The following is a 115343-nucleotide window of genomic DNA, read 5'->3' on the forward strand; positions in this document are numbered from 1 at the left end:
AGGAATAGAGGCCGAATGTACCGGCAGTGAGTTCGCGGTCACCGATCGGATAGGCAAACAGCGCTTCGTCATTGAGGAAGGCTGTGATCTTGTCGCCGATAACCTCGACGCGCAGCTTCATCTCCTGCCCCTGTTCATATTTGCCCGGCACCTGCGCCAGAATTTCTTCGATCCCGTTTTTCATGCGCACGAGATTAAAAATACTGCCAGCACCGTTGCCGGGGTTGCGATCGAGAATACCGTCAGCGTCGAGTTCGAGCTTGTAGTAGTTCTTGCTGTCCTTGTAACGGAACAGGAAGCCGAGACCATCCTTGTCCGGCGTCTGGAAATTCGCCTCGATGGCATAATCCGTCCACGCCAGCGCCGCCGGATCGTTGAACAGGGCATAGGTTCCGAGACGCAGCACGTTGACGCCGTCGCCCATCGGGCTCCATCCGCGCTTGTACTTGTCGGAATTGGTTGCACCGCTCCACGTCAGTTCGCGGCTCATAAGTCCCGTCGTCTGGAGAAGCTTGCCATCGGAAATCAGCCACTCCGACGACTTGCCGTCCGCACCGATGCCACCGAATTCGCCTTCATCGACGATCTTGAACCGCGCCATCGCTTCGGCTGTCGAGAAGTCCTCGGCAACGAGGATCTTCGTCTTGTCGACCACTGTCACGTCAATCCGGTCCGTCGAAACCGAGCCTTTAGCATCGGTAACCTTCAGAAGCAGCCTGTTGATGCCGACATTCAGATCGACATCAACTTTCTTGCCCGTCGCAACGACGTTGCCCTCAAGGTCTGTCCAGACGAAATCGTTCAATTGCCCTGCCGCAAACGAACTTGAGGCATCGAGCCTGACGGACGCCTTGCCATCACCGTCAAAGTCATAGACCCGCTGATCGATACCCGCTTTCGCGGTGGTGCCAACCTTCGTTACGACAATATCATCGAAAACCGATGCGCGTTGGCCGCTTGAATATAGACCGATCGTACCGCCTGAAAGCGGCGACGTCGCATCCACCACCGGTCCGCCGAAAACGTTCTTGTCTCCCACGAAAATATTGATCGCGCCACCAACGATGGCAACGGTCAACGGAATATCCATATTGTAAGGCGAACCTTCATTCACCGAGGCAAGAAGCGTCTCGACACCATTCGAAACCTTGACCAGTTGACGACGGTTAGTCTCGCCATCCATCGTAAAGCGGTAATAATTCTGCGCATCGCTATAATAGAAATAGACACCGATCGCGTCGTTATCGAGTTGCGTCAGCGTCGCCTCGAAGACGTAATCGCTCCAGCCGGAGGATTGAGCGCCGACATAAACCAGCTTGTTATTGTTTGCATCGCTCTGGTCGAAAAGGGCAGCTTCAGGCGCAGCAAGGCCGTCGCCCGTTGTAGAGCGCGAAAACACCGTGCCCTTCAGCAGGAAATTTCCGGTGTTGCCGTCGGTCGCGCCAAAGTCGGTCGCCCAACCATCCGCCTTGCCGTCGTTGAAATTTTCAACCAGCAGCGTGCGGTCGCCACGAACCAGTACATCGAGTTTATCGCTGGTCTTGACACCGTCTACGTCCGTCGTGGTCAGGGTCAGCTTATGTTTGCCAAGCGAAAGATCGGCGATCGCTTCCTTGCCTTCAGCGACGACATCACCGTTGCTGTCTGTCCAGACGAAACTCCGGATGTCCTGCGAACGCAGCGATTTTGCGGCTGAAAGAGCGACATTGGCGAATGACGCGCCGCTTTCGGCGCTGGCGACGATATCGTCACCGGCATCGGCCATAGCGCGGGCCTTCCCCTGCCCGACATAGATGTTCTCGAACACTTCCTGATGGCCGCGATAATAACCGGTGAGACCATCGCGATCGAGTTCCGGCTTGGTCCGGTAGCCGTCGAGGTAGTCGTCAAAGGCCGTGAAGTAGGTTTCAGTGGTGATGCGATTGTTGTCCGGATCGATGGTGATCAAGCGGATTGCACCGTTGCCGCCATTATTGCCACGCGACTCGACGCCGTTTCCGGTGATTTCACGCGACACGCCGTTCTGGTAGTTGACCAGAAACTGGAAGACCGGTTCGCCGTACTGGTTATAGGTGATGTCCGTTTCCGCACCGTCGCCGAAAATATGGCCGGAGAAGGTCATAACGATGTTGGGATAACGTGCAAGAAGGGCACGGGCAACATATTCGCCGTCATTTGCGCCGCGCTGGTCTGTGCGCATGCCGTAATCGTAGCCCGCACCCTCGTCATAAAGCGGCAGGGCCAGATTGTCCTGACGTGTTGCGTAGCTTATCAGCGAATGAGTGGCGAGCATGACACGATGATCGGGGAACTTCTCGATGACGTCACCCGCCCAGCGGATCACGTCGTCGCGCGGGCCGAATTCCAGCGAGATTGACAACCATTTCGTGCCATCGGGTGCCGTAAAAGTACTATAGGTGTTGCGCGCAGCCGTCTTTTCCTGGTCGTAAGCACCTCCGAAGACGCCGGCATTGGTCGCCGCCTGCTTTTCCGCCGAAAAACGAGCGTCCAGCTGGTCGGAGGAATGATTTGCGGCGTTGCCGTATGCCGCCTGGTCGTGATTGCCGGGAAGCAATGCGTAGGGAAGTTTGCCATCGAGCTTGCGGAGCGCAGCTTCGGCAATATCCCATTCGGAAGGCTGGTTGTTCTGGGTGATATCGCCCACATGGCTCATGAAGACGATGTTATGGCTCTGACGATTGTCGACCAGCCACTGCGTCATTTCGCCGAACAGATGCTTGATCCCGTCGTTCGAGGTGTAGTCCTGTGTGTCGGGGAAAACGGCGATCGTATAGGCATTCGGACCGGCCACGCGCACGCGGAAGTCATCGGCGATGCTTTTGCCGGCGGCGTCCGTTGCAGTGACACGGACATCGGAGTGCCCGAGCTCGGCGAAGTCGAGCGTCAGCTTGTTATCGACGAGCACCGCATTGACGACCTTGTTTTCGCTGTTCTGCACGGTGAAGGTAAGCTTTTCACCGGAGAAGTGCTTCGACAGATCAATCGTCACATTGTCCGCTTCGGGCGTCACCATCATGTCCTTGATGGCGGACGTCTTGACGACGGCGACCGGATCGACGACGGGTTTTTCACCAATGGCGAGAATGCCGGCCTGGGCCGGAGTCAGGAATTCGAGTGCCGTACCGTTGCCGGTGACTTTGCCGGAACCCATGACCGGCGCGGCCGAACCCTGGGCAAAGCCGACTTCGAGGACGCCGACCTTTTCGGCCGCGGACTTCATCTCGACCGGCAAGATGCCGGAGGCCTTGGCCTCGCCAAGATAGGACATTTCCTCACTTGTCAGAGCCTGTTTGAGGAACAGGAAATTGCTGAGATAGCCGGGTGAGGTTTCACCGTTCTCATCGGAAAAGATGAGGAAGCCCTTGGCCATGTCGATGGCGAAGCGGCTCGCGCCGCCATTGATCTTCTGGTTGGCGACGAATTCGCCGTTGATGTATTTATTCATCGAAACCGCGCCATTGGCGTCCGTTTCGATCGTCAGGCCGATGCGGTTCCAGGCGTCCAGCTTCGCCGCACCGCGATAATTGCCGCTGATGCCGACGCCATAGCTGTCGCCGCTCGCCTTGCCGAAAATATCGCCGTCGCTGAGGTTGGTCAGGTCGGTCTGCAAAAAGGGCATCCAGCCGGTGGAGCCGTTTTTCGGGAAATAAACGTCGTAGACGAGGCTGTAGGAGGTCGCCATGCCGGTACCGTTCGGCGCAACGAGAATGCCCTGATTTTGCGAAAGGCGCGGAATGGTCAGCAGCCAGTCGGAAGAGGTTTCGATGGGATTGGCGATCGCGTTTTGGGTGGTCGTCATCTCTTTGGCCTTTACAAAAAATTTTTACAAGAAATGGAGTGGCCGATGGGCCATGACGGCACGACTAGAGACCGGAACTAACGCCCCGATGACGAATTCCTAACAAATCGTAAACACGCCATAGCGATTTCCGATATCGCCCATCGGTTTTGTCGCAGGGTTAATGAAGTTGTCCCGCTAACGTCATGGAATTGTCAGCTTTTTCGCCGATAATCCAATCGCACCGGCGCCTTTCGTGTCGGCCGGCGGCAGAACAGGATCCCATGTCGACCACGCAGCTGAAGGCCTTCCACATCGTCGCGCAATCGGGCGGCTTTTCTCAGGCCGCGCGCGACATGGCGATCAGCCAATCGACCCTTTCGGCCCATGTGCGGGAGCTGGAAGCTGTCAGCGGCGTCAACCTTCTGGAACGAAAACCGCGCGGGGTGAGCCTCAGCCCGCAGGGTGAGCGCCTGTTCGAAATTACCGCACGCCTGTTTCAGGCCGAGAACGAGGCCAAGGCCTTCCTGCGCGGCGATACGGGTTTTGCCGGCGGGCATTTGCGGGTCGCGGCGGACGGTCCCGTCTTGCCGCTGCCGATCCTTTCGCGGCTGAAGGCCGAGCGGCCGCAACTCACCTTCTCCCTTTCTGTCGATAATTCGGCACGCGTGGTGGAACAGATCATCGACTACCGCGCTGACGTCGCCATCACCGCCCGCACTCCGGACGATCCGCGTCTTTACGGCGTCAAATTTCTCAGCATGCGGCTTGGCCTGTGCGTGCCCGCCGCCCACCCGCTGGCGGAACGTGAGGGCGTCTTCATGACCGAACTGGAGGGCTTATCCTTCGTCATGCGCGAGCGGGGATCGCGCACCCGCGAAATCTTCGAAAAGAACCTCGCCGATCACGGCATTTCTATCCAGCCGGCAATCGAGATTTCCTCCCGCGAGGGCGTGCGCGAAGCTATCGCCAACGGCGTCGGATGCGGCGTGGTGGCCGATCTGGAGTTCGGCCACGATGCGCGCCTTTCCTTCGTGCCGCTGCGCGACGCCAACGAACTCATCGACGAATATGCGATCTGCCTTGCCGAAAGACGGCATCTGCCGCTGGTGCGCCGGTTCATCGAAGAAGCGGGCCGGGTCTGATTGCAGCATTGCAGGCTGTCACCGGCCTTCGGCCAACGCAAAGACATGATGATTTCCGGCGCGAAGTCAAAAAAATGTATACATATCAAATACTTAACAGAGAATGAGGTCGTCGGTGTCCGATGTAAGGATCAAACGGATTTCTGAACCCGCCAGCGACGATGAAGGCGCGCGCATTGTGGTAGGCGCGGCATTCGCAAGCAAGCCGCACAGCTTTCCATCCGGCTGAAGGAAATCGCGCCGAGCAACGAATTGCGCACGAGTTTTTCCCATATGCCGTCGCGCTTTACGAAGTGCGCCCGCCATTATGACGCGGAGTTCTCAGCCCGTCGCGCCACCCTGCTGTCTTATGGGGCGGGATCGCTCTCACCGGCCACCAGAAGCATGGGCCAAACGCAATGGCGGGCCTGATCGGGATAAAACGGCGCGTAGGCCGGCATGGTCGATAACAGCGTCTGGGCCACAGTCACGCCGAGATCATGCAGGGACATGCGGAAACTGGTCAGCCGTGGTTCCAGAAATTGGCCGCGCGGGCCATCGCGGAAGCCGATGACGGCGAGATCGCGCCCCGGTTTCAGGCCCACTTCCGCAAGCCGGCGATAAAGACCGACCGCCATCAGTTCGTAGATCAGCACGATCGCCGTTGGCCGGGGCCGCATCTGCAGCCATTCGCTGGCGGCGTGATAACCGCCCTGCTCGCTGGATTTCGCGCGGATGACCAGTGAGGAATCGTAAGCCATGCCATTGTCTTCCAGCGCGCGCCTGTATCCTTCCAGAAAAACATAACCGAGATTGATGTCGCTGTCGGGCACCGCCACCGCAATCGAACGATGCCCGGCAGCGGCAAGGCGGTCGACCGCGTTTTTCGCGACGCCCTCGAAATCGAGGTCGATCCAGGCGTGGGTGTCGCTGGAAGCGGTCCGGCCGAGCGCCACGAAAGGCAGGCGGGTCTGCTTCAGGAAATCCACACGTTTGTCTATCCGCCGCGTCGCGGAAATGATCATCGCATCCACCATGCGGCGCGCCACCATGCGCTTTAAATATTCATCCGGATCCTCTTCCCCCGGGCAGGGCAGAACGATGAGATCGAGATTATGCCCGGAAAACACGCTTTGCAGACCGTCCGTCACGCCCAGGAAGAAGTTGTCGGAGTTCTCCACGGTCTGCGCGTCGCTGCCGGTCATGAGGCCGATGACATTGGTGGTTCCCTGCCTGAGGCTGCGGCCGGACTGGTTGGCGACATAACCCAGCTTTTCCGCCGCTTCGAGAACACGCCGCCGCGTTTCTTCGTTCACATCCGGCTTGCCGTTCAGGGCACGGGAAACAGTGCCTATCGATATCTCCAGATAATCGGCAAGCTGACGAATTCCTTTCATGCATTCCCCTCCCAGGCCCGGCGCGCAATCGACGCGCCCCTTAACGGTCTTGACACATCTAACATCATCGGCATAGTCTCGTAAACGTTTACGACGCTCTGCGCAAAGAGGAGTTTGCAAAAGAGCCCCGGGGAGATGAGATGACATTTAATGCCGTTTTATGCGGATGCGGAGCAATGGCCAAGGGCTGGTTACGCGCCATTCAATCCACGCCGGAAATCGCCGGCGCGATCAGGATCGCCGGTCTGGTCGACCTGAACGAGAACACAGCCCGCGCGCTTGCCGAAGAATTCGCCCTCACGGATGCGGTAATCGGCACCGATCTTCGCCACGTTCTGGCTGAAACGAAAGCCGACATCCTTTTTGATATCGTCATCCCGCAGGCACGCTTTGCCGTGGTTGAAGCCGGTCTCGAGGCGGGGTGCCATGTGCTGAGCGAAAAGCCGCTTGCCGCCTCGATGGAGGAAGCCGCCACGCTGGTGGAACTGGCAAAAAAAGCCGGCAAAATTCATGCCGTGGTGCAAAACCGGCGGTTTATTGCGGGTATCCGGCGGCTGCGCCGCGCGCTTGAAGACGGTATCATCGGTGACCTGACGGCCATCCATTGCGATTTTTTCCTTGGGCCCCATTTCGGCGGCTTCCGTGAAGAAATGAAGAACGTCCTGCTTCTCGACATGGCGATCCACACCTTCGACGCCGCCCGTTTCGTCGCCAATGAAAAGCCCCTCTCCGTCTTTTGCGTGGAGAAGAACCCGTCCGGCTCCTGGTATGCCCATGGGGCGAGCGCCAATGCCATTTTCGAGTTTTCGAATGATGTCGTCTTTACCTATCGTGGTTCCTGGTGCGCCGAAGGCGAGCGGACCAGCTGGGAAGCGCGCTGGCGGCTGATCGGCTCGAAGGGAATGATCCTCTGGGACGGCGAAGACAATTTCTCCGCCTCCGTGGCCGGTGACGAGCAGGGACTTTTGCGTGGATTTAAAACCGTAAACGTTTCCGATGCCGTTTCCGAGAAGGATACGCGTGGCCATGCCAGCGTCATTCTCTCGTTCCTTCATTCCATCCGCACGGGTGAGATGCCGGAAACTGCCTCCTTCGACAACATCAACAGCCTTGCCATGGTGATCGGCGCGATTGAAAGCGCCCGCCTCGGCCAGCGTGTTTCCATTGCAGCATAAGGACTGAAAGACGTGAGCAATCCGGCAACATCTATCCGCATCGGCACCATGGTCAGCGCCACCAAGGGACAGGCGGCCGAACGCATCGGCCAGATCGCCGATCTCGGCTTCGAAAGCTTCGAGCCGTTCTTCTGGCAGACCACCAACGGTCAGGACCTTGCCGAACTCGGCAAGCGCTGCCTTGACGCGATTGGCGACCGCGACATCACCGTCAGTACGCTCGGCATGTTCGGCAATCCGCTGGAGGAGACGGACATTGACCTTGAGACACTGCAAGGCTGGAAAGACTGCATCGACAATGCCCATCATTTCGGCGCGACCTGCGTTGCAGGTTTCACCGGCAGGCTTCGTGGCAGGCCGCTGCCGGAAAGCCTGCCGCGGTACAAAGAAATCTGGAGCGAGCTTGCCAAGCGCGCCGCCGACAAGGGCGTGAAGATCGCCTTTGAAAACTGCGCCATGGACGGCAACTGGCAGACCGGCGACTGGAACATCGCGCACAATCCCGATGCCTGGGAGATGATGTTCAACGAAACGCCGGATGACAATATCGGCATCGAATGGGAACCCTGCCACCAGATGGTCTATCTCATCGATCCGCTGCCGCAGATCCGCAAATGGGCGGACAAGATTTTCCACGTTCACGGCAAGGACGCGACCATCCGCTGGGATGTCATTCGCGAGCACGGCATTTTCGGCAAGGAAAAATTCGTCTTCATGCGCACGCCGGGTTTCGGCGACAGCAACTGGACGGACATTATTTCCGAACTACGCCTCGCCGGCTGGTCCGGCTCCATCGACATCGAAGGCTGGCATGACCCTGTCTACCGCGATGCGCTGGAAATGACGGGACAGGTGCATGGCCTGAATTATCTGAAAAAATGCCGCGGCGGCGATTTCGTCGTCGACCCCGCATAACGGAAGCCTTTTGGGAGAAGGTTTTTGAAAATTGCAGAGACGATAACCAAGAGGAGGAGATTATGGGTATCGCGAAATGCATGATGGCCGGCGCATTTCTGCTGGCGGGCGTGTCCGCCGGCGCTATTGCGGCGCAGGCAGAAGATGTGACGTTGACGCTGTGGTCGCTGGATCGCGATATCCAGCCGGCACCGAACCTCATCAAGGAGTTCAACGCGCTCAATAACGGCATCAAGATCGAATACCGGCAATTGCAGTTCGATGATGTGGTGAGCGAATCCATGCGCGCCTATTCCACCGGCAACGCGCCCGACATCATCGCCATCGACAACCCCAACCACGCCATGTTCGCCGCACGCGGGGCCTTTCTCGACGTGACGGACATGATTGCGAAGTCGGATGTCATCAAGACGGAGAATTATTTTCCGGGACCGCTGAAATCGGTGATGTGGGACGGCAAATATTTCGGCGTGCCGAAGGCCACGAACACGATCGCGCTTTATTACAACAAGGACCTGTTCAAGGCCGCTGGGCTGGACGCGGCAAAACCGCCGCAGACCTGGGATGAGCTGGTGGATGCTGCCCGCAAGCTGACCGACCCCTCGAAGAACATCTATGGTATCAGCTTCAGCGCCAAGGCGAATGAGGAAGGCACCTTCCAGTTCCTGCCCTGGGCGCAGATGGCGGGCGCGACCTACAAGAACATCAATACCGAGGGCGCCGTCAAAGCGCTCGAAACGTGGAAGCTGATGCTGGATGAAAAGCTGGCATCGCCCGATACGCTGACGCGCAGCCAGTGGGACTCCACCGCCACCTTCAACGCCGGCAACGCCGCCATGGTCATTTCCGGCCCTTGGGAAATCGACCGCATGCTGAAGGACGCCAAGTTCGACTGGGGTGTCGCTTTGCTGCCGGTGCCCACGCCCGACGCTCCGCGGTCTTCGGCCATGGGCGACTATAACTGGGCGATCTTCTCCAAGACGAAACATCCGGAAGAAGCCTTCAAGGCAATCGAGTTCTTCGCCTCAAAGGACAAGGACATGTTCAAGAACTTCGGCCAGTTGCCGGCGCGCTCGGATATTCCCGTTCCGCCGACCGGCAATGCGTTGAAAGATGAGGCGCTGAAGACCTTCGTGGAACAGCTGAAATATGCGCAGCCGCGCGGCCCCTCGCCCGAATGGCCGAAGATTTCCAAGGCTATTCAGGATGCCATTCAGGGCGCGCTTTCGGGTCAGATGACGCCGAAAGCCGCGCTCGACCAGGCCGCTGAAAAGATAAAGCTGGTCGAAGGCTGATCCGGGCGGGCGGCCGGCTTTCTCCGGCCTCCACCCAAGGGGTTCCTCCCGGTGGGGCTGCCTGCCGCGACAAGCGGCGGCGGCCCCGACTGGAGCTTGCGAGGATGTTTCATGAAAAAACTGTTTTCCAGCCTCAGTGACGGTCGCGGTTTCGATATCGTCCTTGTCGCCTTTCCTTTGGGCTTCCTGTTCGTCATGGCGGGGCTGCCGCTCATCTACAACATCGTCATGAGCTTTCAGGAAGTCGACATGTTCAGCCTGGGCACCTTCGTGCGCCCCTTCGTCGGCTTCAAGAATTATATCGACCTGTTCCGGCAACCGGAAACATTGCCGATCCTTTTCAACACGGTCACCTTTGTCGTGGCCTCGATTGCCGGGCAATTCGCCATCGGCTTCGGTCTGGCGCTGTTCTTCTGGGTCAATTTTCCCGGCGCAACCTGGATGCGCGGCCTTTTTCTCGTGTCCTGGGTCATGCCCGGCCTCGTGGTGGGCGCGATCTGGAACTGGATCCTCTCGGGCGATTTCGGCGTGTTGAATTTCTTCCTGCGGGAAAGCGGCCTGATATCGGGCAATATCTTCTGGCGCTCCGATGCGAATTTTTCGCTCTGGGCCGTCGTCATCGCCAATATCTGGCTCGGCACTTCCTTCAACATGATCCTGCTTTCCGTCGGCCTCGCCTCCATTCCCGGCGACCTGTACGAGGCCGCGGAACTGGACGGGGCGAACGCCTGGCAGCGCTTCTACACCATCACCCTGCCGATGATGCGCTCCACCATCGGCGCCATCGTCTCGCTCGGGCTGATTTTCACGCTGCAGCAATTCGATCTTTTCGCCGCCATTACCGATGGCGGGCCGAATAACAGCTCCAACGTGGCGCAATATTGGGCCTGGGACCTGTCCTTCCGGCAATATGATTTCGGCAAGGGCGCCACGATCTCCGTCATCATGATCGTGTTCGTCATGCTGGCTTCCATCGTCTATGTGCGTTCCACTCGGCATGAGGTGCGCGGATGAGCATCACGACCCGCAACCGCCTGATGCTGGCCATCGCCATCGTACTCGCCATCATCTACCTCTTTCCGCTGTACTGGATGTATCTGACCTCGCTCAAAAGCGGTTCGGAAATGTTCGCCAATCCGCCCTCCTTCTGGCCCAGCGATCCGCAATGGCAGACCTATGCCTATGTCTGGAACAGCCGCAATATGGGGCGCTACCTGTGGAATTCGGTGCTGATCGCCTCCAGCGCGGTGCTGCTGATCACCATTCTCGGCGTCGGCTGTGCCTATGTGCTGGCACGGTATCGCAATGTCTGGGTGGATATCGGCCTGTTCCTCATCCTTATGCTGCAGGTTCTGCCGGCATCTTTGATGATCACGCCGATCTTCGTCGGTTTCTCGCAATTTGGGCTTCTCGATTATCCGCGCTTGTCGGTCATCCTCGCCATTGCGGCGAAAAGCATGCCCTTCTTCGTGGTGCTTGTGCGCGCCACCTTCATGGCAGTGCCGCAGGAGCTGGAAGAGGCGGCACTTGTGGATGGCAATTCCCGCGTGGGCGCCTTTTTCAACATCGTGCTGCCGCTTGCCAGAAACGGCATTCTCGTCAGCGCCATCCTCATCTTCATGCAGGCCTTCGGCGAGTTCGTCTATTCGAAATCGATGATACAGGCGGCCGATTTGCAGCCGGCGAGCGTCGGCCTCAATTCCTTCATGGGCCCCAACACCAGCGAATGGAACAACATTATGGCCTATGCGACCATGTATGTGACGCCCATTCTTGCCCTTTTCATTCTCTTGCAGCGCCGCATCGTATCCGGCCTGACCTCAGGAGCGCTCAAATGACTCTTCAGATCGAACTTTCCGGCGTCAACAAATATTACGGCGCCTTTCATGCGCTGAAGAACATCAACCTTTCCATCGAGAAGGGCACTTTCGTCGCGCTTGTCGGCCCGTCGGGCTGCGGCAAATCCACACTTCTGCGCTCGCTCGCCGGGCTGGAAACCATATCGGCCGGCGACATGCGCATTGCAGGCACACTCATGAACGGTGTGCCGCCGCGCAAGCGCGACGTGGCCATGGTGTTCCAGTCCTATGCGCTCTACCCGCATATGACCGTGGAGGAGAACCTCACCTATTCGCTGCGGATGCGCGGCGTCGCCAAGGCCGAGGCCCGCAAGGCGGCGGAAGAAGTTGCCGCCACGACAGGACTTTCAAAGCTGATGAAGCGCTATCCGCGCGAACTCTCCGGCGGCCAGCGCCAGCGCGTGGCCATGAGCCGGGCGATCATCCGCAACCCGCAGGCGTTTCTGTTCGATGAGCCGCTTTCCAATCTCGATGCGGCGCTGCGCGTCCACATGCGCAAGGAAATCCGCGCGCTACACGATCGCCTGCATGCAACCTCAGTCTATGTCACCCATGACCAGATCGAAGCGATGACCATGGCCGACCATGTCGTCGTCATGCGCGATGGCGTGATTGAGCAGCAGGGCACGCCGCTGGAACTATACGACCGCCCGGTCAATCGTTTCGTTGCGGGCTTCATCGGCTCGCCGGCCATGAATTTCATTCCGGCGACCGTCAGCCCGGATGGCGCGTCCCTTCAGCTCAGCTTCGGCGAAGGCGAGCCGCAGCAATCGATTGGGAACCCGGCCTCCCTGCCGCCCGGCAAAGATGTGATTGTCGGCATCAGGCCGGAACATATCCGGCCGGTCGCAGCAGCCGGAGCGACATTGGCGCTGCCGGTTTCCGCGGTGGAAACAACCGGTTCGGCGACCTTCCTCACGACAGGAACCGCCACCGAACTGGTCATCGCGGTGCAGGGACGCAGCGCAGTCAAGGCCGGTGAAACGATCGGCCTCGACATCGACCCGTCCGATATGCATTTGTTCGATGCGGAAACAGGCGTCGGCCTCCTGACCCGCTGAGCGGCGGTTTTGCCGGCTGTTTCCTCCGCCGGCAAACACGAAGCGTGGAGTCGAATGACCATGAACGGGAAAACAGCGTTCCTTATCGGCGCGGCCATCCTCGCCGGTCTTGTCATCGTCCAACTCAAGGATGTCCGCATCGCCATCGGGGAACGCGCCATGGGAGGCTATGACGGTTCGAGCAACCCGGAAGCGGCCTCCCGCGCCGAGCGGGAAGCAAAAGAGGCCGCCGCGCGTGCCGAGGCCGCGGCAGGCGCGCTGGAACCGCAAAACTGACCGCGACCACAGCACCTGAAATATTTCGATTGGAATAGTCGCTGCAATCTGACCTGTGCTATCAGACAGGTGGATTCGCAACGGGGGATTGAATGGCGAAAGGGTTCGTAACGGCCGAAGAAGTAGCAAAAAAGGCGGGTGTCTCACGCTCCGCCGTTTCACGCACCTTCACTCCCGGCGGCAGCGTATCCAAGGCCGTCCGGCGCAAGGTACTGAAAGCGGCACAGGAACTCGGCTACCGCGTCAACCGGCTGGCGCAGGGCCTCAACAATGACCGTTCCAACCTCATCGGGGTCGTCGGCGCCAACCTCGGTTCTCCCTTCATTTCAAAGCAACTCGATCTCCTCAGCATCGGCCTTCTGCGTCGCGGCCTGCAATGCCTGCTTCTGAATGCCGCAGATGCGCGCAAGGACATTGCACCACTCATCGAGCGTCTCTTCGAATTCCGCGCGCAGGCTATCATCGTTCTTTCCGGTGAACCTCCGGCCTCTATTATCGACGAATGCATCGCCAACGGCGTGCGTCTCATCCTCATCAACCAGCATCTGGACCGCACCGATACGAATATGGTGCTGAGCGACGATTCCCACGGCGCCAACCTGGCCGCCATGCGGCTTGTGGCAGCCAGGTGCAGAAAGGTTGCGGTTGTCTCCAGCGGCAGCCGGACGCCCGCACAGTTGCGCCGCGTCAACGCTTTCACCGAGCGCATGACCATGGAGGGTATCCAGGTGGTTCCATGGTGCGGCGGTCCCACCAGCTATGACAGTGGCTATCAGGCCGGTCGAGAATTGCTCGCGGACAGGACCATTGATGGCGCCTTCTGTGTCACTGATCTGCTGGCACTTGGTTTCATGGACGCCGCCCGGCTGGAAATGGGCCGCCGGGTGCCGGAAGATATCTCGATTGTCGGTTTCGACGATATTCCGCAGGCCGGCTGGAAAAGCTACCAGCTGACGACCGTTGCCCAGTCTTTCGACGCATTGACAGAGAAGGTTTTGACCGCGCTCGATAGCGATGAGCCGGAAACCCGGCTTCAGATCGTACCCGTGTCCATGGTCGAGCGCATCACCGCGCGCTAGACCAAATGTCTTTCCGGGCAAAAATCTTCACATCAAACCGCAACGCGTTCACGCTGCGGTACAAGCCCAAGCTCCAGATCGCGCGGACTGCCTTCGGCACGCTCGAGAAACAGGCCGAGGGCTCCGAAGAAGATTTCGAGAAAGCTTTCGACCGAACCATCGTGACGATCCGGCTCCCGGCCGAAGCGCTCCGCCAGCGTTCGGTAAAGGGAAAGCCGTTGCGGCGCGATGTGCGGCAGCGCCAGGCCTGCGCCCTGGCGCAGGCAATACCAGTCGGCAATCAGCTCGAACATCGGCAGGTCCAAGGACAGGACAGTAGCATCAGACGAGGAAAGGCCTTTCCCTCCAAGCAGATCGAGAACCTCCCGAACGCTTTTATCGGCGATTGCCGTGACGACCTCGGCCGGCCATTCCCTGGGGAAATAACGGTGCCTGATCAGCGCCCGCTTGTGGCCCAGCAGAAATTCACCGTAATTGCCGGCGGCAAAAGCCGGGTCGTTCGCCTCGCCCGCCAGTGCTGTCTCCTGTGCATAACCATCGGAAATACGACCATTGACCGGCAGGGCAGCCATCTCCACCGTCTCGACAAGGATTTCCTGCCGCGACGGGTGGACGACCTTGAAGGCAGGCGGAAAGGCGACGAGCGACGGCACGGCGATATTGGTGAGCGAGTTTTCGCCTTCCCCGCGCCGGGTCACGCCTTCCACGTGCAGGTGCCCGCTGAAATGGACGGCAAGCCCGGCCTGTAACAGCGCATCCTCCACCGCCTTGCGCGGCGTGCGGCGCACGACATTGGTTTCACCGAACAGGGCGCCTTCTGCACCGCTTGCGCCATCGAAGGGATCGAGCGCCGGATAATGGGAAAAGCCGAGCAATGTCTTGCCATGCAGCTCCGCCCTGCGGCGCACATCGGCGATCCAGTCGATGAGGAAGGGCTTGCAGCGCAAAAGCGCATTCCATCCACCGGAGGTGCTGTCGATGAAAGCCGCCTCCTCGCCCGCTTCGAACGCACCATCGAGCGGCTCGAAAATATTGGCGTCGATCATCAGCAGCCACAGGCCCGGTTCCGGTTCGACCAGATAGGAGGCATCCATCAGGCGGTAGACATTGCGCCCATCGGGTGAGCGCACCGCGTACAACCGGTCCTCCGGCGCATCGGAAACACCGAAAGGGGTTTCCCAATGCAGATAATCCGGCTGGCGGAAATAACCGAAAGCCGCCATCGGGCCAAGGCCTGCAGGATAGCCTTCGCAATACATCCCGTCGCTTACGACGACGCGCTCACCGGCCCGCCGCGCATCGCTTGAAACGGAAAGGCATTTGCCGTTCTCCGTCAGAAACTCCTTGGTATGATGCCGGCCGCGCGGGCCGAAAATATCGTGGTTTCCGGGCAATGTGTAGAAGGCTGTGCCGTGGGCGTCGCTGTGGCGTTGCAGGATGTTCTTCAGCGTTTCAGTCGTCACCCGCTGGCCATCGTCGGTATAGTCGCCAAGCAGCACCACATAGCGAATGCCGCGCTGCCGCACCTCCTCCAGCGCCGCATGCAATGCATCGGCGCTCTCGTTGAAAACCCGGGTGGATTCACGGGTATCCGACCAGCTGCGCATGGTGATGCGCTGACCATCGATTTCGATGCCGGGAAATCCGAAATCGGCTGCCGTGTCATGGAAATGCGCGTCGGCGATGACGGCAACGGAGGGGAGCGTGCGTGTCAGCATGGTTGAGCGGTCTTTCTGCCCTCGACCATCTGCCCTCGACCCTGTCGATCCAGTCGGAAGCACGGCAGGGGCCGGGCATAAACGGGTCCATCCATTTCATTCCTCCACATGCATGAAGCACGAGGCCCCCTCTGCAAAAGGGCTTCTGCCTTAAATCACGCCGATACCGCCCGCGGACGATCCGACAGCTGCCGGGCGGCCAGCGCTATATTCGATGCCTGGCTGACGCCTTTGGCAACACCGGCTGCTGCGGCCAGCACCGGCCCGCCATCCCTGAGACTGCCGATCTCCAGAAAAGGGCACACATCACCGCCAGCTTCGCTGACGAGTAGCAGCCCCGCAAGACAATCCCATGAATTCATGTGCAATTCGAGATATCCATCGGAACGGCCATCAGCCACATAGGCAAGCGCCAGCGCACCGGAGCCGGCGCGGCGGACATTGGCGCCCATGTCGAGCAGGTTCCTGACGACATCGAGATAGGTCGCATTCGCGATACGGGTGGACCACCCCATCTCGATGGAAGCGGCATCGAAGCGCTCCGTTTCCGCAGTCCGGATCGTCTGACCGTTGCGCATCGCTCCCTCGCCGCGGCGGGCGAAATAAAGCTCGCCAAGGGCAGGATTATAGATCGCCCCGATTTCGGTCTGCCCGTTTTCGACATAGGCGATGGAGATGCAGAAATGCGGAATGCCACGGGCAAAATTGGCGGTGCCGTCGATGGGATCCACGACCCAGACGCAGTCACCGATCTCGCCGCCGCCCTCTTCCCCGAAAAAACTGTCTTCCGGGAAAGCGGCCGCGATCGCGCCGCGAATATGCGCTTCGGAGGCAGCATCCGTCACTGTCAGAAAATCCTGCGGCCCCTTCATCGAAAAGCTGCGCGTCGCCTCGCCCTGAAAACCTTTCAGCACCAGCTCCCCGGCGGAAAGAATGACGCTGCGGCACAATTCGGCACGCGCTGCCAATGTATCGGGATAGTGGATCGAATCCATGCGCAAGAGCCATTTCTCAAAGTTTGAACACGCGTTCATATTGCACGCGCGTTCAAACTTTTCAAGGGGCGTTGAAAAGGTGCTGATGAACATTGGGAGTGGGCGGGCCGCCCATGCCAAGTGAACAGCTTGGCAGAAACAGGCAGTTTGAAGCAAAGGACTTATTTCCAATCAAAAATCCCCCACCCGGAAACATAAAATATTGAAAACAGTGGAATGTTGCGAAGCGAAGCGCCTGCATCTTGCGGTTGATGCAATTGTCTGTCGGTTAACCCTGTGTATTTCCAATGACGTAACAGGAATTATGTTACAAATGTCGTTCTGTACTTGAAGAGCCATGAATGAAAATACTGACCACCACGCAAAAACTGCATGATTTCATGTCCGTCCGGTCCGACAATCCTGATCTGCTGAAAGCACAGTATCGCGCTTTCAGCCGACAGATGCCGATGATGTATTTCATCCTGCTTTCAAGCACATGGGCGCTTGCAGTAACGCATATGCAATTGGCGCCGCTTTGGCTCACCGTTGGAGTTCCCACCCTGTTCACGCTCGGCTGCACGCTCAGGATCGCCTTCTGGTGGAGGACGCGCGGCATGGATCCCGAACCGCGGGTGGCGCATGCAGCCCTTCGGCGCACGAACCGCCTCGCTGCCGGCATCGCCATGGCATTTACGCTCTGGTCTTTCCTTCTGGTGCCCTATGGGGATGCCTATATGCAATCCCACGTCGCCTTCTATATGGCGATTACTGTCATTTCCTGCATTTTCTGTCTGATGTATGTGCGCTCGGCCGCCTTCACGGTGACGCTCATCGTCAATGGCGCCTTCATCGCCTTCTTTCTGGCCTCGCAGCAACCGACCTTTGTTGCCATTGCCATCAATGTGCTGCTGGTCTGCACCGGCATGATGTCCATTCTGCTGACCAACTACCGCAATTTCGAGCGCATGGTCATTTCACAACAGCGCACGGAAGCGCTCAGCAACGAAAACCTGCTTCTTGCCAATATCGACAGCCTGACGGAACTGCCCAACCGCCGCGCCTTTTTCGCCCACCTTGAAGCCGAACTCGAAAAAGCCAGAGCCAACGGAACCCGGCTGGCGCTGGGTGTCATCGATCTGGACGGGTTCAAGCCGGTCAACGATCTTTACGGACACTCCGTAGGAGACAGGCTGCTGGTCAATGTCAGCAAACGCCTCACCGCCAATCTGAAAGCCAGCAGGGCCTTTCGGCTCGGCGGGGACGAATTCGCCATCGTCGCCCCGATCATACCCGATGACGCGCAACTCGTCGCGAATGCCAATGCAATCTCCGAGCAGTTGAGGGCGCCTTACCATATGCCGGAGGGCACCGTGCATGTTTCCGCATCCATGGGAATTGCCGTGTTTCCGCACCTCGCCTCAACGCTTGAACAGCTATTCGACAGGGCGGATTATGCCCTTTACCACGCCAAGAAAACCCGGCGAGGCGATGCCGTTCTGTTCGATGCGGAGCACGAAAAGCAGATCAATATCGAAGCCCGCGTCGAGCACCTGCTCAGACAGAGGGATATGGAAAACGAGCTTTCGGTCGTGTTTCAGCCGATCGTCGATATACGCGACGGAAGAACGGCAGGGTTTGAAGCGCTGGCGCGCTGGCACAGCCCGGTTCTCGGGCATGTGCCGCCTTGCCAGTTTTTCCCCATCGCGGAACGGGCCGGCATCGTCGGTTCGCTGACACGACCGCTTCTCAAGATGGCGCTAGCCTCCGCCGCCACATGGGAACCCTCCCTGCGCCTGTCGTTCAACCTTTCGGCCCAGGACCTCAATTCCCATGAGGGCGTACTTTCCCTTCTCGGCATTATCGAAAACAGCAACTTCGATGCATGCCGGCTGGACCTTGAAATTACCGAGACGGCTTTTGCCCATGATTTCGAACAGGTGAGGCAATCGGTCGAAATGCTGCGCCGCCTCGGCTGCGGCATATCGCTGGACGATTTCGGCACCGGCTATTCCAGCCTGACGCGACTGCATGCATTGCCGCTGACCAAGATCAAGATCGACCGCAGCTTCGTCACGGACCTGCACGAAAAACCGGCCAGCTACAAAATCGTGAAATCCCTTCTCACCCTCAGCCGCGACATGGAACTGGAATGCGTGGTGGAAGGGGTGGAAACACCAGCCGAGCTAACCGCACTCGAAGGCCTCGGCGCCACGCTGGTGCAGGGCTACATCTATGCGCCGCCGCTTCGGAAAGAGGATGTCGGTGCGTTTCTTTCGGGCCAGGCGACTAGAAGCGGAACTTCCGCTGGCAAACGCAGAAACAGGCTCCGCTAAATCAAACCATTGCATGAGGCAGATTGTCGTCACGGCACCCTTATTTGAGATTACTCGAACGTAATCCAGGAGGTTCCCTGCACCAATCTTCCACCATGCGCGCATGCATCACCCAGCCGCACTATCTTCTTTCCATCAATAGCGGCAAAGGACGAGCCGGCAGTAATTGTATCGGTCGTCGGAACTCCCGTGCACAAACACGTATCACCGACAGTTGCGACCGGCGTTCCTTCAACCGTAACAAAACTCTGTTGGGTGGAGATGACGGGACCACCAACATGCGGTCTTGGGCCGGGATCGACCTTGGGGCAGACATGCATGTGGCCTTTAAGGGAGACTGGGCTGGCGGTCATTGGCTCCTCCTTCTCAACTAAATCAAGCCGCATGTGCAAAAGGTAACGGTGCTATGGCGAGCACTCGATTATTCCCGCCCCGGAAGCGTAGCCCCCTGTCAAAATCCCCCCCGTTCCTCCATTGAAAAAGGCACGGGTCGGACCGCACGATGAGCGGGTTAATATCCAGAAGCACAGCTTCAAATCCGGCGATATCGCCGGGTTTTAAGTAAATATCGACGATAGCATCATCAATATGAGCGACCCCCCTGAAACGGTCCGCAAAATTGACCAGAGCTCCAGCGATGGATTTGGCATTGGCTTCTATCTCAGGAAAAAAAGCCTTATGAAAATACTGCGAAGCGCCAATGAATTCCCGGTTTTTCATGAAGAGCCTGAACTCCGACCATTTCGGAATGTCTTTCCAGGGCCGTATGAACATGCAGACGTCAAATTTATCTTGAAGTGAACTGGCAAGAAGTCCCGCCACACGGGGATTATCCCGCAATATATGAGACATGAGTTGGGCGCTGTTGAAGATCGGCCCCTTTTGGTATTGTCCGGGCTGCTTGAAACTGCATCCACCGAAGCGAAAATGGGCGCCCTCTTTGAAAACCGCGGTTTTGGCATCTATGCCTATGCGAAATTCATCCGATAGCTGGGTGAGTTCATCTATGTCGAACAGTTCCCGGAAAGCCGCAGTTCTACTTCCTATCGCCGCGCGATCCTGCTCCGAAATAAGCAACTGCTCGAAGGGCAATCCCAACTCGCACACTTCGTCCGGCCAGGATTCGATGAAGGTTGCTCGCCATTTTTCGTGCAGACCAAGCATTTAAATCTCGTCGGCCTTTTTCAGATTGTAGAAAAATTCATAAAGAGACGGGGCTGCGAGACCCAGGCCGCGCGTGTTATTTCCCGTGCCGAAGGGATCCGACGCTTGTTCCCACAGCCATACTCGGTTATCGGTCTTATCCCGACCATTCATCAACAAATACGAGTTCCCACCGTCAGCGGTGCCGAAGAATATCATTGGTAAGGTGAACTGGTCGGGCCACGTGGAGTTGCTTATGAACATGTCGTGTCGATCATAAAACCGCTTCTTGCCAGAAACCAGGACTTGGACTTCGTGCGCAGAACGCGCGCCATCCTCATACGTCACAATAAAATTTGCGTAGATATCGGGTTGTTCGAAGCCATTCCAGCCATAGCGCATGAGAACTGCAACAAGCTGCTCCGGCAATGACAATGAGGTGTAGTCCTCAAATTCGAGAATGTCTTGGGCAGACCAGAGAGAGTCTTCCTCAAAAGACCAATCGCCCGTTTCCTGCATTCTGGCGATTGCTTCATCCAAAGTAACGCTCATAATATTTTCCTCAATAGGCAGGGTCTTTTACTGCTGAAGCACCACCGGTATGTGCACCCCCGCCCGACTTTACGGCATGGATTCGTTCATCAACAAGCTGCATCGTTGATGTATCTTCATTGTGGTGCCAGGTGTAACCATCCTCCATTTTGGAGGCGTTCCAGCTGCCATACCTTTCTTTCATCGCTGTTCTCGCTTGCCCGAAATCGCCATCTCGCGCGGCGTGGTTACCCTGCATATCAGGGATCCGTGCTTCGATGGGCTTGCCGTCCGGGCCTTTTTGGCTGAAGGGCGAGAAATCGGGCTTACCATTTCGGTATTGAACGCCATCCTGTCCATATTCTTTCAGCGCCTTATCGGCCGGTGTCCCCGGTTCAGGAGACCACTTGCTGTTTCCCTGTTCTCCGGCCCACGTCCCCTTCTCCCGGGGAATGTTCTTGTATTTGCCACCATCCTTATACTCGTCGATCTTTTTCTGGCGGCATGCCTTCGTATTGCATTTTCTCAAATCTTCCTGAAGCTTCCGGTAGGCTTCGCCGCGCTTGGAAGCCCAATATTTCGATGCCGCTGCCGACTTTCGTACATGGTCTTCCAGCGCCTTGACCTTGCGCTGGGCGGCAGCAACCTGGCTCATCAGTTTTTCGGCATACCGCGCAATCTTGGTGCCTTTGGCAGCGGCCTTGGCCCCATCACCCCAGACGGGAACGAGACCGACCAGATCCAGACCGGCATCTGCCCAGTTGCCGGTCCAGGCGTTTCCAATGGCGCTCGCGACATCCACGACACCGCCCACCACGGGGATGGACGAAGCAGCCAGCCAACCCGCTTCTTTCGCGATTTCTGTATAGCGCTGGTTCAGCATGTCCAGATCACGACGGGCCAGCTCAAGCTCGCGTGTATCCGGGACATTGACGAGGTCATCGAGGTGCTGGCTCATTGAACGTCTCTCGCCCTGGCAGCACGTTCACGCTCGAACTCCTCCTCGATGTCGTCATAAGGGACGCCGAGAATGTTGTTCTTCATATATTGCGGGAACCAGAAGGCATTGTCGCTCCGCGCAATCGCGTTCCCTTCCTGGCTCATGGTCGGTTCAAGGTTACAACGCTCGATGCGCTGTTCCTCAGTCTGGTTTTGATCGGCAAGGATGGATTTATAAGGTTCGAACATAAAGAAATCCGGCCCGATCCGCCACATCAGAACAACGAAGTGAATCTGATAAATCGGGTCGGAAAAGCCGAAATGCTCCGCATAGCGTCTGCCCCAGCGTGTCATTTCGGTAGCCTGGGGCGACCCCGCCATATCAGCGAAACTGGGTAGATGCTTTGGCATCACTTCTTTGGTGAAATAATTCGTAAAATCGTCGTCATCGTGCAGCATCGCATTCATCTGACGCGGATCGAATTCAATGATCATGATAATGCCCTCTCAACTGCCGTTGCCTGACCTGTGCCTTCGGAAGGCAAAACGATCTCACGATGTACAATGCCGTTTCCAAAGCGGAACCTGAGGAATTCTCCCGCCTTCAGGTCGTTTTCACAATAAAAACACTCAATTCCGTTGAAAAAAATAGTAGCCTGCTCTGATGTTAGAACTGGCAGATATTGGCGCAACGTTCGTGGGTCGTAATAACGAAAGAAGTGAATAGTCCCCTCACTATCTTTGACCATCGTAAATTTCCTCAAATGTCGGACGATATCTTCCAATGCATGCGACGTTCGCAGAAAAATTGACCAGCGTTTGCCAAAGCCATTGTCGATGAGCCATTGCAACACGCTTTCGTCAGATGTCATCTCTGCAACCCAAGCCGTATCGTCTCCGAACTCCTCAAGCGCGTTGCCTCTGTAAAGACATGCAACTTTGTCCGTCATGGCTTGAAGTGCTGGTGGAATAATCATGGGCGCCCGGGACGCATCGACAACGGCATAAAGGCGAGTAGTTTCCCCACTCCCCTGCTCCTCCCGAAGTTTGGAAAGAACTTCCTGCCTCTTCTCGCTATTGAGTTCCACGCCAACCCCTACTTCTTCGAGCAGTCTTCAGCAAAAGGTTTGTTCGTGCTTTTGCCGGCGCTGCCCCGCTTGAAGTTCACAGCATTTGCTTTGACCTCGAACTTGGACGCCTTGATAAACACCCCGTTTTTGTTGATCTCGATGACACCGCCGGGCGCCGCAAGCACTATCTTGTCGCTGACGACCACCGTGTGATTTTCAGTTTGCGTAAAAATGGCTTTGCCAACGCTTATTTCGTAACGCTCTCCAACGGTTGTCTTCTTTGTCTTTCCGACGCTCTCCAGCGACGTCTGGCCTACATTCGTAACCTTGCTGACCCCGATCTGTTCAGCCCGCGCCACACCGACGCTATCGGATTTGAACGTGCTGACGATCGTGTTCATGATGCCCGGCAGCGGAAACAATCCCGAAGCATCGGAACCGACGCCCGAGCCGGAACCGGCGAGCGCCGTACCCGCATCCGCCCGCGGGCTTGGGCCGGAGACAACGCCCTCCCGCGATGAAAGACCGCCAGCACCAAGGAAGCCGAGTGCGGATGAGGCGAGTGTAGTGGCAAAGGCCGCGACACCCGGGCCACCGCCGCCGGCGATCTGGGCGGCCTGCGAAAGCAGCCCCGCCGTCTGCCCGGAGAGCGCCTGCACGCCGGCCATGGCCATCATCGCCATCGGCCCCGTGCCGCCGACGACGGTGTTTACCGAGCCGCCGATCTCGTGTTTCTGGTTGCCGGAAACTTCAACCGCACGGTTGCCACCGACCGATGCGACCTCGTGCCGGTCGATGCGCTTGGTCCGGTCATTCAATACCCGCGTCGTCTGGTCCTTCTGTGCGTGGAAGAACTGGTTCTCCTTGCCGGCCTCATCCTCGAAGGTGATTTCGTTGAAACCGTCGCCCTTGTGGCTGTTGGAGCGCAGCACCATACGTGTCTTGTTGGCGGGCAGGTCGTAAGGCACGGAATTGGCCGGATTGTTGACCACGCCGATAACGAGCGGTTTGTCCGGGTCGCCATCGACAAAGGCGACCATCACCTCCATGCCGATGCGCGGAATGACCTGCGCACCCCATGTGCCGCCGCCCCATGCCTGGCTGACACGCACCCAGCACGTATCCGTGCCATCCTTCTTCGCCTTGCGGTCCCACGGGAACCACAGCTTGATGCGGCCATATTGGTCAGGATGGATTTCCTCGCCTTCAGGTCCGGCGACAATCGCCACCTGCGTGCCTTCGATGCGCGGGCGTTTTGTTGACCGGTGCGGCGTCAAGGGAACGCGGGCCGGAATTGCCTCGAAGTGATTGCGATATTCCGGCTCGTTGCTGTTTGTCTCATAGGAGAGATCGACGATGCTGTGGCTTGCCCTGATGATCACATGTTCTTCGTAAGCATGCTCTGGATGGGCAACCTCGTAAGGCGTAAAACGGCGACCGGCTTCCAGAATGCGCGAGGTCGATGAACCGAACACCCGGTCATGATCGGCCTCAATGGCCTGGGTACGCAGTTTTTGCGCGCGCTCGGCCTCTTCCACCGTCCTGATGCGGGCCGGATATTCGTAGAGCTCGCGCTTCGTCGCATCCGGCATTTGCACCAGCGATGGCGTCATCGTGCCCGGCACCATGCCCGGCGTCTCGAAATTCCAGTCCGCACCCGCACGCTGGCCCGAGACATAGGAAAAACGCCGCGCCCAATCGTTGATGTGGTTGCGATCCGACGACCCCTGCGCCAGCCGCACCGTCCCCTCCCCCTGCGCGGCCGGTGATGGCCCGAGCCAGCCGCTGGCGCTATCGGCCACATGCAGCTTGTGGGAACCATCCTCATGGCTGAACCAGTAAAACAGGCCGTCCTCTTCGAAACGGCGTGTGAGATAATCGAGATCGGTCTCATTCCATTGAACACTGTAGTGCTGTACAGGCGGCGGCGAGATGATGCCTGACGTATCGGGGGCGGGAATGCCATGTTCGGAAAACAGTGTCTCAACGATCTCGACCGCCGTCTTGTCCATCCAGATACGGCAATCGGAACGACGCGACAGAAGCCACATCTGCGGGCGGATGGTCATGGCATAGGAGCGAAAGCCCCGAGTGATAGGCGGACCCTCATGCAACTCGGTAACCAGGCCGTTGAAGGGGCGGCGCACGCCGCTGCCCTCTTCGCCAGAGCCCTGTTGCACCTCGACTGAAACATCGACCAGCCGTCCGATCAGTTCCTCAGGCTTGACCGCTTCTTTCTTGGCCCGCACTGTCAGGCGAATGTCGAAGAGCTGCGACACGCCTTCCTCGACCGTCAGACGCTCCGGAAGAAGCTGGTCCTCGCCCAAAGGCGACTTGACCTTCAGAACGCGGCTCGCCTGAATGAAATCAGACGGCGAGGGCTGGTCGCTCATTGTCTATCTCCGCAATGTACAGAATGAGAAGCGGCATGCATGGGCTATCGCCTTCAACTATTGCTGATCGTGAAGCGAGGGCGCTCGGCGCCGTCACTCATCACCTGAATTCGTTCGTGCCAGAAAGAGAGCCAAGGGTCTCCATGCTCGAACTTCCGTCAGCGTCGCTCCCCAACCAGATAAGCGTATTGGAGTTTCGTTGCATAGTTGGTCGTCACATCCATCTTTGGGCCAAACATCACATCCGGGGTAAGAACGGTCCCGATCTCTTTCGCCGTGGGTGCGGTTCCGAGAAGATATATGTCTCTCGATAAGAACATCTGATTGCCGAACGAATTAGCGACGGCATAATTCACCTGCAAGGCGAACGCACTGTGCCGGTGCTGCAGCAAAGCCTGGCCAATCTTGGTTTCATTTGCTCGCAGCCACTTCCGCAACCAGACGGAAATTGCGCCCTCGTTGAGAGCGGCGGCAGCCTGGCTGAACACGGCTGCCGCCGCTCCACCGACAGCTGCGCGCTGATTGAATTGCCTCGGGCCGTCGGGAAGGCTCATATACGAAAGATCGGGTCCTCGACCCATCTTCTGAGGTGCCAGGACTTCGTCCTGCCGAACGGGACGGACGGTGAAACTGTCTGTAGAAACGGAAAAATTAGGCATTCAACACGCCTCCCTCTGGACGACATAACGAAAAATGCGGCACCGTCAGCGTTACGAGCTGTTGGTCCGCAAGCCCGGATATATGGTCCGGTGCCCGCTAAGGCACCGGACCTTTGTCATCAGGCGGCCTTCGTCGTCGCCAGATCGTAAGAGGCGATCATCGGAGACTGCGGCGAGTTGTTGTCGTCGAACGGCGTGTACTTCACTTCCATCTTGGTGAAGTTGAGCTTGATCGTTTCCACCGGACGGTCACCGCTGGAATCCACCGAGTAGCTGGCGATAAGCGTGTTCGTCAGCAGATACTCGATATAGGTGTTGCCGGGATTGCCCGTGGTCACCAGATGGATGGTTGCGAGCTTGCCAGTGCGGCCGGCGCAGGCTTCCTGAAAAAGCTTGGTGGAAGAAGAATCGCTAACCTTGGTCAGAATGACTTCCGAGATCGTCGGCTCGGATGCTTCGCGGTTTGCAGCAGAACCAGCAGAGGTGTTCATGTTGCGGGCCACGTTCCAGTGAATGGCTTCAATATCCATCCACTTGCGGTGCTCCTCATGCGTGGCGTCGCCCTGGATACCGTCAATCTGCAGATAAATTGGCATGCTGTAAGCTCCTGTAGCTGAAATGACCTCTTGCTCCGAGGCCGAGTTACCCTTCGTTTAATGCCGCATGCGTCGGGTAGCCCCATCCGACGCGGCAACTTTATCCACCCCAACCTCTTCGGTTACGGCGAATTCATCTGCTTCCCCAGCCTCTTCGGCACGAATGCCGAACCCGTTTTCACCAAAATCGACAATGATCGTCCCGACACGCTCTCCCGCGATGACCTTCTCGAGGAAAAAGCTGGAAAGAGGCGGCAGGAGATCCCTGCCGATCATGATTTCGATGGCGCGTGCGCCGATTTCACTTGCACCGGCACGCGCCACCAACGCGTCGCGCGCGGCATCGGAAAGGGTCAGGTCGGCGCCGTATATTGCGAGCACGCGTTCCCTGATCTTGCCGATCTGCATATCCACAATCCTTGCGAGTTCTTCCGCACCGAGCGGCATGAAAGGCAGGATGATCGTGCGCCCGAGGAATGCGGGCTTGAACTGTCTGGTCAGCTCCGGCATCAGCAGCGCTTCCAGCGCCTCGCCTTCCGGCATCGTATCCGGATCGGCGGAAAGCGCGGCCAGCAGTTCCGAACCGGTATTGGCCGTCATGAAGATCGTGGTGTTCTTGAAATCGACGTCGCGACCTTCGCCGTCGCGCAGCACGCCCTTGTCGAACACCTGATAGAAAATATCCTGGACGCCGGGATGAGCCTTATCGATCTCATCGAGAAGGAGAACGCCGAACGGCCGGCGGCGAACCGCTTCCGTCAACACGCCGCCTTCGCCGAAACCGACATAACCGGGCGGCGAACCGAGAAGCAGCGAAACCTTGTGCTCCTCCTTGAACTCCGACATGTTGATCGTCGTCAGATGGCTGTTGCCGCCATAGAGCAGATCGGCGAGCGACAGCGCCGTCTCGGTCTTGCCCGTTCCGGACATGCCGACGAGGAAGAACACCGCAGGCGGGCGGCGTGGATCGGACAATCCGGCACGGGCGGTGCGCATGGCATCGGCGATGCGGCCGATTGCAGCATCCTGCCCCACGACTCGCTGGCGCATGCGCGCATCCAATGTGCGCGCGCTTTCGATCTGGTCGGCCAGAAGCTTACCGAGCGGAATTCCGGTCCAGCGCGATACGACGGATGCAATCGCTTCACGATCGACCATCGTCGGCACTAGTCTTTCGGCATTTGCCGGTTTGGTCTCAGCCGCAGGCCGCAGGCGCGACACATTCGACGCGCCGGTTTCAACGGGCTGCTCTTCGCTGAGTTCAGCCATTTCCGCATCGTAACGGCCACGCAGATCGTCGATCCCGCTCTCAAGCTTCTCGACTTCGTCGCGTATCGACTGGATACGGCCCTGCATCTCGTCATCCTGCGGTTCACGCAGGAGCCAGTTGAACTCATCGGTCAGAAGACGCCGCTCGCTTTCCATGGCGCGCAGCCGTTCCGGCAGGGTCTGCCGCGCCAACGAAACGGCCGCCGCTGCCGTATCGAGAAGGCTGACGGCCTTGTCCGGCAATTGCCGCGCCGGCATGTAACGCGCCGACAATTGCACTGCCGCCACAATCGCCTCGTCACGAACGATAACGTTATGATGGCTGATGAAGCTATCGGCGACACCGCGCAACATGCGGATCGCGGTCGTTTCATCCGGCTCGCGCACATGCACGGGCTGGAAACGACGCGTCAGCGCCGCATCCTTTTCGAAATATTTCTTGTATTCGCTCCAGGTCGTAGCCGCGACGGTGCGGACTTCGCCGCGCGCGAGAGCAGGCTTGAGAATATTGGCTGCATCGCCCTGTCCGGCCGCACCACCGGCGCCGACAAGCCCGTGCGCCTCGTCGATGAACAGGATGACCGGCTCGGCCGAGCGTTTTACCGCATCGATCACGCCATGAAGACGGCGCTCGAACTCACCCTTCACGCCGGCACCGGCCTGCAGCAGCGAAATATCGAGGTTCAGCAGGCGAACGTTGCGCAATTTTTCCGGCACATTTCCGGACGCGATTTCGAGCGCCAGCGCTTCGGCGACCGCCGTTTTGCCAACCCCGGCTTCACCCACCAGAATGGGATTGTTCTGACGACGACGCGTAAGAATATCAACGAGTTGGCGCAATTCATCATCGCGCCCGATCACCGGATCGACCTTGCCGTTCCGGGCGTCGGCGGTCATGTCCTGGGTGTAAAGACGCAGAAAATCGTTCTGGCCGGCGGCCGGCGCGGCGCCCGCCGTCGCGGAAGGAACCTCTCTTCCGCTGCTGTCTTCAACCGAACTGCGAAGGCGTTCGAGAGCCGCGCGATCCATCGCCTTCAGCGACGGAAATGCCGAGCGGACAAAAGAGCGGAGCGAGGTTTCCTCGTCCATCGCCAGAAGCAGATCGCAAAGCGTCACGCGGTCGCGCCCGGCCTCCAGCGACGCGAGAACCCATGCCTCACGGCCCACCGTCAGAATGTTCTGGGAGAGCGACAATGCCTCTCCATCGCCGATAACAGCCTCTTCCAGGCTGCGGTCGATTTCCGTCTGTAATACCGGAAGTGGAATTTTTAATTCTTCGAATGTTTTCGCATAGATGCCGGCATCTACAACCGCTAGAAGCCAATGCGGGATATCCACGTACCTGTGCCCCATACGCACCGCAACAGAAGCCGCAGCTTCAAGCGAGACACGCAGGTCAGGCTCAAGCGCTTCAACGAGGCGATTGAGATCGATATGCGACATGCAATGAGCCTCCTGCCCGGGTTCATTCCACAACGTGACGTGGAATAACTATGATGATGAAACCGGGTTGTCCACCCCGAAGTTTATTTTTTATCGAGTTAGATTAGGTGGTAGGCGCCACAATTTAGACACATTTTGAATAAGTCTGTCTTAGGAATAGCCTTACGTAAGGGAAGTAACTACAAAAAATCAATTACTATTTTCTGGGGATAAACTGCTCTTGAACGCGCCGCATGTTAAAAGAGATACAGAATTTTTTGGCGATTGCGGAGAAAATATCCGGATCGATTCAAGAACGCGTGAAATATACTACAGAATTAAGGATGAAAGAAATCAGGCACGCACAGAAGAGCGTGCCACGTCCCCACAGGATAACTTAAAGATCTCCAGTAGCTGGGACAGTGTCAGCAATCTTGGATTGCAGATTATATATTCCGAAAGCAAGGACATAGAAATATTGGCGTGGCTTGCCGAAGCAAGCCTGCGGCTGCGCGGCTTTCCTGGACTGCGAGAAATCTATGAGCTTTGTGGCGATCTTTTCTACAACCATTGGGACTCATTGCGCTCCATCAGCGATGATAATGATGAGGAAAAATTTGCACCTTTTGCGGGATTGAACGGCATCGGCGCCGAGGGGACGCTTGTGCAGCCGCTTCGGCTTGCGCCGCTGATCCCCGGTAGGAAATTTGGAGAGCACAGCCTCTGGGATTTCCAGCTGGCGCAGCGACCGAACGAGAGCAAACGGCGCGAAGAACTGTATCGGCTCGCATCAGAAGCAGGCGTTGCCGCCATGTCTTCCCATCTGGCCGAGGTAAATGCCTGCCTCTCCTCTTTTGATGCCATCACGGCCGTCCTTTCCGAACGTTGCGGCCAGGCCGCCCCGCCGAGCTCCAATATACGCAACACGCTTATCGAAGCGGCTGCGGCGCTTCGCACGCTGGGTGGGCGCGACGAGGAAACGGCACCGCTCGAACGGGCTACGGCTGCGGCTACCAGTACGGATGAAAGCGGCCAGCCCGCCATGCGGACATCCGCAACTTCTCCGGAAGGCATATCTTCACGCGATGAAGCGTTTGAAACTCTTCTTTCGGTTGCGCGTTACTTTCGCCGGACCGAACCGCATTCGCCGATTTCTCTTTCCATCGAAACGCTGGTTCGCAGGGGGCGCATGGATTTTTCCGAACTGCTGGCGGAGCTTCTGCCCGAGGCACAGGCCCGCAATGCCGTTCTGACGGCCGCCGGGATCAAGCCCGGCGGAGACAACAACGGAAAATAACGATGCAAGGGACGGAGACGCCGTCCCGTAACAGTCAGCCATGCCAAGGGGCATCAAGGAGGTTGAAATGGCAAGTGTACACGAAAAGCTGGAACGGGTTCGCAAGCCCCGCGTCCACATCAAATACGAAGTCGAAACCGAAGGCGCGATGGTGGTCAAAGAACTACCCTTCGTTGTCGGCGTTCTCGGCGATTTCTCGGGCAATCCGACCCAGCCGCTGAAGCCGTTCGGCGAGCGCAAATTTGTTCAGATCGACCGCGACAATTTCGACGAGGTGATGCGCCGCATGACGCCTGGCCTCAACATTGCCGTTGCCAACACGCTGCAAAAAGACGGCACGGACATGCAGGTCAACCTGAAGTTCGAAAGCATGGACGATTTCGAACCCGGCGCCGTCGTGCAGCAAGTTCCCGCCCTCAAGGCGCTTCTGGACGCCCGCAACGAACTGCGCGACCTGTTGTCCAAGGCCGACCGCTCGGAAGATCTGGAACGGCTGCTGGAAGATATTCTGCAGAACAAGACCGACCTCGCAACGCTGGTTTCCGAACTCAAGGAAAAGAACGGCGCGAGCGAATAATCGCCTGTGCGGAGGAAAACCTCCCCGAACGGCCCCGCTCCGGGGCTTCAACTGTTCAAGCGGCATTTAAAAGCCGCATGTGGAAGGACTGAAACATGAGCGCTGAAAGCCTGCTGAAAAGCGAAGCCCAGGCAACGACCGCCGAAGATCAGGGACTGCTGTCCAAGGTGGTTGCCGCAACCCGCCAGACCGAACCGGACCGCGCGCAGAACCTCCTGCGCACGCTGACAGACCAGGCGCTGAAGGGAACGGTCAAATATGACCGCAACCTCACCGTCACCCTCAACCATGCGATTGCCGAGCTGGACCGGACCATTTCCGAACAGCTCGCCGCGATCATGCAGGCGCCGGAATTCGCGAAGCTCGAAGGCACCTGGCGCGGGCTCAACTATCTCGTCAAGAATTCCGAGACGAGCGTCAACCTGAAGATCCGCGTCATGAACGCCGGCAAGCGGGAACTGGCGCGCGATTTGGAAAAGGCCGTTGAATTCGACCAGTCCCGCCTCTTCAAGGCGATCTATGAAGACGAATTCGGCACCCCTGGCGGCGAGCCGCTCGGCGCGATCATCGGCGATTACGAATTCGACAATTCCTTCGACGACGTGCAGTTGCTGCAGGGTGTCTCGTCGATTGCGGCGGCCGCTTTTGCGCCGTTCATCGCGGCGGCCAGCCCGCACATGTTCGGCTTCGAGGATTATCGCGATCTTGCACGCCCGCGCGATCTGGAGAAGATTTTCGATACGGTGGAATACGCCAAGTGGCGCAGCTTCCGCGAAAGCGACGATTCCCGCTTCGTGACGCTCGCTCTTCCGCGTGTGCTGGCGCGCATGCCCTATGGCCCGAAGACCAACCCGATCGACGATTTCGCCTATGACGAGACCAAGGGTGCGGTGAATGGCGACCTTCAGCATGACGAATATTGCTGGATGAACGCCGCCTACGTCATGGGCACCAAGCTGACCGACGCTTTTGCAAAGAGCGGATGGTGCACGGCGATCCGCGGTGCGGAAAATGGTGGCCGGGTGGAAAATCTGCCCATGCACGTCTTCTCCAGCGATGACGGCGATCTTGATCTGAAATGCCCGACGGAAGTGGGCATTACCGACCGTCGCGATGCTGAACTGGGCAAGCTCGGCTTCCTGCCGCTCTGCCACTACAAGAACACAGACTATGCAGTGTTCTTCGGTGCCCAGACCGCGCACAAGCCCAAGCTTTACGACAAGCCGGAAGCCACGGCCAACGCCGCCGTTTCGGCCCGCCTGCCCTACATCATGGCCACGTCGCGCTTCGCGCATTATCTCAAAGTGATGGGCCGCGACAAGATCGGCTCCTTCATGGAAGCGTCCGATTGCGAAGTCTGGCTCAACCGCTGGATCGCCAACTACGTCAACGCCAATGACGAAGCGGGTGAAGAAAGCCGGGCGAAATATCCGCTGCGCGACGCCAAGGTGACCGTGCAGGAAGTGCCGGGCAAACCCGGCGCCTACAATGCGGTCGCATGGATGCGGCCCTGGTTGCAGATGGAAGAACTGACGACCTCGCTGCGCATGGTCGCGCGTATTCCGTCCAAGAACTGAACCTGGACCGGGGTGGTCCGCCACCCCGGCCCCGTTCGTCACCCGGAGCCCGCTCATGGCGCATCAGTCCTTTCCGGACGCCCGCATTTTTGCCGATCAGCTCATCGCCCTCATCGACGATGCGCTGACCGGTCAGGTTAACGCCATTCTCCATCACCCTGATTTTCAGGCGATGGAAGCGAGATGGCGCGGGCTTGCCATGGTCGTTCGTGAGGCTGGCCGCGGCGCCGACGTTAAGGTGAAGCTGCTGAACGCCAGCTGGCGCGATCTTGCCCGCAACACGGAACGGGCCACCGACTTCGACCAGAGCCATCTTTTCGAAGTCGTCTATAATCGCGAATTCGGCATGCCGGGCGGCGAGCCGGTCGGCCTGTTGATCGGCGACTACGCCTTTTCCCCCGATGATCTTCAGGGCGCCGATTCCATCACCACGCTGTCACAGATCGGCATGGTGGCTGCGGCCGCCTTCTGCCCCTTCGTCGCAGCGGCAGCACCTTCCGCCGTCGGCCTGCAGAATTTTTCCGAACTCAGCCGAGTTCACGACTTTTCCTCGCTGAAGCAGGACAAATCGCGGCTTCGCTGGCATGCGCTTCGCGCACGCGACGATTCCCGCTTTGTCGGCCTTGTTGCGCCGCGCGTTTTGATGCGCTCGCCATACAGGCCCTACGCGCGGGGGCGCGATGACGGATTTCCATTCCGCGAGCATGTGGCGGAAAGCGGCGAGACCCTGCTTTGGGGCAACGCCGCTTTCGCCTTTGCAACGGTGGTCGTGCGCAATTTCGTCGATTCCGGCTGGTTTGCGGATCTGCGCGGTGTGACGCAGGATGCCGTGGATGGCGGCATGCTCTCTTCCCGGCAATTGCCACCGCTCGATCTCGGCATCGAAAGCAACGGCCTATCCGCGCAGCCGCCCGTCGAAGTGCAGCTGACGACCGGGCAGGAGCAGCAATTTTCCGATCTCGGCATCGTGCCCGTCTCCACCACCTATCTCTCCGGCATGGCGATCTTCAACGCCAACCAGTCCCTGCATGCCCCCGGGCATTATTCCAGCGAAGCCGCAAGACAGAACGCCCGCCTCGCGGCCATGCTGCAATATGTGCTGTGCGCCTCCCGGTTCTCGCATTACCTCAAGGTCATCATGCGCGACGATATCGGCCAGCTGAGCGATGCCTCGACGATAGAGCGCAAGCTGGAAGGCTGGCTTTCCTCCTACACGCTTGGCAATGACGATGCGGAAGCGGCGCTGCGCACGCGCTACCCGCTGCGCTCCGCCGGGATCAAAGTTTTCGAGGTTCCCGGCAAGCCGGGAACATTCTCCTGCACCGTGCGCCTTCAGCCGCATTTCCAGCTCGATGACGTCTCCACGAGCTTCCACCTCATTGCCGAAACCGTGATGCCGCCCGCCGCCGCATCCCGGTCTTCAGCCGAGCCGCAAAGGATATCCGCATGACACTGCGCGACGATATTTCCCACCTCCTGGACGACAACCGGCTGCAAGACGCAATTGGGCTCGCGCGGGACCATGTGAAATCAAAGCCGACCGACAAGGATGGCCGTCATTTCTACATCGACCTGCTGGTCCTTGCCGGCGACTATGAAAAGGCCGATGCACAGTGCAATCTCGCCGCAACATTTTCGCCGCAGGACAGCGTCGGTTTTTCCCTCTTTCGCCACCAGCTGCGCGCCATGGCCGCGCGCAATGCGTGGTTCGAAACCGGCGCCGTGCCGGATTTTCCCGGCGGTCCGTCCGAACTCGACCAACTGGCCATCCGGGCGAATATCGCTGCACGCAGCGGCGATGCGGATGCCGCCAGAACCGCACTGGCTGAACTCGATGAAAAACGCGGCAACGTACCAATCAGCCGCAACGGCAAGACCGCCGGCGATATTCGCGATCTGGACGACCGGATTCCGCATGCGCTGGAAGTGCTGACCAATGGCGGTCGCTACCTGTGGATCGATTACGATCGGATAGAAAGCCTCATCATCGACCCGATGAGCCGCCCGCGCGACCTCGCTTTCCGCGGGGCTGAGCTGACATTGCGCGACGGCGCGGTCGCATCCGTGCTGCTCCCGGCGATCTATTACGGTGCGAAGGACGATGTCGGCCTCCTCCTCGGCCGGGAAACCCGATGGAGCGAAGATGACCGGCCTCTGGCAACCGGGCAAGGCCAGCGCTGCCTGCTCATTGGCGACGATGTGGTGCCGTTCCACGAGATCGGTTCCCTTTCCGCCGCCTCCGACGATGAAAGGCAGATCGCCCGTGGTTGATCCACTCGAGCAATATCGCGCGCGGCAGAGAACGCTGTCACGCTCCGTTCTGGACCGGCTTCTCGATGACGCGCCGGATGCGGAAACGGATATGCTCGTCAGCCTGAAGGATCAGGCACGCGAGATGCGCGAGGTGATCCGCCGCGATCTCGAGGCATTGCTCAATACCCGCCGCAACCCCGCCGGCCCGCCGGCAGCGCTGAAAGAGCTTACCGATGCGCTGGTGAGCTATGGCGTGGACGGCATTCTTTCGGCCAATCTGGTGACGGATGCCTCCAAGGCGCGGCTCGCACGCAGCATCGAGCGACGGATTTCCCTGTTCGAAACCCGTCTTGCCGATGTGCATGTGACGATCCTGAAAAACCGCACGGATGGCGACCGGGCGCTTCGCATGCGCATACAGGCAAGTTTCCGCCTTCAGGAAGGCATGCCGCCGATCAGCTTCGAATCCCGGATCGATCCGTCAACGCAGCTTTTTCTGGTGGAGGCGACGAATGGCTGACGGCTTTCTCGAAAAATACAATGACGAACTCTTCGCGCTGCGAAAACGCGCATCGCGTTTCGCGGCGGCGTTTCCGAAGATTGCCGGCAGGCTGCGCATGACGGGCGATGTCGCCGACGATCCCCATGTCGAACGGCTGATCCAGAGCTTCGCCTATTCCGCCGCCCGTGTGCGCCAGAAGCTGGACGACGAGTTTCCGGAACTGTCGGACAGCCTCTTGGAAACGCTCTACCCGCATTATCTTGCGCCGATCCCGTCCATGAGCGTGGTTCAATTCACCTCAAGCACGGCGCTCGCAACCGTGCAGACACTTCCCCGACACAGCGAAATCCTTGCCGAGCCGGTAGGTGGTGAAAGCTGCCGTTTTCGCACCACGCAGGCAGTGGAAATCGCGCCGCTGCAAATCGCAGCCGCAACGCTGTCCGGCCAGCCGATCGACGCGCCTTTTTCGGCCTCGTTTACCGGCGCCGCCAGCTGCCTGCGGCTTTCGCTGCGCAGCACGGCGCCGCGCGGCGGCACTTTCCCGGAAATGGGCCTGACGAAGCTTCAGGTTTTTCTGTCCGCCGCATGGCAGCAGGCCACGGCGCTTTACGAGCTTTTGACCAATCATTGCGTGGGCATGGCGCTTGCGCGGCACGCCGAGGACAAGGAAGCCATTTTCCTGCCCGCCGGCAATCTCACGCCATCGGGCTATACCCGCGATCAGGCCATGTTGCCCTATCCGGCCAACAGTTTTGACGGATACCGGCTTCTCACCGAGTTCTTCGCGCTGCCACAGAAATTTCTCTTTCTCGACATCGACGGGCTGGACAAATGGAGCGGCGGCGACTGCGAACTTTACATTTATCTGGATGCAGCGGACACACAGCTTGAACGCATGGTATCGGTCCGGGATTTCGTGCTGAACGCCTCGCCGGTCATCAACCTGTTCAAACAAAGCTGCGAACCGCTCAGCCTCGATGGCACGCGCACGGAATACCGGCTGCTGCCAGATGCACGGCGGCAGCGGACCCGCGAAATCTATGCCGTCGAAAACGTTCAACTGACAAGCCGTTCCGGACAGACGGAAAAGACCTCCCCGTTTTTCGGCCGCACCCAGCGCAACAACGGTGCAAACGTTTTCTGGCAGATACAGCGCCGTTTCGACGACGATGGTTCTTCCGATACGGACATCGCCTTCGTCGATCAGAAGCGCGGACCGCTTGGACCGCTCGACATGGTGGCGAGCATCGATACGCTGTGCATCAATCGCGAGCTGCCAAGCCAGCTTCCCTTTGGCGGAGGCCACCCCTTCCTGCAGCTTTCTACCGGTAACGAGGCTATAAAATCCATCCATGCGCTAATGCCGCCGACCGCGGCGATCCGCGTCAACGAGCGCTCGGCGCGTGAATGGCGGCTGATCTCGCATCTCCTCCTCAACCATCTCTCCCTCACCGACAGCGGCGGCGCGGCACTGAAGGACATTCTGTCGCTCTATTCCTTCAGGGACAGCCCGGAGACCCGGCAGCTCGTGGAGGCGATCAGCAATGTCGAGGCGCAGAATTCCCATGCCCGGATCGGCTCGGCCATGGTGCCGGGAACGGATATCACCGTGGAGTTCGACCCCGCGCTGATCGCGCGGCCTGCCGCATTTGTGTTCGCCAATGTCCTCAATCATTTCTTCGGGCTCTACACCTCGATCAACAGTTTCACGCGGCTGACCGCGACGATGCGCGGCCACTCCAAACCGATTGCCCGCTGGCCGGCCCGCGCGGCCGACCGGCCGCTGCTCTAGGAGACCGGGATGGAACAGCAGACGCCAACCATGAAAGACCGGCAGGCCGCGCTTCTCAGCGACGATCCCGGCCGTTTTGAGCCCGCCACCGCGTTTCGCGTCGCCCAGCTGGTTTCGGCGGATGATGGGATTGTCGTCGGCGCTCATGGCGGAACACAGCCGACCCCGCTGGCGATCAGCGGTTTCAACCGCAAACGCGGCCAGGCCGAACTGAAATCCGCCTTCGCGCCCATTGTCGGGCCGCTCGGTTCGCTGCCGCCGGTCTATGGCGAATTGCTGCAGCGGGAAGAGCGCAATCGCTCCGGCGCGCTGGCAAGCTTCTTCAATCTGTTCTCGGCAAGGTTCAGCGAACTGTTTGTATCCGCGACGGAAAAATACCGCCTCGCAAGGGGATTGCGCTGGTCGGCCGAGCAGCGGGAGAACGGTTTTCGCAAAACCCTGCTTGCACTCACCGGGTTCCGCACAGCCGGTCTGGTGGAAAAGGCAGGCGTGAGCGAAGATGCGCTCCTGCGTTTCAGCGGCCTTCTGGCCGGCCGTAACCGCAATGTTTCGGCCCTGACCTCCATGCTTTGCGAATTCACGGGACTTCCGGTGAATGTCGAGCAGTTTCGTCGGCGATGGGTGGCTTTGCCGCTTCACGAACAAAGCCAGCTCGGGCAGGCATCCGGGCTGAGGCTCGGACAAAACACGACGGCAGGAAGCGCTGTCGAAGATATGAGCGGCGGCTTCCGGATCGTGATCGGTCCCGTCGCCTATGCGGATTATCTGGCCCTGACGCCCGGATCGAAGCGGCTTACGGAGATATTTTCGCTGACACGCCTGTTCGTCGGAAGCGCCTTGCATTTCGATGTGCAGGTGATCCTGAAAAAGGAGGACATTCCCTTTTGCCGCCTCGGCCAGTCCGATGCCCCCGCCCGCCTCGGCTGGAACAGCTGGGCTCGTGTGGCGCCCGCAGAAAAAGACAGCGCCGATGCTGTGGTGACCGAGCGGGAAGGCTCGGCGATTTCCGCGTGAGGGCATGAACATGAAGCTTGCACTCAAGGACACACGAAATATCGGAGCCGCAAGAGCCAGTCAGTGGAGCTTCGAGCGCGGCCGCCGCGTCATCGGCCGGTCTCGCGATTGCGACTGGCAGATCGACGACAATGAGCGGCGCGTTTCCAAGCTGCACTGCACGCTCAGCCGCGATGGCGAAGGTTTCACGATACTGGACCAGAGCGCGAACGGCACGCTGGTCGATGGCCGCCTGCTTCTGGAAGGCGAAAGCGCGCGTCTCCGCGACGGTTCGCAAATCAACATTGGCGGGCAGGTTTTTCACGTTGCCATCAGCGGCGATGCCGAGCTGGATTTTTCCGATCCCGATGCTTCCCTGCGCATGAGTGACGAGCCGCTGACCATTTCGGCGATACTTGCCGACATCGCCCCGAATGGCCGCTCGGCCGGCGGCGTGTTGGGCAACACCGCCTCCGCCGACGACTGGTCCGAAACATGGCGCGAGGGCACGAAGCGGAAGGCGAAATCCATTTCGCGAAATGTCGAGATCGGCTGGAGCGAGCCGCCCGCGGCGCGTAGAACAGGCACCGTTCTGCCGGATAACTGGGACGAGGAGCCGGTTGCAAGCAGCGAGCACGAACATACCGACGCCCTGAACACGCCGGTGATGATCTCTCGTCCGGTTTCGGCCTCAGGTAACGAGGATTTCGACAGCGTTTTCCCGGAAACGGGTGAAGACCTGACACCAGAGGATGCATCGGCTGCGGGCGCTTCGACTGCGCAGGAGATCGGCGATCTTCTGACCGTGCTGGAGCAGGAAAGCGCCGATTGTCTGGCCATTCTCGACATTGAAGGCGAGAGCGCCGGCCACGGTTCGTCAGCCTCCCTGAGCGAACGGATGGAAACGCTCATCCGCCAGCAGCGGCGGCTCGCCGCCTCGCTTGAAACGCTGATCCATGGCTGCACGCAAAAACTCGAGCCGAGGCTTCTCGAAGCCTCTGTCGATGCCGGCAACGATCTTCGTGCCAAAATCGAGCGCCGCGACTGGCAGGGGCTGATCATGAAGACCGACTACTGGTCCACTTACAAAAAGCAATTTGAGGAAAACGGCCGTCCATTGCCGGTCAGGCAGTTCCTGCAGCGGGCAGCGCGCGGTGAGGCCGCGCCCACGCAGGAACCTGACGCGATAAAGGCCCATGCAAAGGGGGTAAACAACCACGATGAGACATGAGAACCGTGTTGCCTGGAGCGAGGGCATGTTTCTTCGCGTTCAGCATTTTCAGCAATCCGACCGCTGGACCGAACGCTTGGTGCGCAACGCCACACGCAACCTCTCGCCTTATCCGTGGGGCATCGCCGAAATCGGCGTTGACCGCAGCGCGTTGTCGATAGGTCAATTCGCCCTGTCGAACCTGCGCGGCGTTCTTCCCGATGGAACGCCCTTCGAAGCGCCTGAAGATGCCGACCTGCCGCCGCCGCTCGATCTCGACGAAAGCGTCAAGAACGCCGTTATCTATCTCGCCCTGCCGGCCCGGCAGCCGGGCAAGGCGGATATGTCCGCCAGCGGCCGCAACGATGCGAACAATGTGCGCTTCACCGCCTCCAGCTATGAGGTCTCCGACACCAATATCGAGACGGATTTCGTGGCGCCCATCGATGTTGGCCGTCTTAGCCTGAAATTCCTCAAAACCGGCGACGATCTCTCCGGTTACGATCTCATCGGTCTTGCAAGGGTCATCGAGGTCCGTTCTGATCGCGCGGTCATTCTGGACCCGGATTTCATTCCTCCGAGCCTGAGCTGCGCGGCGGCACCCCGCCTCAACGAATTGCTGACGGAGCTTCTGGGGATCGTGCGCCACCGTGCCCAGGCAATTGCCGAACGCATCGGCGATCCGACGATAAGGGGAACGGCGGAAGTGGGCGATTATTTCCTGCTGCAAATCCTCAATCGGGCCGATCCGCTGCTGGCGCATCGCTGCGCCAACGCCACGCGCTTTCACCCCATCCGTTTTTACGAAGACTGCATCCAGCTTGCCGGCGAGCTTGCAACCTTCACCACGGACAAAAAGCGGGCGACGGATTTCCCGCCCTATCGGCACGAGGACTTGAAAGCCACCTTCGGGGCGGTTTTCGACGATCTGCGCACATCGCTGTCAGCGGTCCTGGAACAGGCAGCCGTGGCGATCGAACTGGTGGAGCGCCGCCACGGCGTCCGCGTCGGCACCATCCACGATCGCACGCTGCTGCGCGATGCCGGCTTCGTGCTTGCGGTGCGCGCGGATATGGCCGCCGAAGACATTCGCCGCCGTCTGCCGGCACAGATCAAGGTCGGGCCGGTGGAGCGGATTTCTGAACTGGTCAATGTGGCTCTGCCCGGCATTCCAGTGCGCTCCCTGCCGGTCCTGCCGCGGCAATTGCCCTATCGGTCCGGCACCGTCTATTTCGAGATCGACACGCAATCGCCCCTCTGGAAGCAGCTTGAGACCTCCGGCGCGATTGCCCTGCATCTGGCAGGCGAGTTCCCCGGACTTGAGATGGAAATGTGGGCGTTACGCGAATGAGCAAGGAAAACCCCTCCTCCTGGCAGGATTTGCCAACGGTGGTCGAAATCACCGAGGAAAGCCGCCGACGCAACCAGAACGCCCGCAACATGGCGGCGATCCTCGAAGACATTGTCGAAACCGACGCGCCGGCCGGGCAACCGAAGGCACACGCGGCCGCCATGCCGGTCGATCAGCTGCTCTCCGGTTTCCATTTCGGCGGCGGCGATGTGCCGACGCTCGTGCAATCGGCCGCTCCCCTCCTCAACCTCGCGCATCTGCTGCGCTTCAGCGATGCGGAGCCGGATCCCGATCAGCTTCGCCGCGCCTGCATTGAGGCGATCACCCGCTACGAGCGCGATCTCGCTTCCGCCCGCATCAGCCCCGAGCGGGCAAGAGCGGCGCACTATGTCGTCTGCGCCACGGTGGATGATGTCGTTCTGAGCAAACCCTGGGGCGTGCGGGCAGGCTGGGCGCGCTCCGGCCTTGTCTCCACCTTCCACAACGATGTCACCGGCGGCGACCGGGTTTTCGACATTCTCGACCATTTCCACCAGTCGCCCGGCGCCAGTAAGGATCTGCTGCTGCTGATCTATCTCTGCCTGTCGCTGGCTTTCGAAGGGCGCACCCGCGTTTCGCCAAAGGGCGCGCTGGAGCTTTCGCGCATCCGCGACAGCCTCTACAAGACGCTGATTGGCCAATACGGCACCTTCGAACGGGAGCTTTCGCCGCACTGGAAAGGCGTGGAAGCCCGTCATACGCCATTGCGCACGATGGCCGCGCTGTGGACCCTGCTGTCCCTGATGGCGCTTGCCTTTGCGCTTGGTTATCTCTTCTTCACGCTGTCGCTCAACAACGCATCAGATGTCACATTCGAGAGGCTCGCCCATCTCCCACCGAACGAGACGCCGAGCGTGCTGATCGCAAGCCCGCCCCAGCCGCCGGCGCTCGTCGAAACGCCCAAGGTCGTGGAACCGCCGAAGCCGTTGGAACCACGGCAACCCTCCCGGCTTGAAAAGCTGATGGCCTTCCTTCAGCCGGAAGTCGAAAAGAAGCTTGTCACGCTGGCGGATGTAAACGGGCGGCTGCGCATTCGCATCAACAATTCGGGCCTGTTTTCCACCGGCAGCGCCGATGTCAGCCCGCAGTTCCGCGATCTCATCCAGCGTATCGGCGGCGCGCTTGCGGCTGAGAAATTCCGCGCCGTTGTCATCGGCTATACCGATACGGTGCCGATCAAGACGGTGGAATTTCCGTCCAACTGGCACCTTTCCGAAGCCCGCGCCAAGGCCGTCGGGGACATTCTTTCACAATTCACCGGCCCGGAGGCGATCCTGACGGAAGGCCGTGCCGACAGCGACCCGATCGCCGACAACAAAACGGAGGAAGGCCGCCAGATCAACCGCAGAACGGAAATCATGGTCCTGACCAATCCCGATGAAAAACTGAGCGACGCCGGCATTCTCTCGCCGACCATCCAGAACAGTTCGGGACAGCAGTCGCAAGAGGCACAGCCATGAATCCATTGAGCTATTTTTATACGATCCGATCTTATGTCGAGAGCTATGCCGCTCTCATCGGCCGCCGTTTCCTGTCGCTGTTATGGGTGGTCGCGCTCTGCATCGTCATCTGGTTTTACGGCTATCTGGTCGCGCTGGGTGATTTCAAGCCCTTGGGAACGACGCAGGCCCGGCTCATCGCCATCGGCATTGTTCTCGCCATCTGGCTGCTTTATATCTCCATCACCATTTATCGCGGGCGCAAGCAGGACAAGGACCTTGTCGACAGTATCGAGCGCGAAGCCCTGGCCAACCGCCAGGCCGAGGTCGGCGAGATCCAGATGCGTCTCAAGGAAGCGCTGGCGCTGCTGCGGCGGGTCACGAAAAAGCGTTTCGGTTATATTTACGACCTTCCCTGGTACGTGATCTTTGGCGCACCCGGCTCCGGCAAGACGACGGCGCTCACCAATTCCGGCCTGCAATTTCCGCTTGGCGATGCGCTCGGCGAAAACGCAGTGAAGGGCATTGGCGGCACGCGTAACTGCAACTGGTGGTTCGCCGACGAGGCGATATTGATCGATACCGCCGGCCGTTACACCACACAGGATGACCTCGATGGCTCGTCGAAAGCCGGCTGGGAAGGATTCCTCGGCCTTCTGAGACGCTATCGCCGCTCGCAGCCGATCAACGGCGCGCTGGTGACATTGTCCATCCCCGATCTTCTCACCCGCGATCCCGAAGAACAGCGGCAGGAACTGCGCTCCATCCGCCAGCGGCTTTCGGAACTGGATGAATATCTGCACGCCCGCGTTCCGGTCTATATCGTGCTGACCAAGGCCGATCTGCTGCATGGTTTCGTCGAATTCTTCGACGGTTTCAACAAGACCGACCGCCAGCAGGTATGGGGCACGACCTTCAAGCTGGATGAGAGCTATACCGCCGAGGATCTGCCGCAACGCCTGACGGAAGAGTTCGAACTGCTGCAACAGCGGGTCGATGCGATGCTGATCGAGCGCCTGCAGCAGGAGCAGAATGCCGAGACGCGCGGCCGCATCTTCCGCTTCCCCGCCGAACTCGCGCGGCTGAAAGACCGGCTCCATGAGGCTCTGACCGAACTTTGCGCACGGTCCCCGCTGATCGAAGCGCCGCTTTTGCGTGGCGTTTATCTCGCTTCGGGAACGCAGCCGGAAACGGAAAGGTCTCCCGCAGCGCCCCGAACCCGCCGAAGCTACTTCCTGTCGCGGCTTTTCAAGGATGTCATCTTCCCCGAAGCCGCGCTGGTGATGCGCGACAAGCGCCTTTCCGGACGGCAATTGCTGGTGCGACGCATCGCCTATGGTGTTTCGGCCGCAGCAGTCGCCATCGTCTTCACCGGCTGGATTTTCACCTATTTCGCCAATACACAGGCGCTTGCCGAAGCGGATCGCAAACTTGGCGCTTATGAACAGCTTGTTCAGGGCATTCCCGTGCGCGATGTTTCAGACGCCGATTTTCTCCGCATCCTTCCCGCGCTCGACAATCTGCGCGATGTCAATTCCGGCTTTGCCCGCGAGAGAGTGTGGAACGTCAGTTTCGGGCTCGATCAGGAAGGCAAGATCGTGGGACGGCAGCGCGACGCCTATCAGCGCGCGCTCAATGCCCTGCTCCTGCCGCGCATGATCGTGCAGCTGCAGAAACAGCTCAAGGATGAAAAGGATGTCACGCGCACCTTCAATTCGCTGAAGCTCTACGGAATGCTGGGCGGCATGGGTGCGCTGGACCCCGATTTCCTGACCGTGCAGACGCACCAGATGTTTGCCTCCCTCTATCCCGGCGATGGAAGGGCGGCGGCGAGAGAAGCGCTCGACCAGCATGCAAAAGCGCTGGCGGACGGCGTACTCGCCCCGATTGAGCTCGACGCACGGCTCATCGCAACTGCCCGTGAAACCATTCGCAACCAGGCTGTCGGCACGCGCGCCTATGATATTCTCGCCGGTCTTCCGCAGGCGCGGGAATTGATGGAATGGACACCCGCCACGGCCTTCGGCCCGCTGGGAGAGCGCGCCTTCGAGCGGCGCAGCAAAGCGCCGATGGCGGAAGGCATCGAAGGTCTTTTCACGGCGGAGGGATATCGCAGCGTCGTCATTCCGCAGATCGCCCATGCGGCGCGCATCGCACTTTCCGAAGGATGGGTGCGCGGTTCCGATGATGCACTCCGTGGCGCAACCGTCGAGCAGGTGGCGCAGGCCGCGCTGCAAATCTATTTCGACCGTTTCGAGAAAAAATGGGCCGATACGCTGGCCGACCTTCGGGTCAAGCCGTCCCAGACCCTTGGCGACGCGGTGGAAACAACCCGCGCGCTTGCCAATGAACGCAATATCGTGATGGAGGCTGCCAGATCGATCGCGGAGGCGACCGATCTGCGCCCCGGAGCAGACCCCGCCGCCCTCGCCTCCGCCGCTGAAGACGACGCAACATCGGCCGTTCTGGCCGCCACGGTGAACGCAGCCGATCCCTATGCGAGACTGCGGGACATGCTGGCGGCGAAGGGCGCTGCCACAACGGGCGAGCAGGCCAATGGCGGCAAGGCCGGAGGTTCGCCATCGGAACAGTTGCTCGCGCATTTCAAGATGTTGAACGAGCAGCTTGCCCGTTCGGCAACCACCTCCGATGAAGTCGCCAAGGTGTTCGACGTGGATAGTCAACTCACCAAGGCCAATCAGGATCTGTTGCAGCAGGCCCGTGAATTGCCGGCGCCCCTCGATGTGTGGGTGGCGGGTGTGGCGGCTGATGTCGGCTCGCTTGCGGTCAAATCCGCCCGCAGCCGCATTGCCGAACTCTGGGCGGCCGATGCGGCATCCCTTTGCTCTTCCATCGTGACCGGGCGTTATCCTTTCGACAGGTCATCTTCCCGCGATGTCGCCATCGCGGATTTCACCCGTCTCTTTGGGCCGACCGGTGTTTTCCAGTCCTTCTTCAAACAGCGAATGGAAGCCTTTGTCGACAAGACGACCAACCCCTGGAGCTGGAAAGGCACCTTCGGCGCCGCAGGCATTCCAAGCAGCGCCGTTGCCCAGTTCGAAAATGCCGACAAGATTTCGCGCGCCTTTTTCCCGAACGGCAGCGAGACGCCGGCGGTGTCTATCAATGTCAAACCCGTTTCGCTCACCAATGCCTCCAGCGCGGTGATGCTGGAAATCGAAGGCGAGCGTGTGGTTTATTATCACGGCCCCATTCAGGCGAAATCGATCACCTGGCCCTCGCGCGAAAACACGGCGAGCCTGTCGCGCATCGCTTTCCAGCCGGGCGGCTGGCAGCAGGCGAAAACCGAAAACGGCGACTGGTCGCCATTCCGGCTGTTCGACGGCGCCGACATCGAAAACCAGTCGGGCGATCTGCTGCGGGTGCGATTTGCAAATGGCGGGCAGGCTGCCGAATTCGATATTCAGTTCGGCTCAGTTCTCAACCCGTTCAGGCTGGACGCCATCGCCGGCTTTGCCTGCCCCGCGCAATTTTAGCAGCGGGGCAGCGCACCGTTTTTTTAAGGAGGGGATCTATGATGAAAACAACGATGAAGAGCAACGTGGTCAATAACGACTGATGGCCAATCAGGCATCGAGGCCCGCCGAAACCGCGGCGGAAAGCGACCGTATCGGCTTCTTCGGCAAGGTCCCCAGCCATGGCGACTTCATCTCCGATGGGCTTGAACGGGAGCTGATCGGGACATTTGACGACTGGATGCGATCCGGCCTGCACGCCTGCGCGGACACCTTCTCGAGCCGATGGCCCGAAATATTTACGTCATCGCCGCCCATACGCTTTATCATCGAAAACGGCATATGGGGAAACTGCGCCTATGCCGGCGTGCTGGTGCCCAGTGCAGACCGGGTGGGGCGCAAATATCCGCTTGCCATCATCGCGCAGCTCAATAGCTTCCGGAAACATCCGAAAACGCTCTATCTAGACGATACCTGGTTCATGGCCGCCGAGGCGCTGGCCGAAACATCCATGACGGGCGATTTCGACATGTCCCGGTTTAATACCTCCGTCAAGAAATTGCGCCTGCCTAAACCACGGGAAGACGATGATGATGCGGCGGACATGGTGCGTGGCCGCGTACCGACGAGCCTCTGGTGGCGCATCGATCCCGTCAGCCGCCGCGCCCGCGGTCTCAAATTCGACGGCAAACCGAAAGCTTCCGATTTCCTGCGTCTCTTCAGCGACATGGCAGGCAAGAGCGAGGAGGACGGCTCGACATCCGTACAGGCGCAGGAAAGCGCGAAACACAAAACTCCGCCCGTGATGACGCCCGCGCCCGCACCGCCAACCGAACAGCCGTCATCGGTGATCTACAGCTATGCCACGCACCCGGGAACACGGCTTTCCCTGAATGCGGATTCGCTCTTCGTTTCCCAGACCCCTGCCCTCTTCGCCATAGCAGATGGACAGGGCGATACGCACAGCGCCGTGGAAGCAGCACGTCTGGCCACAAATACTCTTGCCGAGACACCCGATGCCGAAAGCCCCGGGGTGATGGCGCAGCAGATCAGGGGAAAGCTCGGCACCGTCAACAGCCTGCTTCTTTCCCGACAAGCCCTGGGCGCCGACGGCAGGCCGATGGCGAGCGTCATCATTGCCTCCATTATCGGCCGCAGACTGAGCGTCCTGTGGTCCGGCGATGCGCGCGCCTATCTCCTGAAAAACGGAACCATGCATCAGCTTTCGCGCGATCACGTCGTTGTCGGCATGAAAAGGCAGCTCGCGCAATGTGTCGGCCTTTCCCAGCAGTTCCGCCCGGATATCGTCGGGGAAGACTGGGGGGCGCAGGACAGGCTGCTCCTGTGCAGCTATCCGCTGGTACAAATCCTGAGGGAGCGAGCCATTGCCGAGATTGTCGGCGACACTGCGATCAAGGATTGCGCCAGCGCCCTGATCCAGGAAGCGTTGATCGAGGACGCACGCGAGAATGTCAGCGCCATCGTGATTGGAAACCGGCTTGAGTAAGGGTAAACAAACGGGCGACGGGCCTGCCTATCCGCAGGTTTCCGAGCGCTTTTCCGATCTATGGCAAAGCATTCGCCATGACGGCATGCGGGAAAGGCCTGCCGAAGAACAGAAAGACCTGATCGATCAGGTCAGAAATGCGCTGGACCGGAAAATCTCGTATTTTTCCGATGCGAAACCCAGCTGGATCGCCGACAGTTTTGCCCTTGAACGGATTGCCTACGAAAGCGAAAACACGCTGCTGCTGCAGGTGCGGCACCGTGATCTCGGCTCCCTTCATGCCCTGAAAACCACGCCGCCGGCGTTGAGAAACGACGCGGCGCTGCTGCAAAGATTACGCGAGGAGGCGCAGCTCGGCCTGACATTGCGCCATCCGTTTCTGGTGGAAACATCGGCGCTGCTGAGACTGGCCGATGGCCGGCCGGGCCTGTTGCAGCCATGGTTTCCGCAATCATTGGCATCGCTTGCATCGCAGCCGCCGGTTACCGCGCCGCAGGCGATCGCAATCCTTCGCCGGCTCCTGGAAGGGCTGAGCGCCATGCATGCACGGGGGTACGTCCACTGCGATGTCACGCCAGCCAATATTCTGCTGGAGGATGGCGATTTCGAAAGGGGCAGGCTTGGCGATTTCGGCATTGCTTTGGAAATCGGCCAAAAACACGCGGACCGGGGCATGCGCTTTGCCGCCTCGCACGAATTTGCAGCACCGGAACGGATGCGGGACGCAACCGCAAAGCCGGATCAGGATATATTCTCCGTGGGGCGGCTTGCCCGGCGGCTTATCGCGACGGGCGAGGTGCGAACAACGCAAAGGCTGACGGATTTTGCGGACGCCTGTTGTCAAGGCGAACCCGCGTCGCGTCCGCAATCGGCGATGGAAGCGCTACAGCTTTTGTAGCGCTTAATTGGTCAGTTGCCGCCGCCGGGAAGCGGTGCTGCGGCCGTCGGCACGCTCTTCTGGAACACGGTCAGGAGCTTGGCCGAATCCACCAGCGGCGCGTTGCTGGCATAGAGCACATCGCCCTTCTGCATCTGGAAGAGCTGCATGAGGGCAATGCTGGAAGCATCGCGCATATTGACGTGATAAATCACCGGCCGCACGGTCGTGGCCGTCGCAACCGGGCCTTTCGCGCCCGATGCAGCTGCCGACGGCACCTGAATGATCTCGTTGCGGAAGACATAGACATTGCGCGCGTCCGCACGGTCATCAAGCAACCCGCCGGCGCGGCCGACAGCCTGCGCCAGCGTGAGTTTTCCGGCTTCGAACTGGAATTCGCCGGCGCTCTTGAAAGCGCCGAGCGCGGTGTAGCTCGCCGCATCGCCATCGATCATGATCTGATCGTCCGGCGACAGGCGGATATTCTGGCGGTCTTCCCGCATGACGCGGTCAAGCGGCGCGCTCGCCCTGTGCGAGCCGCGAACGACGGTAACCGTGGCAGCGCCCGGAGCGACGGTCGGGCCGCCAGCCTGATTGAGCGCATCGAGCACCCGCTCCTGACGGGCGGTAAGCATTATTTTGCCGGGGTTTTTCACCGCACCGCTCAGCATGACGGCGCTCGTCGGCTTGTCGACGACAGTGACGACGGCCTGCGGGTTCACGGCTGATCCCTTGAGCCCGGCGACGACCTGCGATTGCAGCCCCTCGGGTGTCGAATCCACCACCCTCTGTTTGCCTACGAAGGGGATATTCACCGATCCGCTCTGGTCCACCGTAAAGCGTCCGAGATTGAGCGTCTTGCTTTGCGTCGGGGAGAAAAGCCCGTCTTCGCCGGTATCCAGCACGGTGATGTCGATCACGTCGCCGCGACGCAATCTCTGGGCGTTGTAGCCGGTGTTGCGAAGCGCTGTGAGGCCGGGGCCGGAAGCATTCTGCAGGCTTCCGGCGGAAACCGTAGCCGCCGGCGCATTCGCGAGCTCGATGACTGGGATTTTTTCGTTGGTTCGAGGAAAAGTCGCAGATCGGATATTGCCTGCGGTCGGTCCGTCAGATGGCTTTGCACATGCGCTCAAAAGAGCCACCAGCAAAACCGCCCCCAACTTTTTCATCCCTCATCCCCTTGATGATTCAACCTGACGCAGAGATAACATCCAGCCACGTCATCGCAACAACTTTAGCGGTTGCAATTTAGCGAAAACTTGTCTTCCAGAGAAAAGGTGTGACCATTCCGCAACCTTTTCGAAACCGCCTGCCGCAAACCCCAACAATGTACCGATGAGAAATCACCAGACCTCACCGACTGACGCCGGCCAGCGCCATTCGATGGAACGGTTTTGCGTTGGAGGAGTTTGTTTTCTGCAAACCACGACAGGAGCAAGAACAATGGATCACACCAATCACGTCCGCCTGGTTGAAACCGAATTGACGCCGTCCGTTCTTGAAGGTGCCACCGTTTATGGTGCAGACGATCACAAGGTCGGCAAGGTCGATCATGTTCACGGCGTCGGGGCAGGCAGCACCGCCATCATCGATGTCGGCGGCTTTCTTGGTATCGGCGCAAAGCCCGTCGCAGTACCGCTTAGCGATCTTGATTTCATGCGGGATGAGGACGGCGATGTCCACGCGGTCACGTCATGGACCAAGGACCAGCTGAAGGACATGCCAGAACATCGTCATTAATAGCATTGTCATTCATTAAGAGGAGCGCCCGGCGGTTTGTCGGGCGTTCTTTTATTGTCGGGCAGGCGTTTGCGCGTCAGACTTCCCGCGCACATCAAACAGCGAGGAAACCGCCGTCAACAGGCAATACGGCGCCGGAAATCATCTTGCTGTCATCGGAAAGCAACAGCGCGATGCTCTGCGCCACCTCTTCTGCTTCCGCAAAGCGGTTGAGCGGATGACGAACCATCATCGGCTGGCTCTTTGCGGGGTCGTTCCAGGCTTCCGCTGCGAGTTCAGTCAGCGTAATTGTTGGGGCGACGGCGTTGACGCGAATACCGTGGGGGCCGAGCTCCTTGGCGAGAACGCGCGTTGCGCCCTCTAGACCTGCCTTGGAGGCCGCATAACACAGGTGATCCTGAAAACCGCGATGACCGGCGATTGAGGTGATGTTGACGATGGCGCCGCCGCCGCCATTTGCGATGCGGGTGCGGGCAAATTCCTGGCAGGTGACGAGGGCCGCACGCAAGTTAATGCCCAGCACGGCTTCATAACCCGCGTCGCTCATGTTGAGCACGCTTTCCAGCACGTTGATGCCGGCGCTGTTGATGAGGAAATCGCAGGGGCCAGCCTCCGCCATCGCAGCGCGGGTGGCGGCGACATCGGCAAGATCAACGCGGATCGCACGTCCGCCGATTTCGCTTTTCAGGCTGTCGAGATCGGACTGCGTGCGGCTGATCGCCACCACGTCCGCACCGCGGGCGGCCATCAGTTGCGCGCAGGCACGGCCGATGCCTTTTCCTGCGCCGGTGATGATGACGGATTTTCCGGAAAACTGCATGGAATCCTCTTTATTTCTTTCGGCCATGACGGCCGGATGATGTGAGTTCTTGGAGCCGCTCAGGAATGACTGGAGGCGCGAATGGCGCGGGCAGCGCTCTGGAGCGCCAGGAACGCGTCGTAACGCACCTGATGAACCATTTGAAACTCAGGATCTGGCGTTGCGCAGCTTATAATCCGCGACATCGCCGGCATGGCGGCAATGAGGTCGGGATAGGTTCCAGCGGCAACGGCGCCCAGCATGGCCGAGCCGAGAAGCACCGGCTCTTCGCATTCGGTCAGTTCAACGGGAAGCCCCGTCGCATCGGCCAGCAACTGCCGGGCAAGCGGATGAGCGCCTGCCCCACCGCTGACGCTGATGGTTTCCACCGGCGCACCGTTACGGGCCTGCGTTTCGATGATCTGGCGAAGCCCGTAACCGAGGCCGAGAAGACCCGCCACATAAAGCGCCACAAGGGAATCCACGCCGGTCTCGGTGCCGTAACCGGCGATGACGGCGCGTGCATGGGGATCGGCAAACGGCGCGCGGTTACCGAGAAATTCCGGCACCACGTGAAAATCCTCGGTGATCTTTGCAGCAGCGGAAGCGGATGCGGCAAGATTGAGCGCCCGGTCAGCCAGCCATACCGGCAAGGCTTTGCCTTCCTTGTCGGCAAGCGCCTTCGCCTCTGCATAGGCCGGGTGCAGTTGCACGAGATAATCGATGGCAGCGCCGGCAGCGGACTGGCCGCCTTCATTCAGCCAGGCGCCAGGAACCATGGCCGAATAATAGGGTCCCCAGACGCCGGGCACGAAGGCGGGTTCGGTGGTGGTCGTCATCGTGCAGGACGACGTGCCAAAAACATAACCGAGGCATCGCGACGCATCGCCGCCCGCAGCCACCGTGCCGATGCCGCCGGCATGGGCGTCGATCAGACCTGCCGCAACCGCAGTGCCCGCAACCAGACCCATGGCTTTTGCCGCGTCTTCCGTCAAACCGTTACCCAGCGCCGTGCCGGGATGGACGACGCTTTCACCGATACGACGAAAACCCTGCTCAGCAAGATCGCCAAGCCCGATACGGGTGAAATACTCCGCATCCCAGCGCTTTTCGTGGGCGAGATAGGTCCACTTGCAAGTTACCGTGCAGGCGGAGCGATCAAGCGCGCCCGACGCCTTCCATGTCAGAAAGTCCGTGAGGTCGAAAAAATGCTCGGCCCGGGCATAGATGTCGGGCCTGTTTTCGCTGAGCCACAGCAGTTTCGGCGTCTGCATTTCCGGGGAAATACGGCCGCCGACATATTTCAGCACAGCATGTTCGCCGGCGTTGATACGCTCCGCCTGTTCGACGGCGCGGTGATCCATCCAGACGATGATATCGCGCTCGGGATGATCGGGTGCGCCCACCGGCAGGGTCTCATCTTCCGGTCCACGCACCACCAGCGAGCAGGTGGCATCGAAACCGATGCCGGCGACCTCGGCCGGATCGATACCGGCGCGGGAAACGGCTTCGCGGACGCTGTCGCAGACCGCCTGCCACACCTCTGCGCTCGATTGCTCGGCAATGCCGCCATCCTCGCGATGCATGCCGATCGGGCGTTTGGCGGTGGCGAGAAGCTTGCCCGCGACATCAAAGACACCGGCCCGCGCCGAGCCGGTCCCGACATCGACGCCAACAAGATAGGAAGCCATTTGTGATACTCCTCGGAGCGGATCATCCGGTGCTGGAACAGGTTGAAGCGGCGGGACCGTTCCGGTTCTTCCGCCGCTTCAGAGATTATTAAACGCGGTCGAAGTTGGTCGGCAAGACCAGCATGTCGCGGATGGTGACGGTGCGTTTGCGCGTCAGCATGTAAACGACGGCATCGGCCACTTCGCTCGCATCGATCAGGCTACCGGATTCCTTGGCCTTGCGAAGATTTTCCTCCGGCCAGTCCGCGAGAAGTGCGGAGACGACCGGGCCGGGAGAGACCTGCGCGACGCGCACGCCGTGCGGGATCATCTGGCGACGCATGCCCTGCACGAAGCTGGTGATCGCCCATTTCGAGCCAGAATAGACCGGCTCCCAGTAGGTCGGGAAATGACCGGCAATCGAGCAGGTGACGACGATATCGCCGGTCTTGCGCTCCGACATATGCGGCACGACGGCATGAACATTCTTCATGACCGCGTTGACATTGAGATTCAGCATCTTGTCGATGGCTTCGGGCGTCGTTTCGGTGAGATCGCCGCCGATATAGGTGCCGGCGTTGCAATAGAGAATATCGATATGATCGACCTTCTTGAGGATCTCAGGGATCATCGCGTTGCAGCTGTCGGCGTCCAGCAGGTTCGTCACCTGCGGGATGGCGCGCTCGCCGAGCTTGGCGGCCAGATCATTCAAGGCTTTCTCGTTCCAGTCGACCATGACCACGGTTGCGCCCTGTTCCAACAGCGCTTCGGTGGTGGCAAGCCCGATGCCGGATGCGGCGCCGGTGATGACCGCGATCTTGCCTTGCAGCGATTCAGACATTTAATTCTCCTGCGTTTATGAAGATGTTTCCGGGCCGGCTCAGCGCCATTCGCGCCCGATATAGATTGCCAGCAGAATGATGCCGCCCTTGATGACATCCTGCAGATAGGGGTTGATGCCCATCAGGTTGAGGCCGTTATTGAGAATGCCGAGCAGCACCGCGCCGATGAGCGTGCCGAGGATGAGGCCCCTGCCGCCGGCAATCGCCGTGCCGCCGAGAACGACCGCCGCGATGGCGTCCAGTTCGAAGCCGACACCGGCATTGGGCTGACCGCTCATCAGGCGGCCGGTGAGGATGAGGGCGGCAAAAGCGGCCGTCACACCGGAGATGCCATAGACGGCAAGCTTGACGCGCTGGGTCTTCACACCTGAAAGACGGGCGGCCAGTTCGTTACCACCAAGTGCATAGACGTGGCGACCAAAGGCCGTACGCTGCAACAGCAACCACGCCACCGCATAAATCACCACCATGATGATGACGGGCACCGGAACGATGCCGACACGGCCGACGCCGAACCAGGAAATCCAGCTCGGAATGCCGCTGACCGGGTAACCGCCGGAATAGATGAGGCCGAGGCCGCGCGCCATGCCCATGGTGGCGAGCGTGACGATGATGGCCGGCATCTTGCCCCAGGCGACCAGCGCCCCGTTGAAGATGCCGATACCAAGCCCGATAAAGAGGCCAGCCGGCAGGGCAACCGCGGGAGACAGGCCGGTATTCACCATCAGGCCAGCGGACAGTGTTCCGACAAGCGCCATGACCGCGCCGACCGAAAGGTCGATGCCGCCGGTGAGGATGACGAAGGTCATGCCGACGGCGAGAATGCCGACGACGGAAACCTGCCGCAGCACGTTCATGATGTTGTTAACGCTGAAGAAATTGTCGCTCGCGAGCCCCATGAGGATGGAGACGACAATCAGGCCCGCCAGCGGCAGGGCAAGCGGCGAACGCAGCATGGCGCCAAGACTGAAGCCGCCCGTTTTCGCGGCGGTGCCGGTGTTTGCATCAAGCGACATGTTCAACTCTCCCGGTGGTGGCGTTTGTCATTATTGTTTCTGAATTGATGTCTGCGCCTTCGACGGTGGCGACGATGCCGCCGGAACGGAAGACGCAGACCCGGTCGGACATGCCGATCACTTCCGGCAGCTCCGAGGAGATCATGATGATCGAATGGCCCCTGGCGGCAAATTCGCGCATCAGCGAATAGATTTCTGCCTTTGCGCCGACATCGATGCCGCGTGTCGGCTCGTCGAAGATCAAGACGCGCATGTCATGGTTCAGCCAGCGGGCAATCACGATCTTCTGCTGGTTGCCGCCGGACAGCGTGTCGACGCGGGCGTACGGCCCCTGCGCCTTGACCTGCACCTGCGCCATGGCCTTCGTCGTGTGCTCCAGTTCCTTTTTGAGATCGAGGAACCAGTGGGCCTTGCGGTATTTGCGATAGTTGTTCAGCGAAATATTCTGCAGGATCGAGAAGCTGGTAATCAGCCCCTCCTCCTTGCGGCTTTCCGGCAGCAGGCCGATGCCGCGCATCAGCGCCTCATCAGGGCCGGAAAAGCGCGTGTCCACACCGTCGACCTTGATCTTGCGGCGCGAGGCGGAATGTGCCCCGAGCATGGCGAGAACGGTTTCCGTGCGGCCCGAGCCAACGAGCCCGGCAAAGCCGAGGATCTCACCCTTGCGCAGAGCAAAGCGCGAGACAGGACCGCCCTTCTTCAATTGCAGCTCTTCGACTTCGATCACCTTTGCGGCGGCGGGATCAAGTTGCGGCTTGGGCGGAAAGCTGGCTTCGATGCGCCGACCGACCATCATCTCCACCAGGCGGTCATTGTCGACTTCCGAGGTCAGGCAGGAACCGATCAATTCGCCGTCGCGCAGAACGGTAATGCGGTCGCAGATCTCGAATATTTCTTCGAGGTGGTGCGAAATGAAGATGATTGCCACGCCCTGACGCCGCAGCTCGCGCATGACCGTGAATAGATGCTCCGTCTCGGAAGGCGTCAGTGTGGCGGTCGGCTCGTCGAGCACGAGAATGCGGGCATCGAGCGACAGTGCCTTGGCGATCTCGACAAATTGTTGCTGGGCAACGGAGAGGCGATGCACCGGCACGTCAAGCGGTACATCAACCGCCAGCCGGCTCATGATCTCCGCGGCGCGCTTGCGCATCGCGCCCTTGTTCAAAAGGCGCAGCGGCCCGCGGATTTCGCGGGCAAGAAACATGTTTTCCACGGCGTTGAGATAGGGGATCAGGCTGAATTCCTGAAAAACGATGCCGACGCCGGCGGCAATCGCCTCATCATAATTGGCGAAGCGGCGATCCTTGCCATCAATGCGGATCGTCCCTTCCGAGGGCTGCAGAATGCCGCACAGGATTTTCATCAGCGTCGACTTGCCTGCGCCGTTTTCGCCTAAAAGCGCATGCACCTCGCCGGCGCGCGCCTCAAGGTCGACGCCACGCAGGACTTCGATCTTGCCAAAGCTTTTTCTTATTCCATTCAGTTCCAGCATTTCACCCTCCTCAATGGTCGGGATTTAACCCCGCCCCCGTACAAGACGGGGACGGGGCTTGGGAGGAGTTCTTACCAGCTGAACTCGCCGGCGTTCTTGCTGTCGACGACCATGACGTCGATCGGGACTTCCTTCGGCACAACGCGTGCGCCCCACTTCTGGGCGAGCGCCATGGCAAGGCCGACGCGAACCTGGTCACGCGGGAACTGCGCGGTGGTTTCGATGAAAGGACCACCCTCGGCAATCGCCTTCACAGCTTCCGGAGCACCGTCGACCGAGGTCAGCTTGATGTCTTTGCCGGAACCCTGGATCGCAGCCAGAGCGCCCATTGCGCCACCATCATTCACCGAGAAGATACCGGCCAGGTTCGGACGTGACTGAATCATGTTTTCAACGACGCCAAGAGCAACGGAGCGGTCCTGGCGGCCGTTCTGCGTATCGACGAGCTTGATCTCGGGGAATTCTGCAAGAGCCGCCTTGCAACCTTCAACACGCTGCAGGATCGGCACGACCGGGATACCATCGAGGATGGCAACCTCACCCTTGCCGTTAAGCGATGTGCCGAGATATTTGCAGGACTGGTAACCCGCGTCGCGGTTCTTCGAGCCGACAAAGGTATCGACCGGGCCATTGGCGTTGGCATCAACGGCAACGACAATCACGCCGGCAGCCTTGGCAGCGTGTACGGCAGCTTCGATGCCGGCGCTGTCGGTGGGGTTCAGGAGCAGGATATCGATCTTCTGCTGAAGCATGTCTTCAACGTCGGAAATCTGCTTTGCCACATCGTGGCCGGCGTCGGTAACCACGACGTCAGCGCCGATACTGGCGGCAGCTTCCTTCAAGGCTTCCTGCATCGATACGAAATAGGGATTGTTCAGTTCCTGGAAGGTCATGCCGATCTTCAGCTTTTCCTGCGCCAGCGCCGGAGCGGCCATCATTGCAATTGCGGCTGTCGCCATCAAAAACTTGGATTTCATTTTCATCTCACTCTTCCTCCCGTTTGGAAAGTTGGGGCAACAGGTGCCCGTTTCCGGACAGACCTCTGCCCGAATTCTTAGAAATCGGCGATGTGTCGCTGGTTTACTCCGCCATCACAGCTGCCTTCTGGGCCGCAAAAATGGTTCGGAACCTCGACGGCGACATTCCCTTCAATTTCAGGAAATGCCGGTTGAAATTGGAAAGGTTGGAAAAGCCCACATCGTAGCAGACCTCCGCCACTTTCACGTCCTGATCCGCCAGCAGCATCTGGCAGGCAAGATCAATGCGCAACTGATTGCGATAGCGCACCAGCGTCGTTCCCGTATGGCGCTTGAAGGCGCGGGAAAAGGCGCTCGGGCTCTGGCCCACCATGTCGGCGAGATCGATTTCCTCAACCTGTTCCGTCAGATGTTCGCGCAGATGCGAGAGTGCACGGTTGATGCCGCTATCGCCTATACCGGTCAGATCGAGCTCGTAACTCAGGCTCGCCAGCACTTCTGAAGACGGCGCGTTGACCAGGAGATCGAGAATTTCCCAGAAGAGCGCCAGACGGGTCAGGCCCTGCGCCTCGATAAGCCTAAGGATGAGCGGGCGAACGCGGTCGCTCGTCTCGTCGTCAAACAGGATACCGCGACGGCTACGATCAAGGAGGCCGCGCACGACCTCCATTTCCGACATGGAGGCGCAGGCATCTTCGATAAAGCTCTCCGGAAACTGGATCACGAGAGAGCGTGTCGGCACGATTTCGTCCGGCTCGATCTCGCTGATCCAGTTCTGGGGGAGATTGGGGCCGGTCATGATGAGCTGACCGGGGCCGAAGCGGCCGACGAAGTCACCAATATAAAAGGTGCCTGACGTCGCCACGACCAGATGAATTTCGTATTCGGGATGATAGTGCCAGCGCACGGTACGGAACGGATAGCCATGCCGCCAGGCAGCGAAAGATTCGCCCTTGCGGATGTGCACCAGTTCCAGATCGGGCTGCATCATAGTTCCTCCCATCCTTACGTCCGCCGTATTCACGGAGCGGGCCATTCCTCTTTATGGCTCGTCCAAGGCGTTGATGAGAGCATATGGCGTGCGGCATCTCTGCATCCACATCACGCCGAAGAAATTGCCGATACTTTTTTGACTCTTTTTTGTCGAGAATTGAAGAGTCGTCTGAAAGGGCTGATTATAAACGCGGCGGGCGTGGCGATTTTTCCGCTCAATTTGGCGTGATGCGCCCAGACAATGCGCAGCCGAAGACGATTTCAGGTGAAATTTTGACGTGTGGCCTGCCGGATGCCGGCAGGCCACACTCATACTTTTCCGCAACGTCCCTGCCGCTCAATCATCAGCGGCAGGCTTCAGTCGTTATTGCGGCATGACGATCTGCAATTTCACATCCGTTTCCCGTGCTTCGACCGCGCGGTCGAAACCGGCGATACTGTCTTCGAAGGGAATGGTCGCGGAAATCAACGGCTTCAGGTCAACCTTGCCGGAGGCGATGAGCGCAACGGCCCGGTCATAAACATTGGCGTAACGGAAGACCGTTTCGACCCGCAGTTCCTTGGCCTGCAGGCCGACAATATCGACCGGAACCGGATCGACGGGCATGCCAACAAGCACGATGGCACCGCCCGGCCGCGCCAGCTTCGCCATGCCAAGCACGGCGGGTGCAGCACCCGAGCATTCGAAGACGATATCGCAACCCCAGCCATCCGTGGCGGCCGAAACCGCTTCGCCAAGGTTGCGCTCGCGGATGTTGACGGTCTCGATGCCGTCATAGGCGGCGATGATATCGAGCTTCGGCTGAGCGAGATCGGCAACGATGACCTTGGAACAACCGCCGGCCAATGCTGCCAGGGCAACCATCATGCCGATCGGGCCGGCGCCCGTGACAACGGCGATATCACCGGGCTGAATGCGCGCCCGCAGTGCCGCCTGCATGCCGATTGCGAAAGGTTCGACCATCGCGCCTTCGGCGAAGGACACATTGTCCGGCAGCTTGTAGGTGAAGGCTGCGGGGTGAACGACTTCCGGCGTCAGGCAACCATGGATCGGCGGCGTCGCCCAGAAGCGGACAGCCGGATCGACATTGTAGATGCCGAGCTTGGAGGCGCGTGATGTGGGATCGGGAATGCCGGGCTCCATGCAGACGCGATCACCCGCCTTCAGATGGGTGACATCAGAACCGGTTTCGATCACCGTCCCGGAAGCCTCGTGGCCGAGGACCATGGGCGCGTTGACGACGAAATGACCGATCTTGCCATGGGTATAATAATGGACGTCCGAGCCGCAGATGCCAACCGTATGGGTGCGGATGCGCACATCCTTCGGTCCGAGCTCACCTGAACCCGCTCCACCGGGAATTTCAAAATCCCTGAGCGAGAGCTTGCCCTTTTCTTCCAGCACCAGTGCCTTCATCTCATCCTCCGTGGTTTTGCGATACGCCTGGCAGCGAATTCAGCAAGCGTGATGGCGTGCAATTTCGGCAAAAGTAAACAGAAATCGGCTGGATCGGACGGTTTTTCTTTGCCTCGGAAAAACTGTATCGAGATGTCTCGAGTTTCTCATCATCCGCCGCCGGAACAGGCCGTCGGACGCGTTCAACAAGCCTCCGATTCGCTGGAGCAATCGACACCCGCGAGACCAAACGATAGCCCGGATCGATCAACCTTTCCTGATCCGTAGTCCTTCCAGAAAGGCCCGGAAACTCTCAACCGCCCGCTTCGAGGTGGCTTCGGGATCGTCGGAATTGGCGATCCATTGGGCGGCGCTGCTGCTTGCTGCATTGATGAAGCGGGCGCATGCCTCCGGATCGATGTCACCGATGGTGCCTTCCTCCCGGAGCGCCTCCAGACTTCGGGCGACAGCGGAAATACAGCCATTGGCATTTGGCCAGCGCGATGGATCACCCAGCACCGCCGGTCCGTCGCGAAACATGATCCGCTGGATTTCCGGTTCGAGAGCCATGCGCACATAACCGAGATTCTCCTCGACAAAACCCTCCCACCGGGAATCGGCCCTCGAAGAAATATCACAAAGCCTTGCGGTCATTTCCGCGTCGATTTCGGCCACAACGGCCGAAAGCAGGCCTTTTTTATCGCCGAAATGATGGTAGAGCGCGCCACGGGTGAGACCGGCTTCGGCGGTGAAGTCGTCCATAGACGCTTCAGCATAACCGATGCTGCCAAAGGCCTTGCGGCCCGTAGCCAGAAGCTTCGCCCGCGTCTCGGCAATCATTTCACTGCGAGGTTTGCGCATTTCTTCTCCATTTTTCTCATACGTCACGTATATTAGTTGACATACGCACCGTATGCAATTATCTCATTGACATACGCCACGTATGTATGTGGTGGACACCCTTCGAACAAGGTGCATCCCGATGTCTAATCCATACAGAGAAATTTTCCGGGCTCCAGGCGCAAAAGGCTTTTCCGCCGCCGGCTTCTTCGCCCGCCTCCCCATTGCCATGGCCCCGATCGGCATCGTCGCCATGCTTTCCCAGACCCATGGCGAATATTGGCTGGCCGGCGCCGTCTCGGCAACCTTTGCATTGACCAATGCCGCCCTCTCCCCGCAAATCTCCCGGCTGGTGGACCGCAAAGGGCAGAGCAAGGTCCTCATCCCCGCCACCATCGTCTCGGTCATCGCCTTTGCGGTACTGATTATCGCGACAAATCAGAAATGGCCTGCCTGGACGCTGTTCCTTTCCGCCTTCCTCGCCGCCGCCATGCCAAGCATTCCCGCCATGATGCGCGCCCGCTGGACGGAAATCTTCCGCGACCGACCTGAACTGAACACCGCCTTCGCCTTTGAATCCGCCGCAGATGAACTCGTCTACATCTCCGGCGCCTCGCTTTCCGTTGGACTTGCGGTTTCGCTCTTTCCGGAAGCGGCCATGATGATCAGCACCACCTTCCTGGCGCTTGGCACCTTTGCTTTCCTTCTGCAACGCTCGACCGAGCCCAAGGTGCGGCCGATTGAAAGCGGCCGCCGGCAGCGTTCGGCTATCTTCCTGCGGCCGGTCCAGATCATCACGCTTGCCCTGATCTTCGTCGGCTCGACTTTCGCCACGGCCGAGGTGAGCGCCGTCGCAATCACCAAGGCGCTTGGTCAACCGGAAGCCGCCAGCCTCGTCATCGGCGTTTACGCAATCGGCTCCTTCGTGGTCGGCCTCATCCTTGGCGCGCTCAATCCCAAAATGCCCCTGCAACGACAATTGCTGATTGCCGTCAGCGTGCTTGCGCTCACCGCCCTGCCGCTGCTTGTCGCCAACACCTCCGTTGCGCTTCTCGCTTTTGCCGTTTTCCTCAGCGGCGTTGCAATCTCGCCGATCTTCATCACCTCATTCGGCCTGATCGAGCGCCGCGTACCGGAATCGATGCTGACGGAAGGTGTAACCTGGGTGATGACCGGCATCGGTATCGGCATGGCGCTCGGCGCCTTCGTCTCCGGCTGGGTGATCGATAATTTCGGCCCGGATAACGGTTTCTGGGTGTCCGTCGCCGCCAGCCTTTCGACCGTCGTCATCATTGTGCTCGGCCAGCGCGCCCTTTCCGGAAATCGCGAACGATCCGGCCCTGCGGCCGCAATGCAGCAACCTGCGGAGTAAGAACAAAGGCTCGAGGTCATCCCGGGCGAGAAGCCGCTCGGGATAAACCTGAATTGCATGGGCTGGGGCTCTGCGCTCAGCCCATGCGCTCGGACACATGTTCTCCGGGGGACGCGGGAAAGACGACAGTTCGGTTTCCGTTCAGAAAGACCCGGTGATGAATATGGGCGTGGATGGCCCGCGCAAGAACCTGGCTTTCCACATCCCGGCCAAGACTGACATAATCCATCGCGCTCTGGGCATGGGTCACGCGGATCGTATCCTGCTCGATGATCGGCCCTTCATCGAGATCGGCAGTGACGTAGTGGGCGGTCGCGCCGATCAGCCTCACGCCGCGCTCATAGGCCTGCTTGTAAGGGTTGGCACCCTTGAACGACGGCAGGAAGGAATGGTGGATATTGATGATACGACCTGACATTTCCTGACACAACCGGTCCGACAGGACCTGCATGTAACGCGCCAGCACCACAAGCTCCGCTCCGGTATCCCGCACCACCTGCAAGATCGCGGCTTCCGCCTCGGGCTTCGTTTCCGGCGTGACACGAATGTGGTGAAAGGGAATATCCTCGTTCACCACCTGCTTCTGGTAATCCAGATGATTGGAAATCACCGCGACGATCTCGACCGGCAGCGCACCGATGCGGGAGCGATAGAGCAGATCGTTGAGGCAATGGCCGAAACGCGAGACCATGATCACGACTTTCGTCTTTCGCGAGAGGTCGTGAATGTCATAATCCATATCGAAATCGGCCGCGATGGGACCGAAGCCGTCGAGCAGCCCATCGCGTCCCGATCCCTGTTCGGAAACGAAACTCAACCGCATGAAGAAGCGGTCCGTCTCCTGGTCAGTGAATTGCGAACTGTCATTGATGTTGCAGCCGGACCGGGCGAGGTAACCGGATACGGCGGCGACGATGCCACGGCGCGCCGGGCACGAGACTGTCATGATATAGGTTGTCAAATTCTGCTCCCTGGGTCTTTGCCGCACGGACGGATCGCCTGCGCTTTCCCGCCGATTGCCGATGAACCGCCGGCCATGGTCAGGACGGCGATTGAGACTTGCCGAAGCCCGGCGAGGCGGCTTACGAACCGTAGATCGGAAAGGCCTCGCAAAGTGCAGCAACCTCTGCCCGCACCTCGGCCTCGATTGCGGCGTCACCCTCGGCATTTTTGGACAGGGCATCGATGACACGCAGGATCAGCGCACCGATCTGTTCGAATTCGGCGACACCAAAGCCGCGTGTGGTGCCGGCGGAGCTGCCGAGCCGGATACCGGAGGTGACGAAGGGCTTCTCCGGATCGTTGGGAATGGCGTTCTTGTTGCAGGTGAGACCCGCCCGCTCCAGCGCGATTTCGGCAGCCTTTCCGGTGACGCCCTTCGGGCGCAGATCGACCAGCACCATATGGCTGTCGGTTCCGCCAGAGACGATCCCCAGCCCACCATCGGTCAGTACCTTCGCCAGCGCCTGTGCGTTGGCGATGACCTGGCCGGCGTAATCGGAAAATTCCGGGCGCAGTGCCTCGCCGAAAGCCACAGCCTTGGCGGCGATGACATGCATCAGCGGGCCACCCTGATTGCCGGGGAAGACCGCCGAATTCAGCTTCTTGGCGAGATCGGCATCGTTGGTGAGGATCACGCCGCCGCGTGGGCCGCGCAACGTCTTGTGGGTGGTGGAGGTGACGACATGGGCGTGCGGCACGGGGTTCGGATATGCGCCGCCGGCGATCAGGCCGGCATAATGGGCCATATCGACCATAAGGTAGGCGCCGACTTCGTCGGCTATTTTGCGGAAGCCGGCAAAATCGATCTGGCGTGGATAGGCAGATGCGCCCGCCACGATCAGCTTCGGTCTCGTTTCCAACGCTCGCGCGCGCACCTTCTCCATGTCGATCAGATGCGTCTCGGCATCGACCTCATAAGAAACGACATCGAACCACTTGCCAGACATCGTCACCGGCGAACCGTGGGTCAGATGACCGCCATGGGCGAGCGACATGCCCATGATCCGGTCGCCCGGCTGCAGCAACGCCAGGAACACCGCCTGATTGGCCTGCGCGCCGGAATGCGGCTGCACATTGGCGAATTCCGCGCCGAAGAGTTGCTTCAACCGGTCGATGGCGACCTGTTCGACCTTGTCGACGAATTCGCAGCCGCCGTAATAACGCTTGCCGGGGTAACCCTCGGCATATTTGTTGGTCAACACCGAGCCCTGCGCCGCCAGAACATCGGCGGAGACGATGTTTTCCGAAGCGATCAGCTCGATCTGCGTCTTCTGGCGATCGAGTTCCTCGGCGATGGCGTCGGCGATCACCGTGTCCGAAACGGTATTATGTGACAGTCGGTTGAGCATTTTTTCTCCTCCAGATCAGGCGATGTCCGCCGCAAGTTCCTTGCAGCCGGTTTCAAGCAGATGGCCAAGATGCGATACGAAACTGTTCCAGATATCCATACGGAAACGGTTTTCCGCATCTCGCCAGAGCACCACGCTGACGCCGTCGAAAATCGTCCGGCGCCCCTCGCCCACCGCAATGGTGTCGATGTCGCGGGCGCAGCCCAGCGTCAGCAACTCGGCGGCCTGCGCACCTTCGATCAGCAGCGTCACTTCCCGTCCGGAAATATCGACGAGACTATGCGGATGGCTGGCGTAAACGCCTGCGCAGGCGGCAATCAGCCCGTCAACCGCGCTGACAGGTGCAAGCACGGTCCATTCGTCGGGGCCAAGGCGCAGGACCTCAATGTCGCCCGAAGCGGCGCGGAGGCCGATCCGGTCGGGCAAGGTCAGGCCAAGGGCGGCGTTGAGCGGGGCGAGATCGCCGCGCGCGCGCAGCGACAGCCGCGCCTGCGCGGCCAGAACGCTGACCCGGGCAGATTTGCTCTCGGCCAGCGTGCCGGGAACAGGGGAGGAAACGCGCATATTCATTGTCATCTCCAGGTCAAATCTTCAGGCGGGTATTTTCGGGATCGACGAAGACCATCCCGGTGATTTTTGCGGCAATGGTGCGGTCCAGCATCGGAATGTAGACGGTCTCACCCATCCGATCATGGCCGCCCTCAACCAGCGCCAGCGCAATCGGCTGGCCAACCGCATCCGAGTGATAGGAGGAGGTGACGTGACCCACCATTTTCATCGGCATCGGCTGTTTCGCATCGAAAACGATCTGCGCGCCCTCTTCCAGCTTGGAGCGATCTTCCGTCAGAAGGCCGACGAGATGGCGGCGGCCCTTGGCGACGAGATCGGGACGGGCAAGGCCGCGCTTGCCGACGAAATCGGGCTTGTTCTTGCCCACGGCCCATCCCATCGCGGCGTCATAGGGCGTCACCGTACCGTCGGTGTCCTGGCCGACGATGATGTAACCCTTTTCAGCACGCAGCACATGCATGGTCTCGGTGCCATAAGGCGTGATGCCATATTGCCGACCGGCCTCCCACAGGATTTCCCACAGCTTGCGGCCAAGCGGCGCCGGCACGTTGACCTCAAAGCCGATCTCGCCGGTGAAGCTGACGCGGAACAGCCGCGCCGGCATGCCGGCCACGGTGCATTCCACGCAGGACATATGCGGGAAGGCCCCCTCCGTCAGCTCGACGCCTTCCACCAGCGGGGCCAGCAGCTTGGCCGCATTCGGACCGTTGAGCGCAATGGTGGACCATTGTTCGGTGGTCGAGGTCAGCCAGACATTGAGATCGGGCCATTCGGTCTGGAGGTAGTCCTCCATCATGTTCAGCACCCGGGCGGCACCGCCCGTGGTGGTCGTGACGTGGAAACGGTCCTCGGTCATGCGGCCGATGACGCCGTCATCACGAATGAAGCCGTCATCGCCGAGCAGCAGGCCATAACGGCAGCGGCCGGCGGCAAGCTTCGTCCAGGGATTGGTATACATACGGTTCATGAACTCGACCGCATCGGGACCGACCACTTCGATCTTGCCGAGCGTCGAGGCGTCGAAAATGCCGACACTCTGGCGCACTGCCCGACATTCCCGGCTGACCGCCGCATCCATGTCTTCGCCCGGCTTCGGGAAATACCAGGCGCGACGCCATTGTCCGACCGGCTCATAGACCGCGCCATGCTCCTCAGCCCACCCGTCGATCTGCGTCTTGCGCGTCACTTCGAAATGCGCGCCGCGGTGATAACCCGCAAAGGCCCCGAAGGTCGTCGGCGTATAGGGTGGACGGAAGGTGGTCAGCCCCACCTGCGGCTGCGGTTTGCCAAGTGCTTCCGCCGCGATGTTCAGGCCGTTGATATTGGACATCTTGCCCTGATCGGTGGCCATGCCATTGGTTGTGTAGCGTTTGACATGCTCGATGGAGCGCATGCCCTCGCGCACGGCAAGCCGCAAATCCTTGGCGGTCACGTCATTCTGGTAATCGACGAAGGCCTTGGCTTTGCCGGCGTCGCGGTCGCTCGGCAGTTCGGTGTGGGAAACGCCGCTGCCGATACGGTCATGATCGACCGCATGGCTGGAAACATTGGCTGTCTTGCCAAGTGCTGCGACGACTTCACGACCCCGCTCCGCGCCATCCCTCAGCGCGGCCTCGATGCCCCAGAGCCCGCGACCGGCACCGGCAATCACACAATCCTCGTTGGTGAAGGCGGGCAGGAAGGTTGTGCGCTCATCGTCCCAGGCGATCTTACCCTGCGTGTGGGAGAAGAGATGCAGCGACGGCGTCCAGCCGCCCGACATCAGCACCGCGTCGCAGGCAATCTCCTGCCCCGCACTGACCGACGCGCCACTAACCGCATTGACGCGGACCGACTTGACGCGCAGCCGCCCCGATGTCGCCGTGACCGTATGCGACAGCTTGACGGGAATGCCGAGCGCACGCGCCTCGTTCACCAGCTCCTCGCGCACCTTGGCGCGGGTATCGACAATCGCCTGGACGCGCGCGCCGGCGCCGTGAAGATCGAAAGCCGCATACCAGGCGCTGTCATGGCTCGTCACGACCACCGGCCGGTCGCCGACCTTGACGCCATAGCGGTTGAGATAGGTCTGGGCAGCACCCGCCAGCATCACGCCCGGCCGGTCGTTGCCGTGGAAAACCAGCGGCTTTTCCAGCGCGCCCTGCGCCAGCACCACCTGACGCGCCCGAACGCGCCACAGGCGCTCGCGCGGCGTATCCTTCGGCACGGTTTCGAGATGGTCGGTCAGCTTTTCGCAAAGCCCGATCATGTTCTGGTGGTAATAGGCAATCGCCGTCGTGCGCGTCATGACCTTGACGCCCCGATCCTTCAGGGCCGTCAACTCATCCGCAAGCCAGGTCCACGCTGGCTTGCCGTCGATCTTCGCCTGGGGTTCGGACAAAAGCGTGCCGCCGGCTTCGGCATTTTCATCGACCAGCACGACCTTGAGACCATCGACCGCCGCCGCGCGCGCCGCTGCAAGACCGGCAGGACCGGCACCGACGATCAGCACGTCGCAATGCAGGTTGCGCGAGGCGTAGGTATCAGGATCTTCTTCCGTCGGCGAAACGCCGAGACCGGCCGCTGCACGGATGAAGGGCTCATAGACCTTGTTCCAGAAGCTCTTCGGCCACATGAAGGTCTTGTAGTAGAAGCCCGCCGAAAACAGCATATAGGCCATGTCATTGACCGCGCCGATATCGAATTTCAGGCTCGGATATTTGTTCTGCGAGGTGGTTTCCAGCCCGTTCCAGATTTCCTGCACGGTGGCGCGGGTATTCGGCTCGAAACGTCCGGCGCTGCGGCGAGTGCCGATCAGCGCATTGGGCTCCTCGGAACCCGCCGCCACCGGGCCGCGCGGGCGGTGGTATTTGAACGAGCGGCCCATCAGGTGCACGCCATTGGCCAGAAGTGCCGAGGCGACCGTATCGCCCTTCACGCCGCGATAGGTCTTGCCGTCGAAAGTAAAGCTGACCGAGCGGGCGGCATCCACACGGCCACGGCCGGAAACGCGATAGGAGTTCATTTCGACACCTCGGAACTTGTGGTCAAGCGGGTCAGGGAAGAAAGTTCAGGACGCGGCTCACCCGCTCGATAGGTCGTCAGGAAACGGTCGCTCACCGTGTCACGCACGGCGTTGAAGAAGCGGCCGCAGCCGTGCATGTGCCGCCAGCGCTCGAAATGCGGACCCTTCACGTTTTCGCGGATGAACAGGAATTCCTCCCATTGTTCATCGCTCTGCGACGAAGGATCGGCGGCGCGGACGACATGGGCCTGGCCGGCATAGGTGAATTCGGCTTCGGGCAGCGTTTCGTTGCAATAGGGGCAGCGGATCAAAAGCATGGTTCAAATCCTCGGAGCATTTCCGGAAAATGCGTGGAAATTAGTGCGCCACGGCGGCAGCGGCGGCCTCGTCGATCAGGCGGCCGGAGCGGAAGCGTTCCAGCGTGAAAGGCGCGTTGATCGGGTGCGGTTCGTTTTTGGCGATGGTCCAGGCGAAGGTGTGGGCGGCGCCCGGTGTTGCTTTGAAGCCACCGGTGCCCCAGCCGCAATTGACGTAGAGCCCGTCGACCGGCGTCTTGCCGAGAATGGCCGAGCGATCCGGCGTCACATCGACAATGCCGCCCCATTTGCGCAGCATCCGCATGCGGTTGAAGATCGGGAAGATTTCGACGATGGCCGCGATCGTATGTTCGATCAGCGGCAGGCCGCCGCGCTGCGAATAGGAGGTATACTGGTCCGTGCCCGAGCCGATGACCAGCTCGCCCTTGTCGGACTGGCTGATATAGGCGTGGACGGCGTTCGACATGACCACGCAGGGGAAAATCGGCTTGATCGGCTCCGACACCAGCGCCTGCAATGGATAGCTTTCAAGCGGCAGACGCACGCCGGCCGTGTCCATGACGACCGAGGTGTGACCGGCGGCCGAGACCGCAACTTTCTTCGCCTTGATGAAGCCCCTCGCCGTCTCGACGCCCGCAACGGAGCCATCGGCGTTACGGCGAATGGCGGTGACCGGACAGTTCTGGATGATATCGACACCACGGGCTGCGGCGCCGCGCGCATAACCCCAGGCGACCGCATCGTGTCGCGCCGTGCCGGCCCGTTCCTGAAGCGCGCCGCCCATGACGGGGTAACGCGCATTCGGCGCAATGCTGAGCGGCGGGCAATAATCCTTGCACTCTTCCGGGCTGAGCCAGCGATTGTCGACGCCGTTCAAACGGTTGGAATGGATGTGGCGCTTGAAGCTCTGCACATCGTGCACATTATGCGCCAGCATCAACACGCCGCGCCTTGAATACATGACGTTGTAGTTCAATTCCTGGCTCAGGTTCTCCCACAGATCGACGGCGTGATCGTAAAGACGGGCGCTCTCGTCATAGAGATAGTTCGAGCGGATGATCGTGGTGTTGCGGCCGGTATTGCCGCCGCCGAGCCAGCCCTTGTCGATGACGGCGACATTGGTGATGCCGTGCTGGCTGGCCAGATAATAGGCAGCGCCCAGACCATGGCCGCCGGCACCGACGATGACCACGTCATATTCGGCTTTCGGCTGACTGTCGGGCCATTGCTCGTCCCAGTTCTTGTGGCCGGTCAGAGCATTCCGCAAAAGATTGAAGGCATTAAAACGCGTCATGAGCGGGACCCGATGGTTGGAAAATCTCGTGTCGCAAAAGCTAGGAGCATTTGCCGCGCCCCGGCTGGACAATCGCGTCTGTTTGCATGAATATTTGCGTCATGACCTCACACCGCGCCAGAAAACGCCTCAGCGTCGCCTTCCTGCTTGCCGACCGCTTCACGCTGTCGGCCTTCGCGAATTTCGTCGATGTGCTGCGCCTTGCGGCCGATGAGGCGGACCGTTCACGGCCTATCCTGTGCGAATGGTCGGTGCTCTCGGCAAGTTTGAGCAGCGTGCAGTCGAGCTGCGGCGTGAAGGTGCAGCCGGACACGCGGCTGATGGACGCTGCGCATTACGACTATATCGTCGTTGTCGGCGGTTTGATCAGCGATCACAGCGCCCTGCCGCATGAAGCGCTGCGCTTCCTGAAAGAGCGGGCAGCGGCCGGCGTTCCCATCGTCGGGCTCTGCACCGGCGTTTTCATCCTGCATGAGGCCGGCCTGCTCGATGGCTATCGCTGCTGCGTGAGCTGGTTCCACCGCCAGGACTTTCTCGACCGTTTCGATACCGTCCAGATGATTTCCGACCAGATCTTCGTCATCGACCGCGACCGGCTGACCTGTTCCGGCGGCCATGGAGCAGCGCATCTGGCGGCGTTCCTTGTCGAGCGCCATGTCGGCCAGTCCGCCGCCATCAAGAGCCTCAACATCATGATGATCGACAGTGCGCTGAGCGGCGAAAAACCTCAACCCGGCCAGCAGAGCGCGCGCAAGGCCAACGATCCCCTCATCAAAAAAGCGATCCTGCGGATGCAGCAGAATATCGAGGTTCCGAGAACCGTGCAGGAACTGGCGAGTGATCTCGGCCTTGGCCGCCGCAGCCTCGAACGGCGTTTCCTCACCGACCTGGGCGCAACGCCTTCAAAGGTCTATCTCGAACTGCGGCTTGATCGCGCTTTGTCGCTCCTACGCACGACGCGTGACAGCATCACCCAGATTGCGCTCGCCACCGGTTTTTGCGATGCGCCGCACCTTTCCCGCACGCTCAGAGCCGAGCGCGGTTTCACCCCCAGCGAATACCGCAAGACTCAGGTCGGCCACGTCGCGACCGACGAGGAATTCGCCGTCGGCGTGCTGCTTCCACAATCCTGAAAATCTTGCGTCGGTTCTAGGAACCCGCCCCCATGAAGGTCAGCCGGGTAAGAGCCGTATAGCTGGATTCCGAGGCCATCAAGGCTGCAAAGACGAGCACGAGAACCGGCGGTAACAGGATTGCGTAGATCAGGACCAGCCGTTCCCAGGCCATGTGCATGAAAATCGCCATGATCAACCCCGCCTTCAGGATCATGAACAGGATGATGAGAGACCATCTCGGATAGCTCTGGATACCGAGATAATCGATCATATAGGATAAGGCGCTGAGAACGAAAAGCAGTCCCCAGACCACCATGTAAAGTCTTATCGGATGCTGCTGTCCCTGTTGTGACTGTTGCTGCGCCATGATGCCATCCTCACTCACCACAGATAAAAGAATGCGAAGATAAAGACCCACACCAGATCCACGAAGTGCCAATAAAGCCCCGTTATCTCGACGATCTCGTATTGCCCCTTACGGCTGGTGAAGAACCCCCGCCTTTCCTGATCGAAATCTCCCCGCCACACCTTGCGCGCGACGATGAGAAGAAACAGGACGCCGATGGAAACATGGGTGCCGTGAAAGCCCGTGATCATGAAGAAAACCGAACCGAACTGCGCTGCACCCCACGGGTTGCCCCAGGGACGAACGCCCTCTGCGATCAGCTTGCTCCATTCGAATGCCTGCATTCCCACGAATGTCGCGCCAAGCGCTGCCGTCGCCACCATCAGCGCGGCGGTTTTGCGACGGTCGCGGCGATATGCGAAGTTGACGGCCATGGCCATCGTGCCGCTGCTGCTGATAAGAACAAAGGTCATGATGGCAATCAGGATCAGCGGAATGTGCCTGCCGGCAATCGTGAGCGCGAAAACCTCGCTGGGATTGGGCCAGGCCGCGGTGGCCGACATGCGCGCCGCCATATAGGCCAGCAGGAAACAGCCGAAAATGAAGATATCGCTCAGAATGAATATCCACATCATTGCCTTGCCCCAGGAGACGTTCTTGAACGCCCGCTGGTCCGATGACAGATCGGCGGCGACGCCGCGCAGTCCAGCCGGCCGCAGATGCGGATCACTTATCGGTCTTTCCTCCATGGATGCGGCCATGATCGACACTCCTCAGGTGACCAATTGACGGCAGAGATCGGCAAAACTATTCGCCCAGCCGGCGAAAAGCGCAAAAAGGATGAGCCAGACGACCAGCATGAAATGCCAGTAGATCGCGCACAGCTCCACACTCAGGCGCATTCTTGCCGACAAGGGCTCTCTCCGGGCACGGATTGCGGTGCGCCCAAGTACGAGGAGCCCGCCCAATATATGCAGGCCATGCAGGCCGGTAATCATGTAGAAGAAGCTGTTCGATGGGTTATCCGCCAGAATATAGCCTGCGGAGATAAGTTGCCTCCACGCCAGGAATTGACCGGCCACAAAGAAAACAGCCGTCGCAAAGGCTGTCACAAGAGCCGCATTCAGCCTGTCACGATGATCCGGACGGGTTTCGGTTTTCGCCCATTGCAGCGCCAGACTGCTGGCGGCGAGCGCCGCGGTGTTCACCCATAACAGTCCGGGGAGCGGAATGCCCCACCAGTCGGCGCCGCCCATGCGGCCGAGATAGGCGCTGATGAGCAAGGTGAACAATGCACCGACCACCGCCAGAAATATCCCAAGTCCGAGTTTCGCAATTGTCACCGACGATCCCTGCATCTCCGGCGCATCGCCTGCCAGACCAACTTCCAGCCAGGGCTTCGAGGCCAGCCGCTGCCGCGCCATCCACCAGCCGATGATGCCGGCGATACCGGCCATGAAGACAAGGATGGCGCTCATGACAAGGCCCTCTCGGACGACCCCGCCGAAGCCGGCTGGTTTTGCGGCAGGAAGTCCTCAGCCGCGCCGGGCACGCTGTAATCATACGGCCAGCGATAAACGACCGGCAGTTCCTTGCCCCAGTTGCCATGAACCGGCGGCGTCTGCGGCGTCTGCCATTCCAGTGTCGTGGCCCGCCACGGATTGCCGACGGCCTTTTTGCCCCACCGCAGGCTCCACTCGAGATTGAACAGGAACAGCAATTGCGCCGCACCGACGATGAGCGCGGCCACGGTGATGAATATGTTCAACGTGTGCGCCGAATCTGGAATGAAGGCGGTTTCGCCCAGCTCGTAATAGCGGCGCGGCACGCCCATCAGCCCGAGATAATGCATCGGGAAGAAGATGGCATAAGCACCAAGGAAGGTGATCCAGAAATGGACGTGCCCCATCGCCTCGTTCAGCATCCGGCCCGTGACTTTCGGATACCAGTGGTGAATCGCACCGAAGATCACCATGATCGGCGCGACCCCCATCACCATATGGAAATGGGCGACCACGAACATCGTATCCGAAAGCGGCACATCGACGACAACATTGCCAAGGAATAGGCCGGTCAATCCGCCATTGATGAAGGTGACGATGAAGGCGAGCGCAAATAGCATCGGCAGGGTGAGATGAATATCGCCGCGCCAGAGCGTCAGCACCCAATTATAGACCTTGATCGCCGTCGGCACCGCGATGATCAGCGTCGTGGTTGCAAAAAAGAACCCGAAATTCGGGTTCATGCCGCTGACATACATATGATGCGCCCAGACGACGAAGCTCAGCGCCGCGATGATGACGATCGCCCAGACCATCATGCGGTAGCCGAAGATATTCTTGCGCGCATGGGTGCTGATCAGATCCGAGACGATGCCGAAGGCGGGAAGTGCGACGATATAGACTTCCGGATGGCCGAAGAACCAGAACAGGTGCTGGAACAGGATGGGACTGCCGCCCTCCTGCTTCAATTGTTCGCCCATCTCCACGATGGCCGGCATGAAGAAGCTCGTGCCGAGCAGCCGGTCGAACAGCATCATGACGGCGGCGACGAAGAGCGCCGGGAAAGCGAGCAGCGCCATGGCGGTCGCCGTGAATATGCCCCATATCGTCAATGGCATGCGCATCAGCGTCATGCCCCGCGTGCGTCCCTGCAACACGGTGACGACGTAATTCAGCCCGCCCAAAGTAAAGCCGATGATGAACAGGATCAACGATGACAGCATCAGGATGATGCCCCAGTCGCGCCCGCCCGGCGTTCCAGAAAGAAGCGCCTGCGGCGGATACAGCGTCCAGCCGGCGCCCGTCGGCCCGCCGGGTGCGAAGAAACCGGCCACCAGCACAAGGACGGCGGAGAGGTAGAGCCAGTAGCTCAGCATATTGGCATAGGGAAACACCATGTCGCGCGCGCCGAGCATCAGCGGGATCAGATAGTTGCCGAAACCGCCAAGAAACAGCGCGGTGAGCAGGTAAATCACCATGATCATGCCATGCATGGTGATGAACTGATAATAATGTTCCGCGTCGATGAAGGAGAAATAGCCGGGAAAACCGAGCTGCAGGCGCATCAGCCAGGAAAGCACCAGCGCCAGCATGCCGATTGCGATGGCTGTCAGGAAATATTGAATGGCGATGATCTTGGCGTCCTGGCTGAAAACATATTTCGTCCACCAGCTTTTCGGGTGATAAAGCTCGACGTCCTCGACTTCAGCGGGCTGAATGACCTGCCCGGCGCCGGATCCAATCTCGACCATGTTCCATCCTCCCTGTTCCCCCGATGCGGTCTTCCCCTCTCAATATGCACGACGCTCATCTGGCCGCCGACGTTTCCGCCGAGGCCAGCAATTTCGAGAAAGTCGGCTGCTGCTCCAGCCAGGCTTGATAATCGGTGTCGGTATCAACGACGACGGTGCCGCGCATCTGCGGATGGCCCACACCGCACAGTTCCGCGCAGAGAACCTCGAATGTCCCCGTCCGGGTCGGCGTGAACCAGTAATAGGTGACCGAACCGGGGATCATGTCCATCTTTGCCCGGAACTCCGGCACGTAAAAATCATGCACGACATCGACCGCGCGCAGCAGCATTTTCACCGGCCTGCCGGCGGGCAGATGCAACTCGCCGCCTTCAACGATGACATCGTCCATTCCGGCGGGATCGTTCCTGTTCAGGCCGAGCGGATTGTTGGATCCAATAGCGCGCGTATCCGCCCGCCCGAGCCGTCCGTCCGCTCCCGGCAGCCGGAAACTCCATTGCCATTGCTGACCGACGACCTCCACCTCGCTCGCACCGTCAGGGACGGTTACGAACTGGTTCCATACGAAGAGGCCCGGCAAAAGCATCGCCGCCACCCCAACCCCGGTCCCGCCCGCCAGCCACCATTCCAGGCGCTTGTTTTCAGGCTCATATGCCGCCCGATTTCCGGCGCGGTGCCTGAAGCGGAACACGCAATAGGCGACGAACAGCACGATGGCGGAGAAAACGAAGCCGGTGATCCAGAAAGTGATGATGATCGTATTGTCGATATAGCTCCAGTTCGACGCTATCGGCGTCCACCACCACGGGCTCAGCAGGTGGAACACGATCGATCCCACTACCAGCAGAACGAGAACCACAACGACAGCCATCGTCTCCTCCCGTGACCCGGCCACGACTGCTTCCAAAACCCATCGCAAAATATATTAGCATTATCTCATAAATGAGTCGGGCGAGCAATTATGGTAGCGGCTCCTTCCTGTGCGCCTGCATCAATCGGGAAGGCAATCGCGAAAAGCAGACGGATCGGAAGAAAACGATACCACATGGCGTCCCCGCACTCTGCGTGGCCATTCCAACCGCCGCGGCTCCCCTCAGCGGGGCCGCAACGGCAGGAAGGATGATCTACGGATAGATTTCCTCTATCAATTCAAGGCGTACGGCTCGGATAATCGGACACGATCAGTTTCCGATAGAGGTGCCAGGTCGAGTGGCCGAGGATGGGCATGACGACCGCGAGGCCGATAAAAACCGGGATCGTGCCGACAACGAGCAAGGCCGCGACGATCAATCCCCAAAGCGCCACGGGAACCGGGTTGGCAAGCGTGGCGCGGATGCTCGCATCCACCGCCGCGACTGCGCCGACATCCCGGTCGAGCAGCAGCGGAAACGCCACCACCGTTGTCGCCAGCACGACGACCGCGAAAACGAAACCCGCGAGATTGCCCCAGATGATGAGGGAGAGACCTTGCGAGGTCGTCAATACGTCCGACAGAAAGGTAGAGAGCGAAACCGGACCGGTCGCATCGAAAGTCGCAGTGTAGATGCTCTGCGCAACAATCAGCCAGACGACGAAAAGCACCAACAGCATGACGGCGACCGCGATGATAGACGGCAGGGCCGGAGAGTGACGAACCTCCAGTGCATGCCGCCAAGAGCTATCCAGCCCCTTTTCGCGCCGCCGACTGATTTCATAAAGCCCGATGGCCGCGATCGGACCAATCAGTGCAAAACCCGACATCAGCGGATAAATAACCGGCAGCAAATTGGCGCCGGAACTCCACATCACCAGAAAAACACCGGCGATCGGATACATAAGACAGAGAAAAACATAGTGGGACGGCTTTTCTTTAAAGTCCTCAAGTCCCAGCTTCAACGCATCCACGATATCCGGGATGCCAATCTTGCGGACTTCCGGGCGGGCAAATTCACCACTTGCACCGGACATGACATGGAATGCCGTCATAGCACTTCTCCTCCTGCGCCATGATCCGGCTGGCGGTACAGGAACGCTCGGTGACTTCTATCGAGGCGTAAAACCGCAACCGGCTGCTTTGTAATTTATCAAATTCTGGCGCCTTTGTCGCCTGTTGTTTAAATTGGAGACATCAGATGCCCGCCGTCGGCACAACTGGACTACCCTTGAGCCAGGTTGAGGCAAATGACGGTCCTGTCATCACTGAACTCCGCCGTTGTCGAACCTTTGACGGACGGATACTCGCCCAGCTTGTGAAAATCCGCCGCCTCGACACGCGCGAATTCCGCTTCCCAGGCCGCAACATCCGTCCCAGCCGGCAAGGACAAATAGCCGTCGGAGAATATTTCAACGCTCGAGAGCCCGTCTTTGGCAATGCGGAGGTCAACCGTCCCCTCCTGCATGACCGTTCCGCCATTCACCGAGGCGTAACCCAGCACATGCCCATGCTGGTTTGCGAATTGCGGCTGGACACGGATGCCGCCCATCAGGAATTCCTCGACCGTTTCAACGTCGTTCTCAAGACCGCTCATCCCGGCTGCGGCAGTGACGGCATTTTCCGCATCCCGCGCCGTCATGATACCGTTTGCGACCGCCGAACGCAGGCCGGAGAAGATCGTCGCACGCGTTCTTGCTTCGGCCGCATCACCGTCACCGATGACGGCGAGAAGCTGTTTGAATACGAATATACGCGCCGAAGTACTTACCGTATCGATCAGCTTCGTGTGCTGAAACAGACGGGTGCCGTTGATCCTGACGCCGGAATCGCCGGCAAGCAGCAGGCGGAAGCTGTCGCCCATATCCGCCACGATCGCCAGGGTGGTCGATGGCGGATGGCCGGCATTGATGCGCTGCGCCTCCTTTTTCAGGATATCGCTGATATTCTGAAAAAGCGCGGGCGCGGCAAGCGTTTCCAGCCTGCCGTCAAGGCTCATCTCAGCCACGGCATTGGCGGCGGCGAGAGCCGCAATGCGGCCGGAAGTCAGCCCGCCGTAATTTGCTCCGGTCGGGTCGGTCGCGCCGTCGAAAACGGCCAGAACCCGTCCGGGAATGAGAAGCGCCACATCGTCCCCCGGCTTTGCGGCGTTCTTGTATTTCGATTGCGAAAAGCTCGCGATATTCATCTTTCCGGTGTCCTTGCAGAGGGAGGCTGGCGGCGACACATGGTCGCCGCTGCTGCAGTTTTGAATGATGTTTGATGGCTTCAGACGAAAGAGGCTTCCTTGTCCTCCGAAAGCCGGAAGACGACGAAGACGCAAAGTCCGGTGCTGACGAGAAGCAAGGTGGAAAGAGCCGCGGCCGTGCCGAACTCGCCGTCAATCACCTGAATATAGATCAGCACGGGCATCGTAATCGTCCGCGCCGTGTAGAGGATCAGCGTCGAGGACAATTCGTTGATGGCAGTGATGAAGCTCATCAAGGAACCGATGATGAGACCTGGCAACATCAGCGGCACCGTCACCGATATGAACGTCTTTGCCGGAGAAGCGCCGAGATTGACCGCAGCCTCCTCGATGGAGGGTTTGATCTGCCGCAGGATCGAGGTCGTGGAGCGGACGCCGTAAGGCAGGCGGCGGATAAACACCAACAGGATGATGATGAGCGCCGTGCCAGTGATGTCGAAAGGCGGATAACGGAACGTCGTGACGTAGCCGATTGCCATGACGACGCCAGGTATCAGATAGGGTACCATCAGCAGAAGATCGAGCGAACCCGATACTGCATTGTCCCGCCTGACCACGATGAATGAGAGCAGGCCGGAAACGATGGCGATCAACACCACGGCTGCAATCGCAAAGGTGAAGCTGTTGGCAATCGCCTGCGGTGAATCGCGAAGAATGCGGGCATAGCTGTCCAACCCGAAACCGCCTGTGAAGACAGGGCCGTTCGTCGCAAGGAACGATGTGTAGATGACCGTAAGGGACGGTAGCATGGCGACAAAGACGACCAGATAGCAGAAGCCATGCACGATGAACGATTTCAACGGGCGCATGGGCTGTTTAACCGGCCGGTTCGTCAGAGAACTGGCGTAACGGCGTTTGGCGAGAATGTGCCGCTGCAACAGAAGTGCGGCCATGGAAATAGCGATCATCACCATGGAAATCGTGACTGCCATGGTCGGCGTGCCCGCCATTTCGGAGGTATATTGCGCATAGGCTATGGTCGAGAGCGTCCTGATGCCCTTGCCGAGGATTGCCGGCGTTCCGAAATCTGCGATGGACAAGACGAAGCAGATGATCGCGCCGGTGCTGACTGCCGGAAAGACCAGCGGCAAGGTGATCTTGCGGAACCGTTGGAACGCCGTGCAACCGAGGTTTTCCGCCGCATCCTCATAAGATTTGTTGATGGTGTTCAGCGCATTTTCCGTCATCAGGAAAATATAGGGAAAGAACTTCAGGCTGAAGACCATCACGATGCCGGGTATCCCGTAAATGGTCGGCAAGGAAATACCGGCGAAAGACAGGAGATTGGTGACTGCGCCGTTGGCGCCGAACAGCATGATCCAGGCATAGGCGCCGATGAAGGGCGGCGCACATAGAACCAGCACCGCGAAGGTGGCAATGAATGTACGGCCCTTAATGCGGTAACGCGAGGTGCAGAAGGCAAGCGGAATACCGAGCAGGCAGGCCCCCAACATGCCGAGCACGCCGATGACCAACGTATTCCACAATGCCACGGTATAAAAACGTCGCGTCAGCACCTGCACATAGTTGCCGAAACCGAAAGCACCCGTCTTGGCGTCGAAGAAACTGATGAAGAATACGCTAAAGATCGGCAGGACCAGGAAGACAGCCAAAAGGATAACGGCAAGCACCGTCACGCTTGTCCAGAAACCCGGCAGCCGCAAACGAAAACCTCCGGGCATTGAAGTCGCGGTCATATCCGTCATGACAGGCGCTCCCCGGTAACGCCTTCACCGAAGAGCTTGGTATCACCGGCAGACCAGGAGAAAACCGTTTTCTGGCCGGGCTGAAGGGCGATGATGTCAGGCGACGGCTTGGTGATCGCCTCGATTTCCTCTCCCGACGACAGCACCGCGGCGACATTCATCTCGCGGCCGGTGAAGCTGACCTGCCTTATGGTGACAGGCAGTTCGATGCGGCCTTCACCATCTGTCGCAGGCGAACCGACGGTAATGGCTTCGGGACGGATGGCGGCAACGACCGTTCGTTGCGGCGCAATGGCGTCGGCCTGCGGTAACCCTACGCCGTGCCCGGAAATGGAGGTCCGCCCACCCGCACGATCCAGCGTCAGGAAATTGTTTGCCCCCACAAAGGAGGCGACGAAACGATTGGCGGGGTTGTTGTAAACCTCCCAGGGCGCTGCGGCCTGCTGGATGACGCCGCCATACATCACACAGACGAGATCGGACATGGCAAGCGCCTCCTCCTGATCATGGGTCACATAAACCGTGGTAATGTTCATGGCTTGCTGGATTTCGCGCAGCTCGCGCCGCAGATCCACACGCAGCTTCGCATCGAGGTTGGATAGCGGCTCGTCCATCAGCAGCACTTTGGGATTGATGACGAGCGCACGCGCAAGGCCGACACGCTGCTGCTGACCGCCGGATAATTCATGCGGCATGCGCTTGGCGTAGGGAGCGAGCTGCACGATGTCGAGAATCTTGCCGACCCGTTCGCGAATCTCGGAGGAAGACGCCTTGCGCTGCTTCAAACCGAAGGCGATGTTGTCGAAGACGGAAATATGCGGGAAGACCGCATAATCCTGAAAAACCATGCCGACATCGCGCTTGTGTGCGGGCACATGTTCGATCGCCTGTCTTTCGATGCTGATACTGCCGCTATCCTGCTGGTGAAACCCCGCAATCGTGCGCAGGAGGGTCGTCTTGCCGCATCCGCTCGGACCGAGAAGCGTAAAGAACGATCCCGAGGGGATGGAGATATTGATGTCGGAGAGAGCGACGACATCCCGGTAACTTTTCTTGATGCTGGTAATTTCCACGGCGGCCATGTGCTGCTCCATGACAGATCCTGCACGGCCCGTGACCACGCTGGACAAACGAAAAGCGAATTGTGAATGAAATAAAGGGGGACGGTCGCCGCTGCGCCGTCCCCGGCAATTATCTTACTGAACGTCGAGCAATGTCTCGTTCCACTTTTCCATCAGACGCGCGCGATTGTCTGCAGCCCATTTGAAATCGTATTTCGCATCGGGAACATCGGCCAGCGGAACAAGCGCCGGATTGGCGGGAACATCGGTTCGAACCGAGCGACGACCCGCCTTCACCACGATTTCCTGCGCTTCCTTGGAGACGATGAAATCGATGAAAGCCTTGCCATTGTCAGCATTCGGCGCTCCCTTGACGAGCGCCATGCCGTCAGGCGCGATTGCCGTACCCTCTTTCGGATAAACGATCTCGACCGGCGCGTTGCCGAGCTTGTAGCGCAGCGCGGCATCTTCCAGCGTAATGCCAACGGCCTGTTCGCCATCGTTGACGAAACGCGGCACCGCGCCTGAAGAGGTGGAAAGAACAGAGTTGGTGAGGATGCCGGTATAAATTTCCCAGCCTTTTTCCTCACTGTCGAAATCCTGCAATACCGTTGCCATCTGAATATAAGCCGAGCCGGACTGATCGGCGCGGGCCGAAGAAATCAGGCCCTTATATTCCGGCTTTGCCAGATCGGCCCAGGACGTCGGAACGGGAGCGCCTTTCAGGGCCTCCTTATTGACGATAAAGGCCGTGACGACAGCCGTGAAAGGCACCCAATTCGTGCTCGGTGAGAAGGCCGGGTTGATCGATGCAGCCTCAACCGGCTTGTATGGCTCGAAAAGGTCGGCGGAGAAATCGATAACCGTCCCGTCGACGCTCCAGATCACGTCGCCCGCCGGCTTGCCGCTCTCTGCCTTGATGCGGTTCATCAGCTCGCCCGATCCGGCTTTGACAAGCTCGACCTTGGTGCCGGTTTTCTTTTCGAACATGGGCAGCAATTCGTCCATGAGCTGCTGCGGGGCAGCGGAATAGACCACGACGCTGCCTTCGGCATGAGCGAAAGCCGCGCTGGCAAGGAAAGTGGCGCCGGCAAAAAGGCGCGCGAAAATAGTGCATGATTGACGCATGAGGGGGCTCCGTTTTTTTGTTCCCTGACAGACCGGCCCTGCGACATGATTTTTTTTGGTTTTGCCTGTCGCTACCCGTTGTCTGCTATTTATTTTCTTTACGTAAATTAATTAGTCAAGCCGAAATTTATTTCGATTATGACAATAAAATATCCTATTGAAAAACCACATTATTTCCTGTTTTTGACTTACAGCCGCCCAATTTCAATGCCAGTTTTTGCGGTGAAACGCGGTATACAATCGCGTAATTTTCGCTAATCATCAGGCATAATTTCTCGCGGGAGACTTGTTTGATCGATCTCGGCTACAATGAGCGGCGTCTGCTCGAGATTCTGCGCGGCAAGGGAGGCATGTCGCGCATCGAACTGGCGCGCGAAATGGATGTTTCCGCACCGACCCTTACCCGCCTGACGGCCAATCTGCTGGAATCCGGCCTCATCATCGAAGCGGAGGAAGCCCGCAATGACGGCAAACGGGGGAAACCGTCCACAGCCATCGAAATCAACCCGAACGGGCTTTTCACGCTGGGGGTCTACTTCAATCCTGACGATCTGCGTGTCTGCGTGGCCGATCTCAATGGCACGATAAGACAGGAAATCAGATCGGAACTGGAGGGGCACAGTTTCGAGCACATTATGGAGATGGCCGAGGCGGCCGCCCGGCAAGTGCTTGAAAAAGCGAAGATAAGAAAAAAAGATGTGCTAGGCTGCGGCATCAGCTTTCCCGGCCATTTCAAGCGGGATCGCGGCCATGTCTTCCGCATCAAGCAGTTCGAAAGCTGGCGCGATATCGACGTCGACAAGGACTTTCAGCCCTATTTCGATTTCCCGGTCTTTCACGAAAATGACGGCAATACCGTCATTCTTTCCGAACTCTATTATGGTGCAGGCCGCAATATCCGAAACTTCGCGATGATCTGGCTGACATATGGCATCGGTGGTGCGCTGGTGGTGCAGCGCCATCTCTATCGCGGCACCAATGGCAATGCCGGCGAATTCGGCGGACTGTTTCCAAAATCCCATCCCCGCCCCTCGGGACAGGACTTGTGCGACACTCTGGCTGCTCAGGGCGTCGCCATTCGACGTCTGAAGGATATTGACGAGAGTTATGCCGACCATCCCGCCGTGGCGTCCTGGCTTGAACGGGCAACGGATCAGCTCCGCCTGCTTTCTTTGACAGTCGCCCGCACGATGGATCCGGCAGCCATCATTTTCGGTGGATCGCTGCCGGACTGGATTGTCGAACATATCGTGCGGCGTATCGGCTCTCTGGATATACTCGGCGAGGATTTTTTCGTCGAGCCGCCGGAGATACGCAAATCGATCATGAGCGACTTGCCTCACCTGGGCGCCGCCAGCATACCGATCTACCGCGCCATCACGCCCAGCTATTATTCCGGGCGGGCGCTGAAGGGCTGGGCATGACGCCTCATGGCCGTTACGGGCCCTTCAGTGTATTGTCCAGAAGAGCCTCCACCGTCCAGAAACACCGCCGAATATAGAAGTCACCGCGCGATTCCGCTCCCTTTGTGTTAAATGAAATCGCCGCGTTGGCGTCGAAGATGGCGAGCAGCGCACACGACCCGGCAAATTCTTTGGCGCTTTCGCAAACCACCCTTCCCACACATCACCACATCCAGCATGTCATTGCTTTTAGCCTCCATGGCGAATAGCGGGTTGAGATGACCTCCGGCAAAGGGTATCAGGTGCCACTCTCAGGCGGACCTTCCGCAAACAACAAGGCGCATCCTGACATGATACCGGACTTCCTCGTCACCCATTCCGGTGGCTTCCATGCCGACGAACTGCTGTCGAGCGTTGTGCTGACGCAGCTTTTCCCGCAGGCACGCCTGATCCGCAGCAGGGCGCCCGAATGGATCGCACCCGGCGCAGATCGCATCGTCTACGACGTCGGCGGCGCTTATGACGCAGCAAAGGGAGCCTTTGATCACCACCAGCGCGGCGCGCCGTTGCGCAAGGACGGTCAGCCCTATAGTTCGTTCGGACTGATCTGGAAGCATTTCGGCCGCGATTATCTTGCCGCCTTTGGCGTTCCGGAAGACCATATCGAAACCATTCACGCCTCTTTCGACGCCAGCTTCGTGCTGCCGGTCGATCTGGTCGACAACGGTGCGCTCAGCCCCTCCACAGCCGGGCCGCTCGCGGGACTGACCCTGCCCGTCCTGCTCGAAACTCTGAAGCCTGTTTTCGACGAGACAGATCCCGAAGCGGACAATCGCAGTTTCCACGCGGCGTTGGCCATCGCCCGCAGCTTCGTGGAGGCAAAGATTGCCAACAGCGCCGCGAAATTGCGGGCCGAGACGCTGGTAAACCGGGCTATCGCGGATGCCGGCGAGGGACATATTCTGGAACTGCCGGTGGGCATGCCGTTCCGGCCCGCCATCGTGAAGGCGGGGGCGGACCATTTGCTTTTCGTCGTTCATCCGCGTCACAACGACTGGTGCCTTACCGGCATTCGTCGCGCGGATGAAGGTTTTGAGCTGCGGGCGGATTTGCCGGCCGCCTGGGCAGGCCTGACGGATAAGGATCTGGAAGCGGTTTGCGGCGTCGAAGGCGCAAGCTTCTGCCACAACGGCCGGTTTATCGCAGCGGCGAGAACCCGCGATGCTGCACTGGCCATGGCGGCGTTGGCGGTAAAAGAGGCGACCGCAACCAAATAGTGGCATGGTCGCCAATCAAGCGGCAAATCTGCATTGCCAAAGCCGAGCTTGTCGTCGAATGTCGGTGGCGCCGCCTGGGCGGTTTTGAGATCGCCGATCGCGATACTGACCGTACGCGTCGCAAAAACGCCTCCTGGAACAAGCAGCGGGAGGCGAAACATATGCCTGGATGTGGGTTTTGATCTTGCCCATACCCAGTTCTTGGTACGTCCTGAGAAGTTCGCCGGCGCGCGCCCTTGAGCATCGGGCCGCCGTGGTTATCCTGCCCGAATTATGGCGGTCACACACGTATTGAGGAATACGCGACCGCTTTCGGGGAGGATGTCATGAAATTTCTGTTGGCCGCTTCGCGTGCCATTGATGCCGCCAATGCAGCCATTGGCAAAGGTGTTTCCTGGCTGCTTCTCGCGGCCATTTTTATCAGCGCCGTCAATGCAGCCATGCGCAAGGCGTTTTCGATGAGCTCCAACGCCTGGCTTGAATCGCAGTGGTATTTGTTTTCCGCAGTGTTTCTGATCGCCGCCGCCTATACGCTTCTCAACAACGAGCATGTGAAGGTGGATCTGGTCTATGGAAGTCTTCCGCGCAAGGGGCAGCTGTGGGTCGATATTCTCGGGACCATCTTCTTTCTCATGCCTTTCTGCCTCATCACGGTCTATCTTTCCTGGCCGGTGTTTCTGCAGAAACTTGCGTCCGGTGAGGTTTCGAACAACACGGGCGGCCTCATTCAATGGCCCGTCTGGGCGCTGATACCGGTTGGCTTCAGCCTGCTGGCCATTCAGGGCGTTTCGGAACTCATCAAGCGTGTCGCGATCCTGCGCGGCGATATCCCCGATCCGGTTGCAGCGGCTGACGCCGCCGCCGCACTGCTCTGATCGAAGGAAACAACAACAATGGCATTCATTGCGGAAAATCTCGCGCCCATCATGTTTGCGGCGCTCATCATCGTGCTTTTGCTCGGCTACCCCGTCGCCTTCGCCCTGGCCTTCGTCGGCTTTTTCTTCGGCTTTGTCGGAATAGAGCTCGGCCTGCTGCCAGTGACGCTGTTCCAGGCCATCCCCGATCGCATATTCGGCCAGATGTCGAATGAAACGCTGCTGGCCATCCCGTTCTTCACCTTCATGGGGCTCATTCTTGAAAAGAGCGGCATGGCGGAGGACTTGCTGGACACGATCGGCCAGCTGTTTGGACCGGTCCGCGGCGGCATCGCCTTCGCCGTCATCTTCGTCGGGGCAATTCTGGCCGCCACCACCGGCGTCGTCGCCGCCTCGGTTATTTCGATGGGCCTCATCTCGCTTCCCATCATGTTGCGCTATGGATATGACCGCAAGGTCGCCGCCGGCACGATTGCGGCTTCCGGCACACTGGCGCAGGTCATCCCGCCCAGCCTCGTACTGATCGTGCTGGCTGACCAGCTCGGCCGTTCAGTGGGCGACATGTACAAGGGCGCGCTCGTTCCGGGTCTCATGCTCGTGGCCGCCTATACGGTCTATATCATCGTGACCTCGATCATCAGTCCGACGAAAGTCCCGGCCCTGCCGCCGGAGGCGCGGACCCTGCGCGGCACCAAGCTCTTGCTCAAGGTCATAACCTCGCTGGTACCGCCGCTCGTATTGATATTCCTCGTGCTTGGCACGATCTTCCTCGGCATCGCCACACCCACGGAAGGCGGCGCCATGGGTGCTGTCGGCGCGCTCGCCCTTGCGCTTGCCAACCGCAAGCTCAATTTCGGGCTGATCCAGCAGTCTCTGTACGCCACGGCAAAGCTGTCGTCCTTCGTCCTGCTCATCCTGCTCGGCGCGCGTGTCTTTTCCCTGACCTTCTATGGCGTGAACGGCCATGTCTGGGTCGAGCATCTGATGACGTCGGTTCCGGGCGGCGAGATCGGCTTTCTGATCGTCGCCAACCTGCTGGTCTTTTTCCTGGCCTTCTTCCTCGACTATTTCGAATTGGCCTTCATCATCATCCCGCTGCTGGCGCCGGTCGCCGATGCGCTTGGCATCGATCTGATCTGGTTCGGCGTGATGCTGGCCGTCAACATGCAGACGTCGTTCATGCACCCGCCCTTCGGTTTTTCGCTGTTCTTCCTGCGGTCCGTTGCACCCACGCGCGCCTACAAGGACCGGATCACCGGACAGACCATCCAGCCGGTCACCTCGTCCCAGATCTATCTGGGCGCCATTCCCTATCTGTTCATCCAGCTGACCATGGTCATCATCATCATCGCCTTCCCCGGCATCGTGATGCACTACAAGTCAGGCGTGAAACAGGCCGATCCTTCCGCCGTCCATATCAATGTACCGATGCCGGGCGCAGGTACGGACGCCGATCCTTTCGCCAATCCTTTCCTGGCGCCGGGCAACAGCGCACCGAGCTTTGGAAAGCCGGGCGCGCCCTGACAATCGGCCGGGCGCGAAAGCGCCCCCCGTAACAAACATCGCTGACATTCAATAGGAGGAGGTAATCTATGAAGGTCAACCCAGGTCGCAGACAACTCTTGTCGGGCGGCGTACTTGCAGGAGCGGCTGCGGCTGCTTCGGCACTTGCGACACCCGCCATAGCCCAGTCATTGCCAACTATTCGCTGGCGTCTCACGTCCGGCTTCCCGAACAATCTGGACACGATCTATGGCGGCGCCGTGGTCATGGCCAATGCATTGAAGGCCATTACGGGCGGCAAGTTCGAAATCCAGGTCTTTCAGGCTGGTGAAATCGTTCCAGGAGCCCAGGCCATCGACGCCGTAAAAGCCAATACCGTCGAGATTTCCCATACCTGCGGCTACTATTTCACGGGGAAAGATCCGACATTCGCCATCGGTTCGACCATCCCCTTCGGCCTGAACGCCCGCCAGCAGAACGCATGGCTCTACCATGGCGGCGGCAACGAGGCTTACAACGAATTTCTTTCCGACTACGGCGTCATCGGCATTCCCGGTGGAGCGACGGGTGCCCAGATGGGCGGCTGGTATCGCAAGGAGATCAAGAGCCTCGAGGATATCAAGGGCCTGAAGATGCGTATTGCCGGCGTCGCCGGACAGGTGCTCGCCAAGCTTGGCGCGGTGCCGCAGCAGCTTCCGGGCGGCGACATCTATCCGGCGCTGGAACGGGGCACCATTGATGCTGCGGAGTGGGTCGGTCCCTATGACGACGAAAAGCTCGGCTTCTACCAGATCGCGCCATACTACTATTATCCCGCGTTCTGGGAGGGTGGACTGACGATCCACTTCTTCATCAACAAGGACCAGTATGCAGCACTGCCTGATGAATACAAGGCAGCGCTCGACACCGCCTGCAAGGCCGCCAACATCAACATGCAGGCGCTGTACGACGTCAAGAACAAGGATGCGATCCGCTCGCTGGTTTCCAAGGGCACGCAGCTTCGCCCGCTGCCCCGCGATGTGCTCGACGCCGCCTATAAGGCGACCTTCGAGCTTTATGACGAGTACACCCAGAAGCATCCCGCATGGGCCAAGATCTATCCGGGCTGGAAGAAATTCCGCGACGAGAGCTTCGAATGGTTCCGCGTCGCCGAATATACCTATGACAGCTACGGCTATGCCATGCAGACGGCCGGCAAATAAGCAGGCATAGACTTTACGAGGCCCCTGGATGGCGACATTCCGGGGCCTCTGGCCTTTGGCGGCTATTCTTTGATAAGCCCGTTATCGATCGCATAACGGATGAGACCGGCAGTCGTCGCTATATCCAGTTTCCTCTTGATGTTCTTGCGATGGGTTTCCATCGTGCGCTCGGCAATGTCGAGCGCCAGCGCAGCGTCACGATTGCTCTTTCCGCGCGCGATCAGCAGCAGAACTTCCTGTTCGCGTGTCGTCAGCGCCTTCAGCCTGCCGGACGCCCCCTCCATTAGCACATCGCGAACGCCAGAGGAAAAATAGGTGCCGCCGGCAGCCACGGTTTCGATTGCAGCGACTATTTCTTCGGTCGCCACGTCCTTCAGAATGTAACCGGCTGCACCATACATCACCGATGTCGATATATATTCCCGGCTGTCATGCATCGACAGCATCAGCACCCGGGCGGAAAGCTGCTTTTCCTTGAACAGTTCCAGTGCATCGATGCCATTGATCTGCGGCATATTGATATCCATCAGCACCACATCGGGCCGCGTGGCGACAGCCGCATCGATACCGGCCATGGCGGATACCGCGGTTCCAACGACTTCGAGATGCTCGTAAGTCTCAAGGACGGCCCTCAACCCGTCCAGAACCAGAGGATGGTTGTCGATCAACAACACACGGATCGGATGAACGGTCACTCGGCGGCCTCCTGTAAGCCGTCATTGCGATCCTTCATGGCAGTGATGGGCAGCACCGCGCGCAGAACGGTTCCCCTGGCGGAGCTTTCGACATCCAGCCTGCCGCCGAAATGCGTCATGCGTTCCTGCATGTTTCTCAAACCGAGCCCCTTGCTTGCCGGCATCCCGTTCTCCTTCCGAACGGCCGGAAATCCACGACCATTGTCGCTGACATCCATCTGGACCCGTTCATCGCGGCTGGAAAACCGGATGGCGACCTGCGTCGCGCCGGCATGGCGCTCGATATTGGTCAACGCTTCCTGTGCGACACGGTAAAGCGCAACCCGCGCCTCCGGGACAAGCATATGCTTGAAGGCCACGGATTCAAGCGTCGCCGCAATTCCCGTGCGTTCGGAAAAACTCGAGATCAGGGATTCCAGAGCTGCCGTCAGCCCCAGATCGTCGAGGACACGCGGGCGAAGATCGTGCGAGATACGGCGGACTTCCTTGATCGCTTCGTTCAACGCAATGGCGCCTTTGCCGATCGCCTCTACAGCTCCGACATTATCCGGTGTGACCTTGCGCCGCGCGAGATCGATCGCGAAACGCACGCCGACGAGATTTTGGGAAATGCCGTCATGCAGTTCCCGGGCAATGCGAAGGCGCTCCTCCTCCTGCGTATCGATGATCCTTTGCATCAAGTCCTTGAGCCGGCCATCCGCCAGCCGCTGCTGGCGCAGATTGAGCAGCATGCAGGTGGCGAACACCAGCAATACGGCGGGAACCGCAAACAGGGCGACGATCAGGAAGTTCCAGGTGATTGAATGCCGCAACTCCTCCTTCGCCGCCGCCGTTGTCGCAAAAACGTCGTCGAGGTAAACGCCGGTACCGATCATCCAGCGCCATTTGTCGAGGCCGGCCGCAAAGGAAAGCTTGTCGGCCATTTTTTTGGTGGAGGGTTTTTCCCACTTGTACTGGACCAGCCCTCCCCCCTTTTTCGCCTCGACGATCAGATCGTAGATCACCCGGTTGCCATCGGGATCGTGGAGATCCAGCCAGTTGTTCCCCGGACGGAAATTCTGTCGTGGATGGACCACGTTCAGCCCGTCATAGTCATAGACGAAGAAATAGCCGTCAGTGCCATAGTCGAGACCGGTCAGGATGCGCTTGACCTCTTCCTTCGCGGCCTCGTCATCCGGTCCTGCCCTGTCATAGACCGAGCGGATCGCCGAAAGGGCGAGATTGGTGAGGTTGAGGAGTTCAGCCTCCTTTGCAGCGAGCATGTTTCGTTCGAACGCATCGATGCTCGTGCGCGCCAGCGTCATAGACTGCCACGTGATCAATGCGGTAATGACGATAATCGCAAGAACAAGTGGCCCGATGGCCAATGCGAGAATCTGGCTCCTGAGTTTCATGCCCCCTCCCGACACATCCATCTTGTGCTCTTTACTTCACAAAACTTAATGCCGCAAATGAGAGACATTGGAAAGCGACCCGCGCGACGCGACCATGAGTGACCTATTCAGGCCTGTTCCTGAAGAGCGGCTTTCAATCAAGTCCGGGGAGCGCCCGGCAGTCGGCGCTCCCGTTTTCGTCAGGCCTGATCCAGGGCAAGGGTCAGGTCGGCGACAAGATCGTCGGGATGTTCGATGCCGATTGACAGCCGGATCGTGGAATCCAGCACACCGATGCGCTGGCGGATATCGGCAGGAACTCCCGAATGCGTCATCGTTGCGGGGTGAGATGCGAGAGACTCCGTGCCGCCGAGGCTGACCGCGAGTTTGAATATGTTGAGCGCATTGAGGAATTTGAAAGAGGCGGCCTGCCCGCCGGCGATGTCGAACGAGAAGGTCGATCCCGCGCCGGAGCATTGAGCGGCAAACACCTTGCCAGCGGCAGATGCCGGATCGCTGAACGGAAGGTAATGGATTTTCTCGACCTTGGGATGCGCATTCAGGAATTCCGCCACGACCCTGGCGTTGCTGTCCGCCCGCTCCATCCGGATTTGCAGCGTCTCAAGGGAACGTCCGAGCATCCAGCACGAGTGCGGATCGAGTTGCGTGCCGATTGCTCCACGCAACGCCTTCACCTGCTTCATGACATTCTTCCGACCGAGCGCCGCCCCGGCAATGAGATCGGAATGCCCGCCAACATACTTCGTCAACGAATAGAGCGAGATGTCCGCGCCATGCTCGATGGGCCGCTGGAACACCGGGCCGAGGAGCGTATTGTCGCAAGCGATGATCGGCCTGTGCCCCTGCCTCTCGCTGATCGCGTCGGCGACCCGGCTCATCATCGCGACATCGACAACGCTGTTTGTCGGATTGGCCGGCGTCTCGATGAGGATGACGGAGACCCTGCCTTTCGCCATCGCCTCTTCTGCGGCAGCCATCACCGAAGTCTCGCTGACGCCATCGGCAAACCCCACTGCCGAGACGCCGAAATTATGGAAGGTCTTGGCCAGCAGCGTCTCCGTACCGCCATAAAGCGGCTGGGAGTGGAGCACAGTATCACCGGGCCGGACGAAGGCGAAAAGCGTCGTCGAAATGGCGGACATGCCGGACGAAAAGAGCGCGCAGCTCTCCGTTCGCTCATAAACGGCAAGACGATCCTCGACAATCTCGCTGTTTGGATGGTTGAAGCGCGAATAGACGAGGCCCGCGCCCCTGCCTTCGGGCGGCTCCTTGCGGCCGGAGACGTAGTCGAAGAAGTCACGCCCGTCTTCCGCCGACTTGAAAACGAAGGTCGATGTCAGGAACACGGGAGGCTTTACGGCGCCCTCCGACAATTCCGGATCATAACCGTAATTGAGCATCTGGGTTTCAGGATGGAGGGCGTGGTTGCCGATGTTGGTTTTGGACGGATGCGGCGCGGTCATTTCCGATGATCCCTCAGCTGGTGTTGAACTACCTGCAGGTTACACGCAGTGAAACCAAAATACCTTGCATTCTGAAGCGTCGAGTTGTCTCATAAAGCAATATATTGCGGAGAACGGTCATTTATGTCGCAAAAAATTGCAGACCCGATCGACAGGCGGATACTCAGGGAATTGTCTGCCGATGCGCGGATCACGAACAACGAACTTGCCGAGCGGGTTGGACTGTCAGCATCGGCGTGCCTGCGGCGGCTTCGACGCCTGGAAGAGATAGGCGCCATCAAAGGGTACTCCGCGATCATTGATCCGGCAATCGAGGGATGGACCATGACCGCCCTTGCGTCCGTCCGCCTCAGCCGCCAGCACGATGACGAAATCCGGATGTTCGAGGCGGCCGTTCTTGACTGGGACGAGGTTCTCGAATGTCATCTGGTCACGGGTCCGAGGGACTACATGCTCAAGGTCATGTGCGGTGGGCTGGAGGACTACGAGCGTTTCATCAAGGACAAGATTGCAAAGCTGAAATGCGTCGAGACCATCGAGACCAGCTTCGTCATGAACACGATCAAGGCGCGGCGCATCTGAACGTCATGGCCACGGCGGCAATCCGCTTTCTCATCAAGCCTTCCGCCCATCGGCGCTAATCGTTCCCGATTGCTTCAAGCCAGATGCTGACGGCGACCGCTCCCGCATCGGGATGTCCCATAGCCCGCTCGCCAAGATAGCTCGCGCGCCCGAGCCGCGGCTTCATCGACGTCGTCGCCTCGGCGCCTGCGATACCTGCCGCCAAGGCGGATCGCCAGGCGTCGTCGGCCGACGCTCCGGCTGCGAGCTTATCCCGGAACGTTGCTGCCGCCGGGTGAAGCGCATCTATCATCGTACGGTCTCCCGGCTTCGCACCGCCGAGTTCTGAGACCGCGAGAACGGCCGCCACGAACGCTTCCGCCATCTGTTGGGCCGTCGGCTTTTCGATCCCGGCAAGATGGCGCGAAGCGCGCATCAGGCCCGTGGCGTAAAAGGGGCCCGAGCTTCCGCCGATTGCCTTCCGCATCGCATTTGCCATCTCCATCAAGCCGCCGGATATATCTGCGAAGCTCTGCCGTGGCAGCGCCAGTATTGCTTCGGCGCCGCGCACCATGCTTGTTCCAAGGTCACCGTCGCCCGTAACACTGTCCAGTTGCGTCAGTTTGGGCTCCGCAGCGATCAGTGCACCGGCGACCCGCTCCACGGCGGAACGCAGTCGTTCACCGGCGACCGTGACGCTGCTTTGCGCGGTCACGCTCGTCTTGACGCCTACCGAAGGCAAGACGCGGTTGCGGTTCACCACACCGCCGCGCGGCCATGCACCGGCGTCGGTTGGCGCATCCATGAGATTGAGCATTGCGTCGTCCACATGCATGACCGACAGGGAAAAGCCGGGCATATCGAGGGCGGAGAGGAAGGTGCCGGCCCATGCCCTTTCGACCACGACGCGCTTTGCCTCCAGACGTGTGACGGCGGATCGCGCCACGACCGCAAGTTCCAATGGCGGCGTCGATCCCAGTCCGTTGACCAGAAGCGCAACCCGGTCGCCGCTCTTCAGCCTGCCATCGGCTTCAATCGTTTCGAGCACCAGCTTCACGAGCTCGTCCGCCGGTGCGATGGGCATCCGCCGAACGCCCTGTTCTCCATGGATGCCGAGCCCGACTTCGATTTCAGCGTCGCCAAGGACGAAGCCCGGCCTGCCAACGGCAGGGAGCGTGCAGGAGCCCAGTGATATTCCCATGGAAGATAAGTTTCCAGCGGCTTCCCGGGCGACGCGGGCCACCTCTTGAAGGGAAAGTCCCTGCTCCGCGGCCGCGCCAGCGAGCTTGTGAACAAGCACTGTACCTGCAATACCCCGGCGGCGATCGTCGGGAACTGTATCCTTCAACGCAACGTCATCGGCAACGACCACGATCTCGACCGGAATTCCTTCAGCCCGCGCCAGCTCGGCCGCCAATCCGAAGTTCAGTCGATCACCCGTATAGTTCTTGACGATAACCAGAGCGCCGGCGGGTCCGGCCGCAGCCCTGATGCCGGCAAGAACCGCATCGGTGCTCGGCGAAGTGAAGACATCGCCTGCCACCGCAACGGTCAGCATACCCGCGCCGACATAACCCGCATGAGCTGGTTCATGGCCACTGCCGCCGCCCGACAGAACCGCCACCCTGCGCTTTTCCGGGTCCGGAAGGCCAGAGCGGATGACGACATTCTCATCCGCTAGCAGGACCGTCGCGGGGCTGAGGGCCACCACGCCCTCAAGCATGTCCCGCACAACGGTGGCTGGATCGTTGATGAGCTTCTTCATGCCTTTACTCCTCGATGCAGTTCGTCGACTGGCGGGGACGCGGACGTGCCCTCCCGAAGGTGAACAAGCACGATCTCCCGGTCAATTTCAAGTTCCGGGCATTGGAACTCGTAACATCGATTGAGGGTATGCGAGGCAAGCACAGGTGCATATCCGCCATTGCCTCTCGCGGCGGAGACGCTATCATGATGGCGCTGTAGGACGGTAAGCTTTGGGAGGAGCGATACGTGAGACGGATGTGGCCAGACGAATTCACCTTTCTGCTGGACGGTGCAGAAGAAGTTGACCTACATATTCCATCGGCGGCGCATGACGATGGTTCGCCCGGAAAAACAATATCCAGAAAGGCCTTGAAAGCCCGTATCAGCCAACAGGATTTTGAGAATATCTGGCATCTCGCAGAGGCCCGCTACCGGCTGGGCGGCAGGTTGTCAGGCAAAGCGATTACGCTGATCGCCAACAACCCCCATTACCAGAATTGGCACCCCGCCGACGGCGGCAGCATCGAAAGCGTCTCCGATAGCGGTCAGAAATACACGACACGCTATGTGATCGTGCACTTTCTTCTGGATGATGTCAGCGAAGCTGTCGAAGCCTGAAATCCAGAAAGGCGGCTCTTTTGTGCGGGCGCAGCCCGCAAGCCGTTGAGGGCCGAGCGTATTACGGGGGGAGACGATGGACAAGCCACACCCATGGCGACATATGGCGAGCGCGCCGAAAACCGGAGATCGGATCCTCATCACGATACGGTCGTCCGAACAAGGGCCGTCCCAGGTAGACCTCGCTTATTGGTCGAAGGGCGACCAGTACGGCTCAGAGGGCTGGCGCGCTTCAGACTCTTCGCCGGGGCGGATCATCGAATATTCGGAGTCGGAATTGAAGTGCTGGATGCCTATGCCTTCAGCCAATATCGATGGTCTTACGATGCCCGCTCCCTGGGAGGGCGAGGACGACCGGGAGCTTGATGGGTCTGGGATCTGAAAGTTCGGGTTCGATCAGTGCTTGCCCGAGCCAACGGTTCATTCCAGCCTCAATCCGCCGCGACTATCGAACGGTTGCCGAATGGGGACATGGCGTCGAAGGCCCGTCGATCTGGCTCCGCCAAAATGGGCGATGGCGCCGGCGGCTCAAGCGGACTGATCCTTATCCTAAAAATTATGAACTGGTGATTTTGTTCTCTCAAACTGATGTTTTCCCAAATCAAGGCAAGGGCGTCGCGTCACTTGGTTCGAGAGAGGATAGGATTTTTCATGCTGGAACTCCCGAATACGTCAACAATCGAAGGCAATGCTGTTCGGTGGGGGAAGATCGGCAGCGGTCCGCCGCTGGTTGCCGTTCACGGCACACCCTTTTCTTCTCAGGTCTGGCGTAAGATCATCCCGCATTTTGCCCATGATCGGACCATCTATTACTTCGACATGGTTGGCTATGGTCAGTCTGAGATGCGCGAAGGACAGGATGTTTCGCTCGGAATACAGAATAATGTTCTGGAGAACTTGTTTAAAGAATGGAATATTGAACGGCCAGAGATGCTGGCCCATGACTTTGGCGGGGCAACCGTCCTTCGTGCCTACTTTCTCAACGGGTTGCGCTATTCCGCCTTAACGATCTTCGATGCTGTCGCTTTTGCCCCATGGGGGTCCCCTTTTGTGCAGCATGTTCGTCAGCACGAAATGGCGTTTTCCGACATGCCAGCCTACATGCATCGTGCCGTGTTGCGCGCCTACCTACAATCCGCCGCGCGCAATCCATTGTCGGAAGAGGCGCTGAAAATATACAGCGCGCCTTGGACTGGTCCTGTCGGGCAGCCTGCATTTTACCGGCAAATCGCGCAAATGGACCAGCGTTTCACAGATGAAGTCGAAACTCTTTATACCCGAATGGACTGCCCGGTAAGCGTACTTTGGGGAAAGAATGACGAATGGATTCCCCATCACGTGGGCGAGCGTCTTGCGGCGTTGATTTCCGCTAAAGACTGTATTTCGCTACCCGAGACCGGCCACCTTGTTCAGGAAGATTGCCCGGAAGCAATTGTCGCCGCAGTCTTGAGGAGTTTCAGGTGACCGGAAAAGTACCGAACAAGGCCACTTTAACGGTATAATTTCGCAGAACAAAGGCCACCGAATAAGTCTTCAGCCCTCGGTCACATCGCTGAAATTGTTACCTTCAGGTCGTTAATCAGTGTCGGCACCAGTTCTCCGACAGTCGGATGGATAGGCACCGCCCAGCGGAGTTTTTCGGTCGTCGCCCCGAGGTTCATGGCGTCCAGCACCCCGTAGATCGCTTCGTCACCCCCGACCCCCAGAAAGGCGGCGCCGAGCACCCGGTCGGTGTCAGCGTCGGCGACGAGCTTCATGAGGCCGAGTATTTCACCTTTCTCGACGGCTCGACCGACACGGCTCATAGGTCGGGTCGAGACCTTGACCCGGTGGCCGGCCTCCTTCGCCTGGCGCTCCGTCATGCCCACGCGCCCGAGAGGCGGATCAATGTAGAGGCCATAACCGAGAATGCGATCGGACAATTTGCGATCGCCGCCGTCGAGGAGGTTCGCGGCGGCGATCTCGAAATCATTGTAGGAGGTATGCGTGAAGGCGCCTCGTCCGTTGCAATCGCCAAGCGCCCAGATACCTTCGACATTCGTCTGAAGTCGCTCATCCACCTGAATGAATCCATGACGATCAGTCTCTACGCCCGCGAGATCGAGGCCGAGATCGTCGGTATTCGGCTGGCGCCCGAGGGCGACCAATACATGGCTGCCCCGGACTTCGCCTTGATCGGACCGCACGACGACGTCTGAGCCGTCCATGGCGACTGACAACAGTTTCTGGCTGAGAAGAACGTTGACGCCGTCCCTGGTGAGGATATCCGCAATGGCTTCCGAGATATCTCTGTCCTCCCGGGGCGCAAGGTGCGGTCCGCGCTCGACGACAGTGACCGCCGCGCCGAAGCGCCGATACATCTGGGCAAATTCCAGTCCGATATAACTGCCGCCGAGGACAACCAGGTGTCTTGGCAATTCCGCGAGTTCGATCATCGAAGTGCTTGTGAGATACGGCACGTCGGTCAACCCCTGCACATCGGGGATGTGTGGTCGCGCGCCCACGTTGATGAAAATCTGCGGCGCCGTGTAGCGTGTACCGTTCACATAAACGTCCTTCGCACCGGCGAATTTGGCCTGGCCATAAACCACATCCATCGTTTCGAGGCTATCGAACCAGGCCGCCAGGCCGCTTCTCGCATCGAGGGTCACCTTCCTGGCGCGGGCCGCCACGGCCGACATATCCATCGTCGGCTCACCAGGAATAGTGACCCCGAATTCGGATGCACGCCGCGCCATCTGGGCGGTCTTGGCACAGGCGACCAAGGCCTTGGTCGGCATGCACCCGGCGTTAACGCAGGTTCCGCCGAGATACTTCCGTTCGATCAGGACCACCTTGCGGCCCATCGCCGCCATACGAGCGGCGAGAAACGGCCCGGCCTGTCCGGCCCCGATGAAGATTGCGTCGTACTCTCTCATGACACGGCCACCACGACGAGAAGCGCGAACGCTATGATAACGGTGTCTTCGACCAGCGCCACGGGGAGCTCAAGCCCGAAACGTTTAGCGAGCCAGAAGCGACTGATCGCGCCGCCCAAGGTTTCGGTGACAGCGCCGATGACGCCCGTGAAATGCCTCGGAGCCACCATTCCTGCAGTTGCGGCGGTCATCGGGCGGCCGATAGAACCCGTCACGGCCCGGAGCAATTCAGTGAAGAAAAGAGTGTTCGGGAAGATATCGAACCACCCAAGATACCTGCCCCAGGCGATTGTGAAGGGAGTGGCCCTGGTGGGCGGGTCGACGGCGATTCTTGAGGGAACTGGGAAAAGAACGAGCATTCAAGTTCCTCTGAAAGTTTAGTAAATCAAGAACGTGCCGCTCGCATGCTCGGCAGACACATGGTGACAACCCCGCGGCGGCCAGCAACGTGCGAGGGCGCTATTTCAAGGGAAAGCGTGCCTCCATCCCGAATCCTCCACACTGTCTCAGTACTGGTTCAGTGGTCAGGCTCGTCAGGATACCACGTTCCATCCACGACGGCGATTGCAACATTTCGCGCGCTGCCGCCCAAAAGGGCGACATAATTTTATCAAAGCAGAGATATTTTTTTGCCCGCCTCCCTGCGCTTGATCGAACAGGCTTCCTTGGGCCTGACATTTCCAGTCAAGTCCCGCCGCGTTGTTTCCGGCGTCTAGCCGCGATCACCTGATCTATAAGGGCGCTCCCGGCGCGACCCCGCAAGAAGGATCTGCCGGGCTCTGACCGGAGAATGGAATTTTTCCGGTTAAAGCCGCAACGGTTGCGCGTTGTACCGGCAAAATCGGAGAATAACCGTTCACGAACGTTTCGCATTCCGGCATATGGTAAAGGAGAAACGGGGAACCGAGCGAAACATATATGGTCGGAAGATAGTCCCACAATCTTTCCATCGATGCGGGAAACGGCCCGTGCAAATCTGCCCACCGCGGACCAAGGTGTTCCCTGGCGGACATCCCTTCTTCAGCGAGAACATAGACGCCAACGTCATATAGCGCCGCTTCTATTTTCTCGCCAGGCCGCAGAATTGTCACATCAAACCCCGCCTCTCGAAGAAGCTGGTCAAACTGAAGTTGTGCGATTGGACCGGAAGGGGTCGTTCGCAGCAGGGCACACGACCAGGCAGACACGCTTTTAAGCAACCGGTCGGCTGTTTCGCGTTCCGCAATTACGGTTCGGGGTGGAACATGAAAGATATGGAGGTCGCATATAGACCAAATCTGGTCGATGCATGATCCATGCCGCGTCTTCCTGTCAGCAATACTGCATTAAGCGGGCAAGATGTTCCAAACTTTCAAAGAAGCTACGGGGATTTTCTCCGTCCTGATTTGCTGCCGTCCGCAGCGCGTGTCACCCAGACGGAAAACTCGTTATCATTGGAGAACACTATGAGCGACAGCGGCATTCCCGTTCCCGAAGGTCCAACCGAACTGATCGATACAACTTACATGGTTGGACAAGACAACATCACACCCCGGATCGGGCCGTTCGGCCTCGACGTGCATAACCCTGTTTTCCTGATCTCGGGTCTGACCATCGTTGGCTTCGTCCTGCTGACGCTCGCTCTCCAGCAGTATGTGGGACCGCTCTTCTCCGCCCTGCGCGACTGGCTGACAGCGACCTTCGACTGGTTCTTCCTGGCTGCCGGCAATGTTTTTTTGCTTCTTTGTCTTTTCTTGATCGTCTCGCCCTATGGCCGGGTCCGCATCGGCGGGCGCGACGCTTCGCCGGATTATTCCTATTCCGGCTGGTTTGCGATGCTCTTTGCTGCCGGTATGGGGATCGGCCTGATGTTCTATGGCGTCTCCGAGCCAATATCACATTATTCCTCCGCCGTCGCGGGGAATGCCGGAAGTCCCGAGAGTTGGGCGCCACTCGGAGGCGCGGCAGGGGACACGGCGACCGCCCGGCATATCGGCATGGCCGCGACGATCTTCCATTGGGCCCTCCATCCTTGGGCGATCTATGCGGTGGTGGCGTTGGCGTTGGCGCTGTTTTGCTACAATAAGGGCCTACCGCTCACAATACGCTCGATCTTCTATCCGATTTTCGGCGAGCGTGTCTGGGGTTGGGTGGGCCACATGATCGATGTGCTCGCTGTCTTCGCCACGCTTTTTGGCCTTGCCACCTCCCTTGGTTTCGGCGCGGAACAGGCAAATGCCGGCCTGAATCACCTGTTTGGGATGCCGGTCAACGACATCTCGAAGGTCGTCCTGATCGGTGTTATCACCGCTGTGGCCCTCACCTCGGTAGTGGCTGGGCTCGATGCCGGCGTCAAACGCCTTTCGGAGATCAACATGATCCTGGCCGCGCTGCTCCTGGCCTTTGTCGTGGCAGTCGGTCCGACGCTGGCCATTTTTACGGGCTTCTTCACCAACCTCTACGAATACATCCGCTACCTGCCCGAACTGTCGAATCCCTTCGGTCGGACCGACGACAATTTCCGCCAGGGCTGGACCGCTTTTTATTGGGCTTGGTGGATCTCCTGGTCGCCCTTTGTCGGCATGTTCATTGCACGCATCTCGCGCGGGCGGACGGTACGCGAGTTCCTCATCTGCGTGCTCATCATTCCCTCGCTGGTATCGGTCTTCTGGATGACGGCGTTCGGTGGGACGGCGATCAGTCAGATCGTGAACGATGGTTACCAGGCCGTGGTCGATGCTCCCCTGGAGCTTAAATTGTTCGCCATGCTGGAAGCCATGCCCCTGCAGGCAGTCACAAGCTTCATCGGCATCGTACTGGTCATCGTATTCTTCGTCACCTCGTCTGATTCCGGCTCGCTCGTCATCGACACCATCACCGCCGGCGGCAAGGTGGACGCACCGGTTCCCCAACGGGTCTTCTGGGCGACATTTGAGGGCCTCGTCGCCATCGCCCTTCTGCTTGGTGGTGGACTGGGAGCACTTCAGGCAATGGCCGTATCGACAGGCTTTCCGTTCACCATCGTCCTCTTGCTCGCCTGCTTCGCCATCCTGAAAGGACTAGCAAACGAACCGCGCTAAAGATTTGGAGATCAAGTACGCCGAGCATTGCTCTGCAAGAACTCACGAGCTTCGTGACCTGCTGCCGGTTTTTCGGACATGAAATTAAGCTAATCCCACCTTGTTTTCAAATTCCATCGGGCTGAGATAGCCCGGTGTCGAGTGGCGACGTTTCGGATTGTAGAGCGCTCGATGTAATCGAACACGTCTGCCTTTGCATCGTCTCTGGTCCGGTAGACAGCTTTCGTGCCGTTTTCTCTGTTTTCAGTGGACAAGACGCTCTCTTTATCTCTGGTGCGCGAGCGCGATGGACTCGGCAACCTGCCCATGTCCGGAATCCAGCTTGCTGGTAGCAACTCGGATATGGGAACTTGGCAGGATGGAGAACTTGTTTCCTGGCACGACCGCAATATTTCGTGCCGCAAGCGTTACCAGAGCGAAAGATTCCGATTCCACCGGCACCCAAAGGCAAAGGCCGCTGCCGGGCATGGTGGTAACGCCACGCTCAAGCAGTTCGCGCGCCAACGCATCGCGTCGTTTCTGATAAATGGCGCGTGCGTTCGCGACGATTTCGGAGGTTTCCTTGTCTCGGATGAGCCAAGCCACCGCAGCCTGTAGGACGCGGCTTGTCCAACCGGCGCTGAACGCTCGGTAGGATTGGATCTGTTCGACAATGGCTTTTGATCCTGAGAGAACCGCAAGCCGCAGATCAGGCCCTAATGTCTTCGAAAAAGACACAATACGCACCGTTCTGTCTGGAAAGCGCGAGCCGAGCGACACCGGCTGTGCAGCCGAGATATCAGCAATGCCATCATCTTCGATAATCAAAGTGTCGCTATCTGCCAGAACATCGGCCAGCGCCTGCATTCGCTCTGGGGTAACGGTCTGTCCCGTTACCGAATGCAAGCGCGGCTGAAAAAGAAACGCAGCGGGCCGCTCCGTCATCGCCTGTTTCAGCGCAGTGGGCATAGGGCCTTCTTCATCGGACAGCACGGGAACGATTTTCACGCCCAGATCCTCGAGGATATCGAGAAGACGCATAGCGGTCGGGTGTTCGACGGCAACCACCGAGCCCGGACGCACGAGCGCGCGGATGGTGGTGTAAACGCCATTATATCCACCATTGATGGCAAGAAAGGCTTCGGCGGCATAGGGCCAGTCGTCAGCAAGCGCATCTTTCAACTCAGGCACGATGCGGCTGCGCTCGTAGCTGTTCAGATCACTGACAGACGTTGCATGCACCATGGCCTTTGCAAGCGGCGGCAGCAATGTCCGATCAGGAACCGCCATGGAAAGATCGAGAACATTCGCGCCATAATGGCCGGCACTCGCCAACCGCTCCGGCTTTGCGACGAAGCGTTCCGCGCAGACCCAGGTTCCGTTACGCCCGCGACCGCTGACGATCTTCTGCTGGCGCAATTCGCTCCAAGCCTCGGAGATCGTAGCCGGACTAACCCCAAGCTCATAAGCCAGATCGCGAATGGCGGGCAACCGCGTTCCCACCGGCAGCAATCCGGCTCTTACGAGCGCACTCGTTTCCAGCGCAATGCCACGAATGGTTTTGTTGGTTATTTTTTCAGCAAGCCAGCGGGCTTTCACAATCTCGCTCAATTTTTTCTCACTTTAAATGTTCAATAACGTAATAACATTTGTACGATTTCAAGTGTACATTTACTCTCGAGGCATCAAAAAAACAAACGAGTAAAAAATCATGCCCTTGAAACTTCGTCTTGCCCTTCGAGATTGGGACTATACGACACCGCTCGTTCTGGGAGATGTCTCGTCTCCAAAACTCCAGATCGAGGTCGATCGGGTCAGCACTCTCATTTCGAACATCGCTGAAGACGAGGCTCACGACGCTGCCGAAACCTCCTTCAGCCGCTACGCGCAGATGCGTCACGATGGCGATGAGAGCGTTATCGGTATGCCGAACTTTATCATGCGCGGCTTCCGCCACCGCTGCATCATCACCACCAAGGATAGCCCGATCCGCACGCTTGCCGATCTTGCGGGCAAGAAGATCGGCGTGACCGGCTGGCGCGATTCCGGCAATATATGGACCCGCGCGGCCTGCCGTCGCGAAGGCGTGGGGGTGGAAGACGCCATGTGGTATGCTGGCCGTCTGACGGAAGCCCATCCTATCACCGACCGTCTGGATGGTTTCGGTCGTCCAGGCCGCATCGAGGCGGCGCCGGGCGAACGCCCGATGGTTGATCTGCTGAAGGATGGCGGGCTCGACGCCGTGTTCACCCCCTTCATGCCGAAGGGCTTCTTCGATCAGGACTCCCCCTTCCGACAGGTTCTGACGGATTACCGGGCTTCTGAAGTCGCCTATTTCAACGAAGTCGGTTATGTGCCGGGCATGCATCTTATCGGGTTCAAGGCCCATATCGTGCGCGAAAATCCATGGATCATGGATGAGCTCAGCGAGCTTATCGACGCCTCCCAGCGCATGTGGCTCGACAAGCGCGAAAAATACGCCGACACAACGCCATGGATGATCGACGAGTTGCGCCGTTGCGCTGCGGATCTGCCGCCGGACTGGAGTGCCAGCGGCTTTAAAAAAAACGAAGTCATGATCGTCGATTTCGCCAATGAGCTTCACGCTCAAGGCATTCTGCCGCGGCTTTTGACGCCCGCGGAGCTGTTTCCGCTGCACGCCGCAGGCAACTGACGACAACAGACAGACCTTGGCAATTCAACCGTTGCAAACAAGAAGGGGAATACCAAAATGCAAACGAAATTCATTGCTTCCGTCGCCCTTGCCGGGCTCATTCTCGCTGGACCGGCTCTTGCCGAGACGGCGCCCGCTCCAAAGCAGAGCGTGAACGAGGAACTTCGCGCCCGGCTTCCGGAAAAAATCCGCTCCGAAGGAAAGATGGTCTCCGTCAACAATGGATCCTTTCCTCCCTATGAGATCGTAACCGGCACCAAGATGGAAGGCGCAAGCGCCGACCTGACCGATGCGCTGGGCGAGCTGCTCGGCATCAAGATCGAGCATGCAACCGTCGGCGGCCTGCCAGCGCTTCTGGCAGGCGTCAATTCCGGGCGGTACCAGTTTGCATTTGGTCCTGTCGGCGATTTCAAGAGCCGCGAAGAAGCGAATGACTTCGTCGACTGGGTACAGGAATTCGTCGTCTTCGCTGTTCAGAAGGGCAATCCCAAGGACATCGTCTCGCTCGACACATCCTGCGGCCAGCGCATCGCCGTCATGGCTGGCGGCTCGGCTGAGCGCGTGATCCAGGCCCAGGCGGAAAAATGCAAGACCGATGGCAAGGCCGCGATCGAGGTTCAGTCCTACACCGACCAGCCAAGCTCCATTCTGGCGGTTCGCTCCAAGCGCGCCGACGCCTTCTTCTCCTCTCAGGCGCCGTTGACATATTTCGTATCCCAGGCCAATGGCCAGCTGGAACTGACGGGCGTCGGACAGAAGAACGGTTTCGATGACCTCTATCAGGGCGCTGTCGTTCCCAAGGGCTCTGAACTCGGCCCGGTTCTTCTCGATGCCATCAAGGTGCTGATGGACAACGGGACCTATGCGGCCATCATGAAGAAGTGGGGTCTTGAGAATAACATCCTCACGCAGCCCGGCATCAATCTCGGGGGCCAGTTGCCAAAATGACGAGCTCTGTTGAAATGAAAGTGCCGCTTTCGGGTGGCGCTGATCTGCGGGATGTGGCGACAGCCCATACCCCGTTTCGTACGGGAAGACTTGTGCTGTGGGTCGTCATCGTCCTCGTCGTCGCCAATTTCGGCTGGATCGTCGCCAACAACGAGAACTTCGGCTGGCCCGTCGTCGCTCAATATTTCTTCGATCCGACCGTCATCAGCGGTCTCTATGTCAGCCTCGGGCTAACCGTCATCGCCATGATCCTTGGCATCATTCTCGGCCTCATCATCGCGATTGCCAGAATGTCGAAAGACGGTCTGGCGAACTCTTTCGCTTCGCTCTTCATCTGGTTCTTCCGCGGCACGCCGCTGCTCGTCCAGCTGATCTTCTGGTACAATATGTCCACCCTCTTTCCGCAGCTCTCCATCTCGATCCCCTTCGGGCCGACACTTGCAAGCTGGGACACCAATTCCGTAATTACGCCAATGACCGCTGCAATCGTTGGTCTGGCCCTCAATGAAGCGGCCTATATGGCGGAAATCATTCGCGGTGGTCTTCTTTCAGTCGATCGCGGGCAGGCGGAAACGGCAGAAGCCTTCGGCATGACCAAGGCACGCGCACTCTGGCGCATCATCATCCCTCAGGCCATGCGTTCCATCGTTCCGCCCACCGGCAACCAGCTGATCAGCATGATCAAGGCAACATCGCTTGTCAGCGTCATTGCCATGGCCGATCTTCTTTACTCGGTTCAGTCCATCTACAACCGGACCTTCGAGATCATCCCGATGCTTCTCGTGGCAGTAATCTGGTATCTGCTGATCACATCTGTCCTCAATGTGGGTCAGAACTATATAGAGGCCTATTACGGTCGTAGCGACCGCCGCAATACCGGCGTTACAAAGCCAGCACGGGAAGAGGAGGCTAGTCATTGATCTCAGCTACAGACCAGAAGCCTCTCGTGCAGGCCCGCAACGTCCACAAGTCATTCGATCATCTGGAGGTTCTGAAGGGTATCGATCTGGACGTGATGCCAGGCGAAGTTGTGGTCATCCTCGGGCCGTCCGGCTCAGGCAAATCCACCTTCCTTCGTTGTATCAACAACCTGGAGACAATCCAAAAGGGATCGATTGCCGTCGATGGTGAACAGATCGGCTATCGGGTGAAGAACGACCGGCTGGAGAAGCTCTCCTCCAACAGCATCGCACGCCAGCGTCGCAAGATCGGCATGGTGTTCCAGCAGTTCAATCTCTATCCGCATATGACGGTGCTGCAGAACATCATCGAAGCGCCGGTGGGCGTCCATGGCGAAAGCCGCAAGAATGCAACCCAAAACGCCATACGCCTGCTGGAACGGGTTGGCTTGTCAGAAAAAGCATCCAGCTATCCGCGCCAGCTTTCCGGCGGGCAGCAGCAGCGTGTGGCGATTGCACGAGCTCTGGCAATCAAACCGAAGCTCATGCTGTTCGATGAACCGACTTCCGCGCTCGACCCGGAACTCGTCGGCGAAGTTCTCGCCACGATGCGCGACCTTGCAAGCCAGGGCCTGACCATGATCGTCGTGACGCACGAGATCGGTTTTGCGAAAGAAGCGGCAGATCGGGTCATCTTTATGGATGGCGGCAATATCGTCGAGATGGGCAAGCCGGAGGACGTTATCGGCAACCCGCGACATCCGCGAACACAGGCTTTCCTCTCCCGCTTTCTGTAAGCGAGACGTTTTCTCCCCAACCTGACGCCATTTAACGGCTGGCGTCCTTTTCAAGACCCTGGTGGACCCATGCTAAACGACAACCAATATGCCCGCGTTTCCGATTTCGAGCCCATGGAGGCGGAACTCAAGGCCACGCGCCAATATCTGCACGCCAATCCCGAGCTTTCACTGGAAGAGGTAGAAACCGCTCGCTATGTGGCGGAGAAACTCGAAGCCTGGGGCTTTGAGGTGACCCGCAATGTCGGCGGTCACGGCGTCGTCGCCCGCCTGAAAAACGGCAGCGGTAGCAAGAGCATCGGCATTCGCGCCGATATGGATGCACTGCCGATCATGGAAGAGACCGGGCTTGCCTATGCCAGCAAGACCCCCGGCAAGATGCACGCCTGCGGCCATGATGGCCATACGACCGTTCTGCTCGGCGCTGCCGAATATCTGGCACGCACGCGCCGCTTCGATGGCACCGTGACCCTGATCTTCCAGCCCGCAGAAGAAAACGGCAACCCCTCCGGCGCGCAGAAAATGATTGAGGACGGCCTTTTCGAGCGCTTCCCCATCGACGCGATTTTCGGTCTGCACAATCATCCCGGCGCACCGGAAGGCACAATTTTGACGCGCTCCGGACCGATGATGGCGTCTTCCGACACGGTTAAGATCACGGTCAGGGGCAAGGGCGGCCACGCGTCCCGCCCACATCTGACGGTCGATCCGATCGTCGTGGCCTGTAACCTCGTCGTTGCACTCCAGACCGTCGTTTCGCGCAACATCGACCCCACCCAGACGGCGGTAGTCACCGTCGGTACCATCCATGCGGGAGAGGCGGTCAACGTCATTCCGGAATATGCGAAACTGGCGCTCAGCGTGCGCTGCTTCGAACCCAAGGTGCGCGATCTGCTGGAGCGTCGCATCACCAAGCTCGCGCAGTCCATGGGGGAAGCCTATGACGCCGCCATCGATATCGAGTATGAGCACGGCTATCCAGTCGTTGCCAATTCGGAAGCCGAAACCGCCTTTGCGCGGTGCGTGGCGGAGGAACTGATTGGAAGCGACAAGGTCACCACCTGCCCGCTCATTCCCGGCAGCGAGGACTTCTCCTATTTCCTCGAAAAGAAGCCCGGGAGCTTTCTGCGCCTTGGCAACGGCATGAATTCCGCCATGCTGCACAGCGCCAAATATGACTTCGCCGACGAAACTCTCACGGTCGGAGCAGCCCTATGGGCGCGCTTGGCCGAGCGATTTCTGCAACAGTGATCTGCATTTGGCGAGCCCACGCCACCACTCAACCCCGCCTGTTCGCGGAGCGCCCTGATTGGCATGGTCTGGAGCGATATGGATCCTGGAGGCCGGTGCGCTAAAACCACGGGGGATTGGAGAAAAGGTGCCAAGAGAAGGCTTGCACCGGACGGAACAGGAAATCGTTCGCGGCGCCGTCAGTTTTTTACTGAGTTCGGGTTCGAAGGCCAGACTTGCGGGCGTGCCAAGCGGCTGGGTATGACTCAACCGTTGCCCTACACTTGTTCCTCAAACAAGGAGACGCTGGTTGAAAGGATATAACACAAAGGGTTCGTCCGGCGATGGATTCCGTCCAGGTCATTATGAGGGCGCCTGCGCACCCTCATAACTCCTCTTTTCAGGGTCGTCTCACCGACGCCACGATGACGTAAAACACAGGGACGAACAAAACGGCAAGGACGGTTGCGGAAATCATCCCGCCGAAAAGACCCGTTCCGATCGCATTTTGTGTTTCGGAACTTGCGCCCCTGGCGATAACGAGCGGAACGATGCCGAGCGTAAAGGCGAGCGAGGTCATGACGATGGGCCGCAGTCGAAGTCGGGAGGCTTCGATGACGGCGTCCTTGAGGGATTGTCCATCCTGCTGCCTCTTTCGCGCAAACTCCACGATCAGCACCGCATTTTTTGCCGACAGACCGATGAGTGTGATGAGGCCGACTTTGAAGAACACGTCGTTTTCCAACCCGCGCAGATGAACCGCGATGACGGCCCCAAGGATGCCAAGCGGCACGACCATCATGACGGAGAGCGGAACGGTCCAACTTTCGTAAAGCGCGGCGAGCACCAGGAAAACGATGAGGAATGAAAAGGCCATCAAAATCGGCGCCTGCGCACCGGACTGGCGTTCCTGCAACGATTGACCGGTCCACTCAACCGCAAAGCCTTTCGGTAATTTCGCGGCGAGCCGCTCCATTTCCTGCATCGCCTTGCCGCTGGAGACGCCTGGTGCGGCGGAGCCAGAAATGCTGCTGGATGGATAACCGTTATAGCGGGTGAATTGCAGCGGCATTGTTGACCATTCGGGTGTGACGATTTCCGAGAGACGGACCATCTTGCCGGCATCGTTGCGGACGTGGAGGTTGAGAACGTCATCCACCTGCATCCGGCTTGAGGCCTTTGCCTGCACGATCACCTGCTGCAGGCGTCCATCGCGTGGGAAATCATTGACGTAGGTCGAGCCGACCGCGCCGCTCAGCGTATCGGCGATGGTTGAATAGGGCACGCCGAGCGCGCTTGCTTTCTGCCGGTCGACGTTCAAGGTGACGCTTGGACCACGGGGAAGTCCATCCATGCGTACATCGCGAACGAGCCTGCTCTCAGCCGCAAGCTGCGTGAGCTGGGCGACAGCCTTGGCAAGCGCCTCTGCCCCGTGGTTGGCACGGTCCTGCAACCTCAACGCAAAACCCGATGTCGTGCCGAGTTCATCGATTGCCGGTGGCTTGAGGCTGAAAACCTGTCCCTCCTCTGCCGTAGCCATCGCGACCGTCGCGGCATTTACTTCTTCATCGACGGTTGTCTTGCGTTCGCCCCACTCCTTGAGCGTTGTGAAGGACATGGCGGTGTTTGGTCCCGAGCCCGAAAAGCCGAAACCCGTAATCGTCAAATTATTGGCAATATCCGACCGGGTCTTGACGTGTTCTTCGAACAGATCGACGACAGCGCGCGTCCGTTCCGCCGTGGCATCCGCCGGCAGGGTGAAGGATGTCATGAACGAGCCCTGATCTTCGTCCGGCACAAAGGCCGTTGACACAGTCGCATACCCATAGGCGACCGCGCCGATGATCGCGAGGTAGACCACCATGGTCCGTCCGGTCTTGCGCAGGAGGATGGCGACCCAGCCGGCGTACCGCTCGGTCAGGCGTTCAAAAGCACGGTTGAACCAGCCGAAGAATCCCTTTCTCTGATGGTGATCGGGACTGATCGGCTTCAGCAACGTTGCGCACAGCGCGGGCGTGAGGCTGAGCGCAAGGAAGGCCGAGAACAGAATCGAAACGGCCATCGACACGGTAAACTGCCGGTAGATTGCCCCAACCGAACCGGAAGCCATGCCCATCGGTAGGAAAACCGCCGTCAGAACAAGCGTGATGCCGATGACGGCGCCGGATATTTCCGTCATCGCTTTGCGGGTCGCTTCAAGGGGCGAAAGCCCTTCCGTTGCCATCAGACGCTCGACATTTTCTACGACGACGATGGCGTCGTCGACAATGATGCCGATTGCGAGAACCATGCCGAACATCGTCAGCGCGTTGATCGAATAACCGATCGCCAGCATGACCGCGAATGTACCGAGAAGGGCGATAGGCGCGACGATGGCGGGGATGAGCGTGTAACGCAGGTTTTGCAGGAACAGCAGCATGATCAGGAAAACCAGGACCATGGCTTCGGCGAGCGTCTGAACCACCTTTTGGATGGAAACCTTAACGAACGGCGCCGTGTCATAGGAAATGGCATATTCCATTCCCTCCGGCATGGTCGTTGAAAGCTCCGCCAGACGCTCACGCACGCCGTTGGACGTGCTTACCGCGTTGGCGCCCGGCGTCATCTGAATGGCGGCCGCCGTTGCGGGTTTGCCGCCGTCGAGGATGGAGAAGCTTGAGCTCTGGGATCCAACTTCGATTGTCGCAACGTCCCCCAATGTCAACCTGGAACCATCGGCATTGGAGCGGAGGATGATCTGTGCGAATTGTTCTGGGGTCTGCAACTGGCCGTTCACATTCAGCGGCACGGTGACCTTCTGGCCCGGCACAGCTGGAGATTCACCGAGGCGTCCAGGGGCGACCGGAACATTCTGCTGTTGGATCGCTTGGGTCGCCTCAGCCATCGAGATGGAATGGGCGACAAGGCGGACCGGATCAAGCCAGATGCGCATCGCCGCTTCCGAACCGAACGACTGCACACGGCCGACGCCACCGATGCGCTTGAGCTCGGGCGCGATATTGCGCACGAGATAATCGTCAAGGGCAAGCGCGTCGAGCGACCCGTCTTTCGACTTTAGCGAAACGATCATCAGGAAGCCGGACGATGCAGATTCAACGGTCAAACCCGCGCGGCGAACCTGTTCCGGCAGGCGCGGCTCCACAGCCTTCAGCCTGTTCTGCACATCCACCTGGGCAAGCTCGGGATTGGTGCCGGGCTTGAAGGTGACCGTGATGTTGGCGGAACCGGAGGAGTCGGCCGACGAGTCGAAATAAAGGACATTCTTGGCGCTCGAAAGTTCGCGCTCGATCAGGCTGGTAACGCTGTCATTGATCGTCTTCGGCGTCGCGCCGGTATAGGTGGCATAGATCGAAACGCTGGGCGGGGCGATGACGGGAAAGCGCGAAACGGGGAGCTGGGGGATGGAAATGACCCCGGCAATCACGATCAAAATGGCGATAACCCAGGCGAAAACCGGCCTGTTAATGAAAAACTGCGGCATGATATGTCCGCTCCTTAGCTTTTTGTCTCTGGCGCGGCGAGGGAAAAGGGTACTGTCTCAAGCGGCTGTGCGTTTTCGACGCGATCCTGCCCCAGGACGACGACCGTTTCTCCGGCGGCAAGTCCTGATGTGACGATGTATTGACCGTCCGTTATCGGCCCCAACTCCACGGTTCGTCGCACACCGGTCTTGTCTTGTCCGATGACGACGATCTGAGGCCGACCGGCTGGATCGCGGGTAATGGCTTCCTGCGGCACGCGAATTGCGTCGCTGTAGATGGCGCGAGGCACCATGGCGCGGATATACATGCCCGGAAGCAACTGCTCCTCCGGGTTGCTGACGAGGATGCGAATACCAAGGCTTCCCGTGGCGCTATCGACGGAAATATCCGAAAACAGGATCTTTCCGTCATGGGCAAAGGGTTTACCGGCAATCGTCGCGATCTTGACCGGCAGTTCGTCCGGATTTTGCGATCCCGCCTCTGCAGCCGTGTCGCGCAGCGCTTCAAGGCTCATAGCGGATTGGCGAACGTCCACATAGACCTGATCGATCTGCTGAATGACGGCAAGCGGTGTCGTTGCAGAGGCCGAGGCAAGCCCGCCTTCGCTCATGAACGACTGGCCAATGACGCCGCCGATGGGACTGCGTAAGGTGGCATAGGAAAGCTCCAGCTTTCGCCGAGCCAGAATGGCCCTGGCCTCCGCCACATTTGCCTTTGCCTGCGCCAAAGCCGCCGTTGCATTGTTGAAGGACTCGGTGCTGGTGATCTCGCGCGACGACAGGGATTTCGCCCGTTCATATTTGACCTGGGCATTGAGAAGTTCTGCCTCTGTGCGCGCAAGCACGGCGGCTGCCGCATCCACATCGGCGGAGAACGGTGCAGGGTCGATCTCGAAGAGGGGCGTGTCGGCTTTGACGAACGCGCCTTCGGTGAAGAGCTTCTTCTGGATGATGCCGCCCACCTGGGCGCGGATTTCCGCAGTGCGATAGGCCGAAACCCTGCCTGGCAGCTCGTCATACACCGTCACCGTTTCCGGCTTTACCGTCATGACACTGACGCGTGCAGGCGCCGCTACTTCGGAGGCGCTGCCTTCGCCCTGCCCGCTGTCGCTGCATGAACACAGAAGAATGATCGGCAGGCACAATGCGCCGAGTTTCCAGAAGCGTGATCCGCGTTGCATGTATGTCCACCATTGAATTCTTGAAAAATCTCTTTGATGGCGACCCTCTATGATCTGAGGGTGGTGGCTATGTGTAGGAATTGTTGAGGTTTCGTGGAGGCCGCAGTCTCTCACTCGACGGCGCCGACATTCGGTGGCATGGAGGTGTCAAGGAGTGTGAAGACGATGGCTGAACTGGTCTTGATCGCTGAAGACGACATGGAAATTGCCGGCATACTCGAGGCTTATTTTGTCCGCGAGGGTTTCCGCACGGCGCATGCCCGCGACGGCAAGGTGGCCCTTGAACTCCACCGCTCACTCAAACCCGATATTGTTCTGGCTGACGTCACCATGCCGCGGCTGGACGGATGGGCGGTTCTGGCCGAGATACAAAGGCGCGGCCATACCCCCGTCATCATGGTTACCGCGCTCGACGAGGATGTCGACCGCCTTCAGGGGCTGCGCATCGGAGCCGACGACTACATCGTCAAACCGTTCAACCCAATCGAGGTGGTGGCGCGGGCAAAGGCAGTCCTCAGACGCGCCGGGCTCGCCCAAGCGGGTGCCGTCGTCCGGGTCGGCAATCTAACCATCGATCTCGACAGCTATCAGGCAAAGATCGACAAAGACGGCGAAACTATCCGACTGTCGCTCACCTTGACAGAGTTCCGCCTGCTAACACATCTGGCGCGAACGCCGACCAAGGTTTTCACCCGGGGGGAGCTGGTCGACGCCTGCCTTCCCGGTTCCGATGCACTCGACCGCACCATCGACAGCCATCTCAGCAAATTGCGCAAAAAGCTCGATCAGGCCGGCGGAGAGGGAATGCTCGCCAGCATTCGTGGCGTCGGCTACCGTCTGGCGGTCGAGCCATGATGCTGAAGAAAGGCCTCAGCCGGCAGATATTGCTGGCCATGTCATCGATGACCGTGGTTGTCTGTCTGGTGGTCTTTTTCGGCACCTATATCGCCTTCGGCATCATTTTTTACTTTTCGCCATGGTCGCAATACGAGGAGAGTTGGCTAACAGGCGTCGACTTCATCATCCTCTCCATTCTCATCTTCATAGCCCTCATCGTCGCCGCTATCGCATCGGTCCGATTGACCCGGCGTATTCTACAGCCGCTTGAATCACTTGCCCAAAGCGCACGACGCATCAAGGACGGCGATCTCTCCGCGCGCGCTCTGCCGGGGGACCAGTCGCTTGGGGAAACCGCCCATCTCGTCCAGGATTTTAACGCCATGGCGCAGCGTCTCGAGGACATGGCGGCCGATATGAAACTCTGGAACGCCACAATCGCCCACGAGTTGCGCACCCCGCTCACGATCCTGAAGGGCCGTCTTCGAGGGATGATAGACGGCGTGTTCGAACCTGACGAAACCTCGCTTCATGCCCTCGTGATGCAAGTGGATTCGCTGGCGCGGCTTGTCGAGGATCTGCGCACTGTGACGCTGGCGGACAGCGGCCACCTTGACCTGCGCATCGAGCCGGTGCGGCTGAAGCAGGAAATCGAACAGCTTGGTAACCTGCTGGAACAGGAACTGCGGGAGGAGGGTTTCGAACTTCGACTCAGCCTCGCCGATGTCGTGGTTCAGGCGGATTCTATGCGGATTCGGCAGGTGCTTCTTGCCCTCGTGACGAATGCGCGTCGTCACGCCGTGCGCGGCGCTATCGATGTGACGCTTGGCGTCGAAGACCGCGTCACGCGCCTGCGCGTTATCGATGAAGGCCCTGGTCTCGGTGACGATATCGCGCCCTGGGCCTTTGAACCCTTCAGAAGAGGCGCCAGGACCAGCCTTCATGAAAAGGCCGGCAACGGGCTTGGTCTGTCCGTGGTGCGCGCGATTGTGGAGGCCCATGGCGGCAAGATTCGGTATGCGCCATCCGCCAAAGGCGGCGCGATGTTCGAAATTTCGCTCGCCCGGCCGGTCTTCTGACCACGGTCACCGCGTGACCGAAGGACGTCGTCTCCACGCTTTCTCCACAATGCCTCCATGGAACGACAAAGGGCTGCCAATACGGTACAGGCCGCGGCTTCAGCCGGGATCAGCCTTGCGCGATCAAGACTTCTAATGGTGAAAACAATGACGGTGTCTGTCGACCCGAATAACGTCACGCCACCCTCCGCGCTGCACGCGCGTCGGTGGTTCATTCTCATTGCGGTCATGCTGGCATTTACGCCCGTTGTGATCGACATGACGATCCTTCACATCGCCGTGCCGTCGCTGACGCTGGCACTGCAAGCCTCAACCACGCAGGTGCTCTGGATCATAGACATCTATTCTCTCCTGATGGCCGGATTGCTCGTGCCGATGGGAACCCTTGCCGACAGGATAGGTCATAGAAAAATGCTGCTGACCGGCCTGTTCGTTTTTGGCATCGCCTCCCTCGTGGCTGCATTTTCGCTGACGCCCTGGATGTTGATCGCCGGGCGTGTCCTGCTTGCCTTCGGCGCGTCGATGATCATGCCTTGCGTTCTCGGCATTATCAGGCGCACGTTCGAAGACCCGGGCGAACGCGCGATGGCGCTCGGTCGCTGGGGCACGGTCGGTGCCGCCGGCGCCGCCGTCGGCCCACTGGTGGGCGGCGCGCTTCTCGAGCATTTCTGGTGGGGATCGGTCTTCCTGATCAATATTCCCGTCGTGCTCGTCATCATGCCGATCATTGCTTTCATCCTGCCGAAAAACGAAATGGTTTCTCCCGGCAAGTGGCAGATAAGCCAGGCTCTGTTGCTGATCGTCGGTCTCATCGGACTGGTCTATGCCGTCAAAACCGGTTTCGGTGGCAAGCAGCCGTTTGTGATCGTCGTGCTCGCTCTTCTCGTCGGCGCAACGGCTCTGACGATTTTCATTCGCTCCCAGCTTTCGGTCGCGCAGCCAATGCTTGACATAGCCCTCTTTTCCCGCCCCGCGATCGTGACGGGTGTGGCGATGGCGATCGTCACGTCGGGGGCGCTGGCGGGTGTCGAACTGACCCTTGCCCAGGAGATGCAGTTTGTTCTCGACAAGACGCCGCTGCAGGCGGGCCTCTTCATGCTGCCCATCATGATTGCTGCCGCTGTTGGCGGCCCTTTCGCCGGTTTCCTGTCGAACCGGCTCGGCCTTCGCTCGGTCGCAAGCGCGTCCCTGCTGATTGCCTCTCTGTGCCTTCTTTGGCTGGCGCGAATGGATTTTCATGACCCCGGCCTTATCGTACCGGCATGTCTGATGCTGCTTGGACTATCGCTCAGCATCGGCCTCACGGCTTCATCGATCGCCATCATGGGAGCCGTGGAGGCTGAGAAAGCCGGTGCCGCCGGTTCGCTCGAGGCAACCGGCTACGAGCTTGGCGCCGGCCTCGGGATCACCTTCTTCGGCGTGGCGCTGTCGGCAATCTATATGGGTGCACTGGTTCTCCCGGCAGGCGTTCCGGCAGAACTCGCAGATGCTGCACGCCATTCGATCGGAGATACCTACGTACTGGCAGGCAAACTGCCCGAAAACGTCGCTGCGGCACTGGTAACCGCCGGCAAGAGTGCCTTTTCGCAGGCGCATGCGGTTCTGTTGACCGCGGCGGGCACGCTGATCGGCCTGCTTTCGGCAGCCGTATTCCTTGCCCTCAAAAACGTCAAGGCGGGCCACTGAGCCCCTCTTTCTCATTCGCCAGCGCCAATCTGGCGAGATAACTATTCCCATCAAGGAAACCATCGTGAAGTCAGCCATCGACACCGACAATCCCAAGGCCGTTAAATACCCGCTTCCGATCCGCTGTCTTCACTGGGTAAGAGCCGCCCTGATCATCGGGCTCATCGTATCGGGCTGGTATATGACGCGCCTGCCGGAAAGCGATATGGTGATCGCCTCGATCTTCTATCCCAACCACAAGCAGTTCGGCATTCTCGTCTGGCTGCTTGCACTTGTCCACCTTGCGCTTCGCTCGCGTTACGCAACGAGCATGCCGCCAGCGCCCTCGGCGCTCGCGCCTTGGGAGAGAATCCTCTCGCATGCAGTTCACAAGCTTCTCATTCTCCTCACACTCCTTGTTCCGCTGCTCGGCTATTCGCTCTCCAGCAGTTTTTCGCAGAGTGATGGTGTCCCATTTTTCTTCATTCCGCATCTGCCGGAACTGCTTCCCAAGAACGACAATGCCTTTATTGTCTTCCAGACGCTGCACAGGTACGGCGCCTACGCCATTCTGGTGCTGATCGGAGTTCACGTGCTGGGAGCGCTGAAACACCGGCTGATGGACAAGGGCGGTCCGACCGACGTCCTTTCCCGCATGGTTTGATGCGGGTCGGGAGCCGATCACAAGACGAGACGCTGGTCAGACGGCGTCGGCAATCACCGGTGAGGTGGATTATTGGCCCATTTCACCGACAAGATCGCAGGGAAGGATTAGCGTTTTGCACAGGCCATGTTTTTCTCGAATCTGAACATGCCACTGTCATTGGGATCAGCGTCCTGCGTATCGTGCGGGTCAGGATGCCGCGAATTGTAATATTCGACGATCTTGAACCCGCACTTGTTGACGTAGAAGTGAATGTTGCGCTTTTCGAAATAGGGCGTGTGCGTCGTCCATAAGCGGGTTTCAGGATACCGCCGCTCTATCTCTTTCCACGCTTTCTGGCCGACGCCACGGCCATGCTCATCCGGCTCCACATAAAAAAAGGCGAGCTCATTCTCGTGCGTCTTGTCGTCTATCGTAACGACCGCACCTCCCACCCACATCCCGTCGGCGAGAACGCGAAGCGCGACAGAGCCCGGAGCCTGAAATGCGCCTTCAATGTCCTCGTCAGCCGGGATCGTCTCGACCGTCGCCCCCATTTCCTCCACAACGGCGAGCATGAAGGCGCGCTGCAAGGCCTTCTTGAAATCGGGTAAACCCGCCTCCTGCGCTATATCCAGCGTCACATCGACGGAATTTCCGTGTCTGCTCATTGAACTCTCTCTTTCGCTTGGATGGCACAATCCATGATATTGCCACTTACTCTCTCGACAAAGCGTCCACCGGATCGAGCCGCGCCGCATTGCTGGCGGGCAGGAAGCCGAAGGTGAGGCCAATCAGAAAAGCGACGACGCAGGATCCGAGCGCCGCCTGCATGGAGATGATCATCGGCATCTCA

General features: G+C 59.3%; 98 protein-coding genes and 1 pseudogene (2 of these 99 running past the window's edge). 47 read left to right on the plus strand and 52 right to left on the minus strand.

The features are described from left to right. On the minus strand, positions 1-3820 hold the 5' portion of the coding sequence (locus tag ACQZ48_RS15420; RefSeq protein WP_448728979.1) for an Ig-like domain-containing protein. 2102 nt of this gene lie to the left of the window's left edge; 3820 of the gene's 5922 nt are visible here — the first part of the coding sequence; its start codon is at positions 3818-3820; the stop codon falls past the left edge of the window. Between the two features lie 263 nt (positions 3821-4083). Here ACQZ48_RS15420 and ACQZ48_RS15425 point away from each other — a divergent pair, with 263 nt between their 5' ends. Both ACQZ48_RS15425 and ACQZ48_RS15430 read left to right on the plus strand, forming a co-directional pair. Next, positions 4084-4944 carry a LysR substrate-binding domain-containing protein gene (locus ACQZ48_RS15425; protein ID WP_077984116.1) on the plus strand — a complete coding sequence of 287 codons (861 nt, stop codon included), beginning with the start codon at positions 4084-4086 and terminating at the stop codon, positions 4942-4944. Between the two features lie 234 nt (positions 4945-5178). Continuing rightward, positions 5179-5355, plus strand: a complete 177-nt coding sequence (locus ACQZ48_RS15430) for a hypothetical protein (RefSeq protein WP_448729031.1) — start codon at positions 5179-5181, stop codon at positions 5353-5355. On the opposite strand, the gene ACQZ48_RS15435 is transcribed toward ACQZ48_RS15430, so the two are convergent. Further along, positions 5292-6320 (minus strand): LacI family DNA-binding transcriptional regulator, encoded by a 1029-nt coding sequence (locus tag ACQZ48_RS15435; protein WP_077984117.1) that lies wholly within the window; start codon positions 6318-6320, stop codon positions 5292-5294. The two genes, ACQZ48_RS15430 and ACQZ48_RS15435, sit on opposite strands and share 64 nt — an antisense overlap. Before the next feature lie 140 nt (positions 6321-6460). On the opposite strand from ACQZ48_RS15435, the gene ACQZ48_RS15440 reads away from it, so the two are divergent. From ACQZ48_RS15440 to ACQZ48_RS15475, 8 genes are all read left to right on the plus strand, one after another. Beyond that, complete coding sequence (locus ACQZ48_RS15440; protein WP_448728980.1) at positions 6461-7495, plus strand: Gfo/Idh/MocA family protein; 1035 nt, start codon at positions 6461-6463, stop codon at positions 7493-7495. Between the two features lie 12 nt (positions 7496-7507). Continuing rightward, complete coding sequence (locus tag ACQZ48_RS15445; RefSeq protein WP_077984119.1) at positions 7508-8410, plus strand: sugar phosphate isomerase/epimerase family protein; 903 nt, start codon at positions 7508-7510, stop codon at positions 8408-8410. 62 nt (positions 8411-8472) lie between these two features. Then, positions 8473-9705, plus strand: a complete 1233-nt coding sequence (locus tag ACQZ48_RS15450) for an ABC transporter substrate-binding protein (protein ID WP_077984120.1) — start codon at positions 8473-8475, stop codon at positions 9703-9705. A gap of 111 nt (positions 9706-9816) precedes the next feature. Continuing rightward, positions 9817-10719, plus strand: a complete 903-nt coding sequence (locus ACQZ48_RS15455) for a carbohydrate ABC transporter permease (RefSeq protein ID WP_077984121.1) — start codon at positions 9817-9819, stop codon at positions 10717-10719. Continuing rightward, on the plus strand, positions 10716-11543 hold the full coding sequence (locus tag ACQZ48_RS15460) for a carbohydrate ABC transporter permease (protein ID WP_077984122.1): 828 nt from the start codon (positions 10716-10718) through the stop codon (positions 11541-11543). The genes ACQZ48_RS15455 and ACQZ48_RS15460 overlap by 4 nt, the downstream gene beginning before the upstream one ends. After that, positions 11540-12625: an ABC transporter ATP-binding protein gene (locus ACQZ48_RS15465; RefSeq protein ID WP_173991482.1), complete on the plus strand. Its 1086-nt coding sequence runs from the start codon at positions 11540-11542 to the stop codon at positions 12623-12625. Before ACQZ48_RS15460 ends, ACQZ48_RS15465 begins: the two co-directional genes overlap by 4 nt. A 60-nt stretch (positions 12626-12685) precedes the next feature. Continuing rightward, complete coding sequence (locus ACQZ48_RS15470) at positions 12686-12901, plus strand: hypothetical protein (protein ID WP_448728981.1); 216 nt, start codon at positions 12686-12688, stop codon at positions 12899-12901. A 92-nt stretch (positions 12902-12993) separates the two neighbouring features. Next, entirely contained in the window at positions 12994-13980 is a 987-nt protein-coding gene (locus ACQZ48_RS15475) for a LacI family DNA-binding transcriptional regulator (RefSeq protein ID WP_142913240.1), read from the plus strand. Positions 13981-14012: 32 nt separating this feature from the next. Here ACQZ48_RS15475 and ACQZ48_RS15480 read toward each other — a convergent pair whose 3' ends face one another. Both ACQZ48_RS15480 and ACQZ48_RS15485 read right to left on the minus strand, forming a co-directional pair. Further along, on the minus strand, positions 14013-15698 hold the full coding sequence (locus tag ACQZ48_RS15480) for a metallophosphoesterase family protein (RefSeq protein WP_448728982.1): 1686 nt from the start codon (positions 15696-15698) through the stop codon (positions 14013-14015). A gap of 155 nt (positions 15699-15853) precedes the next feature. After that, positions 15854-16693 (minus strand): inositol monophosphatase family protein, encoded by an 840-nt coding sequence (locus tag ACQZ48_RS15485; RefSeq protein ID WP_448728983.1) that lies wholly within the window; start codon positions 16691-16693, stop codon positions 15854-15856. A gap of 341 nt (positions 16694-17034) precedes the next feature. Between ACQZ48_RS15485 and ACQZ48_RS15490 the strand changes: the two genes are divergently transcribed. Beyond that, on the plus strand, positions 17035-19008 hold the full coding sequence (locus ACQZ48_RS15490; protein WP_448728984.1) for a putative bifunctional diguanylate cyclase/phosphodiesterase: 1974 nt from the start codon (positions 17035-17037) through the stop codon (positions 19006-19008). Positions 19009-19058: 50 nt separating this feature from the next. Here ACQZ48_RS15490 and ACQZ48_RS15495 read toward each other — a convergent pair whose 3' ends face one another. The 10 genes from ACQZ48_RS15495 to tssH all read right to left on the minus strand — a co-directional run bounded on the left by ACQZ48_RS15495 (position 19059) and on the right by tssH (position 29051). Next, positions 19059-19361: a PAAR domain-containing protein gene (locus ACQZ48_RS15495; RefSeq protein ID WP_115064637.1), complete on the minus strand. Its 303-nt coding sequence runs from the start codon at positions 19359-19361 to the stop codon at positions 19059-19061. Between the two features lie 22 nt (positions 19362-19383). Continuing rightward, a complete protein-coding gene (locus tag ACQZ48_RS15500; RefSeq protein WP_448728985.1) occupies positions 19384-20172 on the minus strand; it encodes a hypothetical protein in 789 nt (262 codons plus the stop codon). Then, entirely contained in the window at positions 20173-20703 is a 531-nt protein-coding gene (locus ACQZ48_RS15505) for an SMI1/KNR4 family protein (RefSeq protein ID WP_448728986.1), read from the minus strand. It abuts the gene before it with no gap. Positions 20704-20713: 10 nt separating this feature from the next. Then, positions 20714-21640, minus strand: a complete 927-nt coding sequence (locus ACQZ48_RS15510; RefSeq protein WP_448728987.1) for an HNH endonuclease — start codon at positions 21638-21640, stop codon at positions 20714-20716. After that, positions 21637-22116 carry a hypothetical protein gene (locus ACQZ48_RS15515; RefSeq protein ID WP_448728988.1) on the minus strand — a complete coding sequence of 160 codons (480 nt, stop codon included), beginning with the start codon at positions 22114-22116 and terminating at the stop codon, positions 21637-21639. Before ACQZ48_RS15515 ends, ACQZ48_RS15510 begins: the two co-directional genes overlap by 4 nt. Beyond that, the gene (locus ACQZ48_RS15520; RefSeq protein ID WP_448728989.1) at positions 22113-22709 is read right to left on the minus strand and encodes a DUF4123 domain-containing protein; all 597 of its coding nucleotides are present in this window, start codon (positions 22707-22709) and stop codon (positions 22113-22115) included. The genes ACQZ48_RS15515 and ACQZ48_RS15520 overlap by 4 nt, the downstream gene beginning before the upstream one ends. An 8-nt stretch (positions 22710-22717) precedes the next feature. Next, positions 22718-25084, minus strand: a complete 2367-nt coding sequence (gene tssI / locus ACQZ48_RS15525) for a type VI secretion system tip protein TssI/VgrG (RefSeq protein ID WP_448728990.1) — start codon at positions 25082-25084, stop codon at positions 22718-22720. A 158-nt stretch (positions 25085-25242) separates the two neighbouring features. Then, positions 25243-25743, minus strand: a complete 501-nt coding sequence (locus ACQZ48_RS15530) for a hypothetical protein (protein ID WP_077983120.1) — start codon at positions 25741-25743, stop codon at positions 25243-25245. Between the two features lie 119 nt (positions 25744-25862). Continuing rightward, on the minus strand, positions 25863-26339 hold the full coding sequence (locus ACQZ48_RS15535) for an Hcp family type VI secretion system effector (protein ID WP_003504561.1): 477 nt from the start codon (positions 26337-26339) through the stop codon (positions 25863-25865). A 57-nt stretch (positions 26340-26396) separates the two neighbouring features. Then, a complete protein-coding gene (gene tssH / locus ACQZ48_RS15540; RefSeq protein ID WP_149148321.1) occupies positions 26397-29051 on the minus strand; it encodes a type VI secretion system ATPase TssH in 2655 nt (884 codons plus the stop codon). A 220-nt stretch (positions 29052-29271) separates the two neighbouring features. On the opposite strand from tssH, the gene tssA reads away from it, so the two are divergent. The 14 genes from tssA to ACQZ48_RS15610 all read left to right on the plus strand — a co-directional run bounded on the left by tssA (position 29272) and on the right by ACQZ48_RS15610 (position 47941). Continuing rightward, on the plus strand, positions 29272-30327 hold the full coding sequence (gene tssA / locus ACQZ48_RS15545; RefSeq protein ID WP_443387920.1) for a type VI secretion system protein TssA: 1056 nt from the start codon (positions 29272-29274) through the stop codon (positions 30325-30327). A 67-nt stretch (positions 30328-30394) separates the two neighbouring features. After that, on the plus strand, positions 30395-30904 hold the full coding sequence (gene tssB, locus ACQZ48_RS15550; protein ID WP_077983123.1) for a type VI secretion system contractile sheath small subunit: 510 nt from the start codon (positions 30395-30397) through the stop codon (positions 30902-30904). A 95-nt stretch (positions 30905-30999) separates the two neighbouring features. Next, a complete protein-coding gene (tssC, locus tag ACQZ48_RS15555) occupies positions 31000-32481 on the plus strand; it encodes a type VI secretion system contractile sheath large subunit (protein WP_173991473.1) in 1482 nt (493 codons plus the stop codon). A gap of 55 nt (positions 32482-32536) precedes the next feature. Continuing rightward, complete coding sequence (gene tssC, locus ACQZ48_RS15560) at positions 32537-33931, plus strand: type VI secretion system contractile sheath large subunit (protein ID WP_448728991.1); 1395 nt, start codon at positions 32537-32539, stop codon at positions 33929-33931. Beyond that, positions 33928-34752: a type VI secretion system accessory protein TagJ gene (locus tag ACQZ48_RS15565; protein WP_448728992.1), complete on the plus strand. Its 825-nt coding sequence runs from the start codon at positions 33928-33930 to the stop codon at positions 34750-34752. The genes tssC (ACQZ48_RS15560) and ACQZ48_RS15565 overlap by 4 nt, the downstream gene beginning before the upstream one ends. Beyond that, positions 34745-35254: a type VI secretion system baseplate subunit TssE gene (gene tssE / locus ACQZ48_RS15570; RefSeq protein WP_077983194.1), complete on the plus strand. Its 510-nt coding sequence runs from the start codon at positions 34745-34747 to the stop codon at positions 35252-35254. The genes ACQZ48_RS15565 and tssE overlap by 8 nt, the downstream gene beginning before the upstream one ends. After that, positions 35247-37028, plus strand: a complete 1782-nt coding sequence (gene tssF, locus ACQZ48_RS15575; RefSeq protein ID WP_077983127.1) for a type VI secretion system baseplate subunit TssF — start codon at positions 35247-35249, stop codon at positions 37026-37028. The genes tssE and tssF overlap by 8 nt, the downstream gene beginning before the upstream one ends. A gap of 9 nt (positions 37029-37037) precedes the next feature. After that, positions 37038-38042 (plus strand): type VI secretion system baseplate subunit TssG, encoded by a 1005-nt coding sequence (gene tssG / locus ACQZ48_RS15580; RefSeq protein WP_448728993.1) that lies wholly within the window; start codon positions 37038-37040, stop codon positions 38040-38042. 4 nt (positions 38043-38046) lie between these two features. Next, on the plus strand, positions 38047-39252 hold the full coding sequence (locus ACQZ48_RS15585) for a type VI secretion system-associated FHA domain protein (RefSeq protein ID WP_448728994.1): 1206 nt from the start codon (positions 38047-38049) through the stop codon (positions 39250-39252). Further along, complete coding sequence (gene tssK, locus ACQZ48_RS15590) at positions 39242-40582, plus strand: type VI secretion system baseplate subunit TssK (protein ID WP_137411869.1); 1341 nt, start codon at positions 39242-39244, stop codon at positions 40580-40582. The genes ACQZ48_RS15585 and tssK overlap by 11 nt, the downstream gene beginning before the upstream one ends. Further along, a complete protein-coding gene (gene tssL / locus ACQZ48_RS15595; protein WP_077983130.1) occupies positions 40579-42081 on the plus strand; it encodes a type VI secretion system protein TssL, long form in 1503 nt (500 codons plus the stop codon). Before tssK ends, tssL begins: the two co-directional genes overlap by 4 nt. Then, positions 42078-45557, plus strand: a complete 3480-nt coding sequence (gene tssM, locus ACQZ48_RS15600) for a type VI secretion system membrane subunit TssM (protein WP_448728995.1) — start codon at positions 42078-42080, stop codon at positions 45555-45557. Before tssL ends, tssM begins: the two co-directional genes overlap by 4 nt. An 82-nt stretch (positions 45558-45639) precedes the next feature. Continuing rightward, the gene (gene tagF / locus ACQZ48_RS15605; protein ID WP_448728996.1) at positions 45640-47043 is read left to right on the plus strand and encodes a type VI secretion system-associated protein TagF; all 1404 of its coding nucleotides are present in this window, start codon (positions 45640-45642) and stop codon (positions 47041-47043) included. Then, the gene (locus tag ACQZ48_RS15610) at positions 47036-47941 is read left to right on the plus strand and encodes a protein kinase domain-containing protein (protein ID WP_077983133.1); all 906 of its coding nucleotides are present in this window, start codon (positions 47036-47038) and stop codon (positions 47939-47941) included. The genes tagF and ACQZ48_RS15610 overlap by 8 nt, the downstream gene beginning before the upstream one ends. Positions 47942-47952: 11 nt before the next feature. Here the strand turns inward: ACQZ48_RS15610 and ACQZ48_RS15615 are convergent, their stop codons facing one another. Further along, positions 47953-49089: a polysaccharide biosynthesis/export family protein gene (locus ACQZ48_RS15615; protein WP_077983134.1), complete on the minus strand. Its 1137-nt coding sequence runs from the start codon at positions 49087-49089 to the stop codon at positions 47953-47955. 274 nt (positions 49090-49363) lie between these two features. On the opposite strand from ACQZ48_RS15615, the gene ACQZ48_RS15620 reads away from it, so the two are divergent. Then, positions 49364-49660, plus strand: a complete 297-nt coding sequence (locus ACQZ48_RS15620) for a PRC-barrel domain-containing protein (protein WP_003522015.1) — start codon at positions 49364-49366, stop codon at positions 49658-49660. Between the two features lie 94 nt (positions 49661-49754). On the opposite strand, the gene ACQZ48_RS15625 is transcribed toward ACQZ48_RS15620, so the two are convergent. The 9 genes from ACQZ48_RS15625 to ACQZ48_RS15665 form a co-directional block, all read right to left on the minus strand. Beyond that, entirely contained in the window at positions 49755-50480 is a 726-nt protein-coding gene (locus tag ACQZ48_RS15625) for an SDR family oxidoreductase (RefSeq protein ID WP_448728997.1), read from the minus strand. 59 nt (positions 50481-50539) lie between these two features. After that, on the minus strand, positions 50540-52150 hold the full coding sequence (locus ACQZ48_RS15630) for an FGGY-family carbohydrate kinase (RefSeq protein ID WP_448728998.1): 1611 nt from the start codon (positions 52148-52150) through the stop codon (positions 50540-50542). Between the two features lie 88 nt (positions 52151-52238). Further along, on the minus strand, positions 52239-52970 hold the full coding sequence (locus ACQZ48_RS15635) for an SDR family oxidoreductase (protein ID WP_080794041.1): 732 nt from the start codon (positions 52968-52970) through the stop codon (positions 52239-52241). Between the two features lie 39 nt (positions 52971-53009). Continuing rightward, positions 53010-53987, minus strand: coding sequence for an ABC transporter permease (locus tag ACQZ48_RS15640; RefSeq protein WP_269834011.1), 978 nt, complete (start codon positions 53985-53987; stop codon positions 53010-53012). Then, entirely contained in the window at positions 53977-55479 is a 1503-nt protein-coding gene (locus ACQZ48_RS15645; protein WP_077983138.1) for a sugar ABC transporter ATP-binding protein, read from the minus strand. The genes ACQZ48_RS15640 and ACQZ48_RS15645 overlap by 11 nt, the downstream gene beginning before the upstream one ends. Positions 55480-55550: 71 nt before the next feature. Next, entirely contained in the window at positions 55551-56462 is a 912-nt protein-coding gene (locus tag ACQZ48_RS15650) for an ABC transporter substrate-binding protein (RefSeq protein ID WP_448728999.1), read from the minus strand. Positions 56463-56559: 97 nt separating this feature from the next. Then, positions 56560-57444: an AraC family transcriptional regulator gene (locus ACQZ48_RS15655; RefSeq protein ID WP_077983140.1), complete on the minus strand. Its 885-nt coding sequence runs from the start codon at positions 57442-57444 to the stop codon at positions 56560-56562. A 369-nt stretch (positions 57445-57813) separates the two neighbouring features. Continuing rightward, positions 57814-58866: an NAD(P)-dependent alcohol dehydrogenase gene (locus ACQZ48_RS15660; RefSeq protein ID WP_448729000.1), complete on the minus strand. Its 1053-nt coding sequence runs from the start codon at positions 58864-58866 to the stop codon at positions 57814-57816. Positions 58867-59112: 246 nt separating this feature from the next. Next, on the minus strand, positions 59113-59706 hold the full coding sequence (locus tag ACQZ48_RS15665; RefSeq protein WP_162520527.1) for a TetR/AcrR family transcriptional regulator: 594 nt from the start codon (positions 59704-59706) through the stop codon (positions 59113-59115). A 121-nt stretch (positions 59707-59827) separates the two neighbouring features. Between ACQZ48_RS15665 and ACQZ48_RS15670 the strand changes: the two genes are divergently transcribed. Next, on the plus strand, positions 59828-61057 hold the full coding sequence (locus tag ACQZ48_RS15670; RefSeq protein WP_448729001.1) for an MFS transporter: 1230 nt from the start codon (positions 59828-59830) through the stop codon (positions 61055-61057). 76 nt (positions 61058-61133) lie between these two features. Here ACQZ48_RS15670 and purU read toward each other — a convergent pair whose 3' ends face one another. From purU to ACQZ48_RS15700, 6 genes are all read right to left on the minus strand, one after another. Next, entirely contained in the window at positions 61134-62018 is an 885-nt protein-coding gene (gene purU / locus ACQZ48_RS15675) for a formyltetrahydrofolate deformylase (RefSeq protein ID WP_137411857.1), read from the minus strand. A 121-nt stretch (positions 62019-62139) separates the two neighbouring features. Then, entirely contained in the window at positions 62140-63408 is a 1269-nt protein-coding gene (glyA, locus tag ACQZ48_RS15680; protein ID WP_448729002.1) for a serine hydroxymethyltransferase, read from the minus strand. Positions 63409-63423: 15 nt separating this feature from the next. Then, entirely contained in the window at positions 63424-63978 is a 555-nt protein-coding gene (locus tag ACQZ48_RS15685) for a sarcosine oxidase subunit gamma (protein WP_448729003.1), read from the minus strand. Between the two features lie 13 nt (positions 63979-63991). Further along, complete coding sequence (locus ACQZ48_RS15690; protein ID WP_448729004.1) at positions 63992-66982, minus strand: sarcosine oxidase subunit alpha; 2991 nt, start codon at positions 66980-66982, stop codon at positions 63992-63994. Then, the gene (locus ACQZ48_RS15695; protein ID WP_443387959.1) at positions 66979-67299 is read right to left on the minus strand and encodes a sarcosine oxidase subunit delta; all 321 of its coding nucleotides are present in this window, start codon (positions 67297-67299) and stop codon (positions 66979-66981) included. The genes ACQZ48_RS15690 and ACQZ48_RS15695 overlap by 4 nt, the downstream gene beginning before the upstream one ends. Before the next feature lie 40 nt (positions 67300-67339). Further along, positions 67340-68593, minus strand: a complete 1254-nt coding sequence (locus ACQZ48_RS15700; protein WP_077983148.1) for a sarcosine oxidase subunit beta family protein — start codon at positions 68591-68593, stop codon at positions 67340-67342. Positions 68594-68679: 86 nt separating this feature from the next. Here ACQZ48_RS15700 and ACQZ48_RS15705 point away from each other — a divergent pair, with 86 nt between their 5' ends. Then, positions 68680-69726: a GlxA family transcriptional regulator gene (locus tag ACQZ48_RS15705; RefSeq protein WP_165691217.1), complete on the plus strand. Its 1047-nt coding sequence runs from the start codon at positions 68680-68682 to the stop codon at positions 69724-69726. Positions 69727-69742: 16 nt separating this feature from the next. On the opposite strand, the gene ACQZ48_RS15710 is transcribed toward ACQZ48_RS15705, so the two are convergent. The 10 genes from ACQZ48_RS15710 to ACQZ48_RS15755 form a co-directional block, all read right to left on the minus strand. After that, positions 69743-70075 (minus strand): cytochrome C oxidase subunit IV family protein, encoded by a 333-nt coding sequence (locus tag ACQZ48_RS15710; protein WP_173991455.1) that lies wholly within the window; start codon positions 70073-70075, stop codon positions 69743-69745. Positions 70076-70089: 14 nt separating this feature from the next. Then, a complete protein-coding gene (locus tag ACQZ48_RS15715) occupies positions 70090-70815 on the minus strand; it encodes a heme-copper oxidase subunit III family protein (protein WP_269825278.1) in 726 nt (241 codons plus the stop codon). A gap of 12 nt (positions 70816-70827) precedes the next feature. Then, positions 70828-71532 carry a cytochrome c oxidase subunit 3 gene (locus ACQZ48_RS15720; protein ID WP_077983149.1) on the minus strand — a complete coding sequence of 235 codons (705 nt, stop codon included), beginning with the start codon at positions 71530-71532 and terminating at the stop codon, positions 70828-70830. Continuing rightward, complete coding sequence (locus tag ACQZ48_RS15725) at positions 71529-73307, minus strand: cytochrome c oxidase subunit I (protein ID WP_077983150.1); 1779 nt, start codon at positions 73305-73307, stop codon at positions 71529-71531. The genes ACQZ48_RS15720 and ACQZ48_RS15725 overlap by 4 nt, the downstream gene beginning before the upstream one ends. A gap of 55 nt (positions 73308-73362) precedes the next feature. After that, positions 73363-74178 carry a cytochrome c oxidase subunit II gene (locus ACQZ48_RS15730; RefSeq protein ID WP_443387964.1) on the minus strand — a complete coding sequence of 272 codons (816 nt, stop codon included), beginning with the start codon at positions 74176-74178 and terminating at the stop codon, positions 73363-73365. Between the two features lie 278 nt (positions 74179-74456). Beyond that, positions 74457-75272 carry a DUF2189 domain-containing protein gene (locus ACQZ48_RS15735; protein WP_077983152.1) on the minus strand — a complete coding sequence of 272 codons (816 nt, stop codon included), beginning with the start codon at positions 75270-75272 and terminating at the stop codon, positions 74457-74459. Between the two features lie 170 nt (positions 75273-75442). Beyond that, positions 75443-76405 (minus strand): hypothetical protein, encoded by a 963-nt coding sequence (locus tag ACQZ48_RS15740; protein WP_137411845.1) that lies wholly within the window; start codon positions 76403-76405, stop codon positions 75443-75445. An 80-nt stretch (positions 76406-76485) separates the two neighbouring features. Next, complete coding sequence (locus ACQZ48_RS15745; RefSeq protein WP_077983153.1) at positions 76486-78171, minus strand: ABC transporter permease; 1686 nt, start codon at positions 78169-78171, stop codon at positions 76486-76488. After that, positions 78168-79265 (minus strand): ABC transporter ATP-binding protein, encoded by a 1098-nt coding sequence (locus ACQZ48_RS15750; protein WP_448729005.1) that lies wholly within the window; start codon positions 79263-79265, stop codon positions 78168-78170. Before ACQZ48_RS15750 ends, ACQZ48_RS15745 begins: the two co-directional genes overlap by 4 nt. Positions 79266-79367: 102 nt before the next feature. Continuing rightward, positions 79368-80360 (minus strand): ABC transporter substrate-binding protein, encoded by a 993-nt coding sequence (locus tag ACQZ48_RS15755; RefSeq protein WP_077983154.1) that lies wholly within the window; start codon positions 80358-80360, stop codon positions 79368-79370. Positions 80361-80650: 290 nt separating this feature from the next. Here ACQZ48_RS15755 and ACQZ48_RS15760 point away from each other — a divergent pair, with 290 nt between their 5' ends. From ACQZ48_RS15760 to ACQZ48_RS15780, 5 genes are all read left to right on the plus strand, one after another. Beyond that, a complete protein-coding gene (locus tag ACQZ48_RS15760) occupies positions 80651-81784 on the plus strand; it encodes an ROK family transcriptional regulator (protein WP_269825282.1) in 1134 nt (377 codons plus the stop codon). A gap of 329 nt (positions 81785-82113) precedes the next feature. Continuing rightward, positions 82114-83040, plus strand: coding sequence for an MYG1 family protein (locus ACQZ48_RS15765; protein WP_448729006.1), 927 nt, complete (start codon positions 82114-82116; stop codon positions 83038-83040). Positions 83041-83366: 326 nt separating this feature from the next. Next, positions 83367-83915, plus strand: a complete 549-nt coding sequence (locus tag ACQZ48_RS15770; RefSeq protein ID WP_173991450.1) for a TRAP transporter small permease subunit — start codon at positions 83367-83369, stop codon at positions 83913-83915. An 18-nt stretch (positions 83916-83933) separates the two neighbouring features. Continuing rightward, complete coding sequence (locus ACQZ48_RS15775; RefSeq protein WP_162520530.1) at positions 83934-85439, plus strand: TRAP transporter large permease; 1506 nt, start codon at positions 83934-83936, stop codon at positions 85437-85439. 68 nt (positions 85440-85507) lie between these two features. Beyond that, positions 85508-86620: a TRAP transporter substrate-binding protein gene (locus ACQZ48_RS15780; protein WP_077983157.1), complete on the plus strand. Its 1113-nt coding sequence runs from the start codon at positions 85508-85510 to the stop codon at positions 86618-86620. A gap of 62 nt (positions 86621-86682) precedes the next feature. Here the strand turns inward: ACQZ48_RS15780 and mctR are convergent, their stop codons facing one another. The 3 genes from mctR to ACQZ48_RS15795 form a co-directional block, all read right to left on the minus strand. Further along, the gene (mctR, locus tag ACQZ48_RS15785; protein WP_077983158.1) at positions 86683-87315 is read right to left on the minus strand and encodes a two-component system response regulator MctR; all 633 of its coding nucleotides are present in this window, start codon (positions 87313-87315) and stop codon (positions 86683-86685) included. After that, positions 87312-88709 carry a two-component system sensor histidine kinase MctS gene (gene mctS / locus ACQZ48_RS15790; RefSeq protein WP_077983203.1) on the minus strand — a complete coding sequence of 466 codons (1398 nt, stop codon included), beginning with the start codon at positions 88707-88709 and terminating at the stop codon, positions 87312-87314. The genes mctR and mctS overlap by 4 nt, the downstream gene beginning before the upstream one ends. A 179-nt stretch (positions 88710-88888) precedes the next feature. Continuing rightward, on the minus strand, positions 88889-90172 hold the full coding sequence (locus ACQZ48_RS15795; RefSeq protein WP_448729007.1) for a cystathionine gamma-synthase family protein: 1284 nt from the start codon (positions 90170-90172) through the stop codon (positions 88889-88891). 123 nt (positions 90173-90295) lie between these two features. Between ACQZ48_RS15795 and ACQZ48_RS15800 the strand changes: the two genes are divergently transcribed. Beyond that, positions 90296-90754: an Lrp/AsnC family transcriptional regulator gene (locus ACQZ48_RS15800; protein ID WP_080794082.1), complete on the plus strand. Its 459-nt coding sequence runs from the start codon at positions 90296-90298 to the stop codon at positions 90752-90754. A 55-nt stretch (positions 90755-90809) separates the two neighbouring features. On the opposite strand, the gene ACQZ48_RS15805 is transcribed toward ACQZ48_RS15800, so the two are convergent. Beyond that, positions 90810-92498, minus strand: coding sequence for a dihydroxyacetone kinase family protein (locus ACQZ48_RS15805; protein WP_448729008.1), 1689 nt, complete (start codon positions 92496-92498; stop codon positions 90810-90812). 236 nt (positions 92499-92734) lie between these two features. Here ACQZ48_RS15805 and ACQZ48_RS15810 point away from each other — a divergent pair, with 236 nt between their 5' ends. The 3 genes from ACQZ48_RS15810 (at position 92735) to ACQZ48_RS15820 (ending at position 94561) form a co-directional block, all read left to right on the plus strand. After that, positions 92735-93097 (plus strand): hypothetical protein, encoded by a 363-nt coding sequence (locus ACQZ48_RS15810; protein WP_077983163.1) that lies wholly within the window; start codon positions 92735-92737, stop codon positions 93095-93097. A gap of 76 nt (positions 93098-93173) precedes the next feature. After that, positions 93174-93479: a hypothetical protein gene (locus ACQZ48_RS15815; RefSeq protein ID WP_077983164.1), complete on the plus strand. Its 306-nt coding sequence runs from the start codon at positions 93174-93176 to the stop codon at positions 93477-93479. A gap of 269 nt (positions 93480-93748) precedes the next feature. Next, entirely contained in the window at positions 93749-94561 is an 813-nt protein-coding gene (locus tag ACQZ48_RS15820) for an alpha/beta fold hydrolase (protein ID WP_077983205.1), read from the plus strand. An 80-nt stretch (positions 94562-94641) separates the two neighbouring features. Here the strand turns inward: ACQZ48_RS15820 and ACQZ48_RS15825 are convergent, their stop codons facing one another. Both ACQZ48_RS15825 and ACQZ48_RS15830 read right to left on the minus strand, forming a co-directional pair. Beyond that, the gene (locus tag ACQZ48_RS15825; RefSeq protein ID WP_077983165.1) at positions 94642-96015 is read right to left on the minus strand and encodes an FAD-containing oxidoreductase; all 1374 of its coding nucleotides are present in this window, start codon (positions 96013-96015) and stop codon (positions 94642-94644) included. Further along, entirely contained in the window at positions 96012-96374 is a 363-nt protein-coding gene (locus tag ACQZ48_RS15830) for a hypothetical protein (RefSeq protein WP_077983166.1), read from the minus strand. The genes ACQZ48_RS15825 and ACQZ48_RS15830 overlap by 4 nt, the downstream gene beginning before the upstream one ends. 1086 nt (positions 96375-97460) lie before the next feature. On the opposite strand from ACQZ48_RS15830, the gene ACQZ48_RS15835 reads away from it, so the two are divergent. Beyond that, the gene (locus ACQZ48_RS15835; protein ID WP_142913325.1) at positions 97461-99074 is read left to right on the plus strand and encodes a BCCT family transporter; all 1614 of its coding nucleotides are present in this window, start codon (positions 97461-97463) and stop codon (positions 99072-99074) included. Between the two features lie 84 nt (positions 99075-99158). Here the strand turns inward: ACQZ48_RS15835 and ACQZ48_RS15840 are convergent. Then, positions 99159-99321, minus strand: a pseudogene (locus ACQZ48_RS15840) (IS3 family transposase); the annotation flags it as partial. Between the two features lie 17 nt (positions 99322-99338). Further along, complete coding sequence (locus tag ACQZ48_RS15845) at positions 99339-100664, minus strand: aminotransferase-like domain-containing protein (RefSeq protein ID WP_077983168.1); 1326 nt, start codon at positions 100662-100664, stop codon at positions 99339-99341. A gap of 100 nt (positions 100665-100764) precedes the next feature. Here ACQZ48_RS15845 and ACQZ48_RS15850 point away from each other — a divergent pair, with 100 nt between their 5' ends. The 5 genes from ACQZ48_RS15850 (at position 100765) to ACQZ48_RS15870 (ending at position 105622) form a co-directional block, all read left to right on the plus strand. Continuing rightward, positions 100765-101727: an ABC transporter substrate-binding protein gene (locus ACQZ48_RS15850; protein ID WP_448729009.1), complete on the plus strand. Its 963-nt coding sequence runs from the start codon at positions 100765-100767 to the stop codon at positions 101725-101727. A 57-nt stretch (positions 101728-101784) separates the two neighbouring features. Continuing rightward, positions 101785-102675 carry an ABC transporter substrate-binding protein gene (locus ACQZ48_RS15855; RefSeq protein ID WP_149148381.1) on the plus strand — a complete coding sequence of 297 codons (891 nt, stop codon included), beginning with the start codon at positions 101785-101787 and terminating at the stop codon, positions 102673-102675. Further along, on the plus strand, positions 102672-103595 hold the full coding sequence (locus ACQZ48_RS15860) for an amino acid ABC transporter permease (protein ID WP_137411816.1): 924 nt from the start codon (positions 102672-102674) through the stop codon (positions 103593-103595). The genes ACQZ48_RS15855 and ACQZ48_RS15860 overlap by 4 nt, the downstream gene beginning before the upstream one ends. Continuing rightward, the gene (locus ACQZ48_RS15865; RefSeq protein ID WP_448729032.1) at positions 103595-104371 is read left to right on the plus strand and encodes an amino acid ABC transporter ATP-binding protein; all 777 of its coding nucleotides are present in this window, start codon (positions 103595-103597) and stop codon (positions 104369-104371) included. Before ACQZ48_RS15860 ends, ACQZ48_RS15865 begins: the two co-directional genes overlap by 1 nt. Positions 104372-104440: 69 nt before the next feature. Continuing rightward, on the plus strand, positions 104441-105622 hold the full coding sequence (locus ACQZ48_RS15870; protein ID WP_374636885.1) for a M20 aminoacylase family protein: 1182 nt from the start codon (positions 104441-104443) through the stop codon (positions 105620-105622). Between the two features lie 379 nt (positions 105623-106001). Here the strand turns inward: ACQZ48_RS15870 and ACQZ48_RS15875 are convergent, their stop codons facing one another. After that, a complete protein-coding gene (locus ACQZ48_RS15875) occupies positions 106002-109082 on the minus strand; it encodes a multidrug efflux RND transporter permease subunit (protein ID WP_448729010.1) in 3081 nt (1026 codons plus the stop codon). A 14-nt stretch (positions 109083-109096) separates the two neighbouring features. Further along, positions 109097-110263: an efflux RND transporter periplasmic adaptor subunit gene (locus ACQZ48_RS15880; RefSeq protein ID WP_448729011.1), complete on the minus strand. Its 1167-nt coding sequence runs from the start codon at positions 110261-110263 to the stop codon at positions 109097-109099. A 165-nt stretch (positions 110264-110428) separates the two neighbouring features. Here ACQZ48_RS15880 and ACQZ48_RS15885 point away from each other — a divergent pair, with 165 nt between their 5' ends. The 4 genes from ACQZ48_RS15885 to ACQZ48_RS15900 all read left to right on the plus strand — a co-directional run bounded on the left by ACQZ48_RS15885 (position 110429) and on the right by ACQZ48_RS15900 (position 114508). Further along, positions 110429-111118, plus strand: a complete 690-nt coding sequence (locus tag ACQZ48_RS15885) for a response regulator (protein ID WP_443387989.1) — start codon at positions 110429-110431, stop codon at positions 111116-111118. After that, positions 111115-112179 carry an ATP-binding protein gene (locus tag ACQZ48_RS15890; RefSeq protein ID WP_448729012.1) on the plus strand — a complete coding sequence of 355 codons (1065 nt, stop codon included), beginning with the start codon at positions 111115-111117 and terminating at the stop codon, positions 112177-112179. The genes ACQZ48_RS15885 and ACQZ48_RS15890 overlap by 4 nt, the downstream gene beginning before the upstream one ends. 147 nt (positions 112180-112326) lie before the next feature. Next, positions 112327-113865 carry an MFS transporter gene (locus ACQZ48_RS15895; RefSeq protein ID WP_448729013.1) on the plus strand — a complete coding sequence of 513 codons (1539 nt, stop codon included), beginning with the start codon at positions 112327-112329 and terminating at the stop codon, positions 113863-113865. A gap of 64 nt (positions 113866-113929) precedes the next feature. Further along, a complete protein-coding gene (locus ACQZ48_RS15900) occupies positions 113930-114508 on the plus strand; it encodes a cytochrome b (protein ID WP_077983178.1) in 579 nt (192 codons plus the stop codon). Positions 114509-114615: 107 nt separating this feature from the next. On the opposite strand, the gene ACQZ48_RS15905 is transcribed toward ACQZ48_RS15900, so the two are convergent. Further along, complete coding sequence (locus ACQZ48_RS15905) at positions 114616-115158, minus strand: GNAT family N-acetyltransferase (protein ID WP_448729014.1); 543 nt, start codon at positions 115156-115158, stop codon at positions 114616-114618. Positions 115159-115204: 46 nt separating this feature from the next. Next, on the minus strand, positions 115205-115343 hold the 3' end of the coding sequence (locus tag ACQZ48_RS15910; protein ID WP_077983180.1) for a MacB family efflux pump subunit. It continues 1811 nt past the right edge of the window; the window shows 139 of its 1950 coding nt (coding positions 1812-1950); its start codon lies beyond the right edge, outside the window — the gene reads right to left on this strand; the stop codon is at positions 115205-115207.

It is taken from the genome of Agrobacterium sp. 22-209-1 (genome assembly GCF_053522485.1).

What these genes read in the sequence shown, in the direction of transcription:
- ACQZ48_RS15765 (WP_448729006.1), top strand. Translation starts at nt 82,114, where the DNA reads ATGATACCGGACTTCCTCGTCACCCATTCCGGTGGCTTCCATGCCGAC.
- ACQZ48_RS15895 (WP_448729013.1), top strand. Translation starts at nt 112,327, where the DNA reads ATGACGGTGTCTGTCGACCCGAATAACGTCACGCCACCCTCCGCGCTG.
- ACQZ48_RS15640 (WP_269834011.1), bottom strand. Translation starts at nt 53,987, where the DNA reads ATGTCGCTTGATGCAAACACCGGCACCGCCGCGAAAACGGGCGGCTTC.
- ACQZ48_RS15805 (WP_448729008.1), bottom strand. Translation starts at nt 92,498, where the DNA reads ATGAAGAAGCTCATCAACGATCCAGCCACCGTTGTGCGGGACATGCTT.
- glyA (WP_448729002.1), bottom strand. Translation starts at nt 63,408, where the DNA reads ATGCTCAACCGACTGTCACATAATACCGTTTCGGACACGGTGATCGCC.
- ACQZ48_RS15515 (WP_448728988.1), bottom strand. Translation starts at nt 22,116, where the DNA reads ATGATCATTGAATTCGATCCGCGTCAGATGAATGCGATGCTGCACGAT.
- ACQZ48_RS15870 (WP_374636885.1), top strand. Translation starts at nt 104,441, where the DNA reads ATGCTAAACGACAACCAATATGCCCGCGTTTCCGATTTCGAGCCCATG.
- ACQZ48_RS15695 (WP_443387959.1), bottom strand. Translation starts at nt 67,299, where the DNA reads ATGCTTTTGATCCGCTGCCCCTATTGCAACGAAACGCTGCCCGAAGCC.
- ACQZ48_RS15860 (WP_137411816.1), top strand. Translation starts at nt 102,672, where the DNA reads ATGACGAGCTCTGTTGAAATGAAAGTGCCGCTTTCGGGTGGCGCTGAT.
- ACQZ48_RS15635 (WP_080794041.1), bottom strand. Translation starts at nt 52,970, where the DNA reads ATGTCTGAATCGCTGCAAGGCAAGATCGCGGTCATCACCGGCGCCGCA.
- ACQZ48_RS15630 (WP_448728998.1), bottom strand. Translation starts at nt 52,150, where the DNA reads ATGGCTTCCTATCTTGTTGGCGTCGATGTCGGGACCGGCTCGGCGCGG.
- ACQZ48_RS15665 (WP_162520527.1), bottom strand. Translation starts at nt 59,706, where the DNA reads ATGCGCAAACCTCGCAGTGAAATGATTGCCGAGACGCGGGCGAAGCTT.
- ACQZ48_RS15490 (WP_448728984.1), top strand. Translation starts at nt 17,035, where the DNA reads ATGAAAATACTGACCACCACGCAAAAACTGCATGATTTCATGTCCGTC.
- ACQZ48_RS15850 (WP_448729009.1), top strand. Translation starts at nt 100,765, where the DNA reads ATGCCCTTGAAACTTCGTCTTGCCCTTCGAGATTGGGACTATACGACA.
- ACQZ48_RS15685 (WP_448729003.1), bottom strand. Translation starts at nt 63,978, where the DNA reads ATGAATATGCGCGTTTCCTCCCCTGTTCCCGGCACGCTGGCCGAGAGC.
- ACQZ48_RS15470 (WP_448728981.1), top strand. Translation starts at nt 12,686, where the DNA reads ATGAACGGGAAAACAGCGTTCCTTATCGGCGCGGCCATCCTCGCCGGT.
- ACQZ48_RS15855 (WP_149148381.1), top strand. Translation starts at nt 101,785, where the DNA reads ATGCAAACGAAATTCATTGCTTCCGTCGCCCTTGCCGGGCTCATTCTC.
- ACQZ48_RS15620 (WP_003522015.1), top strand. Translation starts at nt 49,364, where the DNA reads ATGGATCACACCAATCACGTCCGCCTGGTTGAAACCGAATTGACGCCG.
- ACQZ48_RS15810 (WP_077983163.1), top strand. Translation starts at nt 92,735, where the DNA reads ATGTGGCCAGACGAATTCACCTTTCTGCTGGACGGTGCAGAAGAAGTT.
- ACQZ48_RS15795 (WP_448729007.1), bottom strand. Translation starts at nt 90,172, where the DNA reads ATGACCGCGCCGCATCCGTCCAAAACCAACATCGGCAACCACGCCCTC.
- ACQZ48_RS15670 (WP_448729001.1), top strand. Translation starts at nt 59,828, where the DNA reads ATGTCTAATCCATACAGAGAAATTTTCCGGGCTCCAGGCGCAAAAGGC.
- ACQZ48_RS15780 (WP_077983157.1), top strand. Translation starts at nt 85,508, where the DNA reads ATGAAGGTCAACCCAGGTCGCAGACAACTCTTGTCGGGCGGCGTACTT.
- ACQZ48_RS15500 (WP_448728985.1), bottom strand. Translation starts at nt 20,172, where the DNA reads ATGCTTGGTCTGCACGAAAAATGGCGAGCAACCTTCATCGAATCCTGG.
- ACQZ48_RS15725 (WP_077983150.1), bottom strand. Translation starts at nt 73,307, where the DNA reads ATGGTCGAGATTGGATCCGGCGCCGGGCAGGTCATTCAGCCCGCTGAA.
- ACQZ48_RS15705 (WP_165691217.1), top strand. Translation starts at nt 68,680, where the DNA reads ATGAATATTTGCGTCATGACCTCACACCGCGCCAGAAAACGCCTCAGC.
- ACQZ48_RS15880 (WP_448729011.1), bottom strand. Translation starts at nt 110,263, where the DNA reads ATGCAACGCGGATCACGCTTCTGGAAACTCGGCGCATTGTGCCTGCCG.
- tssB (WP_077983123.1), top strand. Translation starts at nt 30,395, where the DNA reads ATGGCAAGTGTACACGAAAAGCTGGAACGGGTTCGCAAGCCCCGCGTC.
- ACQZ48_RS15700 (WP_077983148.1), bottom strand. Translation starts at nt 68,593, where the DNA reads ATGACGCGTTTTAATGCCTTCAATCTTTTGCGGAATGCTCTGACCGGC.
- ACQZ48_RS15650 (WP_448728999.1), bottom strand. Translation starts at nt 56,462, where the DNA reads ATGAAAATGAAATCCAAGTTTTTGATGGCGACAGCCGCAATTGCAATG.
- tssF (WP_077983127.1), top strand. Translation starts at nt 35,247, where the DNA reads ATGGCTGACGGCTTTCTCGAAAAATACAATGACGAACTCTTCGCGCTG.
- ACQZ48_RS15465 (WP_173991482.1), top strand. Translation starts at nt 11,540, where the DNA reads ATGACTCTTCAGATCGAACTTTCCGGCGTCAACAAATATTACGGCGCC.
- ACQZ48_RS15720 (WP_077983149.1), bottom strand. Translation starts at nt 71,532, where the DNA reads ATGAGCGCCATCCTTGTCTTCATGGCCGGTATCGCCGGCATCATCGGC.
- ACQZ48_RS15475 (WP_142913240.1), top strand. Translation starts at nt 12,994, where the DNA reads ATGGCGAAAGGGTTCGTAACGGCCGAAGAAGTAGCAAAAAAGGCGGGT.
- ACQZ48_RS15565 (WP_448728992.1), top strand. Translation starts at nt 33,928, where the DNA reads ATGACACTGCGCGACGATATTTCCCACCTCCTGGACGACAACCGGCTG.
- ACQZ48_RS15460 (WP_077984122.1), top strand. Translation starts at nt 10,716, where the DNA reads ATGAGCATCACGACCCGCAACCGCCTGATGCTGGCCATCGCCATCGTA.
- ACQZ48_RS15830 (WP_077983166.1), bottom strand. Translation starts at nt 96,374, where the DNA reads ATGCTCGTTCTTTTCCCAGTTCCCTCAAGAATCGCCGTCGACCCGCCC.
- ACQZ48_RS15495 (WP_115064637.1), bottom strand. Translation starts at nt 19,361, where the DNA reads ATGACCGCCAGCCCAGTCTCCCTTAAAGGCCACATGCATGTCTGCCCC.
- ACQZ48_RS15755 (WP_077983154.1), bottom strand. Translation starts at nt 80,360, where the DNA reads ATGCGTCAATCATGCACTATTTTCGCGCGCCTTTTTGCCGGCGCCACT.
- mctS (WP_077983203.1), bottom strand. Translation starts at nt 88,709, where the DNA reads ATGAAACTCAGGAGCCAGATTCTCGCATTGGCCATCGGGCCACTTGTT.
- ACQZ48_RS15435 (WP_077984117.1), bottom strand. Translation starts at nt 6,320, where the DNA reads ATGAAAGGAATTCGTCAGCTTGCCGATTATCTGGAGATATCGATAGGC.
- ACQZ48_RS15510 (WP_448728987.1), bottom strand. Translation starts at nt 21,640, where the DNA reads ATGAGCCAGCACCTCGATGACCTCGTCAATGTCCCGGATACACGCGAG.
- tssC (WP_173991473.1), top strand. Translation starts at nt 31,000, where the DNA reads ATGAGCGCTGAAAGCCTGCTGAAAAGCGAAGCCCAGGCAACGACCGCC.
- ACQZ48_RS15455 (WP_077984121.1), top strand. Translation starts at nt 9,817, where the DNA reads ATGAAAAAACTGTTTTCCAGCCTCAGTGACGGTCGCGGTTTCGATATC.
- ACQZ48_RS15615 (WP_077983134.1), bottom strand. Translation starts at nt 49,089, where the DNA reads ATGAAAAAGTTGGGGGCGGTTTTGCTGGTGGCTCTTTTGAGCGCATGT.
- ACQZ48_RS15835 (WP_142913325.1), top strand. Translation starts at nt 97,461, where the DNA reads ATGAGCGACAGCGGCATTCCCGTTCCCGAAGGTCCAACCGAACTGATC.
- ACQZ48_RS15885 (WP_443387989.1), top strand. Translation starts at nt 110,429, where the DNA reads ATGGCTGAACTGGTCTTGATCGCTGAAGACGACATGGAAATTGCCGGC.
- ACQZ48_RS15820 (WP_077983205.1), top strand. Translation starts at nt 93,749, where the DNA reads ATGCTGGAACTCCCGAATACGTCAACAATCGAAGGCAATGCTGTTCGG.
- ACQZ48_RS15735 (WP_077983152.1), bottom strand. Translation starts at nt 75,272, where the DNA reads ATGACGGCATTCCATGTCATGTCCGGTGCAAGTGGTGAATTTGCCCGC.
- ACQZ48_RS15730 (WP_443387964.1), bottom strand. Translation starts at nt 74,178, where the DNA reads ATGGCTGTCGTTGTGGTTCTCGTTCTGCTGGTAGTGGGATCGATCGTG.
- ACQZ48_RS15485 (WP_448728983.1), bottom strand. Translation starts at nt 16,693, where the DNA reads ATGGATTCGATCCACTATCCCGATACATTGGCAGCGCGTGCCGAATTG.
- ACQZ48_RS15740 (WP_137411845.1), bottom strand. Translation starts at nt 76,405, where the DNA reads ATGAATATCGCGAGCTTTTCGCAATCGAAATACAAGAACGCCGCAAAG.
- ACQZ48_RS15775 (WP_162520530.1), top strand. Translation starts at nt 83,934, where the DNA reads ATGGCATTCATTGCGGAAAATCTCGCGCCCATCATGTTTGCGGCGCTC.
- ACQZ48_RS15890 (WP_448729012.1), top strand. Translation starts at nt 111,115, where the DNA reads ATGATGCTGAAGAAAGGCCTCAGCCGGCAGATATTGCTGGCCATGTCA.
- ACQZ48_RS15690 (WP_448729004.1), bottom strand. Translation starts at nt 66,982, where the DNA reads ATGAACTCCTATCGCGTTTCCGGCCGTGGCCGTGTGGATGCCGCCCGC.
- ACQZ48_RS15905 (WP_448729014.1), bottom strand. Translation starts at nt 115,158, where the DNA reads ATGAGCAGACACGGAAATTCCGTCGATGTGACGCTGGATATAGCGCAG.
- tssI (WP_448728990.1), bottom strand. Translation starts at nt 25,084, where the DNA reads ATGAGCGACCAGCCCTCGCCGTCTGATTTCATTCAGGCGAGCCGCGTT.
- ACQZ48_RS15875 (WP_448729010.1), bottom strand. Translation starts at nt 109,082, where the DNA reads ATGCCGCAGTTTTTCATTAACAGGCCGGTTTTCGCCTGGGTTATCGCC.
- ACQZ48_RS15770 (WP_173991450.1), top strand. Translation starts at nt 83,367, where the DNA reads ATGAAATTTCTGTTGGCCGCTTCGCGTGCCATTGATGCCGCCAATGCA.
- ACQZ48_RS15480 (WP_448728982.1), bottom strand. Translation starts at nt 15,698, where the DNA reads ATGCTGACACGCACGCTCCCCTCCGTTGCCGTCATCGCCGACGCGCAT.
- ACQZ48_RS15715 (WP_269825278.1), bottom strand. Translation starts at nt 70,815, where the DNA reads ATGGCCGCATCCATGGAGGAAAGACCGATAAGTGATCCGCATCTGCGG.
- tssH (WP_149148321.1), bottom strand. Translation starts at nt 29,051, where the DNA reads ATGTCGCATATCGATCTCAATCGCCTCGTTGAAGCGCTTGAGCCTGAC.
- tssC (WP_448728991.1), top strand. Translation starts at nt 32,537, where the DNA reads ATGGCGCATCAGTCCTTTCCGGACGCCCGCATTTTTGCCGATCAGCTC.
- tagF (WP_448728996.1), top strand. Translation starts at nt 45,640, where the DNA reads ATGGCCAATCAGGCATCGAGGCCCGCCGAAACCGCGGCGGAAAGCGAC.
- ACQZ48_RS15450 (WP_077984120.1), top strand. Translation starts at nt 8,473, where the DNA reads ATGGGTATCGCGAAATGCATGATGGCCGGCGCATTTCTGCTGGCGGGC.
- ACQZ48_RS15645 (WP_077983138.1), bottom strand. Translation starts at nt 55,479, where the DNA reads ATGCTGGAACTGAATGGAATAAGAAAAAGCTTTGGCAAGATCGAAGTC.
- ACQZ48_RS15535 (WP_003504561.1), bottom strand. Translation starts at nt 26,339, where the DNA reads ATGCCAATTTATCTGCAGATTGACGGTATCCAGGGCGACGCCACGCAT.
- ACQZ48_RS15425 (WP_077984116.1), top strand. Translation starts at nt 4,084, where the DNA reads ATGTCGACCACGCAGCTGAAGGCCTTCCACATCGTCGCGCAATCGGGC.
- ACQZ48_RS15440 (WP_448728980.1), top strand. Translation starts at nt 6,461, where the DNA reads ATGACATTTAATGCCGTTTTATGCGGATGCGGAGCAATGGCCAAGGGC.
- tssK (WP_137411869.1), top strand. Translation starts at nt 39,242, where the DNA reads ATGAGACATGAGAACCGTGTTGCCTGGAGCGAGGGCATGTTTCTTCGC.
- ACQZ48_RS15825 (WP_077983165.1), bottom strand. Translation starts at nt 96,015, where the DNA reads ATGAGAGAGTACGACGCAATCTTCATCGGGGCCGGACAGGCCGGGCCG.
- tssM (WP_448728995.1), top strand. Translation starts at nt 42,078, where the DNA reads ATGAATCCATTGAGCTATTTTTATACGATCCGATCTTATGTCGAGAGC.
- ACQZ48_RS15800 (WP_080794082.1), top strand. Translation starts at nt 90,296, where the DNA reads ATGTCGCAAAAAATTGCAGACCCGATCGACAGGCGGATACTCAGGGAA.
- tssL (WP_077983130.1), top strand. Translation starts at nt 40,579, where the DNA reads ATGAGCAAGGAAAACCCCTCCTCCTGGCAGGATTTGCCAACGGTGGTC.
- ACQZ48_RS15505 (WP_448728986.1), bottom strand. Translation starts at nt 20,703, where the DNA reads ATGAGCGTTACTTTGGATGAAGCAATCGCCAGAATGCAGGAAACGGGC.
- ACQZ48_RS15585 (WP_448728994.1), top strand. Translation starts at nt 38,047, where the DNA reads ATGAACATGAAGCTTGCACTCAAGGACACACGAAATATCGGAGCCGCA.
- tssG (WP_448728993.1), top strand. Translation starts at nt 37,038, where the DNA reads ATGGAACAGCAGACGCCAACCATGAAAGACCGGCAGGCCGCGCTTCTC.
- ACQZ48_RS15655 (WP_077983140.1), bottom strand. Translation starts at nt 57,444, where the DNA reads ATGCAGCCCGATCTGGAACTGGTGCACATCCGCAAGGGCGAATCTTTC.
- ACQZ48_RS15625 (WP_448728997.1), bottom strand. Translation starts at nt 50,480, where the DNA reads ATGCAGTTTTCCGGAAAATCCGTCATCATCACCGGCGCAGGAAAAGGC.
- ACQZ48_RS15745 (WP_077983153.1), bottom strand. Translation starts at nt 78,171, where the DNA reads ATGACGGATATGACCGCGACTTCAATGCCCGGAGGTTTTCGTTTGCGG.
- ACQZ48_RS15750 (WP_448729005.1), bottom strand. Translation starts at nt 79,265, where the DNA reads ATGGAGCAGCACATGGCCGCCGTGGAAATTACCAGCATCAAGAAAAGT.
- ACQZ48_RS15530 (WP_077983120.1), bottom strand. Translation starts at nt 25,743, where the DNA reads ATGCCTAATTTTTCCGTTTCTACAGACAGTTTCACCGTCCGTCCCGTT.
- ACQZ48_RS15815 (WP_077983164.1), top strand. Translation starts at nt 93,174, where the DNA reads ATGGACAAGCCACACCCATGGCGACATATGGCGAGCGCGCCGAAAACC.
- ACQZ48_RS15710 (WP_173991455.1), bottom strand. Translation starts at nt 70,075, where the DNA reads ATGGCGCAGCAACAGTCACAACAGGGACAGCAGCATCCGATAAGACTT.
- ACQZ48_RS15660 (WP_448729000.1), bottom strand. Translation starts at nt 58,866, where the DNA reads ATGAAGGCACTGGTGCTGGAAGAAAAGGGCAAGCTCTCGCTCAGGGAT.